Origin of the sequence: Bradyrhizobium sp. 132, from assembly GCF_023074185.1 — a bacterium.
Lineage (GTDB): Bacteria > Pseudomonadota > Alphaproteobacteria > Rhizobiales > Xanthobacteraceae > Bradyrhizobium.
The window spans coordinates 168,175-281,588 of the sequence record NZ_JADPKY010000170.1; the positions used below are offsets into that span (position 1 = coordinate 168,175).

At 62.6% G+C, this 113,414-nt stretch carries 103 protein-coding genes, 2 tRNA genes and 2 pseudogenes (1 of these 107 running past the window's edge); 55 read left to right on the forward strand and 52 right to left on the reverse strand.

What is annotated here, in order from left to right; genetic code table 11:
• A protein-coding gene (locus IVA74_RS37290) for a S53 family peptidase (protein WP_247352668.1) crosses the window boundary here: on the forward strand, positions 1–1,058 show its 3' portion. The gene continues 586 nt to the left of window position 1, outside the view; 1,058 of the gene's 1,644 nt are visible here — the last part of the coding sequence; its start codon lies beyond the left edge, outside the window; the stop codon is at positions 1,056–1,058.
• A gap of 101 nt (positions 1,059–1,159) precedes the next feature.
• Here the strand turns inward: IVA74_RS37290 and IVA74_RS37295 are convergent, their stop codons facing one another.
• The 3 genes from IVA74_RS37295 to IVA74_RS37305 all read right to left on the reverse strand — a co-directional run bounded on the left by IVA74_RS37295 (position 1,160) and on the right by IVA74_RS37305 (position 4,799).
• A complete protein-coding gene (locus IVA74_RS37295) occupies positions 1,160–1,732 on the reverse strand; it encodes an MFS transporter (RefSeq protein WP_247352670.1) in 573 nt (190 codons plus the stop codon).
• A gap of 132 nt (positions 1,733–1,864) precedes the next feature.
• Positions 1,865–2,311, reverse strand: coding sequence for a nickel-responsive transcriptional regulator NikR (gene nikR, locus IVA74_RS37300; RefSeq protein ID WP_247352672.1), 447 nt, complete (start codon positions 2,309–2,311; stop codon positions 1,865–1,867).
• A gap of 52 nt (positions 2,312–2,363) precedes the next feature.
• The gene (locus IVA74_RS37305) at positions 2,364–4,799 is read right to left on the reverse strand and encodes a heavy metal translocating P-type ATPase (RefSeq protein ID WP_247352674.1); all 2,436 of its coding nucleotides are present in this window, start codon (positions 4,797–4,799) and stop codon (positions 2,364–2,366) included.
• Between the two features lie 50 nt (positions 4,800–4,849).
• On the opposite strand from IVA74_RS37305, the gene IVA74_RS37310 reads away from it, so the two are divergent.
• Positions 4,850–5,125: a metal-sensitive transcriptional regulator gene (locus IVA74_RS37310; RefSeq protein ID WP_007598521.1), complete on the forward strand. Its 276-nt coding sequence runs from the start codon at positions 4,850–4,852 to the stop codon at positions 5,123–5,125.
• 141 nt (positions 5,126–5,266) lie between these two features.
• Here IVA74_RS37310 and IVA74_RS37315 read toward each other — a convergent pair whose 3' ends face one another.
• The gene (locus IVA74_RS37315) at positions 5,267–6,241 is read right to left on the reverse strand and encodes a YiiX/YebB-like N1pC/P60 family cysteine hydrolase (RefSeq protein ID WP_247352676.1); all 975 of its coding nucleotides are present in this window, start codon (positions 6,239–6,241) and stop codon (positions 5,267–5,269) included.
• Positions 6,242–6,433: 192 nt separating this feature from the next.
• Between IVA74_RS37315 and IVA74_RS37320 the strand changes: the two genes are divergently transcribed.
• Positions 6,434–7,831: an FAD-dependent oxidoreductase gene (locus tag IVA74_RS37320; protein ID WP_247352678.1), complete on the forward strand. Its 1,398-nt coding sequence runs from the start codon at positions 6,434–6,436 to the stop codon at positions 7,829–7,831.
• On the opposite strand, the gene IVA74_RS37325 is transcribed toward IVA74_RS37320, so the two are convergent.
• The 4 genes from IVA74_RS37325 to pheS all read right to left on the reverse strand — a co-directional run bounded on the left by IVA74_RS37325 (position 7,828) and on the right by pheS (position 12,804).
• Positions 7,828–8,598 carry a sulfite exporter TauE/SafE family protein gene (locus tag IVA74_RS37325; protein WP_247352680.1) on the reverse strand — a complete coding sequence of 257 codons (771 nt, stop codon included), beginning with the start codon at positions 8,596–8,598 and terminating at the stop codon, positions 7,828–7,830. The genes IVA74_RS37320 and IVA74_RS37325 overlap by 4 nt on opposite strands.
• Before the next feature lie 56 nt (positions 8,599–8,654).
• Entirely contained in the window at positions 8,655–11,063 is a 2,409-nt protein-coding gene (pheT, locus tag IVA74_RS37330; RefSeq protein ID WP_247352682.1) for a phenylalanine--tRNA ligase subunit beta, read from the reverse strand.
• Positions 11,060–11,506: an endonuclease domain-containing protein gene (locus IVA74_RS37335; RefSeq protein ID WP_247352683.1), complete on the reverse strand. Its 447-nt coding sequence runs from the start codon at positions 11,504–11,506 to the stop codon at positions 11,060–11,062. Before IVA74_RS37335 ends, pheT begins: the two co-directional genes overlap by 4 nt.
• Positions 11,507–11,721: 215 nt before the next feature.
• Positions 11,722–12,804: a phenylalanine--tRNA ligase subunit alpha gene (gene pheS / locus IVA74_RS37340; protein ID WP_247352684.1), complete on the reverse strand. Its 1,083-nt coding sequence runs from the start codon at positions 12,802–12,804 to the stop codon at positions 11,722–11,724.
• Between the two features lie 150 nt (positions 12,805–12,954).
• On the opposite strand from pheS, the gene IVA74_RS37345 reads away from it, so the two are divergent.
• Positions 12,955–13,368 (forward strand): hypothetical protein, encoded by a 414-nt coding sequence (locus IVA74_RS37345; RefSeq protein WP_247352686.1) that lies wholly within the window; start codon positions 12,955–12,957, stop codon positions 13,366–13,368.
• A 9-nt stretch (positions 13,369–13,377) separates the two neighbouring features.
• On the opposite strand, the gene rplT is transcribed toward IVA74_RS37345, so the two are convergent.
• Positions 13,378–13,737: a 50S ribosomal protein L20 gene (gene rplT, locus IVA74_RS37350; protein ID WP_247352688.1), complete on the reverse strand. Its 360-nt coding sequence runs from the start codon at positions 13,735–13,737 to the stop codon at positions 13,378–13,380.
• Positions 13,738–13,817: 80 nt separating this feature from the next.
• Positions 13,818–14,018 carry a 50S ribosomal protein L35 gene (gene rpmI / locus IVA74_RS37355; RefSeq protein ID WP_027535561.1) on the reverse strand — a complete coding sequence of 67 codons (201 nt, stop codon included), beginning with the start codon at positions 14,016–14,018 and terminating at the stop codon, positions 13,818–13,820.
• Positions 14,019–14,292: 274 nt separating this feature from the next.
• Here rpmI and IVA74_RS37360 point away from each other — a divergent pair, with 274 nt between their 5' ends.
• Complete coding sequence (locus IVA74_RS37360; protein ID WP_247352689.1) at positions 14,293–14,691, forward strand: hypothetical protein; 399 nt, start codon at positions 14,293–14,295, stop codon at positions 14,689–14,691.
• 122 nt (positions 14,692–14,813) lie between these two features.
• Here the strand turns inward: IVA74_RS37360 and infC are convergent, their stop codons facing one another.
• Positions 14,814–15,353 (reverse strand): translation initiation factor IF-3, encoded by a 540-nt coding sequence (gene infC, locus IVA74_RS37365; RefSeq protein ID WP_085349942.1) that lies wholly within the window; start codon positions 15,351–15,353, stop codon positions 14,814–14,816.
• Between the two features lie 250 nt (positions 15,354–15,603).
• Here infC and IVA74_RS37370 point away from each other — a divergent pair, with 250 nt between their 5' ends.
• Complete coding sequence (locus IVA74_RS37370; protein ID WP_247352691.1) at positions 15,604–16,428, forward strand: alpha/beta hydrolase; 825 nt, start codon at positions 15,604–15,606, stop codon at positions 16,426–16,428.
• A 173-nt stretch (positions 16,429–16,601) separates the two neighbouring features.
• Complete coding sequence (locus IVA74_RS37375; RefSeq protein WP_247352693.1) at positions 16,602–17,066, forward strand: nuclear transport factor 2 family protein; 465 nt, start codon at positions 16,602–16,604, stop codon at positions 17,064–17,066.
• 3 nt (positions 17,067–17,069) lie between these two features.
• On the opposite strand, the gene IVA74_RS37380 is transcribed toward IVA74_RS37375, so the two are convergent.
• From IVA74_RS37380 to IVA74_RS37390, 3 genes are all read right to left on the reverse strand, one after another.
• Positions 17,070–17,867 (reverse strand): acyl-CoA thioesterase domain-containing protein, encoded by a 798-nt coding sequence (locus IVA74_RS37380; protein WP_247352696.1) that lies wholly within the window; start codon positions 17,865–17,867, stop codon positions 17,070–17,072.
• 156 nt (positions 17,868–18,023) lie between these two features.
• Positions 18,024–19,199: a tRNA epoxyqueuosine(34) reductase QueG gene (gene queG, locus IVA74_RS37385; RefSeq protein WP_247352698.1), complete on the reverse strand. Its 1,176-nt coding sequence runs from the start codon at positions 19,197–19,199 to the stop codon at positions 18,024–18,026.
• A complete protein-coding gene (locus IVA74_RS37390; protein ID WP_247352701.1) occupies positions 19,148–19,840 on the reverse strand; it encodes a glutathione S-transferase family protein in 693 nt (230 codons plus the stop codon). The genes queG and IVA74_RS37390 overlap by 52 nt, the downstream gene beginning before the upstream one ends.
• Positions 19,841–20,009: 169 nt before the next feature.
• Between IVA74_RS37390 and IVA74_RS37395 the strand changes: the two genes are divergently transcribed.
• Positions 20,010–20,816 (forward strand): undecaprenyl-diphosphate phosphatase, encoded by an 807-nt coding sequence (locus IVA74_RS37395; RefSeq protein ID WP_247352703.1) that lies wholly within the window; start codon positions 20,010–20,012, stop codon positions 20,814–20,816.
• A 135-nt stretch (positions 20,817–20,951) separates the two neighbouring features.
• Here the strand turns inward: IVA74_RS37395 and IVA74_RS37400 are convergent, their stop codons facing one another.
• Positions 20,952–21,917, reverse strand: a complete 966-nt coding sequence (locus IVA74_RS37400) for a complex I NDUFA9 subunit family protein (RefSeq protein WP_247352705.1) — start codon at positions 21,915–21,917, stop codon at positions 20,952–20,954.
• 151 nt (positions 21,918–22,068) lie between these two features.
• On the opposite strand from IVA74_RS37400, the gene IVA74_RS37405 reads away from it, so the two are divergent.
• Both IVA74_RS37405 and IVA74_RS37410 read left to right on the forward strand, forming a co-directional pair.
• A tRNA-Leu gene (locus IVA74_RS37405) sits at positions 22,069–22,155 on the forward strand.
• 88 nt (positions 22,156–22,243) lie between these two features.
• On the forward strand, positions 22,244–23,902 hold the full coding sequence (locus IVA74_RS37410) for a tyrosine-type recombinase/integrase (protein WP_247352707.1): 1,659 nt from the start codon (positions 22,244–22,246) through the stop codon (positions 23,900–23,902).
• 119 nt (positions 23,903–24,021) lie between these two features.
• On the opposite strand, the gene IVA74_RS37415 is transcribed toward IVA74_RS37410, so the two are convergent.
• Entirely contained in the window at positions 24,022–25,188 is a 1,167-nt protein-coding gene (locus tag IVA74_RS37415) for a hypothetical protein (protein ID WP_247352709.1), read from the reverse strand.
• A 143-nt stretch (positions 25,189–25,331) separates the two neighbouring features.
• Entirely contained in the window at positions 25,332–25,760 is a 429-nt protein-coding gene (locus tag IVA74_RS37420) for a hypothetical protein (RefSeq protein WP_247352711.1), read from the reverse strand.
• Between the two features lie 117 nt (positions 25,761–25,877).
• Between IVA74_RS37420 and IVA74_RS37425 the strand changes: the two genes are divergently transcribed.
• Positions 25,878–26,114, forward strand: a complete 237-nt coding sequence (locus IVA74_RS37425; protein WP_247352713.1) for a helix-turn-helix transcriptional regulator — start codon at positions 25,878–25,880, stop codon at positions 26,112–26,114.
• Positions 26,115–26,483: 369 nt separating this feature from the next.
• Here IVA74_RS37425 and IVA74_RS37430 read toward each other — a convergent pair whose 3' ends face one another.
• The 4 genes from IVA74_RS37430 to IVA74_RS37445 all read right to left on the reverse strand — a co-directional run bounded on the left by IVA74_RS37430 (position 26,484) and on the right by IVA74_RS37445 (position 32,221).
• Positions 26,484–27,773 (reverse strand): hypothetical protein, encoded by a 1,290-nt coding sequence (locus IVA74_RS37430; protein ID WP_247352714.1) that lies wholly within the window; start codon positions 27,771–27,773, stop codon positions 26,484–26,486.
• An 896-nt stretch (positions 27,774–28,669) separates the two neighbouring features.
• Positions 28,670–29,320 (reverse strand): hypothetical protein, encoded by a 651-nt coding sequence (locus IVA74_RS37435; RefSeq protein ID WP_247352716.1) that lies wholly within the window; start codon positions 29,318–29,320, stop codon positions 28,670–28,672.
• 133 nt (positions 29,321–29,453) lie between these two features.
• Positions 29,454–30,152 (reverse strand): recombinase family protein, encoded by a 699-nt coding sequence (locus IVA74_RS37440; RefSeq protein ID WP_247352718.1) that lies wholly within the window; start codon positions 30,150–30,152, stop codon positions 29,454–29,456.
• Positions 30,153–30,565: 413 nt separating this feature from the next.
• Positions 30,566–32,221 carry a DUF262 domain-containing protein gene (locus IVA74_RS37445; RefSeq protein WP_247352720.1) on the reverse strand — a complete coding sequence of 552 codons (1,656 nt, stop codon included), beginning with the start codon at positions 32,219–32,221 and terminating at the stop codon, positions 30,566–30,568.
• Between the two features lie 206 nt (positions 32,222–32,427).
• Here IVA74_RS37445 and IVA74_RS37450 point away from each other — a divergent pair, with 206 nt between their 5' ends.
• The 5 genes from IVA74_RS37450 to IVA74_RS37470 all read left to right on the forward strand — a co-directional run bounded on the left by IVA74_RS37450 (position 32,428) and on the right by IVA74_RS37470 (position 37,393).
• On the forward strand, positions 32,428–34,083 hold the full coding sequence (locus IVA74_RS37450; protein WP_247352721.1) for an N-6 DNA methylase: 1,656 nt from the start codon (positions 32,428–32,430) through the stop codon (positions 34,081–34,083).
• On the forward strand, positions 34,070–34,801 hold the full coding sequence (locus tag IVA74_RS37455; RefSeq protein ID WP_247352723.1) for a hypothetical protein: 732 nt from the start codon (positions 34,070–34,072) through the stop codon (positions 34,799–34,801). Before IVA74_RS37450 ends, IVA74_RS37455 begins: the two co-directional genes overlap by 14 nt.
• Before the next feature lie 29 nt (positions 34,802–34,830).
• Positions 34,831–35,877, forward strand: a complete 1,047-nt coding sequence (locus IVA74_RS37460; RefSeq protein WP_247352725.1) for a DUF262 domain-containing protein — start codon at positions 34,831–34,833, stop codon at positions 35,875–35,877.
• Between the two features lie 6 nt (positions 35,878–35,883).
• Positions 35,884–36,507: a hypothetical protein gene (locus IVA74_RS37465; RefSeq protein WP_247352727.1), complete on the forward strand. Its 624-nt coding sequence runs from the start codon at positions 35,884–35,886 to the stop codon at positions 36,505–36,507.
• Between the two features lie 88 nt (positions 36,508–36,595).
• Positions 36,596–37,393, forward strand: a complete 798-nt coding sequence (locus tag IVA74_RS37470; protein ID WP_247352729.1) for a hypothetical protein — start codon at positions 36,596–36,598, stop codon at positions 37,391–37,393.
• A 76-nt stretch (positions 37,394–37,469) separates the two neighbouring features.
• On the opposite strand, the gene IVA74_RS37475 is transcribed toward IVA74_RS37470, so the two are convergent.
• The gene (locus tag IVA74_RS37475; RefSeq protein ID WP_247352731.1) at positions 37,470–40,868 is read right to left on the reverse strand and encodes a hypothetical protein; all 3,399 of its coding nucleotides are present in this window, start codon (positions 40,866–40,868) and stop codon (positions 37,470–37,472) included.
• A gap of 165 nt (positions 40,869–41,033) precedes the next feature.
• Here IVA74_RS37475 and IVA74_RS37480 point away from each other — a divergent pair, with 165 nt between their 5' ends.
• The 18 genes from IVA74_RS37480 (at position 41,034) to IVA74_RS37565 (ending at position 58,026) form a co-directional block, all read left to right on the forward strand.
• Positions 41,034–41,894, forward strand: a complete 861-nt coding sequence (locus IVA74_RS37480; protein WP_247352732.1) for a DUF2971 domain-containing protein — start codon at positions 41,034–41,036, stop codon at positions 41,892–41,894.
• Between the two features lie 4 nt (positions 41,895–41,898).
• A complete protein-coding gene (locus tag IVA74_RS37485; protein WP_247352734.1) occupies positions 41,899–42,543 on the forward strand; it encodes a hypothetical protein in 645 nt (214 codons plus the stop codon).
• A 215-nt stretch (positions 42,544–42,758) separates the two neighbouring features.
• Entirely contained in the window at positions 42,759–43,142 is a 384-nt protein-coding gene (locus tag IVA74_RS37490) for a hypothetical protein (protein WP_247352735.1), read from the forward strand.
• A gap of 263 nt (positions 43,143–43,405) precedes the next feature.
• Positions 43,406–43,963, forward strand: a complete 558-nt coding sequence (locus IVA74_RS37495) for a sigma-70 family RNA polymerase sigma factor (RefSeq protein ID WP_247352737.1) — start codon at positions 43,406–43,408, stop codon at positions 43,961–43,963.
• Positions 43,960–44,601 carry a DUF1109 domain-containing protein gene (locus tag IVA74_RS37500; protein ID WP_247352739.1) on the forward strand — a complete coding sequence of 214 codons (642 nt, stop codon included), beginning with the start codon at positions 43,960–43,962 and terminating at the stop codon, positions 44,599–44,601. Before IVA74_RS37495 ends, IVA74_RS37500 begins: the two co-directional genes overlap by 4 nt.
• A 114-nt stretch (positions 44,602–44,715) precedes the next feature.
• Complete coding sequence (locus IVA74_RS37505; protein ID WP_247352741.1) at positions 44,716–44,976, forward strand: hypothetical protein; 261 nt, start codon at positions 44,716–44,718, stop codon at positions 44,974–44,976.
• A gap of 135 nt (positions 44,977–45,111) precedes the next feature.
• Complete coding sequence (locus tag IVA74_RS37510) at positions 45,112–45,345, forward strand: hypothetical protein (protein WP_247352743.1); 234 nt, start codon at positions 45,112–45,114, stop codon at positions 45,343–45,345.
• A 167-nt stretch (positions 45,346–45,512) separates the two neighbouring features.
• Positions 45,513–46,217: a c-type cytochrome gene (locus tag IVA74_RS37515; protein ID WP_247352745.1), complete on the forward strand. Its 705-nt coding sequence runs from the start codon at positions 45,513–45,515 to the stop codon at positions 46,215–46,217.
• 482 nt (positions 46,218–46,699) lie between these two features.
• Positions 46,700–48,190: a hypothetical protein gene (locus IVA74_RS37520; RefSeq protein ID WP_247352747.1), complete on the forward strand. Its 1,491-nt coding sequence runs from the start codon at positions 46,700–46,702 to the stop codon at positions 48,188–48,190.
• Between the two features lie 194 nt (positions 48,191–48,384).
• On the forward strand, positions 48,385–48,999 hold the full coding sequence (locus IVA74_RS37525) for a ribonuclease D (RefSeq protein WP_247352748.1): 615 nt from the start codon (positions 48,385–48,387) through the stop codon (positions 48,997–48,999).
• A 144-nt stretch (positions 49,000–49,143) separates the two neighbouring features.
• Positions 49,144–49,872 carry an LPS export ABC transporter periplasmic protein LptC gene (lptC, locus tag IVA74_RS37530; protein ID WP_247352750.1) on the forward strand — a complete coding sequence of 243 codons (729 nt, stop codon included), beginning with the start codon at positions 49,144–49,146 and terminating at the stop codon, positions 49,870–49,872.
• A gap of 5 nt (positions 49,873–49,877) precedes the next feature.
• A complete protein-coding gene (locus IVA74_RS37535; protein WP_247352752.1) occupies positions 49,878–50,588 on the forward strand; it encodes an LptA/OstA family protein in 711 nt (236 codons plus the stop codon).
• A 174-nt stretch (positions 50,589–50,762) separates the two neighbouring features.
• The gene (lptB, locus tag IVA74_RS37540) at positions 50,763–51,773 is read left to right on the forward strand and encodes an LPS export ABC transporter ATP-binding protein (protein WP_247352754.1); all 1,011 of its coding nucleotides are present in this window, start codon (positions 50,763–50,765) and stop codon (positions 51,771–51,773) included.
• Between the two features lie 90 nt (positions 51,774–51,863).
• A complete protein-coding gene (rpoN, locus tag IVA74_RS37545; RefSeq protein ID WP_247352756.1) occupies positions 51,864–53,477 on the forward strand; it encodes an RNA polymerase factor sigma-54 in 1,614 nt (537 codons plus the stop codon).
• An 83-nt stretch (positions 53,478–53,560) separates the two neighbouring features.
• Positions 53,561–54,160, forward strand: a complete 600-nt coding sequence (gene raiA / locus IVA74_RS37550) for a ribosome-associated translation inhibitor RaiA (RefSeq protein ID WP_247352758.1) — start codon at positions 53,561–53,563, stop codon at positions 54,158–54,160.
• Between the two features lie 220 nt (positions 54,161–54,380).
• Positions 54,381–54,842, forward strand: coding sequence for a PTS IIA-like nitrogen regulatory protein PtsN (gene ptsN, locus IVA74_RS37555; RefSeq protein WP_007598573.1), 462 nt, complete (start codon positions 54,381–54,383; stop codon positions 54,840–54,842).
• A gap of 356 nt (positions 54,843–55,198) precedes the next feature.
• Complete coding sequence (locus tag IVA74_RS37560) at positions 55,199–56,281, forward strand: dsDNA nuclease domain-containing protein (protein WP_247352761.1); 1,083 nt, start codon at positions 55,199–55,201, stop codon at positions 56,279–56,281.
• 119 nt (positions 56,282–56,400) lie between these two features.
• Positions 56,401–58,026 (forward strand): hypothetical protein, encoded by a 1,626-nt coding sequence (locus tag IVA74_RS37565; RefSeq protein ID WP_247352763.1) that lies wholly within the window; start codon positions 56,401–56,403, stop codon positions 58,024–58,026.
• 452 nt (positions 58,027–58,478) lie between these two features.
• Here IVA74_RS37565 and IVA74_RS37570 read toward each other — a convergent pair whose 3' ends face one another.
• From IVA74_RS37570 to IVA74_RS37605, 8 genes are all read right to left on the reverse strand, one after another.
• Positions 58,479–58,751 (reverse strand): DUF1150 domain-containing protein, encoded by a 273-nt coding sequence (locus IVA74_RS37570; protein ID WP_007598581.1) that lies wholly within the window; start codon positions 58,749–58,751, stop codon positions 58,479–58,481.
• Positions 58,752–58,802: 51 nt separating this feature from the next.
• Entirely contained in the window at positions 58,803–59,228 is a 426-nt protein-coding gene (locus IVA74_RS37575) for an Hsp20 family protein (RefSeq protein WP_018645065.1), read from the reverse strand.
• 306 nt (positions 59,229–59,534) lie between these two features.
• Complete coding sequence (locus IVA74_RS37580) at positions 59,535–60,614, reverse strand: sn-glycerol-3-phosphate import ATP-binding protein UgpC (RefSeq protein WP_247352765.1); 1,080 nt, start codon at positions 60,612–60,614, stop codon at positions 59,535–59,537.
• Positions 60,615–60,619: 5 nt separating this feature from the next.
• Entirely contained in the window at positions 60,620–61,468 is an 849-nt protein-coding gene (ugpE, locus tag IVA74_RS37585) for a sn-glycerol-3-phosphate ABC transporter permease UgpE (RefSeq protein ID WP_247352766.1), read from the reverse strand.
• Positions 61,468–62,349, reverse strand: a complete 882-nt coding sequence (gene ugpA / locus IVA74_RS37590; RefSeq protein WP_247352768.1) for a sn-glycerol-3-phosphate ABC transporter permease UgpA — start codon at positions 62,347–62,349, stop codon at positions 61,468–61,470. Before ugpA ends, ugpE begins: the two co-directional genes overlap by 1 nt.
• A gap of 47 nt (positions 62,350–62,396) precedes the next feature.
• The gene (gene ugpB, locus IVA74_RS37595; RefSeq protein WP_247352770.1) at positions 62,397–63,713 is read right to left on the reverse strand and encodes a sn-glycerol-3-phosphate ABC transporter substrate-binding protein UgpB; all 1,317 of its coding nucleotides are present in this window, start codon (positions 63,711–63,713) and stop codon (positions 62,397–62,399) included.
• 406 nt (positions 63,714–64,119) lie between these two features.
• Positions 64,120–65,337 carry a CaiB/BaiF CoA-transferase family protein gene (locus IVA74_RS37600; protein ID WP_247352771.1) on the reverse strand — a complete coding sequence of 406 codons (1,218 nt, stop codon included), beginning with the start codon at positions 65,335–65,337 and terminating at the stop codon, positions 64,120–64,122.
• Between the two features lie 175 nt (positions 65,338–65,512).
• Positions 65,513–65,938, reverse strand: a complete 426-nt coding sequence (locus IVA74_RS37605) for an organic hydroperoxide resistance protein (RefSeq protein WP_247331467.1) — start codon at positions 65,936–65,938, stop codon at positions 65,513–65,515.
• Positions 65,939–66,088: 150 nt separating this feature from the next.
• Here IVA74_RS37605 and IVA74_RS37610 point away from each other — a divergent pair, with 150 nt between their 5' ends.
• Entirely contained in the window at positions 66,089–66,550 is a 462-nt protein-coding gene (locus IVA74_RS37610; protein WP_247352774.1) for a MarR family transcriptional regulator, read from the forward strand.
• A gap of 199 nt (positions 66,551–66,749) precedes the next feature.
• Here the strand turns inward: IVA74_RS37610 and IVA74_RS37615 are convergent.
• A tRNA-Ala gene (locus IVA74_RS37615) sits at positions 66,750–66,825 on the reverse strand.
• Between the two features lie 66 nt (positions 66,826–66,891).
• Positions 66,892–67,302: a TIGR02300 family protein gene (locus tag IVA74_RS37620; protein ID WP_247352776.1), complete on the reverse strand. Its 411-nt coding sequence runs from the start codon at positions 67,300–67,302 to the stop codon at positions 66,892–66,894.
• Between the two features lie 160 nt (positions 67,303–67,462).
• Between IVA74_RS37620 and aroA the strand changes: the two genes are divergently transcribed.
• From aroA to IVA74_RS37680, 12 genes are all read left to right on the forward strand, one after another.
• Positions 67,463–68,800 (forward strand): 3-phosphoshikimate 1-carboxyvinyltransferase, encoded by a 1,338-nt coding sequence (aroA, locus tag IVA74_RS37625; protein WP_247352779.1) that lies wholly within the window; start codon positions 67,463–67,465, stop codon positions 68,798–68,800.
• The gene (cmk, locus tag IVA74_RS37630) at positions 68,797–69,435 is read left to right on the forward strand and encodes a (d)CMP kinase (RefSeq protein ID WP_247352780.1); all 639 of its coding nucleotides are present in this window, start codon (positions 68,797–68,799) and stop codon (positions 69,433–69,435) included. Before aroA ends, cmk begins: the two co-directional genes overlap by 4 nt.
• A 263-nt stretch (positions 69,436–69,698) precedes the next feature.
• Positions 69,699–71,405, forward strand: coding sequence for a 30S ribosomal protein S1 (rpsA, locus tag IVA74_RS37635; protein ID WP_247352781.1), 1,707 nt, complete (start codon positions 69,699–69,701; stop codon positions 71,403–71,405).
• Positions 71,406–71,597: 192 nt separating this feature from the next.
• Positions 71,598–72,578, forward strand: a complete 981-nt coding sequence (gene sppA / locus IVA74_RS37640) for a signal peptide peptidase SppA (protein WP_247352783.1) — start codon at positions 71,598–71,600, stop codon at positions 72,576–72,578.
• A gap of 172 nt (positions 72,579–72,750) precedes the next feature.
• Positions 72,751–73,056 (forward strand): integration host factor subunit beta, encoded by a 306-nt coding sequence (locus IVA74_RS37645; protein ID WP_007598410.1) that lies wholly within the window; start codon positions 72,751–72,753, stop codon positions 73,054–73,056.
• A 71-nt stretch (positions 73,057–73,127) separates the two neighbouring features.
• Positions 73,128–73,520 carry a LapA family protein gene (locus IVA74_RS37650; RefSeq protein WP_247352785.1) on the forward strand — a complete coding sequence of 131 codons (393 nt, stop codon included), beginning with the start codon at positions 73,128–73,130 and terminating at the stop codon, positions 73,518–73,520.
• 81 nt (positions 73,521–73,601) lie between these two features.
• Positions 73,602–74,273, forward strand: a complete 672-nt coding sequence (locus tag IVA74_RS37655) for a phosphoribosylanthranilate isomerase (protein ID WP_247352787.1) — start codon at positions 73,602–73,604, stop codon at positions 74,271–74,273.
• A complete protein-coding gene (trpB, locus tag IVA74_RS37660) occupies positions 74,270–75,487 on the forward strand; it encodes a tryptophan synthase subunit beta (RefSeq protein ID WP_247352789.1) in 1,218 nt (405 codons plus the stop codon). Before IVA74_RS37655 ends, trpB begins: the two co-directional genes overlap by 4 nt.
• Entirely contained in the window at positions 75,484–76,320 is an 837-nt protein-coding gene (trpA, locus tag IVA74_RS37665; protein ID WP_247352791.1) for a tryptophan synthase subunit alpha, read from the forward strand. The genes trpB and trpA overlap by 4 nt, the downstream gene beginning before the upstream one ends.
• Before the next feature lie 111 nt (positions 76,321–76,431).
• On the forward strand, positions 76,432–77,373 hold the full coding sequence (gene accD, locus IVA74_RS37670; protein ID WP_247352793.1) for an acetyl-CoA carboxylase, carboxyltransferase subunit beta: 942 nt from the start codon (positions 76,432–76,434) through the stop codon (positions 77,371–77,373).
• Complete coding sequence (locus IVA74_RS37675) at positions 77,370–78,713, forward strand: folylpolyglutamate synthase/dihydrofolate synthase family protein (protein ID WP_247352795.1); 1,344 nt, start codon at positions 77,370–77,372, stop codon at positions 78,711–78,713. The genes accD and IVA74_RS37675 overlap by 4 nt, the downstream gene beginning before the upstream one ends.
• 17 nt (positions 78,714–78,730) lie before the next feature.
• Complete coding sequence (locus tag IVA74_RS37680) at positions 78,731–79,471, forward strand: metallophosphoesterase family protein (RefSeq protein WP_247352797.1); 741 nt, start codon at positions 78,731–78,733, stop codon at positions 79,469–79,471.
• Positions 79,472–79,606: 135 nt separating this feature from the next.
• Here IVA74_RS37680 and IVA74_RS37685 read toward each other — a convergent pair.
• The 12 genes and pseudogenes from IVA74_RS37685 to ubiE all read right to left on the reverse strand — a co-directional run bounded on the left by IVA74_RS37685 (position 79,607) and on the right by ubiE (position 97,812).
• Positions 79,607–80,598 (reverse strand): annotated as a pseudogene (locus tag IVA74_RS37685) (ATP-dependent DNA ligase).
• A gap of 147 nt (positions 80,599–80,745) precedes the next feature.
• Entirely contained in the window at positions 80,746–81,066 is a 321-nt protein-coding gene (trxA, locus tag IVA74_RS37690) for a thioredoxin (protein WP_247352799.1), read from the reverse strand.
• Positions 81,067–81,129: 63 nt separating this feature from the next.
• Entirely contained in the window at positions 81,130–84,639 is a 3,510-nt protein-coding gene (gene addA, locus IVA74_RS37695) for a double-strand break repair helicase AddA (RefSeq protein WP_247352801.1), read from the reverse strand.
• Positions 84,633–87,779, reverse strand: coding sequence for a double-strand break repair protein AddB (gene addB / locus IVA74_RS37700; RefSeq protein WP_247352803.1), 3,147 nt, complete (start codon positions 87,777–87,779; stop codon positions 84,633–84,635). Before addB ends, addA begins: the two co-directional genes overlap by 7 nt.
• Positions 87,780–88,020: 241 nt before the next feature.
• Positions 88,021–88,743, reverse strand: coding sequence for a nucleotidyltransferase family protein (locus IVA74_RS37705; RefSeq protein ID WP_247352806.1), 723 nt, complete (start codon positions 88,741–88,743; stop codon positions 88,021–88,023).
• Positions 88,744–88,867: 124 nt separating this feature from the next.
• The gene (locus tag IVA74_RS37710; RefSeq protein ID WP_247352808.1) at positions 88,868–89,185 is read right to left on the reverse strand and encodes a PilZ domain-containing protein; all 318 of its coding nucleotides are present in this window, start codon (positions 89,183–89,185) and stop codon (positions 88,868–88,870) included.
• Positions 89,186–89,291: 106 nt separating this feature from the next.
• The gene (gene tsaE, locus IVA74_RS37715) at positions 89,292–90,824 is read right to left on the reverse strand and encodes a tRNA (adenosine(37)-N6)-threonylcarbamoyltransferase complex ATPase subunit type 1 TsaE (protein WP_247352810.1); all 1,533 of its coding nucleotides are present in this window, start codon (positions 90,822–90,824) and stop codon (positions 89,292–89,294) included.
• Positions 90,821–93,325, reverse strand: a complete 2,505-nt coding sequence (locus tag IVA74_RS37720; RefSeq protein ID WP_247352812.1) for a PAS domain-containing sensor histidine kinase — start codon at positions 93,323–93,325, stop codon at positions 90,821–90,823. The genes tsaE and IVA74_RS37720 overlap by 4 nt, the downstream gene beginning before the upstream one ends.
• 191 nt (positions 93,326–93,516) lie before the next feature.
• On the reverse strand, positions 93,517–93,975 hold the full coding sequence (gene dut / locus IVA74_RS37725; RefSeq protein WP_247352813.1) for a dUTP diphosphatase: 459 nt from the start codon (positions 93,973–93,975) through the stop codon (positions 93,517–93,519).
• Positions 93,972–95,423, reverse strand: a complete 1,452-nt coding sequence (gene coaBC, locus IVA74_RS37730) for a bifunctional phosphopantothenoylcysteine decarboxylase/phosphopantothenate--cysteine ligase CoaBC (RefSeq protein ID WP_247352815.1) — start codon at positions 95,421–95,423, stop codon at positions 93,972–93,974. Before coaBC ends, dut begins: the two co-directional genes overlap by 4 nt.
• Positions 95,424–95,479: 56 nt before the next feature.
• Complete coding sequence (ubiB, locus tag IVA74_RS37735) at positions 95,480–97,054, reverse strand: 2-polyprenylphenol 6-hydroxylase (protein WP_247352817.1); 1,575 nt, start codon at positions 97,052–97,054, stop codon at positions 95,480–95,482.
• On the reverse strand, positions 97,051–97,812 hold the full coding sequence (gene ubiE, locus IVA74_RS37740; protein WP_247352818.1) for a bifunctional demethylmenaquinone methyltransferase/2-methoxy-6-polyprenyl-1,4-benzoquinol methylase UbiE: 762 nt from the start codon (positions 97,810–97,812) through the stop codon (positions 97,051–97,053). Before ubiE ends, ubiB begins: the two co-directional genes overlap by 4 nt.
• 81 nt (positions 97,813–97,893) lie before the next feature.
• Here ubiE and mutM point away from each other — a divergent pair, with 81 nt between their 5' ends.
• Entirely contained in the window at positions 97,894–98,775 is an 882-nt protein-coding gene (mutM, locus tag IVA74_RS37745; protein WP_247352820.1) for a bifunctional DNA-formamidopyrimidine glycosylase/DNA-(apurinic or apyrimidinic site) lyase, read from the forward strand.
• 234 nt (positions 98,776–99,009) lie between these two features.
• Here the strand turns inward: mutM and IVA74_RS37750 are convergent, their stop codons facing one another.
• Positions 99,010–99,753, reverse strand: coding sequence for a ParA family protein (locus IVA74_RS37750; RefSeq protein WP_247352822.1), 744 nt, complete (start codon positions 99,751–99,753; stop codon positions 99,010–99,012).
• 237 nt (positions 99,754–99,990) lie between these two features.
• Between IVA74_RS37750 and ggt the strand changes: the two genes are divergently transcribed.
• On the forward strand, positions 99,991–101,670 hold the full coding sequence (gene ggt / locus IVA74_RS37755; protein ID WP_247352824.1) for a gamma-glutamyltransferase: 1,680 nt from the start codon (positions 99,991–99,993) through the stop codon (positions 101,668–101,670).
• A gap of 68 nt (positions 101,671–101,738) precedes the next feature.
• Here ggt and IVA74_RS37760 read toward each other — a convergent pair whose 3' ends face one another.
• A complete protein-coding gene (locus IVA74_RS37760) occupies positions 101,739–103,097 on the reverse strand; it encodes a serine protease (protein WP_247352826.1) in 1,359 nt (452 codons plus the stop codon).
• Between the two features lie 229 nt (positions 103,098–103,326).
• Here IVA74_RS37760 and moeB point away from each other — a divergent pair, with 229 nt between their 5' ends.
• The gene (moeB, locus tag IVA74_RS37765) at positions 103,327–104,130 is read left to right on the forward strand and encodes a molybdopterin-synthase adenylyltransferase MoeB (protein ID WP_247352828.1); all 804 of its coding nucleotides are present in this window, start codon (positions 103,327–103,329) and stop codon (positions 104,128–104,130) included.
• A gap of 9 nt (positions 104,131–104,139) precedes the next feature.
• Here moeB and IVA74_RS37770 read toward each other — a convergent pair whose 3' ends face one another.
• A complete protein-coding gene (locus IVA74_RS37770) occupies positions 104,140–105,147 on the reverse strand; it encodes an aldo/keto reductase (RefSeq protein WP_247352830.1) in 1,008 nt (335 codons plus the stop codon).
• 115 nt (positions 105,148–105,262) lie between these two features.
• On the opposite strand from IVA74_RS37770, the gene IVA74_RS37775 reads away from it, so the two are divergent.
• A complete protein-coding gene (locus IVA74_RS37775) occupies positions 105,263–106,168 on the forward strand; it encodes a LysR family transcriptional regulator (RefSeq protein ID WP_247352832.1) in 906 nt (301 codons plus the stop codon).
• A gap of 12 nt (positions 106,169–106,180) precedes the next feature.
• Here the strand turns inward: IVA74_RS37775 and IVA74_RS37780 are convergent, their stop codons facing one another.
• The gene (locus IVA74_RS37780) at positions 106,181–107,182 is read right to left on the reverse strand and encodes a D-glycerate dehydrogenase (RefSeq protein ID WP_247352833.1); all 1,002 of its coding nucleotides are present in this window, start codon (positions 107,180–107,182) and stop codon (positions 106,181–106,183) included.
• Between the two features lie 324 nt (positions 107,183–107,506).
• Between IVA74_RS37780 and IVA74_RS37785 the strand changes: the two genes are divergently transcribed.
• Positions 107,507–108,037 carry an SH3 domain-containing protein gene (locus tag IVA74_RS37785; protein WP_247352834.1) on the forward strand — a complete coding sequence of 177 codons (531 nt, stop codon included), beginning with the start codon at positions 107,507–107,509 and terminating at the stop codon, positions 108,035–108,037.
• Between the two features lie 131 nt (positions 108,038–108,168).
• Here IVA74_RS37785 and irrA read toward each other — a convergent pair whose 3' ends face one another.
• Positions 108,169–108,660, reverse strand: a complete 492-nt coding sequence (gene irrA, locus IVA74_RS37790) for an iron response transcriptional regulator IrrA (protein ID WP_276001300.1) — start codon at positions 108,658–108,660, stop codon at positions 108,169–108,171.
• Positions 108,661–109,011: 351 nt separating this feature from the next.
• Here irrA and fabA point away from each other — a divergent pair, with 351 nt between their 5' ends.
• The 3 genes from fabA (at position 109,012) to fabI (ending at position 111,735) form a co-directional block, all read left to right on the forward strand.
• A complete protein-coding gene (gene fabA, locus IVA74_RS37795) occupies positions 109,012–109,533 on the forward strand; it encodes a bifunctional 3-hydroxydecanoyl-ACP dehydratase/trans-2-decenoyl-ACP isomerase (RefSeq protein WP_247352835.1) in 522 nt (173 codons plus the stop codon).
• Between the two features lie 39 nt (positions 109,534–109,572).
• The gene (gene fabB, locus IVA74_RS37800) at positions 109,573–110,796 is read left to right on the forward strand and encodes a beta-ketoacyl-ACP synthase I (protein WP_247352836.1); all 1,224 of its coding nucleotides are present in this window, start codon (positions 109,573–109,575) and stop codon (positions 110,794–110,796) included.
• A 138-nt stretch (positions 110,797–110,934) separates the two neighbouring features.
• On the forward strand, positions 110,935–111,735 hold the full coding sequence (gene fabI, locus IVA74_RS37805) for an enoyl-ACP reductase FabI (protein WP_247352838.1): 801 nt from the start codon (positions 110,935–110,937) through the stop codon (positions 111,733–111,735).
• Here fabI and IVA74_RS37810 read toward each other — a convergent pair.
• From IVA74_RS37810 to IVA74_RS37820, 3 genes and pseudogenes are all read right to left on the reverse strand, one after another.
• Positions 111,732–111,952 (reverse strand): annotated as a pseudogene (locus tag IVA74_RS37810) (glutathione S-transferase family protein); the annotation flags it as partial. The gene fabI and the pseudogene IVA74_RS37810 sit on opposite strands and share 4 nt — an antisense overlap.
• Positions 111,953–111,978: 26 nt before the next feature.
• Complete coding sequence (locus IVA74_RS37815) at positions 111,979–112,443, reverse strand: GNAT family N-acetyltransferase (protein ID WP_247352840.1); 465 nt, start codon at positions 112,441–112,443, stop codon at positions 111,979–111,981.
• A 7-nt stretch (positions 112,444–112,450) separates the two neighbouring features.
• On the reverse strand, positions 112,451–113,377 hold the full coding sequence (locus tag IVA74_RS37820) for a hydrogen peroxide-inducible genes activator (protein ID WP_247352842.1): 927 nt from the start codon (positions 113,375–113,377) through the stop codon (positions 112,451–112,453).
• Positions 113,378–113,414 lie beyond the last annotated feature (37 nt).

A 113,414-nucleotide genomic window follows, 5' to 3' on the forward strand; every position in this document is an offset into this window, starting at 1 on the left:
GCGAGACCGGCGCCGACCAGTGCATCGCCATCATCGAGCTCAACGACATCGATCAGAAGGGTCATCCCACGGGAGCCGGCTACAAGTCTTCCGACCTGCGCGCCTTCTTCAAGAAGGCGCGCATCCCGATGCCGAAGATCGCGCCCGTGAGCGTCGACGGCGGCGCCAACAAGCCCGGCCATTCCGAGGCCGACGGCGAGGTCGTGCTCGACATCGAGGTCGCCGGTGCGATCGCGCCGGGCGCCAAGATCGTGGTCTATTTCGCCCCCAACACCACCAACGGCTTCATCGATGCGGTGAAGGCCGCTGTTCATGACACTGCGCGAAAGCCCTCGGTGATCTCGATCAGCTGGGGCGGACCGGAAGACCAGGAGGGCTCGCAGCAATTCGTCGACGGCCTCAACGAGGCGATCCGCGATGCCGCGGCGATGGGCGTCACCGTCTGCGTCGCCTCCGGCGACAACGGCTCGGCCGACATGGGCCAGGATTGGGACGGCAAGCCGCACGCAGACTTCCCCGCCTCGAGTCCCTTCGCGCTCGCCTGCGGCGGCACCAATCTCAAGGCACCGAACGGCCACATCAACGAGGTGGTCTGGAATGGCGGGCCGCGGGGCGGCGCGGGCGGTGGCGGCGTCAGCGTCATGTTCGCGCAGCCGAAATACCAGGCCCACGCGCACGTGCCGAAATCGCCGGTGCATCGGAGCGGACGCGGCGTCCCTGACGTCGCCGGTGATGCCGACCCCGCGACCGGCTATCAGATCTTCCTCAACGGCGTCGGCACCACGATCGGCGGCACCAGCGCGGTGGCGCCGCTGATGGCCGGATTGATCGCCCGCATCAACGAGGCGACGATGAAGAAATTCGGCAAGACCGTCGGCTTTATCAACCCGCTGATTTACGCCTCGCACGCGCAAGGCGTGTTCCGCGACATCACGGCCGGCAACAACGACATCACCGGCGACCTGCACGGCATGTACAAGGCCGGCCCCGGCTGGGATCCATGTTGCGGTCTCGGCGTCCCCGATGGTGCGGCGTTGCAGAATTTGCTGGCGGTGTGATGATTTTCTCCTTCTCCCCGTTGTTGCGGGGAGAGGGTCTCTCTTCCGTCATTGCGAGCGTAGCGAAGCAATCCAGAATCGCTCCGCAGAGGCAGCCTGGATTACTTCGCTACGCTCGCAATGACGAACCACATCACATCGAGCGGCTTGCCGCGCACGTTCGGGCCGAACAGCGTCATGGCGACCACCACGATCAACATCGCCGCGGTGATCAGGCCGAACACGCCGGTGACGCCGGCTTCCTTCAGCATGTAGGCGACGATGAAGCCAGAGAGCGTCGTGCTCAGCCGGCTCATTGAATAGACGAGGCCGGAGGCACGCGCGCGGACCTGGGTCGGGAACACCTCGGTCTGATAGGCGTGGTAGGCGTAGGACATCGTCGTGTTGCAAGCTGTCAGCAGCACGCCGCAGATGATCAGCAGCGAAGGCTCGGTCAGCCGGGCGAACGCCATGCCGAAGATGATGATGGCGGCGCACGCCCCCGCGATGATCCATCGCCGTTCGAACCTGTCGGCGAAGCTCGAAGCCAGCAGCGCCGCGATCGGATAGGCGAAGGCGACGATGAAAGCATATTGCAGGCTCTTGGTGACATTGATGCCTTTCTCGACCAGCAGCGTCGGCACCCAATTGGCGAAGCCGTGGAAGCCGAAGGCCTGGCAGAGGTTGAACACCATGAAGAGTGTCCCGGACGCGGCGCGGCATGAAATGACGCGACGCAGAGCCGGGACGCTAGCGGTGAGATGGGCCCCGGCTCAGCATCGCATCACTCTGTGCTGCGCTGCGTCCGGGGCACGAGAGGATAGCTCCTACTCATGCCGGTGCCCGTGCTTGCGCGCCTTCGCCTGCTTGCCTTCACCCGTCGGGATCATCACCACGCGGCCGTAGCGGACGCCGCGTTCGGCGATGATGTGGTCGGCGAAATGTCTGACCTCGCCGGCATCGCCGCGAAGCGCCGTCATCTCCATGCAATTGTTGTCGTCGAGATGGACATGCAGCGTCGCCAGCGCGAGGTCGTGATGGCCGTGGAATTCCTGCACCAGGCGTTTTGAGAGATCGCGGGCGGCGTGGTCGTAGACATAGACGAGGCCTGCGACGCAGGGGCCGGTCTGTGCGGTGTTTTCGCTGCTTTGTTGCAGGCCGGCGCGGGCGAGATCGCGAATCATCTCGGACCGGTTCTGATAGCCGCGCGCTTCCGCCGCCGCGTCGATCTCCGCCAGCAGATCGTCCTCGATCGTGATCGTAATTCGCTGCATGAAAATGCCCCCTCGCGCCGCTCGATGCCGTTTTACACGGATTTGGCGAGGCTCACAGCTGCGTTGCCCTCAGCCGCAACGCATTTCCAACGACGCTCACCGAGGACAGCGCCATCGCGGCCGCGGCGATGATCGGCGACAGCAACACGCCGAACGCCGGATAGAGGATGCCGGCCGCGATCGGAATGCCCGCGGCGTTGTAGATGAACGCAAAGAACAGGTTTTGCCGGATGTTGCTCATGGTCGCCTGCGACAACTTTCGTGCACGGACGATGCCGGTGAGATCGCCCTTGAGCAGGGTGACGCCAGCGCTCTCCATGGCCACGTCAGTGCCGGTGCCCATGGCGATGCCGACTTCGGCGGCGGCCAACGCCGGCGCGTCGTTGACGCCGTCACCGGCCATCGCGACGCTGCGGCCGGCCTTTTGCAACTTTGTCACCACCGCGCTCTTCTGATCCGGCAGCACCTCGGCCTCGACCTCGGCAATGCCGAGCCGGCGTGCCACCGCTTCCGCCGTTGTGCGATTGTCGCCGGTCAGCATGATGACCTTGATGCCTTCGGCTGCCAATGCCGTCAGCGCCTCTGGGGTGGAAGCCTTGACCGGATCGGCGATCGCGAACAGGCCGGCAAGCCGCCCATCGACGGCCATGTTGATCACGGTTGCGCCGTCGCCGCGCAGCCGTTCGGCCTCGGTATCAAGCGCTTTGGTGTCGATGCCGATCGACGTCAGATATTTGGCATTGCCGAGCACGATGGTCTTGCCGTCGACCTCGCCGGTCGCGCCCTTGCCCGTCGGCGAATCGAATTGCTCGACCTGGCCCAGTGTGAGCTGCTTGTCCTTCGCCGCGCGCATGATCGCGTCGGCCAAGGGATGCTCGCTGGCGCGCTCGACGGTGGCCGCAAGGCGCAGGATGTCATCTTCCGCAAAACCGGCGGCCGCCACGATCGCGACCAGCTTCGGCTTGCCCTCGGTCAGCGTGCCGGTCTTGTCGATCACCAACGTGTCGATCTTCTCCATCCGCTCCAGCGCCTCGGCGTTCTTGATCAGCACGCCTGCCTGCGCACCGCGTCCGACGCCGACCATGATCGACATCGGGGTGGCGAGCCCGAGCGCGCAGGGGCAGGCGATGATCAGCACGCTGACGGCGGCAACGAGCCCGAAGGCAAGCCGCGGCTCCGGCCCGAACCAGGCCCAGGCAGCGAAGGCTGCGAGCGCGACGGCGATCACCGTCGGCACGAACCAGCCCGCGACCTGGTCGGCCAGCCGCTGGATCGGCGCGCGCGAGCGCTGCGCGTCGGCAACCATCTGCACGATCTGCGACAGCAGCGTCTCGCGCCCGACCTTGTCGGCGCGCATGATGAAGCTGCCCGACTGGTTCAGCGTACCGGCGATGACTTTTGCGCCGCTCTCCTTGGTGACCGGCATGGATTCGCCCGTCACGAGCGACTCGTCGAGCGAAGAGCGGCCCTCGAGGATGGTGCCGTCGACGGGTACCTTCTCGCCGGGACGAACGCGCAGACGATCGCCCGCATGGAGCGTATCGATCTCGACCTCGTGTTCGCTGCCATCAGGCTCGACGCGGCGCGCGGTCTTCGGGGCGAGCTGCAACAGCGCCTTGATCGCGCCTGACGTCGCGTCGCGGGCGCGCAGCTCCAGCACCTGGCCGAGCAGCACCAGCGCGGTGATCACAGCAGCCGCTTCGAAATAGACGGCGACCGCGCCGCCATGGCCGCGGAAGGTCGCGGGGAAGATCTGCGGCGCGATGGTGCCGATCAGGCTGTAGACATAGGCAACGCCCGTGCCCATCGCGATCAGCGTGAACATGTTGAGGTTGCGCGTTAGCAGCGACTGCCAGCCGCGCAGGAAGAACGGCCAGCCTGCCCACAGCACGACGGGCGTGGCGAAAACGAGCTGGATCCAGTTCGACAGCGTCGGATCGGTCCAGTTGTGGGGGCCCGCGAGATGGCCGCCCATCTCCAGCACCACCGCCGGCAGCGCCAGCACACCGCCGATCCAGAACCGCCGCGTCATGTCGGCGAGCTCGGGGTTGGGACCGCTGTCGAGGCTTGCGACCTCCGGCTCCAGCGCCATGCCGCAGATCGGGCAGCTTCCCGGTCCGACCTGACGTACGTCCGGATGCATCGGGCAGGTGTAGATCGTGCCCACGGGCATCTCGGGCTCGGGTGTCTTCTGCTCTTCGTTCCTCTTGGCAAGATATTTTGCGGGATCGGCGGCGAATTTGGTGCGGCAGCCGACCGAGCAGAAATGGAATGTCTCGCCGTGATGGTCGAAGCGGTATTTTGAGGTCGCGGGATCGACCGTCATGCCGCAGACGGGATCGTGGACTCTTGTCGCGGCGGCGCCGTGGTCGTGATCGCCGCAGCAGGAGGAAGCCGCGGGCTGGGCGGCCGGCGCCGCTTTGCTGGAACAGCTGCATCCGGAATGTGTTTCCGGCTTGTGATGGTGTTCGTGTCCGACGTCGTTCATTGCCATGCTCCGGCCTTGCAACTTATACCCTAGGGGGGTATATAGCCACCATGCGCAAAGACATCAAGGCATCCGTCGGAAAACGTCTCGGCCGGATCGAGGGTCAGGTTCGCGGCCTCTCGAAAATGGTCGAGGAGGACCGCTACTGCATCGACATCGTCACGCAGATCTCAGCGGTGCGAGCCGCGCTGCGCCGGGTCGAGGAAGAGGTTTTGAAGGACCACGTCGCCCATTGCGTCGAGCATGCGATCGCGAGCGGCGACAAGGCCGACCAGCGCGAGAAGATCGCGGAGCTGATGGCGGTGATCGGGCGGGCGGAGCGCTAGGTTTCCACCGTCATTGCGAGCGAAGCGAAGCAATCCAGAATCCCACCGCGGTGACAGTCTGGATTGCTTCGCTTCGCTCGCAATGACGGCGTTGAGGGAGGCGAGCACCACCCCAATCGCCGGGCACGACGGCGGACGTTTCTACGCCGCCATCTCCTGCGCCCGTCCGCGTGCGCGGTACCTTGCGAGCTCGTTCAGCAGCACAAAATGATCGGAGAAGGCGACGCTCATTTCCGCGACCGCCTCAGGCATCACTTGCTCAGCCGGAATTTGATCCGGCGCCTCTTTGTCAATCGCTTCAGGAACGAGCGGCGGCGCACTGAGCGTTTCTGGAAAGACACTGAAGGTGCCGGCTACCTCCTCGAGCGGCTTCTGCTTGTCGGCCCAGTGCAGGGCGGTGTAGTCGAAACCGTGCACGATGGTGGGTTTGACGACTTCGAAATAGGGCGAGATGTCGAAGTCGCGGGGCATGTAGAGCGAGGAATCGCGAATATGCAGGATCTCGCGGCGGGCAGCACGACTGCCGGCCTTGGTGATCTTGGGCAGGATCGGATAGCGCACGGCGTCGAAGGCCTGCGCGATCAGCGCCGAGCAGATGATCTTGGTGGGATCGCCCGAGCCGATCGAGATCATGCGGCGTCGCCAGCGCTGCGGGATCGGCAGCGGAAACAGAAAGCGCATCAGGTCGACGATATTCTTGGTGTCGTAGCCGAAGCCGATGCGGTTGATCGCATAGCGGCAGACCGTGGTGCGGTCCTCATAGGACAGCCCGACCGGGCGGCAGACCCGGGTGTGATAGGGGAAATATTTCGAAAGCGGCGCGGAGGTGACGCCCTCGCCGATATTGGCCTCGATCAGCACGTGGGGCTCGCCGTCGGGTTCCTCGGCGCCCTCGATCGGGCCGACATAGAGTGCGGCATGCGACCAGGTCGACTGCGTCAGATATTTGATGATGCCGGAAATGCGGTTGTTGCCCTCGACCAGCAGCACGTCGCCGGGCTCGATGACGCCGCGCAGATGCTCCGGGTCGCTCGGCGTGAACGGCTCATAGCCCGGCACCTCCTTCGAGAGGTACGCGGCAATAAGCTTGCCGGCTGAGTCTAGGACCGTCCCCATGTCGAACTCTCCCCACGGCCTTTTCCGGCCGCCTTTTTCTCTTCTCTATCATGGTCGAAACGTCTTGCAATTCGGTTCATAGCTCTGTGAGGTCTAGCACGATTGATTCACCATGATAGTTGCCGTGCAACATCGGATGCGGCAAGGTTCGCTAGCTGTTCCCGTTTGCCGCAAGTCTCCGGAAACCATGACATGACAATCACGCGCCGCAGCTTCCTATCGGCGTCGGCGGGCCTTGCCGCGATGCCGGTCCTGCGCGCAACCGCGGCGACCCTGCCGCGCGAGGCTGACATTGTCGTGATCGGCGCGGGCGCGGCCGGAATTGCCGCAGCGCGGCGCATCATGGCGGCCAATCGCAAGGTCGTGGTGGTGGAAGCTACAGGCAAGATCGGCGGGCGCTGCATCACCGACACGACGACTTTCGACACGCCGTTCGATCGCGGCGCGCGCTGGATGCACAATCCCGACACCAATCCGATGATCCGGCTTGCGCGCAGTGCCGGGCTCGACGTGCTGCCGGCGCCATCGGGCCAGAAGATGCGCATCGGCCGCCGCAACGCACGCGCCGGCGAGACCGAAGAATTCCTGGCGGCGCTGGTGCGCGCCAACCGCGCCATCGACGAGGCTGGGCGCGGCAAGCTCGATACGGCTTGCGCATCGGCGCTGCCGAAGGATCTCGGCGACTGGGCCGGCGCGGCCGAGTTCATGCTGGGCGCGAGCTTCGCCGGCAAGGACCTGAGGGAGCTTTCGGCGATCGACAAGGCGCGCGCGCAGGATCGCAACGCCGCGATCGCCTGCCGCCAGGGCCTGGGAACTCTGATCACCAGGCTCGGTGAGCAGGCGCCGGTCGCGCTGTCGACGCCGGCGAGCCGCATCGTCTGGAGCAATCGCGACGTCAGTGTGGAGACGCAGGCCGGCAGGATTGCCGCACGCGCCGCCATCATCACGGTCTCGACCAATGTGCTGACCTCGGGTGCGATCAAGTTTGGGCCTGACATTCCCAAGCGCACGCTCGACGCCGCCTCGAAGCTCACCCTCGGAAGCTACGATCATATCGTGCTGCAACTGCCGGGTAACCCGTTGGGCCTGTCGCGCGACGACATCCTGATCGAACAGAGCAACTCGACGCGCACGGCGCTGATGTTCGCCAATATCGGCGGCTCCTCGCTGTGCTCGATCGATGTCGGCGGCTCGTTCGGCCGCGATCTCTCCGAGCAGGGCGAGAAGGCGATGACGGCCTTCGCCAGGGAATGGATCACAAAACTGTTCGGCAGCGAAGTCGCGGCCGCCGTGCAGAAAGCCAGCGCGACGCACTGGAACGCCTCGCCTTTCGTGATGGGTGCGATGTCGGCGGCCTCGCCCGGCGGTCAGCTCTCGCGAAAGATTTTGGCCGAGCCGATCGGCAACCTGTTCCTCGCCGGCGAAGCCACGCACGAGTCCCTCTGGGGCACCGTCGACGGCGCCTGGGAAAGCGGCGAGCGCGCCGCGGACGCGGCACTACGCAAGATCGGTGCGCTGAAGGATGAGCCGAGCGATGTCCCGACGCAGTCGACGAAGAGGCGGCGTGCGCCGCGACGGCAGGGCAACTAGCGCAGTATGCCGTCTAACACGGGCAGCCCGGCGATCACCGCTATTGCGATCAGCCCGTAGCAAATCGCGCGGAACACTTTCTCGCTGGCACGGCCGAACAGCGAGGCGCCGAAGGCGACGCCGATCGCATAGACCGGGCCGACGATCAGCGAGAGCACGAGCGATTCGCGCGAGATCAGTCCCGTGGTCGCATAGCTGACCATCGAGAAAAAATCCGATGCGCCAAAAAACAGCAAGATGTTGGCGCGCGCGACGATCGATGCGACCGGGCGGCCGAGCCAATAGCCGACGATCGGCGGGCCGCCGGTCTGTGCGAGGCCGCTACAGAACCCGGAGAGGCTGCCGATGCCGACCGAGAGCCAGGCGTGGTCCTTGCCGCGATAGCGCCAGCCCGACAGCAGCAGAAGCAACAGCGCGGCGACGAAGCAGGAGATGATCCAGCGCGTCGTGACGGGCTCGAGCACGCTGAGGAAATAGGTGCCGACGGGTACGGCGACCAGCGCGCCGAGCACGATCACCGCGGTGGCCTTGCGATCCGCCTTGCGCCAGGCGTCAGGCAGCAGCGGCGCGGCCGCGACGAAATCGATCACGAGGAGCAGCGCGGCAACGAGCCGCGGCGCCGCGATGCTGCTCGCCAGCGGCATGAAGATCAGCGCCGAGCCGAAGCCGGAGAAGCCGCGCGCGGTGCCCGAAACGAAAGCGACGGCGCAGAGCGCCATCGCAATGGTGAGGCTGACGTCTTTTGGGAGAAAGTCAGTGAGACTCATGCTCTATTATTTCTCGAGCATGACGTTGTCCGAATACCGCTTCACACTTTCCGGCGTCATGCTCTCAAAGCGCCGCCGGTCTTCTTCGTCACCTCCGCCACGATTTTCGCGCCGACGGCCTCGATCTCCTGGTCGGTCAGCGTCTTCTCGCGCGGCTGGATCGTCACCGCGATCGCGATCGACTTCTTGCCGTCGTCGATGCCCTTGCCTTCGTAGACGTCGAACACGTTCACGCCGGTGATCAGCTTCTTGTCGACGCTCTGGGCCGCGCGCACGATGTCGCCGCCCCTTACGGTGCGGTCGACGATGAAGGCGAAATCGCGCGAAACCGGCTGGAAGGCCGACAGCTCGATCACGGGCTTGGCGCGGGTCGGCTTCTTCTTCGCCTCGGGGACACGGTCGAGGATCACCTCGAACACCATCAGCGGGCCGCCGGCACCGAGCGCCTCGAGCGCGCGCGGATGCATCTCGCCGAAATAGCCCAGCACGTTCTGCGGCCCGATCTGGATCGTGCCGGAGCGCCCGGGATGCAGCCAGGACGGGCCGCCCGCGACGATTTGAAGTGCCTGCATCGGCGCGCCGGCGGCGGCCAGCACCGCAAGCGCATCGGCCTTGGCGTCGAACAATTCAGCCTGCGCCGAACCCGACCAATGCCGTCCCAGGCCTTGCGACGACGCAAAGCCGCGGCGGACGCCGCTTGCCGCCGTGAATTGATCCTGCGGGCGATCGCCCGTGAACACCTGCCCGACCTCGAACAGCGCGACATCGCCAAAGCCGCGATCGGCATTGGCCTGCGCCGCCCCGATCAGGCCCGCCAACAGCGTCGGGCGCATGTCGGAGAGGTCCGCCGCGATCGGGTTGGCGACTTCGAGTTCGCGCTGGCCGCCGCCGAACAGTTTTGCCGCAGACTTGGTGATGAAAGACCAGGTCACCGCTTCGATGATGCCGCGGCTCGCCAGCGCGCGCCGCGCGCGGCGGGTGCGGAGCTGGAGCGTGGTCAGCACGGATTTGCGTGCGTCCTCGCCGCGCTCGAACGGCGTCATCGGCACCTTGTCGACGCCGAAGATGCGGACGACTTCCTCGACGATGTCGGCCTTGCCGTGCACGTCGGTGCGCCACGACGGCACCGCGACCTTCACGACGGGTCCCGGGCCCGCCATCATGAAGCCGAGATGGGTCAGGATGCGCTTCATCTCCGGCATCGGCACCTCGATGCCCGAGAGCCGCTTCACCTCGGTGACCGGAAAATCGATCACGCGGTCATCGCCGAAGGTCTTGCCGACCACGACGTTCTCCGACGGCGTGCCGCCGCACATCTCCATCACCAGCCTGGTCGCGAGCTCCAGCCCCGGGACCATGAAGGCCGGGTCGACGCCGCGCTCGAAGCGGTAGCGCGCATCCGAATTGATGCCGAGCTTGCGGCCGGTCTGGGCGATGTTGATCTCGTTCCACAGCGCCGATTCGATCAGCACGTCGGTGGTGGTCTCGTCGCAGCCCGAGGCCTCGCCGCCCATGATGCCGGCCAGCGATTCGACGCCGTGCTCGTCCGCGATCACGCAAATCGCGGGATCGAGATTGTAGCTGCGGCCGTCGAGCGCGAGCAGCGTCTCGCCGTCATAGGCGCGGCGCACCACGAGATTGCCCTTCACTTTCTTCGCGTCGAACACGTGCAGTGGCCGTGCGCGGTCGTAAGTCATGAAGTTGGTGATATCGACCAGCGCGTTGATTGGACGCAGGCCAATCGCGGTGAGCCGCTTCTGCAGCCATTCCGGCGACGGCCCGTTCTTGACGCCGCGCACGAGACGAAGCGCAAAGCCAGGGCACAGTGCGGCGTCTTCGACCGTGACCTTCACCGGACACGGGAATTCGCCCTTGATCGGCTTGATGGTGGGGTCTTTGAACTTGCCCATGTCGGCGGCGGCAAGATCGCGCGCGATGCCGTGCACGCCGGTGCAGTCCTGCCGGTTCGGCGTCAGATTGATCTCGACCACGGGATCGCCGAGGCCGGCCCATGCGGCGTAAGCAGCGCCGATCGGCGCGTCGGCCGGTAGTTCCATGATGCCGTCATGGTCGTTGGAGATCTGCAGCTCGGCCGCCGAACACAGCATGCCGCGGCTTTCGACACCGCGGATGGTGCCGACGCCGAGCGTGATGTCCTTGCCGGGAATGTAGGTCCCGGGCGGCGAGAACACGCTGACGAGACCCGTCCGCGCATTAGGCGCGCCGCACACGACCTGCACGGGCGCGCCACCGTCACCGGTGTCGACCATGCAGACGCGCAGCCGATCCGCATTCGGATGCTGCTCGGCGGAAATCACCTTCGCGATGGTGAACGGCTTCAGCGCCTTCGCCTTGTCCTCGATGCTCTCGACCTCGAGCCCGATCATGGTGAGCTTCTCGGCGAGCTTTTCCAGCGGCTCGTCGGTGTCGAGATGTTCCTTCAGCCAGGAGAGGGTGAATTTCATGGCTGCTTTTTCTCCACGGAGGCGGTCTGCTCCCTCTCCCGCTTGCGGGGGAGGGCTGGGGTGGGGGCTCTCTCCGTAACGGCGGTAGCAATTGTTTCGAGAACGCCAGCACGATTGATCATGACGTCGAGGTTGCTGAAACGGAGCACCTTGAAGCCTCCCGCTTCGATCACGGCAGACCGCCGTGCATCGGCGCGCTCACCTTGCTCCGAGAAGTGCTGGCCGCCATCGAGTTCGATGACGAGCTTGGCCGCATGGCAGATGAAGTCGGCGACGTAGTGCTCGATCGGCACTTGGCGACGAAAGCTCGTACCATTCAGCCGGCCGCCGCGCAGCTCCGACCAGAGGATGCGCTCCGCATCGGTCGAGTTGCGTCTGAGCGCGCGCGCATTGGCTCGTAGGCGGGCTGATACTTTCCAATCCGGATGCTTGGGATCGACCATCGGCAGCCCCATTGCGGAAACACCCTCTCCCCAACCCTCCCCCGCAGGCGGGGGAGGGAGTTCGAGCTGTCGAGCGGACAGAGCATTGGTACCCAAGGGGCAAACGCCACGCGCTCGCTCCATCCATTCCCTCCCCCGCTTGCGGGGGAGGGTCAGGGAGAGGGCTGTCTCCGCACAGGGAACGGAGAGAGTCATCGTATGGCTGAGTAGTGCCATCACGAGCTCAGCCCTCCCGCGAGGGTCGGCACTTCCAGTGGTTTGAAGCCGTAATGGGACAGCCAGCGGACGTCGTTGTCGAACAGCTGGCGCAGATCGGCGATGCCGTATTTCAGCATGGCGATGCGGTCGATGCCCATGCCCCAGGCAAAGCCCTGGTACTCGTCGGGATCGATGCCGCAGGCGCGCAGCACGTTCGGATGCACCATGCCGCAGCCGAGAATCTCCAGCCAGTCTTCGCCCTCGCCGAAGCGGATCTCGCCCTTGTCGCGGCGGCACTGGATGTCGACTTCCAGCGACGGCTCGGTGAACGGGAAGAACGAGGGCCGGAAGCGCATGTTGATGTGATCGACCTCGAAGAACGCCTTGCAGAACTCGTGCAGGATCCATTTGAGGTGGCCGAGATGCGAGTGCTTGTCGATGACGAGGCCTTCGACCTGGTGGAATTGCGGCGTGTGGGTCGCATCCGAATCGATGCGATAGGTGCGGCCCGGGCAGATCACGCGGATCGGCGGCTTCTCACTCAGCATGGTGCGCACCTGCACCGGCGAGGTGTGTGTGCGCAACAGCATGCGCGAGCCATCCTCCTTCGGATGGAAGAAGAACGTGTCGTGCATCTCGCGCGCGGGATGGCCTTCGGGAAAATTCAGCTTGGTGAAGTTGTAGTCGTCGGTCTCGATGTCAGGACCTTCGGCGACCGAGAATCCCATGTCGGCGAAGATCGTGGTCAGCTCGTCCCAGACCTGGCTCAGCGGATGAATGCGGCCGGCTTCGGTCGGCGCATCGCGCAGCGGCAGGGTGACGTCGATCGTTTCCGACGCGAGCCGCGCGTCGAGCGCCGCCGATTTCAAAACGTCGCGCCGCGCGGCGAGGGCCTCGGTGACCTTGTCCTTGGCCTGGTTGATCGCAGCGCCTTGCGTCTTGCGCTCGTCCGGCGACATTTTTCCGAGCGTGGCAAGAAGCGCCGAGATCGAACCTTTCTTGCCGAGGGCTGCGACGCGCACCGCCTCGAGGGCGGCCTCGTCTCCGGCGGCGGCGATCTGGTCGAGGATGGATGTTTCGAGCGTTGCGAGGTCGGACACGGTCAAATCCCTGCTGCCAAATTCGGCTGGGTTGTCGCCGCCCGAAGGCCGTAACGTCAAGCGAAAAGCCGGTCATTTCGGGCTGACGAACGGCTGGGTTGAACCTCGCGCGGGGGCTTGGCACCAAGGGGATACGAGGAGGCTTTCGCGATGCTTTCAAGATCCGGTCTGGCTGTTCTGGCCGTCGCGCTCTCTGTTGCCGGCACCCCGGCGCGAGCCATGGTCTGCATGGAGAAATCCATGACGCTGGACGAGGTCATCGACACCATCGCTGCCCAGAAGGGCTGCGCGCGCGCGATGAAGGTGTTTCAGGGTTGCCAATTGACCGCGAGCGGCGATGTTCAGCTCGGCGCCGCCGTCGAGAAGAAATGCGAGGCGGATTTCATGCCCGGCCTCAACATGGTGCGGAAACAGGCCTACCAACGCGAGATGCGTGTTTGCGACCGAAAGTACCGGAATAAATCCGGCACCATGTATCTGTCGTTTACGGCATTCTGCCGGGCGGAGGTCGCCCAGCGTTACTCGCAACGCGCGCTGAAGGCTGCGGGCTCGAAAGCCCGCTAGCGCGGCCTCTTAGGCCGCGAGCGCAGCTTTGGCCTTCTCGGCGATCGCCTGGAACGACGCGGGCTCGTTGATCGCGAGATCCGACAGCACCTTGCGGTCCACGGTGATCCCGGACTTGGCCATGCCGTCGATAAAACGGCTGTAGGTCAGGCCGAACGGACGGACGGCAGCGTTGATGCGCTGGATCCAAAGCGCACGGAACGTCCGCTTCTTGCGCTTGCGGTCACGGAAGGCGTACTGCATGGCCTTGTCGACCGCCGGCTTGGCAGTGCGGATGGTGTTCTTGCGGCGGCCGCGGAAACCCTTGGCGGCCTTGTAGACTTTCTTGTGCTTGGCGTGGGCGGTCACACCGCGTTTGACGCGAGCCATGACAAATTTCCTTCAGAGATGACTTGGTTTTCGGATCGCCGCGAGAGGTGCGGCGCTGGTGGCAATGATCGTGGACGCGATCAGGCGTTCGGCAAGAAGTACTTCTTGACGTTGTCGCCGTCGGTCTTGAACAGCACGCTGGTGCCGCGGAGCTGACGGATCTGCTTCTTCGTCCGCTTGATCATGCCGTGACGCTTGCCGCGATGGGCGAACATCACTTTGCCGGTGGCAGTCACCTTGAAGCGCTTTTTGGCGCCCGATTTGGTCTTCAGCTTGGGCATTTTGCTCTCCTATGGCCACAACAGAATGCCGCCCGTGAAGGCGGCTGGCCGTCTAAAATGCTCGTTAGAGCGTTGATTATGCTCAGGTTTTTGCGAACTAGCGCGAAACCCGCACGGACACCGCCACGGCAGCCCTTAATCAGCCGGGCAATGAAGGCTGGGCTTATGACAGAGGACGGGCGAATTGGCAACGATGAACCGCTGGAACCTAGCCGGCGACTGTCCGGAATTGCTATCTTCATGTCCGAGCCGTGTCGCCCGGAGCAGGACCCAAATGGCCCATCTTTCCCAATCGCTTTCGTTTTTGACCGAGTTCGCCCGTCCGCGCCGCCTAGCGCTGTTGGCCGTGCTCGCCACGGCTGCGCTTCCCTCGACCGCCGACGCACGCGGCTATAACGGCGTGTGGAACGTCACTTTCGCCACCACCCGCGGCAATTGCAGCTCCGGCTACAGCGTTCCCTTTACCGTCGCCGGCGGTCGGGTGTTGTCCGCCGGCGGTGGCCGGGTCTCCGGCAAGGTCAATCGCGGCGGCTCCGTTGCAGTCCGGGTCTCGGTCGGGGCGTCCCATGCCAGCGGCGGCGGCCGTCTTGCCGGCATGGCCGGCGCCGGCTCCTGGCACGGCATCATCTCCGGCGACCGCTGCAGCGGCACCTGGCACGCGACAAGGACGTAACTATCGCCCAAGAGGACGGTGCGCTCCCTCTCCCGCAAGTGGGAGAGGCAAGAAAACAAAACGGCCCGCCGGAAATCCGGACGGGCCGTTGAATTCGCTAATTCAAAGTATCGGTGTCAGCGTCAACGCGGCGCCAGCACCATGACGACCTGACGGCCCTCGAACCGCGCGTCCTGCTCCACCTTGGCGAGCTCGGCGACGTCGGTCTTGATCTTGTCGAGCAGCTTGGTGCCGATCTCCTGGTGCGCCATTTCGCGGCCGCGATAGCGCAGAGTGATCTTGACCTTATCGCCCTCTTCGAAGAACCGCTGCATCGCGCGCATCTTAACTTCGTAATCATGGTCGTCGATCATCGGGCGGAGCTTGATCTCCTTGATCTCGACGATCTTCTGCCGCTTGCGGGCTTCGGCAGCTTTTTTCTGCGCGGAATACTTATACTTCCCGTAGTCCATGATCTTGCAGACGGGAGGGCTGACGTTCGGCGAGATCTCGACCAGATCCATGCCGGCCTCCTGGGCCAGGCGGATAGCCGCGACGGTCTCGATGGTGCCCTTGTTGTCACCGGTCTGATCGATCAGCTGGATCTGCGCATTGCGAATATCGTCATTGATGCGCGGCCCGTCTTTGGCGGCAGTGGGTGGGGCTTTATTGGGACGGCGAATGGGTGGTTCTCCAAAGTTATGAAAAGAGGCGGCTATTTTGCAGGAAGATACGGTTGCCGGCAAGCAATTCGCTCGTGCGGCGGTCGAAAAAGCCTCAACTGCGAGGCATTTTGGCCACGCCGGGGCACGAAGACCGACATAGACACCTTGCTTCTGTTCCGCAAGCGTCCCAAAGGGCCAATGCCGATGTCCGGCTGCGCTGCGGAGCACGTCCGGACAACTCAAACTGCGCAGTCAGAGTAAACGTTCCATGAATCACGCAATTCCTGATGCCATGCTCGACTTCATCGATGTGGGCGAGGGCCCGTCCGCACGCCGGATCGCGGTGCGCAGCCGGCGCGGGCAAGGACCTGAGCAAGGACCTGAACAAGGACCGGGACTGGTTTGGCTCGGCGGGTTCAAGTCGGACATGCAGGGCAGCAAGGCCGTGGCGCTGGACGAATGGGCCAGGGATCGCGGCCGTGCCGTGGTCCGGTTCGACTATTCCGGCCACGGCGAATCCGGCGGCGACTTCGCCGATGGAACCATCGGGAGCTGGCTCGAGGATAGCGTGGCGGTGTTCGATCGGTTCTGCGACGGCCCGCAAGTCCTGATCGGCTCGTCCATGGGCGGCTGGATGGCGCTGCTGCTCGCGCGCGAAATCAAGAAGCGTCAAGAGAAACAGCAAGCCAAGGCGTCGCTGGCGGGCCTGGTGCTGATCGCGCCGGCGCCCGACTTCACCGAGGAGCTGATGTGGAAGAACTTTCCGGCCGCGGTGAAGAAAGAAATCGAGACCAAGGGTGTCTGGCTGCGGCCGTCGGACTATGGCGATGGCTCGCCCTATCCGATCACGCGGAAACTGATCGAGGAGGGGCGCAACCACCTCGTGCTCGGCAGCGCCATCGATCTCGGCTGTCCTGTCCGCATCCTGCAAGGCGCGCAGGATCCTGATGTGCCCTGGCAGCACGCGTTCGCGCTGACACATCGCCTGCCGGCCGACGACGTCGTGCTGACCATGATCCAGGACGGCGATCACCGTCTCTCCCGCCCGCAAGACATCGCGCGCATTCTTGCCGCGGTGGCCGAGATCGGGTGAAGTGCTTTCTTCCTTCCCCCTTGTGGGAGAAGGTGGCTTCGCGAAGCGAAGCCGGATGAAGGGTTCTCTCCGCGGAGACAGACCCCTCACCCAAGTGAATGCGTGTCAACGAGCGGATCTGCCCTCTCCCGCAAGGGGCGAGGGCACGATAAAAAGCACTGGGAGGCAATGCGATGACCACCGCCATGCTGCGCGCCTTCTGTGACGCCGTCGAACAACGCAACGGGAAAGCATTTGCCAGCCTCTTCACCGAGGACGGCGTCTATCACGACGTGTTCTACGACGCCTTCGACGGCCGCGAGAACATCGCCGCGATGATCGACGACTGGTTTTATCGCACGGCCACCGATTTTCGCTGGGACATGCACGATCCCGTGTCCGACGGCACCACGCTCTATGCGCGCTACACGTTCAGCTACCGCTCGACCTTGCCCGAGGCGAATGGCGCGCGGGCGATGTTCGAGGGCGTCGCGATCATGACGCTACGCGACGGCAAGATCGTCAGCTATCACGAGGTCGCCAACACCGCGCCGGCGTTTGTCGATCTGAAGTTTGCGCCCGAGCGCATCGCCAAGATCGTCGCCAGGCAGGGCGCTGAGCTCAAGGCGCGGCCGGAGATGAAGCGGCATTTGTCCTGACGGTTAAGGCGGCGGTGGCTTCGCAATCGGCTTGCGCTGCGCCAGCGCCGCGACCGTGGCGGTGCCGATCGGGCCCGCTTCGTCATAGAGCCAGCATTCGCCGATTGCCACGCCGTCGGTGGCCTGGTGGTTGACCACGTCGAAGCCGATCCAGTTCGTCACCGGCAAGCGGTGCAGATAGATCGTGACGTCGCTGTTGATGTAGCGGAGCCCCTTGTCGCCGGCGTTCGCGAACGGGCTGGCGAAATCGGCGCCGGTGGCGACGTGGACGAACGGCGTCATCGGCACGCCCGCCACCAGCTCGCGCACCTCGCTCATCCAGAGTTTTCGTGGCCCGAGCGAGCCCATATGGCCGACGATCGGCCGCGTCGCCCATTTGCCGTTCATGCCGAGCCTGGGATCGGTGGGCTTGGGAATGTCGGCCGGCTTCGGCACGTCCCAGTTCGGCGGCGACCAGACATTGCCTTCCGGATTCTGCGTTCGCCGCAACAGCTGACACGAGGCGCGCGCCATGCCGACGCCGCCGGACAAGAATTCCGCTTCCACGACGCGGATGCGCATTCCGTCGCGCACGAGACGCGTCGTCACCTCGATCGGCTTGTCGATGGTCGGCAGCCGAAACATGTCGACGGTCAGCCGCGCCGGCACGAATTCAGGGCCGGAATGCCGCTCCTCGATGGCGAAGCCGAGCAGGCCGATGATGACGCGTCCGTGCAGCGATTTCGGATCCCACGGACCGTTGGCGGCTTCCGTCGGATGGAATGTGTCGCCGTCGCAAGTGAAGAAAGGCATGTTTGTCATGGCGCGCGAGATTGAAGGAACGCGTGGGGAAATCAAGGTCCCCAATCCTCATGGTGAGGAGGCGCGAAGCGTCGTCTCGAACCATGAAGGCCCGGCTCTTTCAGTTCGGCCTCTATCCTTCGAGACGCGCGAAGAGCGCGCTCCTCAGGATGAAGATCAGGACGCGGCCCGCCACTCCTCGCGTACGCTGTCATCGCGCTCGCTCGCGATTGCAGCTGCCCTCATTGCAGCGAACCCTGCATCTGACAACAACTGCCTCAGCGCCCACACCGCAGCCCCCCGCACCAGCGGGCTCGCATCATCCAGCAATCGCCGCGCCTCGTCCGCCAGTGCCGGATCGCCGGAGTTGCCGATCGCGATCAGCACGTTCCGCAAAAAACGATCGCGGCCGATACGCTTGACCGGCGACTTCTTGAACAGCGCGCGAAACGAAGCGTCATCGAGCCGGGTGAGTTCGGCGAGACCTGGCGCGCGCAATTCGTCACGCGCCGCGAGCTTTGCCTCGCGACCCTCCTGCGCGAACTTGTTCCAGGGACAGGCGGCGAGGCAATCGTCGCAGCCATAGATGCGGTTGCCGATCGCCTTGCGAAACTCGCGCGGGATCGGTCCCTTGTTCTCGATGGTGAGGTATGAGATGCAGCGCCGCGCATCGAGCTTATAGGGCGCGGGGAAGGCCGCGGTCGGGCAGATGTCGAGACACGCCCGGCACGAGCCGCAATGATCGATGTCGGCGTCGTCGCGCGGCAGCTCCAGCGTGGTGTAGATCGCGCCGAGAAACAGCCACGAGCCGAATTCGCGCGAGACCAGATTGGTGTGCTTGCCCTGCCAGCCGAGATGCGCAGCTTGCGCCAGCGGCTTCTCCATCACGGCGGCAGTGTCGACGAACACTTTCACGTCGGACGGTGCGGTCGCAACCAGCCATCGCGCCAGCGCCTTCAGGCGTTTCTTGATGAGGTCGTGATAGTCGTCGCCCTGCGCATAGACCGAAATCGCCGCGCGCGTGCGTTGTTCGAGGATCGCGAGCGGATCCTGGTCGGGGCCGTAATTGACGCCGAGCATGATGACGCTGCGCACGTCCTGCCACAGCCCGCGCGGATCGACCCGGCGCTCCGGCTGCGCGGCGAGCCAGTCCATGTCGCCATGGCCGCCCGATGCGATGAATTCGAGAAAATGTTTTCCGGCGCTGTCGATCGTGCCCGGTTCAGTGACGCCGATGCAGTCGAAGCCGAGCGCGCGTGCCTCGTTTGCAAGCGCCGTCTTCAGTTCGGTCGGATCGGAGTTCAGAAGTCGAGGTCCACGTAGGTCCGCGACGCCGGCACGCCCGCCAGCCATTCGCTCAGCAGCGGACGGAACGACGGGCGGGATTTCACCCGCGCGTACCACGCCTTTGCTGCGTCGTCCTCGCTCCATGGCACGTCGCCCAGATAGTCGATCGCCGAGAGGTGCGCCGCGGCGGCGAGATCCGCGTAACTGAGCCGGTCGCCGGCGAGGAAATTACGCGTCTGCGCCAGCCAGCCGATATAGGCCAGATGATAGCGCACATTTGCCTTCGCGGCGCGCATCACGTCGGCCGAAGGCGGGCCGCCGCCATTGTCCTCGCTCATGAAGCGCTTGTAGATGCGCTCGGTGACGAGCGGGTGGGAGACCTCCTCGAAGAATTTTTCGTTGAACCAGGCCATCAGCCGGCGCACCTCGACGCGCTCGCCGATCGTGTCCGGCATCAGGCGCTTGGGTCCCATCTCGGCGCCATAGGCCTCGTCGACATATTCTGCGACGATCGCCGCGCCCGGGATGGGCGGCTGCTCGTTGTCCACCAGGACGGGCGTCGTGCCCGCCGCATTGAGCAGCAGAAATGCCTCGCGCCGCTCCCAGCTGCGCTCTTCAACCAGCTTCAGCTCAAGCCCGTATTCCCCCGCGATCAGGCGGATGAAGCGCGAATGCGGACAGAACGGATGATGAAACAGCGTGAACATGAAGCCTTTGACTATTTGATGGTGCTTAAGAATCCATCAATGTTTGTGCGGCGCCACACTAGTCATTCAAAACCGCGAAGCAAGGGCGTGACGCCGCATTTTGCGATTGCAGCAATGGGGCGGATGGGCGAGAAGAGCCCCGCTTTTCCAGCGGAAATGGACCGTAAATATGTCAGACGCAATACGGGCAGTGATCCTCGGCATCATCGAGGGTGTGACCGAGTTCCTTCCCGTGTCCTCGACCGGTCACCTGCTGCTTGCGGAGCGCTTCTTCCATCTCGGCGAGGGCGCGTTCTGGGATTCGTTTACGGTTCTGATCCAGCTCGGCGCGATCCTCGCGATCGTCGTGCTGTACTTCAAGAAATTGTGGGACGTCGCGATCGGCATGTTCACGGGCGACGCCTATGCGCGCCGCTTCGTGATCGGCGTGCTGGTGGCGTTCCTGCCCGCTGTCGTCGTCGGTCTCGTCGCCGGCAAATACATCAAGAGCATGCTGTTCAATCCGTGGGTGGTGTGCTTCTCGCTGATCGTCGGCGGCGCCATCCTGCTCTGGGTCGACAAGCTCGATCTCAAGGCGCGCGAGCATGACGCCACCCGGTTTCCGCTGCTGATGTATCTCTATATCGGCATCGCGCAGTGCATCGCGATGATCCCAGGCGTGTCGCGCTCCGGCGCCAGCATCGTCGCCGCAATGTTTTTGGGGGCCGACAAGCGCGCCGCGGCGGAATTTTCGTTCTTCCTCGCCATCCCCACCATGATCGGCGCGTTCGCCTACGATTTCTACAAGAACCGCTCCGAGATGACGATGGACCACATGGGCATCGTCGCGATCGGCTTCGTGGTATCGTTCGTCACCGCGATCATCGTGGTGAAGACGTTCCTGGAATACGTCACCCGCCACGGTTTCGTGGTGTTCGCCTGGTGGCGCGTGATCGTCGGCACGCTCGGCCTGATCGCGCTGGCCATGGGGCGGTAAGCCCGAACTTCAAACAACTGCAGCCTGAACGTTGAATCTCGTCGTGCCCGGCCTTGTGCCGGGCATCCACGTTCTTGGCGACCATCAAGGAAAGACGTGGATGGCCGGGACAAGCGCGGCCATGACGGCGGATGGTTACGCGCTCTTGCGCTGGAATTGCCCGGCGGCGCGGAAACGCCAGAGATATTGCGGGGCGATCGCCTCGAGCGAGTCGGCCGTGATGCCAAGGCCCTCCAGCGTCAGGCCGGCGGCCTTCGCCGCATCCGACACGACATTGTCGCGCGCGAGCAGCGTGACCTGGTCCGGCGTCAGCTTCAACGCGCCGGGCGCGAATTGCAGGAAATTGGCCTGGAAGCGGGCCAGCCCGAACGGCAGCGGCACCAGCATCGGCTTGCGATCGGCGATCTTGAGGATGGCCTCGATGATCTCGCGCATGGTCAGCACGTCCGGCCCGCCGAGTTCGTAGGTCGCGCCCGCCTTGGCCTTGCCGTCGACGGCATCCGCGATCCCGGTGGCGACGTCGCCGACATAGACCGGCTGCATCCTAGTCTCGCCGCCGATCAGCGGCAGCACCGGCGACATCCGGGCCAGTGCCGCGAAGCGGTTGGTGAACTGGTCCTCGGGGCCGAACATCACGGAGGGACGGAAGATCGTCGCCGACGGCACCGCGGCCAACACCGCGGCTTCGCCGGCCGCCTTGGCCTTGGCGTAGCGCGAGGGCGATTCAGCGTCGGCGCCGATCGCCGAGACATGGATCAGGCGTGCCCCCGCGGCCGCGGCCGCCTTGGCGACGGTCTCGGCGCCCTTGGCCTGGACGGCATCGAAGTTCTGCGCGCCACCCTCGGCGAGGATGCCGACCAGATTGATCACGACCTGCGAATCACGCAGCGCCGCCTCGACCGAGGCCGGATAGCGCAAGTTCGCTTGAACGGTGTGAACCTGCCCGACCTTGCCCGACGGCTGGAGGTAGCCGGCCAGCTCCGGCCGCCGCACCGCGACCCGGATACGGTAGTCGCGCCGGCACAGCGCGCGGACGACATTCCGGCCCAAAAACCCCGATCCGCCGAAAACCGTGACGAGAGTTTCCAGATTCGATGCCATGGAGGTCCATTCCTGCAGGAAGAGTGCGTGTTATCAGGCTTGTATCGGGCCGGTTTGCGATGCGCAATCCGCATCCGGAAGCGGGGTTCAAGCATGAATTGACAACCGCGTCACCGAACCGTAGTAACCGCCTCCGTGCCCTAAACGGCATGCCCAGGTGGTGGAATTGGTAGACGCGCTGGCTTCAGGTGCCAGTGGCTTAACGGCCGTGAAGGTTCGAGTCCTTTCCTGGGCACCATACGATTCTGGATATGAAGTAAATCCAGATACATAAGCCCAATCAGAGTGTTGCGTTGGCCCCGACTGTGTAACAATGGGGTGTAACATTGCTGTTCAGGGTTGTTCGGCCGATGCGCCGGGTTGGGTCTCGTTTTTCTCTTTTCGTGCAGCGCATTCCGGCTGACGTCCGGGCCAAAGCGGTCGGCATCGAGCTGGCGATTCCGCTTGGTAATGGCTTCGTCTTCGTGACGCTTAGCGAGGGCGCTCAGGCCGTCCGGTTCTCCCTTCGCACTACGGAACCTAGCGAGGTCAAGACCCGTCAGGCGCTCGCTGCGGCCTATCTGGAAACCGTCTGGGCGGCACTCCGCAACGACGCTCCAGTGCATCTGACCCACCGGCAGGCGACGGCCTTGGCAGGCGAACTCTATCGCGTCTGGGCCGACAGCGAGAACCGCGCCCGGAGTGTCGCCATGGTCCACACGCCCGGAATCGGCTGGGCGCCCGACACGGAGAGCCATGAGGAGCAGGAGGCCCACTGGGCAGCCGTAACGGAGATGTGGGAGAGGATCGGCGGCGACGGCGAGGCCAAGAAATTAGAGAAGGCGCTCGGGCCCATCGTGGACCGCCTCTTGCTGACCAAAGGCATCCGCCGCGTGGACAGCGAATCGCGTGCGCTCTTGCTCACCGCCTTTTGGATGGCGCTGCGTGACGCCTTCGCGAGCCGCCAGCGGAATGCGGGTGGCGACTATTCGCTCGACCCCAAGGCCGCTCGCTTTCCCGAGTGGCAGGCCCCGGCAGATGCGCCGAAGGAAAAGCCAAAGCGAGGCACCTCCAAGAATTCCCTTACTGCCCTCGTTGAGGATTGGTGGAAGGAAGCCAAGCGGGCGGGCCGCAAGCAGAGCACCTATGAGAGCTATCGCAACTCGATGGCGCGCCTCGTGACATTTCTGAAGCACGACTCTGCGAGCCGGGTGACGCCGGAGGACATAGTTCGCTTCAAGGACTATCGCGTGCAAAGCGGCGTGAGCCCGAAGACGGTGAAGGATAGCGACCTCGCTGGGATAAAGACGGTGTTCGGCTGGGCGGTGGTCAATCGGCGGCTGTCCAGTAATCCGGCCGAGGGGATCACCATCAAGGTCGGCAAGTCGCGCAAGCTCCGGTCCAAAGGGTTCTATGATTCGGAAGCCATCGCCATCCTGAAGCACGCCCGCGAGTTCGTGCCCGGCCGGGAAGCCCCGAAGCTTGCGGCGGCCAAGCGGTGGGTACCATGGCTGTGTGCCTTCACGGGTGGTCGCGTGGGCGAGATGATCCAGATTCGAAAGGAGGACCTTCGGCGCGAAGGCAAGCTCTGGGTGCTGCACGTGACGCCCGAGGCGGGGCCGGTGAAGACGGATGAAGCGCGTGATGTCGTTCTCCATCGGCAAGTCATCGAGGAAGGCTTCTTGGCGTTCTTTGAGAAATCGAAGGGCGGCTATCTGTTTATTGACCCTAGGGCCGGTGAGCTAGGGGTGCGCAACGCGGTGAAGACGGCGCGGAACAAGGTCAATGAATTTGTGCGCGAGGTGGTGAAAGACAAGAACGTTGATCCAAGCCACGGCTGGCGACATCGCTTCAAGACAGTCGGAATCGATCAGGGCGTTGAGATGCGCGTGCTGGACGCCATTCAGGGGCATGCGCCGCGGAATGTCTCAGAGGGGTATGGAGACGTGACCGTCAAGGCGAAGGCGAACGCTATCGCTCGGTTTCCAGCCATCGATGTCGCATGAGCCACCACCCGGATTATGGCGTGGCTGGCTCGCTGACATCTAGGTGGATCTGCCAACCAGTTACACGATCGAGCGCGGAAATCTCCTCACCTTAGGCCCAATGCCCCCGTGCTTCATAGCTAGGTAGGCCTCGAAGCGATCCAGTCCACCAGTGCTGGGACGCAGCCCGGATGCTCATAGATGTAATGGCGCAGGATCCGCTTTGCTGCACCATCCTGTCGAAGGGTTACAATATCAACCCCTTGGCCATCCGGCGCTGAGTGAGCACTCACCTCGCAGTTCACTCCGGCAAGTGCCAGTTCGCGCCCACAAAAAGCGCGAAAAGCGGCAGCGAGAACCACCAGGAGAAAAACTAAGAAGGGAAGAAGGCCAAGGTAAGCAAACATGTAGACTTGTTCAAGCTCACGTAAATACAGTCTTGTTTTCGTCTCGATCGGCAATTGAGTGGCTGCGAATATCAAACACAACGGTAGTGCAAGCCATATTAGATTGTTTGGTCGAAAGGCTCCAATTAAGGAGAGCGCCAGTGAGGCCAGCCTAGTCCCGATTGCACCAGTCGTTATGGTCAGTGTCGCTTCATCATCTATTGCTCGAACCACAAGCCTGCGGGCGCCAAGATGCGAAGCGTCCACTTGCGAAGATATTCTTTCGATCAGTTCAATTTGTGCGGCCGACTTCCGCAGTATCCACGAGCAAACAAGAATTGATGCGACGATCCCCAAGACGACCGCTCCTATTGCAGCAATGATATTAGGAATGTGCAGCCCCGGGTTCCGCCGCAAATGCGGTAAGAAGTAGTCCACCGTAATGTTGAACAGGGCCACAACTACGATAAACGAGAAAAAATACAGCGTATACAATGCGCGGGATTGAGCTGGGGTAAGCTCTGTTTTGAACACTTCGAGGAAGGGGGTCGCAAGACTAGCCGTGTATATTCTGTCAAGATTCGTAGTATGGCTAAGTGCATGCGATATGACGTTCCCCCCGTGGCTATGCCCTAAGAGAAGGATTGGAACGTTCGGAAACTGTTTCGCTCGCAGATCTATGGCCTCAGCAAGTTTCTTAGCTGCAAATTCCCGTCCTTTAAAGGAATTCGCACCCGACCATTTAATAAAACTTGCCTGGACCTCAATCCCGCGTTCATTCAGCTGACTCACTAAATCATTATGAAAGCCGGATCCCGGTTCGTACCAGCGAGGTTGTCGATGTATCAGAGCTCGTGAACTGGGAAAAATGCCACGGCCCCAGGTACCGTGGATCATTATAATGAAGAGCTCTCGCAACATGGCGCACTCCTCGTCCCGTCATAAGGAGTGTAGAATGCCAAGATTGCATGTCGGCAGCAAGTGTCGGTGAGGTCGCAAGGCAGCGTCGTATATTAAGCGGAGAGAGTCTGGCTTGTACCCGTAAGCCGAGATCGGTTTATCTTCTAGCGTGTGCTCGCATATTTGGTCGCTGCCGCTTTGCAGGCTGCTATTTTTGAGCAGGCCAGCACGGCGCCGTCCCGCAGGGCATTCTCATAGGAATCGTCTTTGTGGTTCGCGTGAAGATAGGCCCCGAGCAAGGCCGCAGCGACCAAGACCACGACGTAACGGGCCCGCTCCAAAATGAGCCGAGCCTTGGGGTTCTTCTCAATGCGGGTGACCGTCACCAAGAAAATGGCCGGTGTGCTCACGAGAAGGATGACAACTTGGATGCTGCCCGGCTCGATGTCCAGCCGGTTGAGAACCTCATGTTCGAGCCAAAGGCAAAGCGCGATGAATCCCCAGATGGTGGCCCAGTAGCTGGCCATGTCGAAGAGGACCTTAATGGGGTCGTTTTCGCCCAACTTCGGGGCGTTGCTCTCGGTGCTGGACATTTGCGCGTTCCTCAACAGGTGGCTGACGCAATGTAGACGATAGTCATCATGGCTCAATGGGAAAATGGGACTCATAGTCCGTAGACCCAAAGTCATCATGACGGCCTGCTTCCGTGGATGGATGACGAGACAGGCATCGTTAACGTGGTGGCGGCGGCTGTGCGGCGGGCCCGGAAGGGGCTTGGTCTGTCCCAAGAGGATTTGGCCCTAGAGGCGGGGCTGGATCGGACCTACGTCAGTCAGGTGGAGCGGGGCGCCCGCAACTGCACCATCATCGTCCTCGCCCGCTTGGCGAAGGCCTTGAAGACGACCCCTGATAGGTTGCTTGTCCCCCAGCGGAAGGGGCGACCTTAATCCCTATTTCGTCCGGTGTTATGAGGGCGGTCACTTTCAACACGTGACCCCATCTCGCTTCCCATCACAAGGGCAGGGGCGATAGGGCCTGCTCGATGTAGGTCAAAGGATGAGGCTAGGTGGTGCCCATGGGAGGGGTGGTGGTCACTCACCCGAGCTTGGAGGTGAGCCTTCGGGTCGGTGAGGGTGACCCTAGAGGCCGCACTTAGGGGGCCATGAAGGAGGGTGGTGTCACCCTCCCAACTTGAGGGCAACTTAAAGACGGCACCGAGTTAAGCCTCAAAGTCTCCCCCCTTTAAGTTCCTCCCCTCTAGCTTCTTCCTCCTCCATTAGCGGAGGCGTAAGGCCCAATTTTGTCCCAAGTGGCTGTTATCGTTGGCAAAAATCTATGGAAACAATCGCGCAGGAAGATCCCGTCCCCATGCTGAAAGCAGCCTGCATCGCGTCGGCCGCAACGTCGGCTTTCGATTCCGCGACCAACACAGCGTCATGCAGCGGCAGGGCGGGGACCCCTATGCTCGCAAGATGCGTGATGATCCCGATCAACATGTCGCTTTCGATGCGCATCAACTGAAAGCCCAGCCCGGTGCCGAACAAATCAGCGATGGGCGCATGGCGCGTGGCTAGCATCTCAATGGCGTCACGGAGTTTCGTGCCCGAGAGGAAATGTGGAAGCGTTCCCTCCGGCCAATTCCGCAATGGGCCGTCCGCGAACAACATCGCGTTCATCAGCCGTTTCCAGCCATCACGCCCGGAGCCATCTCCCGCCACGTCATAGATGTCACCTTCCGGCTGCGGCTGTCCCGCCCGCACATACGCGAGGCGCGGGAAAAGCTGCCTGTAATCGACATCGGCAATTCGCTCGCCATCAATCCGGATGCGCTCAAATCGCTCGGCCCGCTCCATGCCCATCCAGAAGCCGCCAGCGAGCCGGCCTCCGTGCTGCCAATTGTCGTTATTGAAGATACGCCGAAGAGAACGGCGATAGGGTGCGATGACTTGGCCGTTCTTCCCTAAAGAGAGGCCGGTGTCTTGACCTCTCACCTCGATATTAGCGCTGCGCAGAAATTCATTGATGCGCCGCATCTGTCCCGCAAGCTGGCGGGTCTTGGCTGTCTCCGGGAAGGCAATCGAGGCCGCACGCCCGTCGTCATCCTTGCCTTCCTTCAAGATGATCAGAGCGCGGTCGTCGATTTGCTTGACGCTTCGCCAATCCGGTGGTGCCAGCGGAAGATGCTGAGCGAGCGCTGCGCTTGGTCGAATGAGCGACGGCACCCGCATTCTTTTGGATAGCTTATATCCCCTTCGCTCCTCTGCGATCAGGCCAAGTAATGCAAGCCCGTCTATCGCGGATAGGAAGTGCTGGCCATAAACCGGGTTGGCGCTGCCATCGCCCCGCCAAAGAAAGCCATGTGACCGGGGCACCGCGAGCTTGGGGCTGGACTCGATTGCGCTGAGCAAGATCAGGTTGCAGGCCAGCGCCTCAACGGCGAGGCCGAATTTCTCCTTGTCCGCTTCCTTCCGCGCTCGCTTCCTGCCGCCGCCATCGGTTTCGTGGAGCAGCAGCGCATCGCGCAAACATTGGACCGCATGGGCAAGCTCGGTCGTCTTGGCCCGGAGCAGTGGATCGAACCACATGATGTTGGGTGATTGTGTCATGGAGGCGTGAGGCGTGTGTTCAAAGTGGCCTGCCCCAACCCTCGATATGCACGCACTGCTTCACTCCGACCAGATAGCTCGCGCGAATGCTGCGGCTTACGATTTCTTTCGGGCATGGATCAACTCGACGCGCGGGGCCGTCCATAGCGCTGCCGATGGGCCAGGACGCCCGCGACATGCTTCTCAACGACCCATTCGCAAGGTTTCTCCAGCATCCGCCCCATCTCCCGCAGAACCCGCCCGGTGGACCTCGGAAAAGCGTGCATTTCAGTCCGCCGTTTCCTTCCCTGATGGTCCTCCACGACCCACACACGATGCGTGCCCGAAGCTAGGCGGTGAACCGCTTTGCAAATCTGGACCGTCCGAAACTCCTTTGCGCGGGGGGCCGTGGCGTCGGCCTTGATCAGGGCGGAGACGGCGAGGACGATAGAGACAATACGCTGCGGGAGAACGCCTTCAACGCGGAGCCGCGCCAGTCCGATCTTGGCTCGCTTAGTGGCGGACATGCCTTTGAGGCGCGTCGCAATCTCCACCGGGCCAGCGTCCTCTAGCGTCCGCCCCATGTCCGCAATCGCGGCGGCTATAAACTTATCATTGGCTGCAAGGCCGACATACGCGGTTGCCGCCGTAATGTATGGCCGCAACTCGGAAGCCTTGAAGCTCGGCCGCCAGTAGGACCCATGACGCTGCCGGTGCTCAACGTGGCGCCTACAGTGGTGTGGGGCGAGGCCTTCGCGGGCCGCTTTCATTGTCGGGCGCCCGCAGCCGGGAATGGCGCACTTGGCTGCTGCCGCGAGCGGTCCTAGTCGGATGCTTTCCTTCAGAGCTGCTCTGCGCGTCTTTCGGAGAGACGGTGAGGTCACAAGTTCACACCCTCGCTGAGGTCCTCGTGTTTCCTAGCTGCGAGGAGGCCGCCCATGATGCTCCCGGCCCCCCTGTGCAAGGTCTTTCAGAATGATCACTATCTTGTTGCCCTTCGCGTCTTCGGACCGGATGTGAACCGCTGTGATCTCCAGGGCCTTCTGGAGGATCAGCCCATCAATTTCCTTCCATAGTGGGGCGTATGCTACCGAATCGCCCTTCTTGTTTTTCCAGCGGTTCTTACGCCAATCCAGCCGTAAGGTGTTCACGCTCCTAACGATGTAATCGTTACTGGTCTCGATCAGAACACTAGCCCTCGGGGCGGCTTGGTGCACGATCCTGTGCACTCCGAGAACGGAAGCCTCTTGTTGCGTGCTTGATGGGGCACTTGCCGGTGCAGCATCCAAATAGGCCAGTTCCGCGTCGTCCTCGGAAGCACGATAGCCTACGGCAAACGCGGCTCGTGCCGCTCGGTCGTCCGAGGCCACTAACGTGGCTACGAAGGCTCGCCCATCTTGGAACGGAAAGTCGTCTGAGTCAGGCTCGGGCTTCAACAACTCCGACAACAATTCTGTAGTCTTCGTTCGTCTCCTAGTCGCTGGCTTGACGTTACGGACGAGCCCGGCGTTCACCTTCTTAGCTGACACTCTCCTAGGACCAGCGGCTGCAGGCTTCTTCTTGGTCATTCCTCATTCCGACAGAATTGATTCACTCCGCATTATGTAGGAATTCAAGAGATGATGCGAGGAATCTGCCATAGAAAAGTTTCGACCAGTGACGCTTGAAAAACCGAGGAAGCAGACTCTTTTGCGTTAGTCTTTAGCTCATCCTTGCAAGCCGTGCTTCGATTAGCCTGACCTGTGGAGCTGACCACTTTACCCCACCCCTTGCCGTAGGGATGCCCTGTGCCGTCAAAGCCCGTGCGACCTCGGTGGGTGAGGTAATCCCGTTAGCTCTGAGCTTCTTCAACAGCGGCGCTAGATCTTCCGCTCGTCTATCTGCAAGCCGTGACTGTTCGTCCCTTCCGCGTGCTTGTATATCGCTAGCCAGGCTTCCTCCCCGGTAGCCCCCCAGTCGCTGCCCCCGTGCCTTAGCTGCCGCTAGTGCTGCCTTGGTCCGAGCAGAGATCAGGCCGGCCTCTAGCTCTGCTACTGCCGCCATCTGTTGAAGCATGAAGCGCCCGGTAGGTCCCTCGATGGCAGGGAGATCGGCAAAGCGCACGTCCACCCCTGCCTCTAGGAGCCTCTCTAGGAAACCCACTGAGCGGGTCAGGCGATCCACCTTCGCGACCACGAGGGCCGCCCGGTGCAGACGTGCCGCCGTGAGTGCCCCATCCAAGGCGGGTCTATCGTTGCGGCGTCCGCTCTCGACCTCCGTGAACTCAGCGATTACGTTCGCGAGCCCATCCCCTAGGTGGTTTGCAACGGCGGCTCTCTGTGCATCGAGCCCTAAGCCCGATTGGCCCTGCTTGCGGGTGGACACCCGATAGTAAGCAACAAACCGGCGCTTCACGATCATTTCTCTCTCGATGGTGGCCCCCGAAAAACTTAGTCAACGAGCGTTGTCACCATATTTTTCTTATCGTCGCTGGAATCGTGCGCCAATCGTTCGGCCATGAGTCAAATCGACTCAGGGTCGAGCATGGAGATGCTGCCCTTCGTAATCAGAGCGGGTAGGAAGGGGAACGAGAGGAAGGAGAAGGGGCAGCCGGAGTGAAAGCAAACGTCAGCCACCATGAAGGCGGGTTTGAGAAATTGGACGTGAGGCACGGGGGAAAGCAGCGAGCCGCCGCCGCGAGGTCATATCTCAGATTTGTAACCCCTAAAAAATTCCGCCCGGAGCCTAACCTGTCTGGAGGAGCACATGGGCCGGGCCCCTTATGCAGGCTTGAGACGAAAGCTCGGCGCCAAAAATCGCGTCCGTTAGCCCAACTAGTTAGCCCATTCCTTGCGAACAAAGTCTTCGATAAGTTGCGCTCTAGCCAACACGGCGACCTTGTCCCACGTGCGTGAACGAATTGTGTTGGCGACTGCCACGGTGCCACGGATGCCGCACTCTTTGTAGCTTTTGGCCTTCTCATTTGGAGGTTTATCCTGCAGCGACGAATTCACGCCGGGAGGCAGCATCGTAAGATTGCCGAGGTGATGAACGTACGAGACATTTGAGCTCTGTGGCTTGATGTGTTCAATCGATTTGGAAGGGTCCGCAGCCCAGATCTTGGTCCATTGAAACTCGTTGAGCTTCTCTCCCGCTGCTTGGGCGAGATGTTCGTCATAGCGGAAGAGAAGGTATCGCAGCTCTTCCGTCCACCCCTCGTAGCTGTTTGTGTAGTCCTTCGCACTTGTAAGCACGGCATCAATTGAATAGTCCGAGCCAATCGAAAGCAGGCGATCAACGATTTCGGGCGCCTTTAGCTTGTCTACGAAAATCTCTTGGCCTAGGCGGACATAGTCTCCGACCTTATGCCGCGAATCGGCGCCCCCCAGCCCGAATATGCGAAAAGTTACTCGTTCCCATTGCGCAAGAAGGGATCGTTCGACATCGGGCGGAAACTGTCTCACTATGATTGATGTTGCTACGAAGCGGGCGTGCACAATATTGGTGACTGCTTTGAGGCGTGCATCGCGATCAAGCCGATCCAGTGCGACAACAATCGAATGTAACCAGCGGGCCTGACCTACAGTGTTGGCAAGTCCGCCACTTGCTTGGTCCACAAGTGTTGCCGCTGCATCTTCCTCTGACTGGAGCCGATTGACCTTCTGAGAGTTTTTGAGGGTGCCGGCGAACCGAAGAGCTTGATCCCCGAGAGCATTCCTAAGCCCAAGCACGCGATAAATGTCCTGCCAAATGCTGTGCATTTCCTTGAGGGGTTCTGCGCTCTGGTTTGTCTGTAGGAAGATTAACCCCATGAGTTGACTTTTGAACTTATCAATCCATCTCACGTCTAAGCCGCGGCTGTTTAGGACCTCGAAAACTCGATAGACGGCCGACTCATCCGTTAGTTCGTGGTAGATCATCGATAAACGGTTTCGCAAGAGAGCAACGAGTTCAATGAGCGATGCGGACCTCTTCCAGTCTTCGACAAAAGATTCACATTCGCTCGCAGCGTCTATCAAGTTCTTATCGGCTGCCGTCTCGCCAGCATCCTTGCGGATGATGCCTTCTCGGATGTAATCCACAAAAACGTGCGTGCTGTCATGGTTCGTTTGTAGGAGCGCTAGCGAGTGATCATCGCTTTTGACTAGCAGCTCATGCAGTTCCTGCTTGATCTTGTTTTCATCGCCACCGGTCCCTAAGGCTTTTTCGATCGCCTTTAACAAGATGACGAATGTTGTTAATCGTTGCTGTCCGTCAACGACTTCCACCGCAGTGAATTCGTTCGCAACGATCAAGCGTCGCTCCCGAGCGAGACCTACGACCGTTGCAAGAAAATGATCTTGCTTGGTCTTCTGAACCTCGCGGATGTCGGCGAAGAGATCCTTTCTTTGCTTGGTCTCCCAGGCGTATGCTCGTTGATAGTCCGGTATGCGAAATAGCCGGCCCGCCAAAAGTTGGTTCAGTGTCAAGTGCTGCGGGTTTAGCTGCATGTGCTTCCAAGCTCCTCAAGGGGCGAATCTCGCGCTACGTCCATTCAAGCTTGCGGTATAGAAGCGGCACGTCAAGGTTGCCGGGCCGTTTTGGTCTCGCTGGCTGGATTTCTAAGCGCAACGATTTAGGCTTAGAACATAAAATGAACGTTTACTGATTCGCTGCAATGTGAGACCCTGCGATTCGGCGGATGCGGGCGGCGGAAGTGAACATCGAATTTCAACGACAGAAAGCACGGGGTGCATTTTATACACCTCCGGAGATCAGCCAATTCCTCGTTGATTGGGCTGTGCGCCATAAAGGAGATTTGGTTCTCGAACCCTCTTGTGGGGACGCAGCTTTCTTAGTGCCGGCCGGCGAGCGATTGCGGCACCTTGGCGCCCCCCGCCGAGCGCTTCCAAACCAGCTGCAAGGGGTGGAAATACACAAAGCTTCTGTTGAAGAGGCCGAGGAGCGTCTGGAGGAGGAGGGGGTCTCCGCGACCATCGTTCATTCGGATTTCTTTGATTGTGAGCCGCGTCCGGTATTCGATGCAGTGGTGGGAAATCCGCCTTTTATTCGGTATCAGTCGTTTTCGGGCGAGGCCCGTGCCAAAAGCTTGCGCGTTGCGCTGGCGCATGGCGTTCGGCTTACTGCTCTTGCTAGTTCTTGGGCCGCGTTTGTAATTCACGCCTCGGAATTTCTCAAAGATACGGGGCGCCTCGGGATGGTGCTCCCGGCGGAATTGCTGTCTGTCAGCTATGCTTCAGAGGTCAGACGATTTCTCCTCAATCGATTTGCCAGCGTGCGACTCGTTGTGTTCGACCATCTGGTCTTTCCCGGGGTGACGGCTGAGGTAATACTCTTGCTTGCCGAAGGTCGCGGCAAGGCCAAGAGCTTTGAGGTTATGCAGCTGCGCGATCTTGAATCGCTGTCCGAGCTCAACGGTCCGGGAAGCATCGACTTTCTTCCTTCGGGTGGCGAGAAATGGACGCCCGCTCTGATCTCGAACGAAGCCTTTAGGGTTTATCGGGAGCTGACATGTCAAGGTGCATTCGGTCGCCTGGTAGATTGGGGCGAAACCTATTTGGGGAACGTCACTGGAAACAACGGCTATTTCACCCTCACTGCTGAGCAGGTGGAGACACTAAAGCTTGGAACGCGAGATATTCTGAAGATTTCGCCACCAGGATCGCGGCATTTAAAAGGGCTAACTTTCAGCGATAGAGCATGGAAGGAAATGTCTAACCGGGGAGCCCGCTGCTATATGTTTGCGCCGCAGGGCGAAGAGCTTTCGGCGGCTGCACGTGCCTACATTCGAGATGGAGAGAAGAAAAAAGTCCAGCGAGCTTATAAGTGCAGCAATCGGACGCCATGGTGGCGTGTCCCGCAAGTCGCCAAGCCAGACATCCTATTCTCTTACATGAATCACGACCATCCTCGTCTAGTCACCAACGATGCAGGAATCTCAATTCTCAACTCACTCTATGGTTTAAAGCTAAAGGACCAGCTGAGGGATTTGGGGAAGACGCTCTTGCCAATAGCTTGCCTTAACAGCCTTACTCTGTTGGGATCAGAAGTAGTTGGCCGCGCATATGGTGGCGGACTTCTGAAACATGAACCTCGCGAAGCAGACCTTCTTCCCGCCCCTTCGCCGAAGGCGCTTGGGGAAATTGGTGAAGAGTTGACCTTCTTAAAGCCGCAGCTGGCGACCGCCCTTCGGTCAAATGACTTATCTGCTGCCGTCAGGCTCGTGGACTCGGTAGTGCTTACGAAGCACATGCAGGTTGATGAAGTCGAACTTCAAGGATTGAGAGCGGCTCGCGAGTTGCTTTTCAATAGACGTGTTTCACGAGCGGCCAGCGCACGTGTCGCGGATTGAAAATCGCTTAAAGCAAGCCATTTCGGGGCTTGGATCCAAGCCATTGGATTCGGAGGCGCAGAATGTAAAGCGCCGCTATAGCGAGAGACTGTCCGAATGTGTTGCTTTGGCAGTAGCCGCTGAACTTCGAGAGCGTGGGCTCAAGGAGGCTCGGCCTGCAAGCCCCGGCGAACTCGATTCCTCCGGAGCTGAGCGCCGGATGGCCGGTGGCCTGGGAGCAAAGAAAGTAGATGTGACCTGGGCTACCGAGGAAGCAGGTCTACTTCTCGCCATCTCTATAAAGAGCATCAATTTCCGTGATGCCAGCACGAAGAATTTTCAAAAGAATTTGGTTAATAGGCGGGGCGACATGCTGATGGAGGCCGTTACGCTCCACCGGCGCTTCCCCTATGCGGTGCTCGGTGCGTTTTTCTTCTTCAATAAGGACGCCGAATCTGACGGCACCAGCAAACGAAAGTCTACATTCCTTAATGCGCACGCTCGTTTGAGGCTGTTCACTGGTCGCGCCGACCCAGCCGGGCGGGATGAGCAATTCGAGCGGTTCTACATTTTATTGTTAGACGCGTCGGCTGCGAGCCCTGTACGGACTTTTGAAGTTGGGAAACCTGAGACGCCCCTGCCCCTATCAGATATATTCGACGAGCTTCTAAACATAACCGCTGAGCGAAATCCCGACTTTTACGAGTTTGATGCGGGAGTTCTGCGTAACGTTAGGTAGCTATCCCCGCCTCCAGTTCGAGTTTCATCATGAAAAGCTTCGATTCTCGCGTCTACAGCATCAACGATTTTGTTGAGTGGGATAAACATAAGCAACTGGTCTTGAACCCGTCGTTCCAGCGACGTGCTGTTTGGAGTGACAAGGCGAAAAGTTTCCTGATGGACACCATCGTGCGTGGGAAGCCAATTCCCAAGGTATTCATCAGGCAGAAGATAAATGTAACTACCAAAGTTTCGGTCCGAGAAGTTGTGGACGGTCAGCAGCGGCTCCGGTCAATTCTCTCGTACATTAAAGATGGCTTTGCGATCACAAAACGAATGCATCCCGACTACGGCGGCTTGCTCTTCAGTCAGCTTCCCGAGGATGTGCAATCGCAAATTCTGTCCTATGAGATTGCTGTCGATCTTCTGATCAATCTGCCAGACGCTGAAATCCTCGACATATTCGGCCGCCTCAACTCTTACGCTGTCATTTTGAATGAACAGGAAAAGCTAAATGCCATTCACTTTGGTGCGTTCAAAGTGCTGGCGGATCAGGTTGGACGAAAATACTACGAATACTGGATCAAGCAGAAGATCCTGACCTCAAAGGAAGTCCTTCGGATGGCCGAAGTGGCACTAGTTGCCGATCTGATAGTTGCCATGCTCGAAGGGATCAAAAACCGTAAACAGGTGGCTCGTTATTACGATCGATATGAAGATAGCTTCGAGCACGATCCAAAAAAGGTTGAAGAAGACTTCGACGCGGTGATTGTGACCATATCGAAAATCTTCCCGGAGGGTCTAGGCGAAACAGAATTCAGCCGCCCGTTCCTGTTCTACACCTTGTTTACAGCCGTGGCACATTGCATTCACGGCTTGCCCAACTTCGACTCTGCAAAGGTAGCGCTGACGACAGATGCCGCTATTGAAAAGGCACGCAACGGCCTTGACCGGGTGGAAGAGCTCTTTGCCTTGAAGGATGCTGCCCAGTTGAATGAGGTAGAGCAGCAATTTCTCCAAGATAGTCGTCGCGCCACCACTGATCCCAAAGTGCGTGAGCGCAGGACTGCATTTCTACTATCTCTGATGGGATAAGTTGCCGTGCCAGCCGTCCAAACCCTCGCTGATTTCCGCGCGAGCGTCGCTCAGTGCGAGAGTCTCATTGCGAATGCACATAGATTTGATGCTGCGGGAGCGCCAATCCTCCCCCAGATCGATTTGGAGCAGATCACGGTGGCGGCATTTCTAAATATGTTCATCGCTTGGGAGGCATTCCTAGAGGCATCGATTCATGAACATATGATCGGTGGTGCAACTATAGGGGGTGCACAACCCGTGCGGTACGTCAATCCACCGAACCTTGCAGTGGCACAGAAGATGGTCACTGGGACTATGCGCTACTTCGACTTCGCCAACCACGACAACGTGCGAAAAATTGTGAATCTCTATTTTGAGAATGGATACCCGTACGAGCCTCACATCAGTTCGATTGTCTCAGAGCTGAACGACCTCAGAACCATGCGGAATGCATCTGCCCACATATCGTCAACCACTCAGCAGGCCTTAGAATCACTGGCCGGGCGGATATTCGGGGCACCGAGCCCGGATGTCTCACTGTATGCTCTTCTCACCGCGCCAGATCCCACGTCAGCAAACGGCGACACGGTCCTCGTAACCTATAGACGAAAGCTTGATACGGCGGCGGAGTTGATTTCAAACGGCTAACCTTTGAGCGGTCCTATGGCCTCTTCGGCCCGATCATCGACAACGTGATCGACGTCCGCGCAGTCCGCGCCCCGTCAGGAGCAGTGAGATGCAATACCGATTTCTTGCCAAGGAGCATCTCAAGAAGGCGACCTCCCTTTTGGCTACCCACGACGTTGATCAATTGCCCTATGCTTGTCTGGAACTTCGCAAGTGCATCGAAGCGCTGTCGTACGAACTCCTCACGGGCTACTTGGCCGAGGCCTCGATGAAGGTCATAGAAACTTGGCAGCCCGATAAGGTCATGAAGGAGCTAGTCCGGATTGACCCCGGAGCCGAACGCAATTCATTCCTTCGAATGAGACGCGAGGGCACTGATGGAGGACCGTCCGGGGACTGGATGAATCTCGGCGAAGATCGGCGCCCTAAGGCTGCATGGGTCACTAAGTCGTATCACCAACTCGGCAGCTTCTTACATGTGCAAACAATCAAACAGCAGCGCGAAGGAGTGGCTTTTGATGCGGCAACGTGCCGCGACCGTGCGGTGCAGATTGCAGAAGAGCTTGCGCGAATACTGGAAGCTTCCATTTGGAACGCTAACTTTGCCGTGTCAGTCACGTTTGACTGCGCTGAATGCGAGGCCCCAATCAAGCGTCGAAGCGAGGTACTGGAGACGGGCGGCGTGATCGAATGCGGCCACTGCGGCCAACTCTATGATGCGGAGGTAGGAGGCAATGGCAGCTATTTATTTGTCCCGCATTCCTTCAGTTGGGATTGCGACGGCTGCGGCACGAAACGGGAGATCGCGCAGAGCAAGGCGCGTGACGGATTGGACGTAAGCTGTCAATGTGGAGGCCGGACGACCTTGAAACGTCAAATACAGTGGACGCTCGAAAAAATAGGCTGATTTTCATTCGCGGAGGCGGAGTCGCGGGGGCTATCGTTTACCGGTGCCATAAGGAAGTAGAACGCCTTAGGTGCTTTCATGGCGCGAGCAGGAGGTCTAGATAGCCGGTCTCGCCTAGGGTCGCGAGGTAGTTAATAGCCTCTGTGATGGCTGCGGCAGTTTTTGGCGATCCGGTCGCAAGACCGTTCGTGAATATCGAGCGCATCCCGGCGGCTTGGCTCATATAGACCCAGCGGTCGAAGCGTTGGTTCTTCACCAGAGCCGCAAGAGTCTCGGCGGCACGATCCGGAAACTTGGAAGATGCCTGCGCCAATCGATCCAATACATTGTACGGCTCGCTAGGCGCAAAGCCAGCGTGCGACATCGAGAGCGCCTGATCCATCAGCCATTCGTCCGGAATGCCTTTGCGAGAGAATAGCTGCCCCATCGCGCCGATCTCTTCACGAAACATATCGGGCTTTTCCGAGGCTTTCGCTGCTGCTAGTCGGCGGTCCCAATACGAACGTGCGCGAGCACGCAGGTCGTCGGGAAGCTGATCGGGGCGCAGCTCAAGTTGGGCACCGAGAAACCAAATTGCATGCTGACGCGGCCCTACTGGCGCTCTATCCCAAAACTGCTGAAATACATCGTCCGGAAACGCCGACTTAATATAGAGAATGACCAGATATTCGGCGAGACGATCATCGAGATGTTTGTCCCTGGCAACATTATTCTGCCCGAGCCTCTCGATCTCGTGCACATAACAAGCACGCATAGCCAAAGCGAACCCGCTCATTGGGCCGCTATCCGCGCTGAGGTGCGCAAGCCACGTAGCGTCGCGTAGAGCTTCGTCATCGTTCGGAAAGAGAGCCGTCATTTGCTGACGTAGCCAAGCCTCTCCAAAGAACGCGAGCCAACTGAGGTATCGCCCCATGATCGCGCGGGGAATACGACCGGCCGGAGTGCGATCAGCTAGTTCCGCTTCGAAGAGTTGACGAATGTCGGATAGCTCTTGAATGGCTTCGCGGGGCCTTTTACCGAGCTCGCCGTCTAAGTCTTTGGTGCGCCAGAAGATGAAAAGGATAGCAAGCTCGACCGAGGCGCCCCTCCATGTTGCTTGTGCCCCAAGGTGGGGCAAGCTGCTATAGCTTTCCTCGAAATTCTCCGTATCTGGATGCCGTGGGGCGGAGCGATACAGTTCGAGAACGATTTGTTGCAAAAGGTCGGTCTGCGCAAACGGAATTGCGTGGGCTCCTCGACGGAAGCCGGAAGCAAGCAATCCGATCGCAGCTTTCCGCGACCATGACCGGTCGGGATCATCTCCCTCGATGCCGCTAGGAACGTACTGAGAAGCCGGCCGGACCACGGCTTCAATCAGCGCAAGCGCACCGGTCCAATCCAAATCGGTGTTGTTATTCGAAGCGTTGGATAGCCCTTCGAGGATTGCGCGTGCATAAATTGGCGGAAGCGAAGCAAAGCGAGCAGCGTTTGCGGAGTACGAATCTGCTCTGACCATCGCGGCATTGCGAAGGTCTTGCGCGAGCGCGGTTATCGTTTCTCGTTGGCCGCTAGAGGAGGGCCGCCACATCTCCAAGAAGGCGACAATCTCGTCCAGGGGTGCCGTTGATAGCTCCGGTGTCTCTTGAGGCCTCTGTGGAGCCTCGTACAAGCGCTGACGCCATGCTTCAGGGTCGCCGAGTCTTTCTATGCTCTCGCGTCGTGCAATGGGCAGAGCTTCCCGCCAATGCCACAGCAGATCGCGCACAAGAGATTCGTCGCGGCTTTGCTGTTCTTGAAGCGTGGGGGGCCTCTTCTCGTGTTGTTCGAAGAGTTCGATGAAGCGGCCGCGAGTTTTCTTGGGGGCTCCATCCACGCAAGCCAAGATTTCAAGCTGAATCGGCTCAGGCAAAGAGGGAAACCAAGCTCGTGCAAGCTCGCCATATTCCGCCCGACACCATGTCTCCTCAATAAGGTCGCGATCAGTTAGCCAAGCTTGTGCTAAGTCGGGAGCACCACTTGGATTAAGAGAGAGTACGTGCAGCCCAATCCGAGTAAATATCTTTGGCGAATATTTTCGTATTTCCGACAATACGTTCGGTGTGCAAGTTGGATCAGCCTTGATGGCTAGTTGAGACGCTCTGACAAGTTCGCCAACAAGAGAGTCAATCACGTCGTGCTTTATGCCGTGCTCGGATATCTCACCCGAAAGATAGTATGTATAGTCATGTGGCGGATTCTCACTCACTTTGCCACTGATGCGTACAGCCTGATCGAGTAAGTCGCTGATTAAAGAGACCGCGTCGACCTTGCAGACTGGAGCAATAGCCTTGACTGCATCCGGCAAGTGGTGCTCGTACATGTGTCGACTGAACAACGTAGTCAGCCTTTCGTTCTCCGCGAAGACCTTGAACACGGAGCGTGTCACGTGGAGAGCTGCATCACCTTCGTTTCCTTGGGCGAGGCTCTTGATCAAATCGTGCGGGGCTTGCGCCATGATGAAACGAGCGGCGGGCGTTAGCCATTGTTCGACGAGATCGACAAGTGGCGCGGCATCGGCCGGCGGCAAAGATGCCAAAATATCCATCCCCATCTGCTGAACGTCAGGGTGGGTGGACACCGCAATATCGCGAAGCGCCGAGACAACCAGCGTCAGCGTGCTCACATCGTGCGATTTGGCCATACGCAGAAGGTAGCGGCCCGCAGGCCATTGGCGCAGAAATAATCCGTCGTCGCCCGCCTCATCTGTCTGCGATGAGGGAGCAGCTAGCAGGTTTCGCTTTGCTAGGTGCGGTAACCAATCTGGAGTTTCCAGCTTATTGAAAAAATGCCAGAGCAATGGCAGAGCGCCGGGAATCTCCTTTGAGAAGCTTGTTACCGCGGCGCTACGATCGTGCATTGCTATTAGCTGATCTATCCGCCGGATAAACGCCGCGTACCGGCCCTGCAGAGCGATCATGAGGCCACGGATGGTGGTATCGAAAGGTGCTTGCCAGTTGGTCCGAAACTCATCGTCAACGACAAACGACTGATGTAGGGCGCGACCGCCATGGGCTTGGCTATGAATTTGAGAGATAGATTTCCAGGCCCGCGCGATATCGCCGGTCGGCGCGAGACCAAGGCGAGTCACAATTTTTTCGATTTCTTCCTTATGGCTGAGCCGCGGACGTAGCTGATTGGTCGCCCGATGAACTGCATCGTCACTGAATCCGAACGCCTTGAGTTGTTTTTTCACTTCCTCAATTCGCTTCGTCTCTTCGGGTGAGGGTGTGACCGCTACGTCCATCGGAACTTCGAGCGTTTGTCGGAGGATCGATTCCAATTCGCGCAAGGCATGAGCGGCCATCGGGCTCGATACTCGGAGTGCAAAAACTCCAGCCGCCAAGCGGCAAAAGTCAACATAACGATCGGCAATGCGCTTACCGAGCATGCGTTGGATCAGTGTCGTCGTATTTTGCTGCTCAGGCGAAAGATCGAAAGTCTTAATAGGCTCGTCCATGAATGCTCCCGGTCATTCTGGGGCTGTGGATTGCGGGCTATCGGTGGTTCTTTCGGCTGCTATCAGAAGGTTGCTATGTCACGCTGCCATGTGAATCGATTCGTCAGCGAGATATTCTAGGGAAGCAACTCTCCCACTGTGCAGATTGAGGGGAAGCCAGCTTAGATGCTGTACCACTATTGCACCAACAGCGCGTTCCTTTCGATCTTACAGACCAGAAGCGTTTGGTTGTCCGACTTCACACTCTCCAATGACCGGTTAGAGGGGAGATGGCTGCGCAATCTTTTGGTCGAACGCTGCACGCAGGAAGGTTTCTATCCCGTACAGATGGAAAGATTACTATCTTTCTTTGATTTGGGCGCGACTCGGCTTGGTGCTGCGGGCTTTTGTATGTCGGAGGAAGGTGACCTTCTCAGCCAGTGGCGTGCCTACGCAGGCGACGGGGGCGGCGTTTCTATCGGTTTCTCCAAACAGCGTTTGGAAGCGCTGGCCGGCGTTCTATACGCCAGACAGTCAGGAGAAGCCCTGTCATTGCACAAGGTTGCTTACTCTAGCGAAGACCAAGCCAGCCTTGTTCAATCGATTTTGGATGACGTCGTGCACGCGGTGAAAGCCGGGGCGCTCGACACGGGAACACTATTGACCGCATTAGACGGGGACAGGAAGGTCGAGGTCGATAAGCAATTTCGAAGCCTCACCGCGAGCTTTCTAGCTCTGCACCTCGTGCAATACCGAGTGAAGAACCCGGCTTTCCGCGAGGAGCGCGAGTGGCGATTGATCTCGCTTATCTTGTCGTATGCGACAGAAGCATCCTCGCATGGCGACCTGTCCAAGATGGATTTTCGTCCAGGACACGACCGCATAGTTCCGTATCGCATTCTTCCGCTTGGGGAAACCGCGCCGTGCGTAATCGAGGTTGTTCTTGGACCTAAGAACATTACACCCACTCGATACATCACGGCTGCACTTGAGCGGTATGGTTGGAAAAACGTGCCAGTCCGGATATCAGCCGCATCCTATCGATAAACTTATGTCGCTGAAGAGCCGTATCCCCAAAACAACGCTCGATAGTTGGAGAACCGAACTCTCGAATTGGAACCGTGTCGATGCATTTCGTCATCGGGTGGACGAAATCCTACGACCCCTCTCGCGATCAGTTTTCTTTGGTCAAGCCGGGCTCGCGTTCTTGCGGGACGCTTGGATTGCAGGTCGCTTCGCAACGGCCCTTTCGTCGGACCTCGTTCGGTTGGCGCCTACCGAGCGACCGGACTTCGAGATACAAACGGACGGGGTGATACAGCAATTTGAGGCGACCGAGGCTGACAGGGACGGCCGCCGACGCGGGGATGAGGAAGGCAGCTTTGCTCTGGAGCCTGATCCAGTAGAACAATGGAGGGCGCGATTTGAGGCCATCCCGGCCGCGCTTGACCGAGTAGTTACCAAGAAGATCGCAAAGAATTACCCGCCGGAAGTTGGGCTAGCGATCTACGTCAACCTAGGTTGCTATGGTGCATACGTGGACGAAGGCCTGCCGGTCCTTCAGAACGGCACCGCACCCGCGAAGGACAAGTTCAGGGCAGTGCTCGTGATGTGGGAAGGGACAGTTTACAAGCTATGGGAGGACGGGCGTCCTACCTTGGTGAAGTGGCCATATGCGAGCATGGAAGATTTTTGAAGACGTCAGCTCTCTATCCTTTGAGATACAGAGGTGTGTAACAAAGAATTTTCAGACTTGAAATTATCTTGCAGTTTCAATAGTATAGAGTTCGGTCGTCGCAATCCTTTCCTGGGCACCACCCTTTCCCTAAGCGATTGAAATTGCTGATTTGCAGGGAATTCGAGCCGCTGACCGGTACACAATACCGGGACATAGCGCTGGTGACGTCTGGAATGGCCTACATCACTTCTCGGGCTGACTGTTCCAGCCATATCTTTCGACTCAGAACGCCCGCCGATGTCCTGGCGCGCGGCGCGATGAACCGGCGCGTCCTGATCCAGTTCCCAGAGTTCATGTTCAGCCGGCCCTTCATCGCGACCGCGACGATCGGCGCAGAGATCAAATTCTCTCTGCGTACCCGCGACGATGATGTGGCGCGGTTCTGGACGAGCGTGGCGCTAGCGGAATTGAACAAGGTGTTCGCGACAATCCGCGCCGGGCCGCAACCGCTCACGCACAAGCAGCTGCTTGGTCTGTCGCGTGCCATCCATGAGCTCTACGTCGAGGCATTCCAGGATGATGATCATGGCTCGAACGACGTTTGGATAGCTCACTAGGCCTTCAATCGCGCGTTGCGGAGGGGGGGCGAATAAGGGACGTCGAGCCGATCGTTCCGGGTCAGACCGCTGTCGCCCGCATGCTGGGTGAGTTATGACTTTCCTGATAGGCGTCTGGCGAAATCGTGACTTCCGCCCTGCCGGGATCAAGGATTACGAGTTCAAACTCGTCGAGCCAACCGTCCAGACCTAGCCCCGATTTTGCGGCCCGACGCTGAGACTGTAACCAAATCCGCAGGGCCGCCGAACTAATGAGACAGGGCATGACGCCCCTGGAAATTGAACTTAAGGCCCTGATGCTTGCGAGCCTGAAAGGTGATGCGGCGTCACACCGCTCGCTGCTCGACCAGTTGAGCCGCCGCCTGCGCGGCTATTACAAGGCTAAGCTCGCAGCGATCGGCAGGGATACATCGGAGGCTGAAGATCTGGTGCAGGAAGCAGTGTTGGCGGTCCACATCAAACGGCATACCTATGATCCGCGGGAGCCGTTGACGCCTTGGGTGCACGCCATCGCGCGCTACAAACTGATCGATTTTCTGCGTCGGAACCGTGGGTCGCTTGCCGACGTGCCGATCGATGCGGCCGACGAGGTCATGGCGGATGATGACCATGCCGGTACAGAAAGCACGTATGACGTAAGGCGGCTGATCGAGCGGCTGCCCGAAGGCATGCAATGCGCGATCAAGGCTGTGAAACTCGACGGATTAAACGTAGCGGAAGCCGCGAGGAGATGTGGGCTCTCCGAGTCGGGCGTAAAAGTAAACATCCACCGTGGGCTCAAAGCGCTGGCCGCATTAATTGCGCGGGAAACCCGAACATGAAAACGGATGATCTGGTCGCGCTCCTGAGTACAAATGTCGAGCCGGTCGACCGCAACGCGGTCGTTCGCACGCTGTCCATCGCAATCGCCGCAGGGACAACCGTGGCGCTTGGCATCGCCTTTGCCGGCTTGGGCTTCCGCGCCGACTTGGCGACGACCCGCGCGCTGGCTTTTCTCGCCATAAAGCTCGCATTCGCAATCGGGGTCGTCGGTCTCGCGCTGGTTTACTTGACGAGGCTGGCCCGCCCCGGCGGGGAACAAAAAATTTCGCCCTTCCTCGTCGCGGTGCCGTTTCTCGTCATTGTGGCTCTTGCCGCCGTCAGCCTAGGGGCGGCGCCCCGCGCGCATTGGGACCGGATGATCGTGGGGGATGAATGGCTGGAATGCCTCCTCTCCATTCCGGTCATTGCGATCGTCCCCTTTGCCGTTTCAATTTGGGCCGTGCGCAAAGGTGCGCCCACAAATCTTCGACGCGCCGGCGCGTTCGCGGGGCTCATAGCGGGAGGTGCAAGCGCAATAGCTTATGCGCTTCACTGCACGGAAGATTCGCTGCCATTTATTGCCGTCTGGTACGGCGGAACGATTGTGCTGTGCACACTGGCAGGCGCGGCGTTGGGACCACGGCTGTTGCGCTGGTGAGTAACCGATCAAGTGGTTTCACGTCGGCGTGAGCGTGTAACCCGCTGACATTTGACTCCGAACTCATGACCAGAAGCGCACATCACGGTGCTTCCAACATCATGGAGCCGGAACATGTCGACCAAGCACCTTCTCACGATTTCCCTCTTGTTGCCGCTCTTGGCGATCTCCGCGACGGCGCAGGCGGGCTCGACTATCACCGATAAGAGCTATTGGCCGAACGAAGCCAAACGGAGCGCGCCGATCAGGGCGGGATCGCAGACCGACCTCAACTCCGCGTTCGCCTACGATCGCGCCGCGTCACGTTGGGCACCCGCCATCGGCGGCGTTGCCAACCCGGCGCTCCAGTATCACGGCGGTCCGAAGGGGCATTGACGTCGTCCACGCAGAGCTTGCCAACATCGCAGCGCAACCACGGCTGTTGGCCAAGTGCTAGGGAGTTGTGGGTCGTGATCGACGCTCCGCAAACCCCTCGCCTTTGGTTCTCGCTGCAATAGGAAAGGGCATTTCATGGCTTTGGATCACCACATCACTACTAACGTCGCGAATTCACTGAGCGTCACTCCGGGCAACCATGTCGCCCGCTATCGGATGCCGCTGTATCTGGTTTTCGCAGCGGCGGCGTCTCTGAGTGTCGCCTGGAACTGGAATTGGCTGATCGGCGCCGAAATATTTCGCATCATGGCGTCGCTGCCGTGCGCATTCATGATGCTGATGTGCATGAAGCGCGCCGCTTGCAGGTAGAGCCGCGTTGCCCCGCAAGATGTTCGAGGTGAGCCTATGATGGACAATATGATGCCTGGGATGATGTGGGGTATGGGCCTCGTCTGGTTGCTGGTCGTGATCGTCTTAATCCTGGCGGCCGCGGCGCTGATTAAGTACCTTCGCACGAGAAGCAAGGACGATCGGCAATGAACAAACTCATTGTCATTGGGCTTTCGACGATTGCATTTGCATCGCCGTCGTTTGCCCAGCACGACGACGTCGCGCGAGGCCAACGGAGTTTCCGCATGTGCGCCCCTTGCCATTCGCTTGAACCCGACCGAAACATGACGGGGCCGAGCCTTGCCGGTCTGTGGGGACGCAAGGCCGGATCGCTACCGAGCTTCGAGCGCTATTCCGATGTGCTCAAATCGTCCGGCATCATCTGGGACGATCGCTCGCTGGACGGCTGGTTGACCGATCCCGACCGCATGGTGCCGGGCAACGAAATGCCGTTCAACGGCATCAAGAACCCCCAGGACCGTGCAGACCTGCTCGCCTTCCTGAAAGAGGCGACCAAGCCAGGCGCCGCACCGCAGGTGACCGCTCAAGGGCAAATGGGAGGCATGGGCGGGATGATGGGCGGCGGTCCCGATCCCAATTTGAAAAATATGGAAGCGAACATGCAGGTGAAGGCGATCACCTATTGTCGCGATACCTACCGAGTGACCACTGCCGATGGCAAGACCCGCGCCTTTTGGGAACGCAACCTGCGCCTGAAAACTGATTCTGGCAAAGACGGCCCGCAAAGTGGCGCGCCGGCGTTGGTTCCCGCGGGCATGATGGGCGACCGGGCGGACGTGATTTTTGCCGCACCCGATGAGATCAGCAACACGATCAAAGCCGGATGCTAAGCCGATTGCGGCACGCAGGTCCCGGTCAAGGCGCAGGTTCGGGAAGCTGGCGTCCAGGTGCTTGACGGATCGAAATGACTCACCTTGTCTTTCGGTACGCAAGAGCGGTACACAATCGTCCACCGAGCGGTTCAAAATCCCAGCAAAATGGGGCTTTTTCGGCGGGGGCGATCCAATCCTTTCCTGGGCGCGGCGACGGTGAGGATCAGTTGCGGTCCGCTTGCGCCGCCAGTTTGGCTTCGAGCCGATCGAACACGCCAGAACCCGGCTTGAGCCGGCCTGCATCGGTATTTTCAAGAAAACAGCTGGTTGGGGACCTCGGAAACCTGCCGCCGCGCCGAATTTCGTCCGCTGGTACCCCCGATTGCGCCATCCGAATTTACTCCACCTTAGACAACTTGGCCTAAGTCAGCGGTCAGGCTCGCAACCGGCGGTCGGCGAGCACGCAGAGCCGTCGGGCTCGCTTTGTCGTGAGGGAAGCGGTGGATCAGCACCAGGTCTGGCGCGCGTCGGCATTCGACAAGGTTGCGAACGCGATCAGCCCGTTTTTTCTGAGATCGGGAATTTATCTATTCCTGATCTCGTTCATTTGCCTGTTCTACGTCTTGAACGCGCCGCTTCTGCTCGGTCACTACGATCTGGGCTGGCATCTGGCGGCCGGAGATCTGATCCGGGACAGCAACGCTATCCCGCCCCAGGACACCTGGTCGTTCACCCACGGCGACAAGCCGTGGTTCAATCTGTCCTGGCTCTGGGACGCGCTTGCCAGTGCGACGTTTCAATACGCGGGCTTTGGCGGCCTCGTCGTGCTGACGGTGGCCTGTGGCGCGGCGATCGTCGGCACCCTGACTGCGATCTCTCTTGGCTACGGCGCATCGGCGATCGCGGTTTGCGTCTCGGTCTTCTTTGCCTGCCTGCTCTATCCCGCCTACGAAGCTTCGCCGAACATGTATCTCGCGGTCTCGCCGAATACATGCACGATGTTGTTCTGCGTCGTGTTCTACCGCGAGTGCCTGAGACGAACGCGATGGTTCGTGCTTCCCGTGTTGATGGCGCTCTGGGCCAATCTGCACGGCGGCTTTCTGCTCGGCTTCTTCGTGATCGGCGTTTTCTTCGGCGCCGCCTTGCTCAGAGCGGCCTGGGCCGAGCTCAGGATCGTTGCGCTCACCGGAATCGGGTGTCTTGCCGCGACATTCGTCAACCCGCTCGGCTGGAATATCTATGCCGGTGCTGCCGCGACGATGGGGCACTTCGTCCAGGGCAATATCGGCGAATGGCTGTCCTACTATCACAACATGGAAATGCCCGGCAGCATTCCCGGCATCCTGTACATGCTGGCCTTCGTTGCGCTCGAACTGCGCTACAGAAACTCCAGGCCGATCCCGCTCGAACCGAGATTGATGTCATGGCTGTTCCTGATTCTGGGGCTGTATCAGTTCAGGTACATCGCCTTCTTCTTCATCTTCTCGACCGCGCCGATGGCGCTTCACCTCAGCCGCTTGCTGCCGGAACGTCTCACGGGTCTCGATCTGCGTGGACCGTTGCTTGCCGCCGGCATCGTCGGTCTGTGCACCCTGCCGATGGTCTACTTACGCGTTGCGCCGGCGCTCGCACTTCCGCAGATGCTGTCGACCGAAGATGCCGGCTATCTGCAAAAATACCTCGCAGGTCAGCGGGTGCTGAACAATTGGAACGTCGGCGGTTACCTGATTTTCGCGACGCACGGAACTGTCCCCCTGTTCGTCGACGGCCGCGCCGCAACGGCCTATCCGGATGATCTGCTGCGCGACTATTTCAAGCTGGTGAGCTGGGAGATCGACGAAGCCGCGTGGGACATGGTGCTCGACAAATACCGGATCGACGCCGTGCTATGGGTCAAGGCGCACGACCAGCTGCGGCACTTTCTCGTGGAGCGCCGAGGCTGGCGCGAGCAATACACCGGCGCCTACGAGACCGTTTACGTCCGGCCTTGATCCGGTTTTGCCGGCGATGCCAAAAGACAATGACAAACGATAATGACGAGCAGCGCCGCAGCTCTGTATGCCCAGCTGCGCCTGATGCTTGCGCCGACGGCTGCCAGCGGATACATCGCGGCCGGCCCTCGCCAGCGTCTGTCGCGGGTATTAGCCTGCGAAAGCGCACCGATTCGATTGAGGTTTGAAACGCCATGACCGTACGCCTGCACCGCGGCGACCTGCCCGATCTGTCCCGCTACACCGGAGCGGTGGCGATCGACACCGAGACCATGGGCTTGAACCCGCACCGCGACCGGCTCTGCGTGGTGCAGCTCTCGCCCGGCGACGGCAGCGCAGACGTGGTGCAGATACCCAAGGGGCATACCGACGCGCCGAACCTGAAGGCCCTGCTGGCCAATCCCGCGATCACGAAGATCTTCCACTTTGCGCGGTTCGACGTCGCGGTGCTCTACCAGACGTTTGGCGTCATGACCGGGCCGATTTACTGCACCAAGATCGCCTCCCGCCTGATCCGCACCTATACCGATCGCCATGGCCTCAAGGACCTCGTGCGCGAGGTGCTCAATGTCGATCTCTCCAAGCAGCAGCAATCGAGCGATTGGGGTTCCGACAGCCTGACCGAGCCGCAGCTCGCCTACGCCGCCTCCGACGTGCTCCATCTGCACGGCTTGCGCGAGCGGCTCGATGCCATGCTGGCGCGGGAAGGCCGCACCGCGCTGGCAAAAGCCTGTTTCGACTTCCTGCCGACCCGCGCTCTGCTCGACCTCCAGGGCTGGGCCGAAGAGGACATTTTCGCGCATTCCTAGAGCTTCGCGTGGCGGCTGGGTTGGGCGGTCGCCCCGTTTCGGTCACTTTCCTGACGGCCTGTCGCCGGCTGCATATTTTGGCGTTGCCGGCTACAATGGGGCGCCCGTCAACCGGACAAGGCGAGCGATACCTCAGGAGCCCAGGTGAATTCGGCCCATAATCCCACCTATGACGCCGCGCTTGCGGCGAAGTTCGCCGGCGCGGCTCGCCACAGCCGCCTGGTGCGGATTCTGCGCATCGCGGTGCCGACGACGGTGGCCGTGGCCATGGCTGTGATCGTGGCCGTGTCAACCTTCCTCAATCCCTTCAAGATCCCGGTGAAGCTCGACTCCGGAAACCTCGTGGTGACAGGCACCAAGATCACGATGGAATCGCCGCATATGTCCGGCTTCACCCCGGACCAGCGGCCCTACGAGCTCTGGGCCAAGACCGCGACACAGGACATCACCGATCCCGACCATGTCGATCTCCATGATTTGCGCGCGAAAGTGTTGATGGAAGACCAATCGACCCTGTTCCTCGATGCCCGCACCGGACGGTTCGACAACAAGCAGCAGCAGCTCGACCTGCACAAGGACATCTTCCTGCGCACCTCGACCGGCTACGAGGCGCGGCTGAACTCGGCCTTCGTCGATATGGGCAAGGGCACGGTCTCGTCGGATGAGCATGTCGACGTCAAGCTGACCAACGGCACGCTGACCGCCGATCGGCTGCGGATCACGGACGGCGGCGATGTCATCCGCTTCGAGGGCAATGTGGTGATGCATCTCGACAAGCTGGACGATCCTGCCGCCGCTCAGCCTGTGCCCCCCGAGCCTGCGCCGCCAGCGAAGACACGCACGCCGCAGAACAAGTCTGCCAATTCAAAGTGATTTTCATGATCAGGTTTTTTCCGCGCAACAAAGACAAGCGGCGCGTCATCCCTGGTGCGGCCGCGCTCGCCGTCGGCGTCGCACTGCTCGCAACGGGTGCGGCAATCGCGCAGAGCACGATGCAAGGCGTGCCCAACGCGATGCAGGGCTTCTCGCAGAATCGCGATCAACCGATCCAGATCGAAGCTGCCTCGCTCGAGATGCGCGACAAGAAGAAGGAGGCGACCTTCTCCGGCAATGTGAAGGTCATCCAGGGCGACACCACCATGACCTCGAAGACGCTGGTGGTGTTTTACGATTCGGGCGGCGACAAGCCGGCCACACCGCAGCCTGCGGCGAAGGCGACAAAGGGCGCTCCGATGCAGTCGGCGACGCCGGGGCCGGGCGGCAGCTCCTCGATCAAGCGGCTGGAGGCGCGCGGCAATGTCGTCGTCACCCAGAAGGACCAGGTGGTGACAGGCGAGACCGCCGTGTTCGACACCAGGACCAATCAGATCACCATGCTCGGCGGCGTCGTCTTGACGCAGTGCAAGAACGTGCTGCGCGGCGACCGGCTGGCGGTCGACATGACCACCGGCGTGTCGCGTGTGGAATCCGACACCGGCCGGGTGCAGGCGCTGCTGCCACAAGGCGGCGGCAATGATTGCGGATCCGGAGGATCGGGCAAGCCCGGCGCGGGGCCTTTGCAACTGCCTGGCGCCAGTAAACCGAAGTAAAATTTGAAGAATGATTTCAAGCGCTTGGGCCGAGCACTGCTGATCCGAGGTTGAAGCTTGCCCGGCGAGACTGTATCTGGTGCGAAGGGCTTTCGAAGCGGGGTTCGCCGCTTATCGGGGGTGTTTCACCGGGCAGTTCCGCGCAGGATCGTCGCGAAAGGCTAGAAGGCGGGGATGGTCGATCTCTTCAGCATGTTCCGTCGGCGCCCCGCCAAGCGCGGCCGGCCAGGATTTGCGCGCCAGGACATCACCGCGCTCGGTGACAGTGTCGGCGGTCTCGTGGCCAGCCCGGTACGGGATGCGCCGCCGATTGCGCGTGACCAGCCGATGCATGCGCCAGACCAGTTCCAGGCTGACTTCCAGGCCACCTATCAAGCCGAGCCGCGCGCGCAGGCGGTTCATCCCGTCAGGGCCGCTGCCGCCAAGCCCAATGGTTCCGGCGGGCCTCAGCTGTTGAAGCGCCCGGGCTTCCTGGCTGTGCATAGCGTGGAAAAGAGTTTTGGCAGCCGCCAGGTTGTGCGCGGCGTCAGCATCTATGTGCGCCGCGGCGAAGCGGTCGGCCTGCTCGGTCCGAACGGCGCCGGCAAGACCACCGTGTTCTACATGATCACCGGCCTGATCAAGGCCGACCGCGGCGCGATCGAACTCGACGGCCACGACGTCACCAAGCTGCCGATGTATCAGCGTGCGCGACTGGGCATCGGCTATCTGCCGCAGGAAGCCTCGATCTTTCGCGGCCTCACCGTCGAGCAGAACATCCGCGCCGTGCTTGAAGTGGTCGAGCCCTCGCGCAAGAAGCGCGAGCAGCAGCTCGACTCGCTGCTCGACGAATTCAACATCACGCGCCTGCGTAAATCGCCGTCGATCGCGCTGTCCGGCGGTGAGCGGCGCCGCGTCGAGATCGCACGTGCGCTGGCGACGCGTCCGAACTACATGCTGCTCGACGAGCCCTTTGCCGGCATCGATCCGATCGCGGTCGGCGACATCCAGGACCTCGTCCGCCATCTCACCAACCGCGGCATCGGCGTGCTGATCACCGACCACAATGTGCGCGAGACGCTCGGCCTCACCGATCGCGCCTACATCGTCTATGCCGGTGAAATCCTGACCGAGGGGAGCCCGGATGAGATCGTCGCCGATCCGGACGTACGCCGTCTTTACCTTGGCGAGGAGTTCCGCCTCTAGCCCGTTTTTCCATTTCGTCAAGGCGTGTACATCAGGCTCGGACTAGGATAAGCAAAAATCGGACCAACTTTTGGGATCGGTTCTTGCTTCATGGCGCTTACGCAGAGATTAGAGTTCCGGCAATCGCAGTCGCTGGTCATGACGCCGCAGTTGATGCAGGCGATCAAGCTGCTGCAATTGTCCAATCTCGATCTCACGACGTTCGTGGAAGAGGAACTCGAGCGCAATCCGCTGCTGGAGCGGGCCAATGACGAGCCCCCGGCCGGCGAAGCCCCGGCCGAGACCGGCCAGTTCAACGATAGCGACGGCGGCCACAATGACGAGCCCGGCGGCGGTCCGGGCGAGGCGTTCGAGCCCGGCCAGGAAGAATGGATGAGCAAGGATCTCGGCACCCGCGCCGAGATCGAGCAGACCATGGACACCGGCCTCGACAACGTCTTCTCCGAGGAACCGGCCGAGGCTGCCGCACGCAACGCCCAGGATGCGGCGCCGACCACCTATACGGAATGGGGCGGCGGTGCCTCCGGTGACGAGGCCTACAATCTCGAAGCCTTCGTCGCCGCGGAGACCACGCTCGGCGACCACCTCGCCGAGCAGCTGTCGGTTGCTTTCACCGGGGCCGCGCAGCGCATGATCGGCCAGTACCTGATCGACCTCGTCGACGAGGCCGGCTATCTGCCGCCGGATCTCGGCCAGGCCGCCGAGCGGCTTGGCGCATCGCAACAGGACGTCGAGAACGTTCTTGCCGTGCTGCAAAAATTCGATCCGCCCGGCGTCTGCGCGCGCAATTTGAGCGAATGCCTGGCGATCCAGCTCCGCGAGCTCGACCGCTACGATCCCGCGATGCAGGCCCTGGTCGAGCATCTCGATCTCCTCGCCAAGCGCGACGTCGGAGCCTTGCGCAAGCTCTGCGGCGTCGATGACGAGGACATCGCCGACATGATCGGCGAGATTCGCCGGCTCAATCCCAAGCCCGGCATGAAGTTCGGCTCGGCCCGGCTCCAGACCATGGTACCTGACGTCTATGTCCGCCCCGGTCCCGACGGCGGTTGGCACGTTGAGCTCAACAGCGACACCTTGCCGCGCGTGCTGGTCAACCAGACCTACTATTCGCAGCTCTCCAAGAAGATCGGCAAGGACGGCGACAAGTCCTATTTCACCGACGCGCTCCAGAATGCGACCTGGCTGGTGCGCGCGCTCGACCAGCGCGCCCGCACCATCCTGAAGGTCGCGACCGAGATCGTGCGCCAGCAGGACGGCTTCTTCACCCATGGCGTGGCGCACCTGCGGCCGCTAAATCTGAAGGCCGTCGCCGACGCCATCCAGATGCATGAATCCACGGTGTCGCGCGTCACCGCCAACAAATACATGGCGACCAATCGCGGCACGTTCGAGCTGAAATATTTCTTCACGGCCTCGATCGCTTCGGCTGACGGCGGCGAGGCGCATTCGGCCGAAGCCGTGCGTCACCACATCAAGCAGCTGATCGATTCGGAGGCGCCGTCCGCGATCCTGTCCGACGATACCATCGTGGAACGCTTGCGCGGCTCGGGCATTGATATTGCCCGCCGCACGGTCGCGAAGTACCGCGAAGCCATGCGCATTCCTTCCTCGGTGCAACGCCGCCGCGACAAGCAGAGCGCTCTTGGTAACGTCCTCTCCACCGCAATGTCCGATCGCTCCCGCAGCACCGTGCCGGCCTGATTGCGCTGGCGCGGAATCGCGCTACTCTCATCCCCCCTTCGCGGCCGATCCAAGCTAGGCACTCAAACCAAGCGAGGTATCACATGACTCTTCGGATTTCGGGAAAGAGCGTCAGCGTCGGCGAGGCCCTGCGCGGCCGCGTCACCGACCGGACTGAAGAGGTCCTGCGTAAATATTTCGACGGCAACTATTCCGGGCACATTACGCTCAGCAAGGACGGCTTCGGCTTCCGCACTGACTGCGCGCTGCACCTCGATTCCGGAATTACGCTGGAGGCCGATTCGAACGCGCCCGATGCCTATGCCAGTGCCGACCTGGCGCTCCTGATGATCGAGAAGCGCCTCAAGCGCTACAAGAGCCGGCTCAAGGACCGCTCGGCCCGCAAGGCCCATGTCGCCTCCGCCGCTCTCGCCGCCATGGATGCCACGAGCTACGTGCTGGAAGCGCCGGGCGAGGGTGAGGACGAAGACGAGGTCACCGGCTACAGCCCCGTGATCATCGCCGAAGCCACCACCTCCCTGAAGCAGCTTTCGGTGAGCGAGGCCGTCATGGAGCTCGACCTCAGCGGTGCGCCCTGCCTGGTTTTCCAGCACGGCTCCAGCGGCCGGGTGAATATCATTTACCGCCGGGCCGACGGCAATGTGGGCTGGATCGACCCGCCGGGGGCCAAATCAGGTGGTTAGGGCCGGAACCGGGGCCCGTACCATCCGCAGCCTTAACAATGACGGGGGCAAAGCCGCACGCAGCAGTTGGCACCGGGATTGCGTTGGAGTAGAAGCGCCCCACATCAGGACCGGGCTAAGTTCCCCTCCTGCATCACCTTCTTGACGCCGGCCCGGCGTGGTTTCTCACCAAGCTGGCCAATTCGGAACCTGACGGTTTAATTCACCTCGGAAACCTTCCATGCCGATTACCGATCTGGTCGCGCCCGAGGCGATTCTCCCGGCATTGAAGGTCAACAGCAAGAAGCAGGCGCTCCAGGAACTCGCCGCCAGGGCGGCCGAGCTGACCGGGCAGAACGAGCGCTCCGTGTTCGAGGTGCTGCTGCAGCGTGAGAAGCTCGGCACCACCGCGGTCGGCTACGGCGTCGCCATTCCCCACGGCAAGCTGCCCAAGCTGGAAAAGATTTTTGGCCTGTTCGCGCGCCTCGATCGTCCGATCGATTTCGAATCGATGGACGGCCAGCCGGTCGATCTCGTCTTTCTGCTGCTCGCCCCCGAAGGCGCCGGCGCCGACCATCTGAAGGCGCTCGCCCGCATCGCCCGCCTGCTGCGCGACCAGGACATCGCCAAAAAGCTCCGCGCCTCGCGCGACGCCCAGGCGATCTATTCGGTGCTCGCGCTACCGCCCGCGACTGCGGCGTAAGAAGCCGGGTCTCCAACAGTTCAGATGAATGCCCGATCTGGCCTTGCTTCACGCAAGTGCCAGCAAAGCCTGATGTGCAGGCGAGCCATTTGATGCTGAGATTTCGAAAATGGTGCCTAGGAAAGGATTGCGGCAGATGGCCCATGTGCCGTTGATTTTACAGTATAATTTCGCTTCTGCCCAGAGATTGTTACACAGTGAAGTTCTTTGGTCCGCGCACGGACTGAACTTAGGTGCAACCAAGTTATCCTAAAGGCTTGCTGCCGCCATCCATTTGAAGATGAAGAACCCTTGGCGCGGCTCCGGCTGCAAAGTAGCATCGGCCGGGGAGCGAAACCTTGGGCAGTGGGGGATGTATGACGCTAGCGACAGCGCTTGTTACAGCGAGGCCGCGCGAGAAGTCGGGACCCCGAACAGGCGCAAGGTATGCGTTTCAGGTGCACGTTTGTTTAGCCAAAGTTCTAGAGTGGCACGCAGCGGGCTCCGATTATCGTGCCGTATTTGATCATTTCGACGACCTTGCGATTCTCACCGGCCCCGATGATCCCGATAAGATCGCGTTCTTCCAGATCAAGGGCAAGCAGTCGAAGCCCTGGACCGCTGCCAACCTCGCCAAGAAGGAAGGCGAGAGCCCCTGCACGCCGGTTGGCAAGATGTATCATCACACCACCATTTTCGGATCGGCCGTTACGCGCTGCACATTCCTAACGAACGCATTTTTCAGCTTCACGCTGGCGGACGGCACCAAGACTAGCAGCGACCATCGGAACATTGCGCATGCGAGCCTTGGTCTCAAGGACAGCGAAGTGATTGCTAAGGCGCTCGATCTCGATTTTGCGGCGCCCCGGTCACCTAGCGAGAGCATCGTGCTGCACTACGAGCGCACTGACGTGCCTGTGACGGGTTATGACACGATGGTGAAGGGCAAGTTGGTCGAGATGCTCGAAAATACAGACGGACTGGCTGTTAGCGCTTTATATCGCACTCTCGTTGAGGAAGTTACAGCGCGAACAAACGACACGACGGAATACAGTAGCATTGAAGATATATTTGCTCGGAAGACACTGTCTCGGAAAACTCTGGCAGACGTTCTTTCTGCTGCTGAGAATAGACGGAGCATTCTCGATAGCTGGTCCATCATTGAAGACGAACTCAAGGATGCTGGCCGTTCGATCGCATTTCGAATTAGGCTGAAGACGCAGACAATCACTCATCTTCGCGGCTGTACAAATCGCAGTGCCAGATCAGTGACGCTCTCCGAAATAGTGAACAAACCTCTCGCCACAATTGAAGCTGCCCTGATGGAATGTGACAAGCTGCTGCCGGTCGTCGACACGGTCAAAGCTCAGTTACAGATGTCCGAGCTATCCAGTTATGACGCAATCGAAATTGATGCCGCCATATTCGTCGAATTGTTTGAGGCTGTGAATGGAAAATAAACGACGCGGGTTGGGACTACGACGATTGCTATTGAATATTGGCGGAGGCAAGCGACGTGCGCACGATGAGGTTCAAGAGAGTCTTTCTTCTATCGCAAGAAGAGCGACGAGCCTTCACGATGGAGTTCAGCCCGGGCGCAACGGTGCTGGCGGCGGGAAACGGCTTCGGAAAGTCGGCTCTGATAAAGAGCCTCTATGATACTTTTGGGGCCGACCCGCATCGGGTCGACGAAAGTTGGCGTAAAGCGCATGTTATTTCCGCGGTCGATTTCGAAGTGGCCGGCGACGCATATACCGCTATGAAAATCGCGGGCACCTATATGGTGTTCGACGCCACCGGGCAGAAGATCCTCCAAACGACCTCGGTGACTCGGGAGCTGTCGCCTTTCATGGCCGACCTTCTCGATTTTCGACTATTAATGTCCGACAAGCGCGAGCAGGTTCTTATCCCGCCGCCGGCTTACGCATTCGCCCCTTTCTGTATCGATCAAGATAAGAGCTGGTCCGAACCATGGAAGCCGTTTCGTGGAATGTATCTTCCGAATTCAGATGCAAGCCTCGCCGAGTATCACTCCGGTCTTAAACCCAACGCCTATTACGTTGCGAGGGCTGAGAGGGATCGACTCGCCGTCGAACTTCGAGGGGTGCAAGCACAGCTTCAGGGGCTCCGAGATGCACTGGAGCAAATTCGTTCCGTGCAACCCGAGGCGGGAATTTATTTTGACCTGAAGGATTTCGAGGCCGAAACGAACAGCCTCTTGGCCGAGTGCTCGGAACTGCTAGACCAACAGAATGCCCACCGGGCAAAATTATCCGAATTGATCGATGCTCGCGCGTTGTGGACGACACAGATAGACATCGCCAAAGCGGCTCTCGCGGAACTTGATGAAGTGTTTAAAAGCGCAATTGGGCATCCGGCAGACGTTGAATGTCCCACCTGCGGAGAACACTACACAAACGATATTGCTGAACGCTTCGGCATTGCGGCAGATACCGAAGCCCTGATCGGCATCCTCCACCAAGCTAAAGAACAAAAGGACGGGCTTCAGAAGCAGATCGATGCCGCTCAGAAGGAGTTAGGCGATGTCGAGACTGCGCTTTCCCGTGTTAGGGCGATTCTCTCAACCCGCAAGAATGATGTCACCTTGGAAGAGGTCATGGCTGCGGAAGGCCGCAATGCGGCAAGCCGCGTGCTCCGAGAGCGCGTGACCCAAATTGAAAGCAAGGTTGGTGCGCTTAGCACCCGTATCAAGGAACTAAAACTTGCGATGCGCAAATCACTTGATCGTAAGAGGTCTGCCGCGATTACCGATTTCTTCTTCAGCCGTCTCACAAGCTTTTCGATGAGACTAGATGTGAGGGTGGAGAGATCCAAGTCAGGTTCAATCGCGAATGCGCATCTAGCTCGTGGCAGTGAAGGGCCACGCGGTCTCACCGCCTATTTTTACGCTTTCTTACACACCACAAAGGAATTTGGATCGTCGACATTTTGTCCGATTGTAATCGATGCTCCCAATCAACAAGGACAAGATGGACAGCATCTGCCCGCTATTATCTCATTTCTCGTCAAGAAGCGCCCTGAGAACGCGCAACTGATACTTGGCGTAGAAGATGCGGTTGGCATCACGGCGGATGACGCGGATATCATCACCGTGGGAGTCCAGAAGCGCCAGCTACTTGGCGACAATCAGTTTGCATCTGTTAGCGAACATTTGCGGCCCTATCTGGCGCAGCTTGTTCTCTAGGCCACGCACTGCAAGAACGTTCTGTGCCGCTTGATGCCGCGCGGTGATGGACCCGGGCGAGAATTGTGCAAGGGTCCAAATCTGAGAGGTCACCTCGTGGCATCGGCTGCGAGCTTTCCCCCGTAGCCCTCTCCAATTTCTGAGGCATCATTCAGCGCCACGTTCAATGCAGCGAGCACCGCGCATTGCCTGCGCATGATGATGCGCCGATTCCGGCGTTGCCTGAGTCGTTTTGACTCACGCGAACCCTCTTGCCCGCCGATTCCTCGGAAAAATATGGTGACAACGCTCTTCGGCTAAGTTTTTGGCGGCCCGCCAGAAGGGGCTCACGGCTCGATCGAGCCAATCTGAAGCGGTTTCGGCTCTGGAAAAATGCATGTCCAAAACAAACGGGCACGCCTTCGTCCGAAGGCATGCCCGCTTGAAACTCTATTCGTGCGACGCGCGCGTGCTCAGTGCACGCTCACTGCTTGCAGCTCGTTGCTCCAGGCGTTGGCGATCGCGGCTTCGCGGCTGTCGGTCAGCATGATCGGCGTGCCGTCGGCGGCGTGGAGCGCGAAAAGCTTGAGGCCCGGCGCGATCTTCGGGGCTTCGGGAAACAGGCCCGGCACATCCTCCGAGCGGATCTGCTTCACATAGGCGATATGGCCTTCGCCGAGGGTTGCCAGCGTCTCGGGAGAGACATTCTTGGCTTCGTATTCGAACGCAACATGACCTTCACTCATGGTCTCGACTCCTCTCTCGAAACTAAGCGGTCGAGTCCGCTACTCGTTCCATTATTCGTGCTCATTGATAGCGATTGTCTTAACGATCCTCTCCGGTTCAGGCCGGGCAAGATCGACCGACAACAGCCCGTTTTTCAGATCCGCACCCAGCACCAGCATCCCCTCCGCCAGCACGAAAGTGCGCTGGAAGTGGCGCGCGGCGATGCCGCGATGGATGTATTGCCGGGACTTGTCGTCCTGCTGCCGCCCGCGAATGACGAGCTGGTTTTCCTCAATGGTTACATCGAGTTGGTCGCGGGTGAATCCGGCGACCGCCAGCGTGATCCGCAAACGCTCGGGCTGGCCGTCCGACCGGTCACACCTCTCGATATTGTAGGGAGGATAGCCGTCGGCGCCTTTGACGACGCGATCAAGCACGCGCTCGATCTCGTCGAAGCCCAAAAGGAACGGACTGGAAAGCGTTGGAACACGAGACATAGTTTACAAAGTCCTCTCGAAGCGACTTTGGTGCATCAGGGCCCGTAGAGGCACCCCTTGGTCAGCAATATGGTCATATCCCCGTGTCGGTTCAAGGACGTAGCTGGAATGGCCGGAGGCCAGGAGCTTCCGCTCGCCTGCGTTCCGGCCATCCACGATCTTGCCCGTGGCACTGAGACCGTGGATGCCCGCGACAAGCCCGGCGCGACGAATTTGCGGGCCGATTTATCTCAACGAAAACAGACCCCCGGCTACTGTGCATGGGGTTGTTTTCGCGTTTTTTAATCGGCGGACCCGTGGAACCGGTTAGGCCTCGATCCGCGTCCGCCCGTCGCCGCTGAAAAGATGCAGCTTCGCCCGCATTGCTGCGACGCGGATCCTCTCACCGATCGGCGGTGCCTCGGAGCCGGGAATGCGGACGATGACCTCGCCGGGCGGCAGCTCGCCGGGGGTGGCTGCGACGCGCTGCTCGTCCTGCTGCCGCGTGCCGTAGACAAAGGTTTCCGCGCCGACGCGCTCGATCGCTTCCACGGTGAGCGGCAGCGCGACGCCGCCGGCCGGGGTCTGGTCGGTGATGACAAAATCTTCCGGACGGATGCCGAGGATGCCGGCCTCGGTGCTGCCGAGCTGCGACTTGATCTCCTCGGCGCGAATCGACATCAGATTCATCGGCGGTGCCCCGATGAAGGAGGCGACGAAGGTCGTCGCCGGCTTCTCGTAGATCGCCAGGGGATTGCCGACCTGCTCGACCTGGCCGCCGTTCATCACCACGAGGACGTCGGCGAGTGTCATCGCCTCCAGCTGATCGTGGGTGACGTAGATCGACGTGGTGTTGAGCCGGCGCTGCAATTTGCGGATCTCGACCCGCATCGCGATGCGCAGCTTTGCATCGAGGTTCGACAGCGGCTCGTCAAACAGAAACACCTTCGGCTGGCGCACGATGGCGCGGCCCATGGCGACGCGCTGGCGCTGACCGCCGGAGAGCTGGCGCGGCTTGCGCTCCAGCATCGGCGACAGTTCGAGCACGCGCGCGGCTTCCTCGACGCGGGTCTTGACCTCGGCCTCCTTCATGCCGCGGTTGCGCAGGCCGTAAGCCATGTTGTTGAAGACGCTCATATGCGGATAGAGCGCGTAGTTCTGGAACACCATCGCGATGTCGCGATCGGCGGGCTCGACCTGGTTGACGATTCGGCCGCCGATGTCGATCTCGCCGCCGGTGACGGTTTCGAGACCCGCGACCATGCGCAGCAATGTCGACTTGCCGCAGCCGGAAGGACCGACCAGCACGCAGAATTGTCCGTCGCCAACATCGACGTTGACGCCCTTGATGGCCTCGAAGCCGCCGGGATAGGTCTTGCGGACGTTGCGCAGGGTAACGTTAGCCATGGGATTTACTTTTCCGTCTCCACGAGTCCGCGCACGAACAATTTCTGCATTGCGACCACGACGAACACCGGCGGCAGCATCGCCAGCACGGCGGTCGCCATCACGATCGGCCATTCGGTCAGCGCGTCGGTGGTGGTGATCATCTTGCGGATGCCGACCTGGATGGTCTGCATGTCGTCGCGCGTGGTGATCAGCAGCGGCCAGAGATACTGATTCCAGCCGAGGATGAAGAGGATGACGAACAGCGCCGCCATGTTGGTGCGCGACAGCGGCAGCAGCGTATCCCAGAAGAAGCGCAGGGGACCGGCCCCGTCGATGCGCGACGCCTCCAGCAGCTCGTCCGGCACGGTCATGAAGAACTGGCGAAACAGCAGCGTCGCGGTGGCTGAGGCGATCAGCGGCAGCGCCAGGCCGGCATAGCTGTCGAGCATGTGGAGGTCGGCGACGATCTTGTAGGTCGGATAGATGCGCACCTCGACCGGCAGCATCAGGGTGATGAAGATGATCCAGAAGATCGGCATCCGGAACGGAAAGCGGAAATACACGATCGCATAGGCCGAGATGATCGAGATCGCGATCTTGCCGACCGCGATCAACAACGCCATCACCAGCGAGTTCAGCATCATGTTGCCGACGGGCTCGCGGGTCGAGCCGCTCGTGCCGACGAAAATGGTCTGGTAGTAGACCTCGAAGAAATGGCCGCCCGGCAGCAGCGACATCTGCCCGTTCGCGATCAGCGCGTTGTCCTGGGTCGAGGCGACGATCGCGATGTAGACGGGGAACGCGACGATCGCGATCCCGATCCACAAAATGGCGTGAGCGACGTAGCGCCGAAAGCCCTCTTCCTCGACCATCAGTAGGTCACCTTGCGTTCGACGAAGCGGAACTGGATTCCGGTCAGCACGATCACCATGACCATCAGGATCACCGATTGCGCCGCGGAGCTGCCGAGATTGCCGCCGAGCAGGCCGTCGGAATAGACCTTGTAGACCAGCGTCACCGTCGACGTTCCCGGACCGCCGCGGGTCATGGTGTCGATGATGCCGAATGTATCGAAGAAGGCGTAGACAATGTTGACGACCAGCAGGAAGAAGATAGTCGGCGACAACAGCGGGAAAGTCACGGTCCAGAAGCGACGCATCGGACGCGCGCCGTCGATCGCGGCGGCCTCGAACACGCTCTTCGGGATGCTCGCGAGGCCGGCGAGGAAAAACAGGAAATTGTAGGAGATCTGCTTCCAGGCGGCGGCCAGGATGATCAGCGTCGCGGCCTGGTTGCCGTCGAGCAGCGGATTCCAGTCGATGCCGGCTTCGCGCAGATAGCGCGAGAGCACGCCGAGCGAGGGATGCAGCATGAAGATCCAGAGCACGCCGACGACGGGCGGCGCGACGGCGTAGGGCCAGATCAGCAGCGTGCGATACAGCGAGCCGCCGCGCATCGGCTTGTCCGCCATGATCGCCAGCAGCAGGGCCACGGAGAGCGAAGAGACCGCGATCGCGAACGAGAAGAAGAAGGTCCGGACGATCGCCTCGAAATAGGCGGCGTCACTGAAGAGATCGAGATAATTGTCGAACCAGACGAAGCTGGTCGAGAGACCGAAGGCGTCCTGGAGCAGGAAGGACTGAATGACAGCCTGCGCAGCCGGCCAGTAGAAAAAGATCAGGACGATCGCGAGTTGCGGGGCAACCAGCGCATAGGGCAACAGCTTCGACTGGAAAATGGCTTGCTTTTGCATGATATCAGCTGAGCGGCAGGCCGGGTCGCGACCTGCCGCTCATCGCCTCACTTGACGGCGGTCTTTTCGAACTGACGCAGCATCGTGTTGCCGCGCTCGACGGCGGCATCGAGCGCCTGCTTGGCGGTCTTCTTACCAGCCAGCGCCTGCTCGATCTCTTCCGACCAGACGTCACGCAGCTGAACCATGTTGCCGAGGCGCAGACCGCGCGAATTCTCGGTCGGCTCCTTGTTAGTCAGCTCGAGCAGCGGGGTCTCGAGGTAGGGCTGGTCCTTGTAGAACCCTTCTTCCTTCGCCTTGGCGTAGGCCGCCTTGGTGATCGGCAGATAGCCCGAGGCCTTGTGGATGTAGATCTGGCGATCGGTGTCGGAGAGGAATGTCATGAACTTCGCAATGCCCTTGTACTCGTCGGCCGACTTGCCGCCCATGACCCAGAGCGAGGCGCCGCCGATGATCGAGTTCTGCGGCGCGCCCTTGACGTCCGGATAATACGGCATCGGCGCCGCGGTGAAGTTGAACTTGGCCTGCGCCTTGACGTTGCCGAAGAAGGCCGACGAGGTCAGGTAGATCGCGCACTCACCCGAAGTGAAGCGGCCTTCGCCTGTGTTGGTGCGACCGGCGTAGTCGTAAGTCTTGTCTTTTTGCAGCTCGACCAGCTTCTCGAGATGCTTGACCTGGAGCGGACCGTTGAACTCGAGCTTGGTGTCGAAGCCGTCGAGGCCGTTGGCTTTGCTGGAGAGCGGCACGTTGTGCCAGGCCGAGAGCTGTTCGAGATTGACCCAAGTGACCCAGGAGTTGGAGAAGCCGCAGGTCGGATGGCCGTTGTCGTGGAGCTTCTTGGCGGCTGCGAACGTCTCGGGCCAGGTCTTCGGGATCTCGACGCCGACCTTCTTGAGCTCGTCGAGGTTCACCCACATGACGGTCGACGACGAGTTGAAGGGGAACGACAGCATCTCGCCCTTGGAGGTCGAGTAATAGCCGCTGATCGCGGGCAGATAGGCCTTGGGATCGAATTTCTCGCCGGCCTCGGCCATCAGCTTGTAGACGGGCTTCACGGCGCCGGTCGCCGCCATCATGGTCGCGGTGCCGACTTCGAAGACCTGCATGATGTGGGGCGCGTTGCCGGCGCGGAAGGCCGCGATGCCGGCGTTCATCGTATCGGCGTAGTTGCCCTTGTAGGTCGGGATCACCTTGTAGTCGGTCTGCGCCGCGTTGAAGTCGGTGGCGAGCTTGACGATGACGTCGTTGTTGGCGCCGGTCATCGCGTGCCACCACTGGATTTCGGTCACGGCAAAGGCCGGCGAGGCCGACATTCCAACCGTGAGTGCAACAGCGGCAGCCGCTCCAAAGTATCGAAGAGCCATCAAGTAAACCTCCCTTGGGCCGTCAAAAATGATCGCTTGCGCTAGCAGCGCCATATGACGTTCACATGACTGTGTAAGCGGCCGAAACGAAAGCGGCAAGCGCTGGAAAAGGGAAGCAGGCAAATAGGCGAATGCGGAGCGGGCAGGTTTCTTCGTTCGCGGTGCAGCATTCGGGAGTGATGGGTTGGGTCGCTGCGTCGTCAGCAGAATAGCGCGAGGCAGACGCTCGGCCCGCGGGCTCCAACCTCTCCCGCTTGCGGGAGAGGTTGGCGCAACGCGCCGGGTGAGGGCTCTCTCCTCTTGGGGAGTCTCACTGCGGAGGCACCCTCTCCCCAACCCTCTCCCGCAAGCGGGCGAGGGAGCGCACCTTCCTTGCGGCGCGTTGTCAGTTCAATAGCGTCACGCCTCAGCGCTTGCGCTCGGGGCCGCAGACCGTGCCCTGCTCGACCATCGCGTTGATCTCGGACTTGGAGTAGCCGAACTCGCCCAGCACCTCGGCCGAGTGCTGGCTGAATTTCGGCGGCAGGCTGCGCAGGCTCGGCTTGCTGCGATCGAGCCGGATCGGCGACGCCACGCCCTTGTACCAGTCCTTCTCGATGATATCGCCGCGGGCGATCGTGTGCGGGTTGGTCAGCGCCTGGTCGATCTTCTGCACGGGGCCTGCGGGCAGGCCCGCGGCGAGGAGGCGATTGCACAGCGGCTCGGCCTCGTGCTGGCTGAACACGGCGGCGAGCTCGGCGCGCAGCGCTTCGCGATTGGCGATGCGGTCCTTGTTGCGGGCAAAGCGCGGATCGGTGCCGAGCTCGGGCTTGCCGATCTCCTTGGCGAGCTTGCGGAAGGTGCCGTCATTGCCGACGCCGATGAAGATGTCGTCGGTCTTGGTCGGGAAGATCGCGTAAGGCACGAGGTTGGGATGCTCGTTGCCGGTCAGCGACGGCGGCTTGCCATGCATGAAATAATTCGCGGTGTGCGGGTGCATGATGGCGAGACCGGTCTCGTACAGCGTCGTCTCCAGGAACTGGCCCTGGCCCGAGCGCTGCCGCTCCGACAGCGCCATCAGGATGCCGATCGCCGCATAGAGGCCGGTGCCGATGTCGACCAGCGGCACGCCGATCCGCATCGGTCCGCTCTCGGGCGAGCCGGTCGCCGCGATCATGCCGGTCATCGCCTGGATGATGGCGTCATAGCCGGGATTGCCGCCGCGCGGGCCGTCGGCGCCGAAGCCGCAGATCCGGCAATGCACCAGGCGCGGGAATTTCTCGCGCAGCACCTCGCTGCCGATGCCCCATTTCTCCAGCGTGCCCGGCTTGAAGTTTTCGATCAGGACGTCGGCGCTTTCCAGCATCTTGAGCAGCACGAGGCGGCCGCCCTCGGAGGCGAGGTCGAGGCCGATCGAGCGCTTGTTGCGGTTGATGCCGATGAAATAGGCCGCGTCTTCCTCGTGGAAGGGAGGGCCCCAGTCGCGCACCTCGTCGCCTGCGGGCGGCTCGACCTTGATCACGTCGGCGCCATGGTCGGCGAGGATCTGGGTGCAATAGGGACCGCCGAGCACGCGCGTGAGATCGATGACGCGCAGGCCGCTCATTGCGCCCGTGGCAGCTCCGGAACTGGCGGCTTCAGTCATGCCTTCGCTTCCCCTGTGTCGATATTGATCACAGGCCTAGCGAGGTTCGTCTGAGCCAGCAATGGCTTGTTGCGGGGGGCCGCATGCGCCGCGGCTGCGCCATCCCGCCGAATGGCAAATCAAACGGAAGCGGCCGGCCCGAGGAGAATCCCGGGCCAGCCAATCCAATCTACGATCAGACGACCGTCAGGCGGACGTCGACATTGCCGCGCGTTGCGTTGGAATAGGGGCACACCTGATGAGCCTTCTCGACCAGTGCCTCGGCTTCGGCACGGGCAAGGCCCGGCAGCGATACGGCAAGGTCGATGTCGAGACCGAAGCCGCCAGCGGCGCGCGGGCCGATACCGACGGTCGAGGTCACCGAGGCGTCGGCCGGAACCTTCGGTCCGCCCTGCGAGGCCACGAATTTCATCGCGCCGATGAAGCAGGCGGCATAGCCGGCCGCAAACAGCTGCTCGGGATTGTTGCCTTCGCCGCCGCCGCCGCCGAGCTCCTTCGGAGTGGTGAGCTTGACGTCGAGCGCGCCGTCGAGGGTCGCAGCATGGCCGTCGCGGCCGCCGGTGGCTTTTGCGCTGGTCTTGTAGAGGACGTTCACGGACATTTTGGTCTCCCTGGGTTTTCGCTGGTGCAATCTTTATCGCAGGCAATTAGATTGTGCGCAATTGAAATTACGGAGCCTCACATTTAATTGTTCGCAATTGAATGTGCCGCCGGGCGGCCCCAGAATGGAGCAAGCCTCGTGAGATTCTCTATGCCCCGGAAATCATCGGCAGCGGACCAGCCGCTGCGCCTCGACAACCAGATCTGTTTCGCGGTCTATTCGGCCGCGCATGCCTTCAACCGCGTCTACAAACCGCTGCTGGACCGGCTCGGCCTGACCTATCCGCAATATCTGGTCATGCTGGTGCTGTGGGAGCGCGACGACGTGCCGGTGAAAGACATCGGCGAAAAGCTGTTCCTGGATTCGGGCACGCTGACGCCGCTGCTCAAGCGACTCGAAGCCGCCCACCTCGTCAAGCGCACGCGCTCGCGCGAGGACGAACGTCAGGTCCTGATCGCGCTAACCGCGCAGGGCCACGCCTTGAAGGACAAGGCGCGCGCCGTGCCGCAATCGATCCTGGCAGCGTCGGACTGCTCGGTCTCGGAACTGGTCACGATGAAGGACGAGATCGTCGCGCTGCGCGATAGGTTGAATGCGGTGATCGGGGAGTAGGCGTATTCCTGCTCGGGAAATTCGATGCTGCGGAGGATGTAGACGTACCACATTGACGATTATCGCCTGGGCAGCCGCTGCGTGGGAATGTCACCGGTCCGCCGTCGCCCTGCGGGCTATGGCGGGACAGCCTTCGTTCACTTCGCTACGAGGGACTTCCCGGGCTTGCCCAGCCGAAGCTCGCGAAGCGAGCGAAGGCTGGTGGAGCCAGGCGGGATCGAACCGCCGACCTCTTGCATGCCATGCAAGCGCTCTCCCAGCTGAGCTATGGCCCCTTAACCGTCCGACGCGCCGTGGGCGACGCGTCGGGAAAGACCCAGAACCACAGTTCTGGGATTATCTCAAGTCTCTTCATCACCGGTGACATCACCAATGATGTCGGTGACGTCCTCATCGCCCTCTTCGTCGTCGGCGATAAAGGTCGAATCATCGTCATCGTCGTCGTCGATGGTCTCGTCGGCCTCGATGTCGTCCTCGGATTCGGGCACGACGGCCTTGACCTTGCCGGTGTTCTCCTCGGCATCGGCCTCCTCGAGCGAGACTTCCTCGACTTCGGCCGGCTCCGGCTTGGTGTCGGCGGCTGCTGCCGCGTGGCGGGCTTCGGCGCCGCGAGGCGCGCGAGCCGGCGCCACGGGCGCGATCGGCACGACCTCACCGGTGTACGGCGAGATCACCGGACTCTTGTTGAGGTCATAGAACTTCTTGCCCGTGGTTGGGCAAATACGTTTGGTTCCGAGTTCGGACTTGGCCACGGCAGAGGAATCCTGGAAATGTCTGAAAAGCGGTGTTTCACTTGGCTAGTTGGCGGCCCGCTGTCAATAGCGCATTACGGGAGAACGACATGCCCGTGACGGCGGAGAGACCATGTGGTACCTGCCCGCGAGCCCAGAGGGCACATCCAAGGACACAATCTTGACCCATTCCGACAAGCCGACGCCGCTTCAGTCGCGCGCCAGCGGCCCCCTGACCGGAAAAGTACGGGTGCCTGGGGACAAGTCGATCTCCCACCGTGCCCTCATCCTGGGCGCGCTCGCGGTTGGAGCGACCAGGATCTCGGGCCTCCTTGAGGGCGAGGACGTCCTCAACACCGCAAAAGCCATGGAAGCGCTCGGCGCCCGGGTCGAGCGCATAGGTGATTTCACCTGGACGGTGAACGGCGTGGGTGTTGCGGGCTTCGCCGAGCCCAAGGCCCGGCTGGATTTCGGCAACTCCGGCACCGGCTGCCGGCTGGTCATGGGCGCCGTCGCCGGCTGCCCGATCTCGGCGGTGTTCGACGGCGATGCCTCGCTGCGCAGCCGGCCCATGCGCCGGATCCTGGACCCATTGGAAAAGATGGGCGCGAAGGTCGCCTCCGGTGGCGAGGGCGGCCGTCTGCCGCTGACCGTCCAGGGCGCGCGCGATCCGCTGCCGATCACCTACGAGACCCCGGTCGCCTCGGCCCAGATCAAATCCGCCGTGCTGCTCGCGGGCCTGGCCGCGCCGGGCACCACCACGGTCATTGAGACCGAGGCCAGCCGCGACCATACCGAGCTGATGCTGAAGCACTTTGGCGCCGAGATCAGCTCGGCGCAGGAGGGCCGGCACGGCCGCCGCATCACGCTCGTCGGTCAACCTGAGCTGCATGGCGCCAATGTCGTCGTGCCCGCCGATCCCTCATCGGCGGCGTTCCCCATTGTTGCTGCGCTGATCGTCGAAGGCTCCGATGTCGTCCTGTCCGACGTCATGACCAATCCGCTGCGGACCGGCCTGTTCACGACGCTGCGCGAAATGGGCGCCTCGATCGAGGCGAGCGAGGTGCGTGGCGACGCCGGCGAGCCGATGGCAAAGCTGCGCGTGCGCGCCTCGAAACTGCGTGGTGTTGTGGTCCCGCCGGAGCGCGCGCCCTCGATGATCGACGAATATCTGGTGCTGGCGGTGGCGGCCGCCTTCGCCGAGGGCACGACCATCATGCGCGGCCTCCAGGAGCTGCGCGTCAAGGAATCCGATCGTCTCGAAGCCACCGCCGCCATGCTCCGCGTCAACGGCGTGAAGGTCGAGGTCTCCGGCAACGACCTGATCGTCGAAGGCCGCGGCCACGTCCCCGGCGGCGGCCTCGTCGCCACCCGCATGGATCATCGCATCGCCATGTCCGCGCTGGTGATGGGCTGCGCGTCCGACCAGCCCGTGACCGTCGACGACACCGCCTTCATCGCCACCAGTTTTCCGGATTTCATTCCGATGATGCGTTCGCTTGGGGCCGAATTTTCATGATCATCGCCATCGACGGGCCCGCGGCGTCGGGCAAGGGCACGCTCGGCAAGCGTCTTGCCCACCATTACGGCTACCGTCACCTCGATACCGGCGTGATCTATCGCGCGGTAGCCTATTCGCTGATGCAGTCCGGGCATGATCTCAGGGACGAGACGGCGGCGGTCGCGGCAGCGTTGGAACTCGATCCCGAAAAGTTCGGCAATCCCGCCCTGAAGACCCAGAAGGCCGGCGAGGGCGCTTCCATCGTCTCGGCGATCCCCAAAGTCCGCGAGGCCCTGGTCGGTTTTCAGCGGCAATTCGCCGCCGATCCGCCCGGCGCCGTGCTCGATGGGCGGGATATTGGAACCGTGATCTGTCCCCATGCCGACGTGAAGATCTTCGTCGTCGCCGACCCCATGGTGCGCGCCCGCCGCCGGACCATGGAGGCCAAGGCGCGGGGCGAGGAGGCCGACGAGGCGGCCGTGCTCGCCGACATCATCCAGCGCGACGAGCGCGACAAGAACCGGCCTATTGCGCCGTTAAAACCGGCCGCGGATGCTTACTTGCTAGATAACTCCCAACTGGATATAGAAGGCGGCGTCCGGGCCGCCATCGACATTATCGAGGCCGTCCGAGCGGGCCGGTCGCGGGGTTAAGCCGCTGCCGTCATTGGAGGAAGCGCCCGCTCCCGCTCTTTGAGGTCGATACTTCGGTCCCTGTTCGGGACCGACGCGATCAGGCTCCGGACAACGATTTCCACGTATCGAATGCGCGGGCCTCAGCCGGCCCGCTTCCGCTGTTCCGGTGCCAGGCCGGGGCAACGAGCGGTCGCTCGAAGGTTCTGCGGACCTTCCGACACTGCGCGTACGATGCGCCCATGAACCCAACGGCCGGCACGACACCCGCAACTGGAGAACAAATGGCTTCGACTTCTGCTGATACCTATAGCCCGTCGCGCGACGATTTCGCCGCGATGCTCGACGAGTCCTTCGCAGGTGGCAACCTGCAGGAAAGCTCCGTCATCAAGGGCAAGGTTGTTGCAATCGAAAAGGACATGGCCGTCATCGACGTCGGCCTGAAGACCGAGGGCCGCGTCGCCCTGCGCGAATTTTCCGGCCCCGGCCGTGAGAGCGAACTCAAGGTCGGCGACGAGGTGGAAGTGTTCCTCGATCGCATCGAGAACGCCCTCGGCGAAGCGGTGCTGTCGCGCGACAAGGCGCGCCGCGAAGAGAGCTGGGGCAAGCTCGAGAAGGCTTTCCAGAACAACGAGAAGGTCAACGGCGTCATCTTCAACCAGGTTAAGGGCGGCTTCACCGTCGACCTCGACGGTGCCGTGGCCTTCCTGCCGCGTTCGCAGGTCGATATCCGTCCGATCCGCGACGTTGCGCCGCTGATGAACAACTCGCAGCCGTTCCAGATCCTCAAGATGGACCGCCGCCGCGGCAACATCGTCGTGTCCCGCCGCACGGTTCTCGAAGAGACCCGCGCCGAGCAGCGCCAGGAGCTGGTGCAGAACCTCGAAGAGGGTCAGGTCATCGACGGCGTGGTCAAGAACATCACCGATTACGGTGCGTTCGTTGATCTCGGCGGCATCGACGGTCTGCTGCACGTCACCGATATCGCGTGGCGCCGCGTCAATCATCCGACCGAGGTGCTCTCGATCGGCCAGACCGTGAAGGTCAAGATCATCAAGATCAACCACGAGACGCACCGCATCTCGCTGGGCATGAAGCAGCTGCTGGACGATCCGTGGCAGGGCATCGAAGCCAAGTACCCGCTGGGGTCTCGCTTCACCGGCCGCGTCACCAACATCACCGACTACGGTGCGTTCGTCGAGCTCGAGCCGGGCATCGAAGGCCTGATCCACGTCTCCGAGATGTCGTGGACCAAGAAGAACATGCACCCCGGCAAGATCGTTTCGACCTCGCAGGAAGTCGAAGTGCAGGTGCTGGAAGTCGATTCCGTCAAGCGCCGCATCTCGCTCGGCCTCAAGCAGACCATGCGCAACCCGTGGGAGGTCTTCGTCGAAGGTCACCCGACCGGTTCGACGGTCGAGGGCGAGGTCAAGAACAAGACCGAGTTCGGTCTGTTCCTGGGCCTCGAGGGCGACGTCGACGGCATGGTCCATCTCTCCGACCTCGACTGGAAGGTTCCGGGCGAGCAGGTGATCGACAACTACAAGAAGGGCGACATGGTGAAGGCCGTGGTGCTCGATGTGGACGTCGAGAAGGAACGTATCTCGCTCGGCATCAAGCAGCTCGAAGGCGACCCCTTCGCCGAGCCGGGCGATGTCAAGAAGGGCGCGGTCGTGACCTGCGAAGTGCTCGAAGTGAAGGAGGGCGGCATCGAGGTGAAGATCATCGGTACCGACTTCGCCACTTTCGTGAAGCGCTCGGAGCTCGCCCGTGACCGCAACGATCAGCGCACCGAACGTTTCGCCGTCGGCGAGAAGGTCGATGCCCGCGTGATCCAGTTCGACAAGAAGGCCCGCAAGGTCCAGGTGTCGATCAAGGCGCTCGAAGTCGCTGAAGAGAAGGAAGCCATCGCGCAATACGGCTCCTCCGATTCGGGAGCGACGCTCGGCGACATCCTCGGCACCGCGCTCAAGAACCGCGACACCAAATAAGCGAAACGTACGTTTCGCTGCATCAAAGCCCCGGCGCAAGCCGGGGCTTTTTTGTGTGCGCCCGGCTACGCGGCCTCCGCCGAGCCAGGCCTTGTTTACTTCAAATTGCGCCGCAATTGATGTATCCAGATAAGCCAATGGTCACGCTGTGACGGCACAACGCGCTTGGCCCTTCATTTTGGAGATATTCCGATGTCGCTCGACTCAGACGTCATCGTCGATCGCCGCAGGATCCGCCGCAAGCTGACGTTCTGGCGCGTGATGGCCGCGCTGATCGCGATCGCGGCGATTGCAGGCTTCGCGCTGGTGGCGACACCAGGTGCGCGCGGCACGTTCGCGTCCGCCGGCTCGATCGCGCGGATCCAGATCGAGGGTCTGATCCGCAGCGATTCCGATCGCACGCAGGCGCTGGAGCGGCTGGAGAATTCGCAGGCTGCCGCCGTCATCGTCCACATCAACTCGCCGGGCGGCACCACCGCCGGCTCCGAGCAGCTCTATGATTCGCTTGTGAGTCTGAAGGCGAAGAAGCCTCTCGTCGTCGTGGTCGAAGGGCTTGCGGCGTCCGGCGGCTACATCACCGCAATCGCCAGCGACCACATCATCGCCCAGCAGAGCTCGCTGGTCGGCTCGATCGGCGTGCTGTTCCAGTTTCCAAACTTCTCGGAGCTGCTGAAAACCGTCGGCGTCAAGGTCGAGGAGGTGAAATCCACGCCGTTGAAGGCCGCGCCCAACGGTTTTGAGCCGACCAGCCCCGAGGCGCGGGCTGCGCTCGATGCGCTGGTGAAGGACTCCTATGCCTGGTTCAAGGGCCTGGTGAAGGAACGGCGTGGCATGGATGACACGCAGCTCGAGAAAGTGGTTGATGGCCGTGTCTTCACCGGACGCCAGGCGATCGATCTCAAGCTGATCGACCAGATCGGCGACGAGAAGACCGCCGTGACCTGGCTGGTCGAGCAGAGGGGCGTCAAGAAGGGGCTCTCCGTGCGCGATTACAAGTTGCAGCCGCGCTTCGGCGATCTGCCGTTCCTCAAGACTGCGGCCGCAGTGACGCTGGAAGCGCTGGGTTTAGGCTCGATTGCGCATCAAATCGGACAAACCGGCGTCGCTCAGGCGGTCGATCGGATCGGAATGGATGGAATGCTGGCCTTGTGGCAGCCGGCGGCGTCGAACTGACCGGCGCCGGGCGAGCCCCAGAAGCTTTTCCCGTTCGACGCGTGCCGGGCCAGCCCGCTTTTTCGGCATTTGTCACGCATTTTCACGACGCTCAATCTTCATTTAGCGTCTTGACAGATCACGGTATTTTCACGGAAATGGTCATCCGCACGCTCCCGGGTCCTATCTCTCAATGATCAAATCCGAACTTGTTCAGCGTATCGCCGAGCACAACCCGCATCTGTACCAGCGGGATGTCGAGAACATTGTGAATGCGATTCTCGAAGAGATCGTAGCGGCTCTCGCGCGCGGTGACCGCGTCGAGTTGCGCGGCTTCGGTGCCTTCTCGGTCAAGCATCGCCCTGCACGCGCAGGGCGCAATCCGCGCACCGGCGCCCATGTGCCCGTCGACCAGAAGAGCGTTCCGTTCTTCAAGACCGGCAAGGAAATGCGCGAACGGCTGAATCGCGACCATCCGGATCCAGGCGCGCCAGACTGAGGCCGACGTCAGGGTTTCCCGCGGTCGCGAGCGATGGGGCCGCAAGCTTGATTCAAGGCGAGCGAAGCGAGATGCGAAAGTTCCTGACCGCGCTGATCGTGATTCCGCTGGGCCTGATCCTGATGGTCTTTGCCGTCGCCAACCGGCAATTCGTCACGGTCTCGTTCGATCCCTTCGTTTCCAACGATCCGTCATTCTCGGTCACGCTGCCGCTGTTCCTGCTTCTGATCGTGGTGGCTGCGCTCGGGGTCTTCGCAGGCGGCTGTGCCGTCTGGTTCGGCCAGCGGCACTGGCGGCGTGCGGCGCGCCGGAATGAGGCGGAGGCCCGGGCCGCACGGGGCGAACTGGCCGATCTGCGGGCCCAGGCGGCCGCAGCAAGGCCCGAGTCCCAGCGCCTCCCCGTTCCCTTCGGGGTGGGCCTTTACGGGCCGGTCGGGCGAGACAAGCAGCGCGCGAGGTTGTAGAAGCGGCCGCAACCGACAACCCTGTTTTCCGGCCGCCGGCCCGCGGCCTCCATTTGCTTTGAGCCCATATCCTTGGAAAACATGTCCCTGCTCGTCAAAATCTGCGGCCTGTCCACGCCCGAGACGCTCGAAACGGCGCTCGACGCGGGTGCCGACATGGTGGGGTTCGTGTTCTTCCCGCCGTCGCCGCGGCATTTGTCGCTGGAGGCGGGGCGGGACCTCGGCCGGCAGGTGAAACGGCGCGCGCTCAAGCTCGCGCTCACCGTCGACGCCGACGATGCGACGCTCGACAACATCATGGACGCGCTGTCGCCGGACATTTTCCAGCTTCACGGCAAGGAGAGCGTGGCGCGGCTGCGCGACATCAAGCAGCGGTTCGGTCGCCCGGTGATGAAGGTCGTGCCGGTCGCAACGTCAGCCGATCTCGCCGTGCTGCCTGGCTACCTCGCGGTCGCCGATCGCATCCTGTTCGACGCACGCGCGCCGAAAGACGCGACCCGGCCCGGTGGCCTGGGTGCACCGTTCGATTGGCGCCTGCTCGAAAACCTTGAGCTCGCGCTGCCGTATATGGTTTCGGGCGGGCTACATCCAGGGAACGTCGCCGAAGCCCTTCGCGTCACCCGCGCCGGCGGTGTCGACGTCTCCTCCGGTGTCGAGAGCGCACCGGGCGTGAAGGACCCCGAGATGATCAAAGCCTTCATTCGCGCTGCGCGCGCAAGCCAAGATGCAAGTCAAAAATTGAGCGTCCGATGAATAGCGTAAAACCCAATTCCTATCGTAGCGGGCCCGACGAGCGCGGCCATTTCGGCATTTTCGGCGGACGCTTCGTCGCCGAAACCCTGATGCCGCTGATCCTCGATCTGGAGAAGGCCTACACCGAGGCCAAGGCCGATCCGGCCTTCCAGTCCGAGATGAACGGCTATCTCAAGAATTATGTCGGCCGGCCCTCGCCGCTTTATTTCGCCGAGCGTCTGACCGAACATCTCGGCGGCGCAAAAATCTACCTCAAGCGTGAAGAGCTCAACCACACCGGCTCCCACAAGGTGAACAACGTGCTCGGCCAGATCATGCTGGCGCGGCGCATGGGCAAGAAGCGCATCATCGCCGAGACCGGCGCCGGCCAGCACGGTGTCGCCACTGCGACGCTGTGCGCGCGCTTCGGTCTCGACTGCGTCGTCTATATGGGCGCCGTCGACGTCGAGCGGCAGCAACCCAATGTCATCCGCATGGAGATGCTGGGCGCCAAGGTGATTCCGGTGCAGTCGGGCACGCGCACGCTGAAGGACGCCATGAACGAGGCGCTGCGCGACTGGGTCACCAACGTGCACGATACCTTCTACTGCATCGGCACTGTCGCCGGTCCGCATCCCTATCCGACGCTGGTGCGCGACTTCCAGTCGATCATCGGCAACGAGACCAAGGCCCAGATGCAGGAGATCGAAGGCCGCCTGCCGGATTCGCTGGTCGCCTGCATCGGCGGCGGCTCCAACGCGATGGGCCTGTTTCATCCGTTCCTCGATGATTCCACGGTCGAAATCTTCGGCGTCGAAGCTGCGGGCCACGGGCTGACGCAGCTGCACGCGGCCTCGATCGCGGGCGGCCGTCCCGGCGTGCTGCACGGCAACCGCACCTATCTCCTGATGGATGCCGACGGCCAGATCCAGGACGCGCATTCGATCTCGGCCGGCCTCGACTATCCCGGCATCGGCCCCGAGCATTCCTGGCTGCACGAGATCGGCCGCGTGAACTATCTCTCCGCGACCGACGACGAGGCGCTCGCAGCGTTCCAGTTGTTGTCAAAGCTGGAAGGCATCATCCCCGCGCTCGAGCCGGCACATGCCATCGCCAAGGTGATGGAGCTCGCGCCGAAGCGGGCAAAAGATCACCTGATGGTCGTCAACCTCTCCGGCCGCGGCGACAAGGACGTCCCGCAGGTCGGTGACATCCTGAGGGGCAAGAGCAAGTGACCACGCGTATCGACACCCGTTTCGCCGAGTTGAAAAAAGCCGGCCGCGCGGCCTTCGTTACCTTCGTGATGGCCGGCGATCCCGATCCGGCGACCTCGCTCGAGATCATCAAGGCGCTGCCGAAGGCGGGCGCCGATGTGATCGAGCTCGGCATGCCCTTTACCGATCCGATGGCCGACGGCCCGTCGATCCAGGCCGCCGGCCTTCGCGCGCTCAAGGTCGGCATGACGCTGAAGAAGACGCTCGATCTCGTGCGCGGCTTCCGCAAGGACGACAACGCCACGCCGATCGTGCTGATGGGCTATTACAACCCGATCTACATCTATGGCGTCGACAAATTCTTAGGTGATGCCAAAGCCGCCGGCATCGACGGCCTCATCATCGTCGACTTGCCGCCGGAAGAGGATGATGAGCTTTGCCTGCCCGCGATGAAGGCCGGCCTCAACTTCATCCGCCTGGCGACGCCGACCACCGACGACAAGCGTCTGCCGGCGGTGCTCGCCAACACCTCGGGCTTTGTCTATTACGTCGCGATCACCGGCATCACAGGCGCGGCGGCGGCTGACGCCTCCTCCGTGAGCGAGGCGGTTACCCGTATCAAGCGGCACACCAAGCTGCCGGTCTGCGTCGGCTTCGGCATCCGCACGCCGGAGAACGCCCGCGCCATTGCGTCCCATGCCAATGGCGCCGTGGTCGGCACCGCGCTGATCGACGCCCTCAGGAACAGCCTCGATGCGGACGGGCGCGCCACCGGCAAAACCGTTAACGCCGTCGCCGAGTTGACGGCGGCCCTGGCCCAGGGCGTCAAGGGCGCGCAACAGGCGGCGGAATAGGCCACAATTCCGCTTTTCGGGCGGGCGACACGGCGGCTTGCCGAGCCGGGGCCCGGCCGCCATATATCCCTTCAGGCGATCCGCAAGGCGGGTCGCACATCGGAGCAAACCATGAACTGGCTTACCAATGTGGTCCGGCCGAAGATCCGCAACATGCTGCGGCGGGAGACGCCGGAGAATTTGTGGATCAAGTGCCCGGATTCCGGACAGCTCGTGTTCTACAAGGACGTCGAGGCCAACCAGTTCGTCATCCCCGGCTCGAACTACCACATGCGCATGAACTCGGTGGCGCGTCTGAAGTCGATTTTCGACAACGAGACCTGGTACGACGTCGCGCTGCCTGACGTCACGCCCGATCCGCTCAAATTCCGCGACGAGAAGAAATACGTCGATCGCATCAAGGATGCACGCGCGCGGACCAATCTGAACGACGCGATCAAGGTCGGGTACGGCAAGCTCGAAGGTGCCGCCGTCGTCGTCGCCGTGCAGGATTTCGATTTCATGGGCGGCTCGCTCGGCATGGCCGCGGGCGAAGCCATCGTGCGCGGGCTCGAGCTTGCGGTCGAGAAGAAGTCGCCGTTCATCGTGTTCGCAGCGTCAGGCGGCGCGCGCATGCAGGAAGGCATCCTGTCGCTGATGCAGATGCCGCGTACCACCGTCGCGGTGCAGATGCTGCGTGAGGCAAAACAGCCCTACATCGTCGTGCTGACCAACCCGACCACCGGCGGCGTCACCGCGTCCTATGCGATGCTCGGCGACGTGCAGATCGCCGAGCCCGGTGCGCTGATCGGTTTTGCCGGCGCGCGCGTGATCGAGCAGACCATTCGCGAAAAGCTCCCCGAGGGTTTTCAGCGCGCCGAATACCTCAAGGAGCACGGCATGGTCGACATGGTCGTGCACCGCCACGAATTGCGCCCGACCCTGGCGCGGCTTTGCCGCCTGTTGACCAGGGCGCCAGCGCTGGAGAGCGCCTCGAAACCGGTGCAGCCGGTCCTTAGCCCGGCGCAGATCGTATCGGCTCCCGAGACGGCGCCGGCCGCGCCGCACGCGTGAACGCTCCCTCTGACAGCGCAAAGCCGTCGCTCGGCGACTTGATCGCGCGGCTGTCGGTCCTGCATCAGAAGCGCATCGATCTCGGGCTGGAGCGGATGCACCGCCTGCTCGAGCGGCTCGGTCACCCTGAAAGCAAGCTGCCGCCGGTGATCCATATCGCCGGCACCAACGGCAAGGGCTCGACGCTCGCTTATCTGCGCGCGACGCTGGAGGCCGCGGGCCTCCGCGTCCACGCCTACACCTCGCCCTATCTCGTTCGCATCAACGAATGCTTCCGGCTCGGCCGCGTTGGCGGCGGCGTGCTGGTCGGTGACGACGAATTGCGCGCGGCGCTGGAAGAGGTCGAGCGGGTCAATGCCGGCGAAGCCGCCACCGTGTTCGAGCTCAAGACTGCGGCTGCGTTTCTTCTGTTCGCGCAGAACCCGGCCGATGTCGTGCTGCTCGAAGTCGGCCTCGGCGGCCGGCTCGATTCGACCAATGTGGTCGATGCACCAGCGGCCTGCGTGATCACGCCTGTCAGCATGGATCACATGGATTTCCTCGGTGACACCTTGACCTCCATCGCCGGGGAGAAGGCCGCGATCATCAAGCGCGGCGTACCCGTCATCTGTGCCGAGCAGTCGGGCGAGGCGATGGCGGTGATCGAGGCTCAGGCCAAGCGCATGCGCGCGCCGTTGTTTGCCGCGGGCGAGAGCTGGCATGTCAATGTCGAGCACGGGCGGCTGGTCTATTCCGACGATCGCGGTTTGATGGATCTCACCGCGCCGCGCCTGTTCGGCCGCCACCAGTTCGACAATGCCGGCCTCGCGATTGCGACGCTGCGGGCCACCAGCGCCTTCAAGATCAACCAAGCGGCCTTCGAAGCGGGCATCGTCGGCGCCGAATGGCCGGCACGGATGCAGCGCATTACGTCCGGCGAGTTGCTCTCCTGGGGGCCGCAGGGATCGGAGATCTGGCTCGATGGTGGGCACAATGCCGAGGGCGGCCGCGTCACGGCGGCGGCGCTCGGCGATCTCGAGGAGCGGGTGTCGCGACCGCTGGTCGTCATCGCCGGCATGATGGCCAACAAGGACGCGCGAGCGTTTCTGGCCAATTTCGCCGGTCTGACCCGTCATATCATCGCGGTGCCGATTCCCGACACCGACAACGCGATGCCGGTCGACATCCTCGCGGATGCCGCGCGCAGCCTCGGCATGCGCGTCGAGCCCGCGCCGGGTATCGAGGCCGCACTGCGCGCATTGGCGAAGCTCGCCTATGAAGTGCCGCCGCGCATCCTGATCACCGGCTCGCTCTATCTCGCCGGCCACGTGCTGGGGCTCAACGGAACGCCTCCTGCATAAGGGTTGCGGTGACCAACATGCGTTTTGCCACGATTGCCGACGTCCACGGAAACTATCTCGCGCTGGAGGCAGTGCTCGCCGACATTCGCGCGCAGGGCATCGCCGAGATCGTTAATCTCGGCGACATGCTGAGCGGGCCGCTCGACGCGCGCCGCACGATCGAGATCCTGATGAAGCTCGATGCCGTGCACGTGCTTGGCAATCACGACCGCTATCTGCTCGACCGTCCCCCGGAGAAGATGGGTTCATGGGATCGCCCCGCCCATGCGCAGCTGGATGGCACGCAGCTCGACTGGCTGCGCGCCCAGCCGATGACGCGGGTGTTCCGCGATCAGGTTTTCCTCTGCCACGCGACGCCCGGCAATGACGAGGTCTACTGGCTCGATACCGTGCATCCCGACGGCGCGGTGGCGCTGTCGCCGCTCGATCGCATCGAGCAGTTTGCGCAAGGCATCGCGCAATCATTGATCCTTTGCGCCCACACCCATCTCGCCCGCGCGGTGCGGCTGCGCGATGGTCGGCTGGTCGTCAATCCCGGCAGCGTCGGCAGTCCCGGTTATCGCGACAAGCATCCGTTCCCGCATGTCGTCGAAGCCGGCACACCGCATGCGCGCTATGCGATCGCCGAGCGCGTCGATGACGCCTGGCAGATGACGTTTCGTCATGTTGCGTACGATCACGACACGATGGCCGCGCTGGCGCGTCGCAACGGCCAGCCGGAGTTGGCAAATGCGCTGGCGACGGGATGGATTAGATAGCCCCGCTCGTGTCCCGGACGCGGCGCGGCATGAAATGACGCGACGCAGAGCCGGGACCCAGCAGGCGGTGGGCCCCGGCTCTGCAGCGCACCGCTGAAGAAGCGCTGCGCTGCGTCCGGGGCACGAGAGCGATCGTCATCCAAGCAACTTCATCGGATCCGCCACCTTCTGCTTCAGCTGCGCGAAGCTGCATTGGCGCGGTGCCTTGTCGGGGCGCCAGCGCAGGATCGAGGTGCCGTGGCGAAAGCGCTCGCCGCTGAAATGGTCGTAGCAGACCTCGATCACGAGCTTCGGCTTGAGCGGACACCATTTTACCAGCGGCTCGGCCCGCCCGGCGCGTTACCGGTGAAGCCCGGCTCGCCGATCAGCGCTTCCAGCCGATCGGTCAGAGCAGGCCTTTCTGTCGCCTTGATCGCCGAGGTGAAGCCGACATGGTGAAGCAGACCTTCGTCATCGTAGAGTCCGAGCAGCAGCGAGCCGACCACGCTCCGGCCGGCGAGCTTGTTGGTGGCATAGCGGAAGCCGCCGACGACACAATCGGCGCTGCGGAATTTCTTGATCTTCTGCATGCCGTCGCGATTTCCCGCCTGGTAAGGCAGGTCGATGCGCTTGGCGATGACGCCGTCCGAGCCGCCGCCGGATTGCGCCAGCCATTTTTGCGCGGTGGCGTAGCTTGTCGCCGCCGGTGAGAGGCGGAAGATGCTGGCTTTCAGGTTGGCTTTCGCAAACGCTTCCAGCGCCGGCCGCCGCTCGCCGAGCGGCTCTTTGGCAAGCTGCTTCTCGCCAGCCGTCGCAAGCAGATCGAAGACGAGATAAAGTGCCGGCGTGTCCTGAGAGAGCTTGTTCACGCGGCTTGAAGCAGGGTGAATGCGCTGCAGCAGCGCGTCGAAAGAAAAGCTTTTGCCGTGCGGCACGACAATCTCGCCGTCGAGCGTGAAGCAATCCGCCTTCAGCTTCAGTGCCGCGGCGACGATCTCGGGGAAGTAGCGCGCGAGGTCCTCGCCGGATTTCGAGCGCAAATCAATGCTGCCGCCGTTGCGCGACAGCAGGCAACGGAAGCCATCCCATTTCGGCTCGTATTGCCACTCCTTGCCGCGCGGGATCGCATCGACGGACTTCGCCTCCATCGCAACGAGAGATGTCGATTTTCGTGCGCGCTTTGCAGGGGCTGCAGGCAAGGGGCTGGGACTCGTCATAAGCTGGAGATGTCCCATCAACGCAAAACGGCCGACTTTCGCCGGCCGTTTCCAAAAAATAATCTCGTGCGCGGCGGATCAGACCGCGGAGGTGATCCACTGCTGCAGCTTTGCCTTGGGCGCGGCGCCGACTTGGCGGGAAGCCATCTCGCCGCCCTTGAAGATCATCAGGGTAGGGATCGACATCACGCCATACTTCGATGCGGTCTTCGGGCTCTCGTCGACGTTGAGCTTCACGATCTTGACCTTGTCGCCCATCGCGCCGGAGATCTCGTCGAGCGCGGGTGCGATCATGCGGCAGGGACCGCACCATTCGGCCCAGAAATCGACAACCACCGGACCGTCCGCCTTGAGCACTTCGGCTTCGAAATCGGTGTCAGAAACTTTGCCAACGGCCATGGGAATACCTCGTACCTGAGAGAAGGACGCGACGGGAATCGCACCCGAGATCATGCCGTCAACCTATGAACGGCTCCTTGCCGGGTCAAGGACGCTCACACGGAGATGAAGGGATGCCAGCGCCGCGTCCAGCGCGGGGGCTGAAATCTCCATATATTCAAGGGCCTCGGTCCAGAGCAGGACGGCTCGAACAGGCTTTTGGGGATAAAGCCGCGATAGCACCGCCCGATACAGCGCAAGCTGCCGGACATAGGTCGCGGGCACCTCAGCGGCGCTGATGGGCGCCGCCTGGTTGGTCTTGAAATCGACGATCAAAACCTCATCCGGACGAACGACCAGCCGGTCGATCTGCCCCGACACCAGCGCCGGGGTGCGGCCCGGCCGCTCCAGTCTGCCGACGATGGCGACCTCCGCCCGGCTGCCCGCGGCAAAGACCGGCGCGAAGCGCGGCTCAGTGATGAGGGCGAGCACCTTGTCGGCCAGAGCGGCGCGGTCAGCCTCCGCCCAGTCCGAGGCATTGCGCGCCATGAAGCCGAGCGCGGCCTCGCGCCGGCGATCGCTGGCGATGTCGGGGAGTGATTGCAGCAGCCGGTGCACCAGCGTGCCGCGTTGCAGCGCGAGCGCGCGGGACTGCACCGATTCACTTGACCGCACCGCGCGGCCTTCCTCGGCCGACTGGCCGGAGGGACGAACCGGATCGTCATCGACGGTCTCGCGCGGCGCCGGCGTCCGCAGCCAGTCCGGGAGCGCGGTCCTCTGGTCCACGGATGTCGCCGGCGCGCCCAGTGCCTCGGCATCCCCGGGCCGCGCGAACCGCGTCACCTTGCCGAGCGGCGTCTCGATTGTCTGCTTGTCCAGGCCCGAGCCGGCGAGCCCGGTGTCGACCAGGTCGTACCAGCTCAGCTTGCGAACCGTCTTCATGTTGCCGGGCAAGCAGCCGCTGACGATCAGCCGGTCGGCGGCGCGCGTCATCGCGACGTAGAGCAGGCGGCGGTATTCGTCCTCGGTCTCCTCGATCATCGCCTTGCGTGCGTCGGCGACGGGCTTGGGATCGTCCGCCTTGCGGCCGGCCCACACCACGACCTCGCCGCCATTGCCGCGCGGCATGTGGATCAATCGGACCCGCTGCGAGTCCGCAGGCGACGATGTGGTGTCGACCATGAACACGACGGAAGCTTCCAGTCCCTTGGCGCCGTGCACGGTCATCACCCGTACCTCGTCGCGCGAGATCTCCATGTCGCGCTTCACCTCAGTGTCGGCCGAGCGCAGCCAGGCCATGAAACCCTGCAGCGAGGCCGGCGCCTTGCGCTCGTAGTTCAGCGCCAGCTCCAGAAATTCGTCGAGCGCGTCGTTGGCCTCGTGACCGAGCCGGCGCAGGATGCGCGCGCGTCCGCCGTCGCCGCCGAGCAGCCAGGCATAGAAGGCGAACGGCGTCTCTTCGCGCGACCGGACCTCGCAGGCTTCCAGTCGCCGCAGCACCGTCGAGAATTTGTCGCTTGTGGACGCATGCTCACCAAGCGCGCGTCGCAGCGATCCCTTGCGATCCCAGGCAAGCTGAAACAGATCGTCGTCATCGAGGCCGAACAGCGGGCTCTTCAGCGCCACCGCGAGCGCGAGATCGTCCTGCGGCAGCAGCAGCGCATCGGCGAGGTTCATCAGATCGATGATTCCGATGTGCTCGGTGAGCTTCAGTCGATCGGCGCCCGCGACAGGAACGTTGGCATGCTTCAGGGCCTGGATCACGGCGTCGAACGCATTGCCGCGCCGCCGCACCAGGATCAGCATGTCGCCATAGCGCAGGGGCCGCCGCTCGCCTTCGTGTCCCGTCAGCGTGCCGCTCTCGACCAGCCGCTTGATCTCGGTCTGGATGCGGCGCGCAAGCTTGACCTCGGGGCTGGTGGCGGCGACGCCGTCGAACGGCGCGCGCCAGCCCTCGATCTCCTGCCGTTCGTCGGCAATCGCGAGATCCCAGAGTTCGATTACACTCGGGCCGGCATCGGCGAGCGCATTGTGCACGGGATAGGCCTTCTCCGCGTGAATGCTGCGATAGATAGTCTCCTCGCGAAAAACCTGATCGACCGAATGCAAAATAGCCGCGCCCGATCGGAAGGAGTAGTTGAACGAGACCGGATCGAATTTAAGGTTAGCAGCCTCAAACTTTCTTCTGAGATCATATCGGCGCCGATCAAACTCTCGCGGTTCCGCGCCCTGGAACGAGAAGATCGATTGCTTCTCGTCGCCGACAGCGAAGACGGTGCGGTTCAGCCCCTCGCGCGCGCCTTCTCCGGCCGTGAATTCCGAGATGATGTGCGCGACGATCTCCCATTGCCGCGGGCTCGTGTCCTGGGCTTCGTCGATCAGCACGTGATCGACGCCGCGGTCGAGCTTGTAATGCACCCAGCCCGAGGAGACGCGGTCCAGCATTGTCAGCGTCTTGTCGATGAGGTCGTCATAGTCCAGCAGCCCGCGCTCCTGCTTCTCGCGGCGGTAGTTTGCGGCAGCCGCGGTCGCGATATGCAGCAGGGCTGCGGTGCGGTCGCGCATGGTCACCGCACGGCGCTTCTCGATCAGAGCGTCGAGCCGCTGCGCCTCGTGCTCGAATAGGTGAGCGACTGACGGATAATCTTTGCAAAACTGTTTGGTTAGCAACGTCTTGCGTGGTTGCTTCTTTTCATCGGTCAGGAAGGCCCCAAGATAAGCATCGACTTGCGCACTGCCTGAGAACGCTTTTGCCGAACGTAAGCAATCGGCTTGGTCCTTCTCGGTCTTGTTGCCGCCATCGAGTGCGAGGGCAACTTCGTCCCAGCGCGATCGCGGCAGGAACGGACCGTCGAGAATCTCCGTCTCGACGCCCTCTATGCCATCGCTCGCGTCCACGCCCAGCGCGGTGCTCATCTGCGTCGCAGCCGCTTCCGCGTTCCCGGCCTCATCGGTCCAGGCCATGAAATGATCGCGGCTCAGACAGGCCTCGCGCACCACCTCCTTGAAGGTGACGTCGGCGGCGCTCGCCATCGCGGTCAGCAGCGCCCGGCCGGTAACGCTGTCAGGGTCGCGCGCGGCCTCCAGCAGTACTTTCAGATTGGCGCGCTCCATCATGTCGGTCTGGTCGCGATCGTCGATCACCGCGAAGCGCGCCGGCACGTTGGCCTCGAACGGAAACTGCTGGAGCAGGCGGGTGCACAGCGCGTGGATGGTCTGCACCTTCAATCCGCCCGGCGTCTCCAGCGCGCAGGCGAACAGCTTTCGCGCTTCGCGCCGCAATTTTGTATTGGGGTGCGGAATGCCGACCGCGCGGATCGCTGCGTCGAGTGCCGTGTCGTCGAGCGTCACCCAATGCCCGAGCGTGGTGAACACGCGCTCGGCCATGTTGGCGGCAGCCGCCTTGGTGAAGGTGATGCAGAGGATCTTTTCCGGCGGCACGCCAGAGAGCAGCAGGCGGATCACCCGCTGCACCAGCACATGCGTCTTGCCCGAGCCGGCATTGGCCGACACAAAGGCCGACGCGGTCGGGTCCGATGCGCGTGCTTGCCTGGCGCGCACTTCATCCGGGATGGGGCGCGGTGCCTTCACCATTCCTCGATCCCCAATCCGCCGGCCGCGGACCATTCCTTGATCCGGGCGAGGTCGTCGTAAGTGCCGTAGCGGTTGGTCCACATCGGCAGGTTCAGTGAGGTGTAGGGCTGGTTCTCGTCCTCGAAGGCGCGGATAAGCGCCTCAAGCTTGGCTCTCGCTTCTGCGGCAGCAGTATCAGGCGGCTGCGCCTCTTCGCCCTTATTGACTTTGAGCTTGACGATTCGCTCCTCGCCGGGTGGATTGTTGCCGCTGAGGCGGACATAGACGAGCTGGCTCACGGATGCGCCGGCATCGATATCGGGAAAGCCGCCTTCGCGCAGGATCGCGGCTTCCAGCGTGAGCTGCGGCGACAGGCCTATTTGGACCTGCTTGTCGGTCGGTGGCTGGCCGGTCTTGTAGTCGAGGATGGCGTAGCCGCCGCCCTGGCGCCGTTCGATGCGGTCGGCGCGGGCGGAGAGACGGAAGCTGCGCCCGTGGTCGAGCGGGATCGAGATCTCGCCGCGGGTTTCCGCAGCGATAGCCTCGATCACGTCGCGACGCGCCGTCTCCCATTCGCCGAACCAGCGGGCGATGCGCTGGAAACGCGGCCACCACAGCGCCCGCGCCTCGGGACGTTCCATCAGCGGTGCAAAGTACTTTTCACCGATCACGCGCAGCACGCGCGCGGGATCGTCGGGCAGATTCGTGGCGTAGCGTTCCGTGAACTCGCCGAGTGCATCGTGGATCGCCGAGCCGCGGTCGGCGGCCGACAGCGGCATGTCGACGGGATCGAGTGCGTCGAGCCGCAAAATGTGTTTTGCGTAGATCGTATAGGGATCGCGCAGCCAGTCCTCGATCGCAGTCACAGACATCCTGAGCGGCCGGGTCGCGCGCGGCGGTCGCGGCTCGGGCTGCTTGATCGGTTTGACCTCGTCGGGCTGGTCCAGCGCGGCTGCAAACTGCACGTATTTCTCGCCCGCGCGAATTGCTGCCTTCCAGCGCGCGTCGCCCGCGACCGCCTCCAACCGGTGCAGGAAGCGCGAAGCCACCGCGGGCGCGCCGCCGGCCTTTGCGGAGTGGGTGAGGATGACCTCGTCGCCGCCGAGCAGTTGCGCAAAATCATGGGCGGAGAGGCCGATACGGCGCTCAGGCAGATCGAGGCCGAGCTGGTGCCGCATCGGTCGGCTGAGCCAGGGATCGATGCGCGGCGCCGGCGGCCAGACGCCCTCGATCAGTCCGCCGACGATGATTCGGTCGGCCTGCATCAGGCGCGATTCAAGCGGGCCGTAGATCTGGAGCCGCGCGCCAGGCTTGTCTCGCCGCCGCACCGCGCGATCGCCAAATGCGGTCTGAAAGACGTCTGCGTAGTCGGGCAGCGTCACCATCAGTCCGCTGGTCGTGCCGCCGCGCAGGAGATCGTCGAAGGCGCTTGCGAGCGCGAGGCCTTCGCGCTCCTCGAAGGCCAGGGAAATGCCCTGCTCGTCGCGCGACAGCTCGATCATGATCTCGCGGTGGCGATGTGCGAGCTCGGCGAAGTCAAACGCCTTCGCTGACGCCAGGCTCTCGATCGGCGCCAATGCTATCCGCAGGGCATCGATCAGCGCCTGGATGCGATCGAGGTCTTCCGCTTTGAGGCGCGCGCGCGGCTCGGCCTTATGCAGCGCGGAGACCTCGCTGCGCCACAGCTTTGCCAGCTCCTCGCGGAAGCGATTGAATTCACGCAGCAGGCCGGCAGTGCCTGCAGGCGGTCGCGTGCCGCGCAAGACCGCAAGCTCCAGGCCTTCGATCGCCGCCCTCCACGCGCCAGGTGCGCGGCCCAGCCGGCACAGCGGATGCTTCAGCATCGCCAGAAGCGTCGGCGGCTCCAATCCCTTGGTCGCAGCCTCCGCTGTGAGCCGCGCAAAGACGCCGGCGGACGTCTCCATCAAGACGTCGCCGCCGGAATCGTCGAACGCGAGGTCCCACCGGGTCAGCGCGGCCATCACCCGCCGCGCTAGTGCGCGGTCGGGCGTGACAAGCGCGGCGGATTTGTCGAGATGCCGCGCCTCACGCATCGCAATCGCGATGGCGAGGGCTTCCATCTCGGGATTGGGGGCTTCGACCACTGCGAGATTGTTCATGCCGCCGGTGATCTTCGCGGCCACATCCGGCTGCTTCAGGCGGTCGTGCCAAATCTCGGTCTTGGCCGATGGCCGCATCGATTCGGAGGCGAGCAGATCGCGGCCGCCTTCCGCCGGAGGCTGGAGGATATCGACGTCGCTGCGCTTGATGCCAAAGCGATCGAGCAGCGCGTGCATGGCATATTGCGGATGGTTCGAGACCGGATGCTCCGCGAACTTGCCGAGCGAGTCGCGTACGCCGCCGATGCTGCGCCAGGCATCGTCGTCGAGATCGGTGTCCAGGCCGGGCAGCACCACGGCGCCACGCGGCAGCAAGGCGACTGCGTGGAGAAATCTTGCAGTGGCCGGCATCGAGCCGGTCGAACCGGCCGCGATCACGGGGCCATGGTGATGCGCGGTCAGCCGCTTGGCTTCGGCATCGATCAGGAGGTCGCGGCGGGCAGCGGGCTCGATGCGTTTGATTTCGGCGAGATGACCGGGCCAGGCGATGCGCGCGATGCGCAAAAATTCGAGCGAGTGCTGCCAGTACCGGTCGAGCAGGTCAGGCACGAGGCCATCGAGCGCGCTCCAGTCGACGCCGCGCGTGACCATGTCGTCGATCAGCCGCGCGAGATCAGAGGCCAGCGCCAGCGTCGAAGCGGGGCCGCCGACGACCAGCGGAGACAGCACCGGGCCCTTGGCCCAGGCCGCGACCAGCTGCGCCAGTGTCAGCCGCCGTTCGAGCTCGCCGAGCCGCGGCGGAATGTCGAGCGGCGTTGCGCCGGAAAACTGTTCGCCCTCATCGGCGAAAGCGAGTTCATCCTCGTCGATGTCGCCGAGCGCGACGATGCGCGGCAGCACGACGGCATCTGCCTTCATCTCGTCGAGGAAGATCTCGCGGACGATTCGCATGGCGCGCCTTGTCGGCAGGTACAACGTGGCGTCCGCCAGCTGTGCAGGTTCCTTGCGCGCCTCAAAGCCGTCGACCAGCCGGCCGTCGAGCAGGCTTGAGACGATGGTGCGCAGGAAGGGAACTGAGACTGGAACGCTGAAAACGCGCATGAGCTGCCTGATTCGGGAATCAGGCGCCAATATAGGGAGATGGACTCAAATGGTCATGGGTGCAGACGAGGTCTTCCCCGCTGTTTGACGGCTTCGCCGCTCGCGTGCCCCGGACGCGGCGCAGCACGCAGTGATGCGCCGCTGAGCCGGGCCCCAGGCTACGTCATCACGGCTGTGGCTGTGGGTCCCGGCTCTGCGGAGCGGCACTTCGCGCCGCACCGCGTCCGGGACAAGAGAGACCCTACGCCACGCTCTCCAGAAACGCCTCTTCCGCGGCGTGCACGGCGTCGGGCGTGCCGACATGCATCCAGACGCCGTCGAGGCGGAGGCCGAACAGCCGCTCCTGCTCGTTGGCGCGGTCAAACATTTTGGTCAGCGAGAACTCGCCTGTCGGAGCATCGGCGAAGATCGAGGGCGACAAGATCGCCGCGCCGGCATAGACGAACGGAACGACCTCCTTTTCCTTGCGCTTGCGCAGGGCGCCGTCGGCCAGCATGCCGTAATCGCCGCGGCCGCTATAGCCGATGCTGGTCGCCGTCGGCGCCATTAGCAGCAGGATGTCCATCCGCGCGAGATCGAAGTTTTCGGCAAGCCGCGCCAGATTGGAGCGCACGCCGTCGATCCACAGCGTATCGGAATTGACATGGAAGAACGGCGCATCGCCGAGCAATGGCAACGCCCTGACCACGCCGCCGCCGGTGCCGAGCACCTGGTCGCGCTCGTCCGAGATGGTCACGCGCGGATGCTGGCGGGACGCGGTGTGATTGATGATCTGGTCCGGCAGATAGTGCACGTTGACCACCGCCTCGCTCACGCCGGCCTGGCCGAGCTTGTCGAGCACGTGGTCGAGCAGCGGCTGGCCGGCCACCGGCACCAGCGGCTTCGGCATCTTATCCGTCAACGGACGCATGCGCAGGCCGAACCCTGCGGCGAGCACCATGGCTTTGGTCGGCTTGACGGACATCCTTCGCTTTCTCAGACCCATTGATTTCGCGTTCGCCGCAATCCTAACACGAGGCTTGACCGACCGCACCGCGTCTTAATCGCCTTAACCACCTGCCGTGACGCTTGTACGACGAGTGTTGCCGTTACGCCCGGACGGATGTGGAACGCGCCTTTTTCTTCTTGTCGCCAAGCTTGAGAAAATTGACACCGATCTGGTCGCCATTGACCCAGGCGAGCTCGCAGCGCCGGTATGCAAGTCCGGTAGACGACAGCAGCAGAAAAAACTCCTTCAGATGCAGGCCTTCGACCGAGCCGTCGATGGTCAGCTTGGCGCCGCTCTCGGAGACGTCCTCCATGCTGCAGTCGCGCCGCCAGGTGCCGTCGATACCCATCATCTGGGCCGCGATCCCGCGCTCGAAAACAACCCGGCTGTTGCCGCGCTGGTCCGTCTTCACCGCCATCTGCCCTGCTCCGGCCCCGCAATTATCCGGCTGCCCCGCCGCCAGATTACCGGTGTCTTGGCTAACAGCCGGTAAATCGGGCCCCTAATCAGCCTTGTCGGCCTTGTCAGCCTTGGACCGGCCGTTGGGGCGGTGGGACGTTGGCGAGATACCAGCCGCGCAGATGGGCGAGCGCGGGATGCGCCAGGGAGCGCTGGAGATAGGTCCAGATCCGCGGTTGGTGACGCAGATAATGCGGCTTGCCGTCGCGGCGGTTGAGGCGGGCGAAGGTGCCGAGCAGACGCGTGTTCCGCTGCGCCGACATGATGGCGTAGAGCTCGGCGAAGCCGGCCGCGTCGAAGTTTGCGTCGTTTGCGCGGCGCGCCTTGATGTAGCGCGACAGCAGCGTCAGCTCGATTGCCTCGGGCACGTCGATGCGGGCGTCCTGGAGCAGCGACACCACGTCGTAGGATTGCGGCCCCAGCACGGTGTCCTGAAAATCGATCACGCCGACGCGTTCGATGCCGGTGCGATTCCCGAGCCAGATCAGGTTCGGCGAGTGATAGTCGCGGATGATCCACGTCTTCGGCGCCGCCAGCGGCTTCTTCAGCAGTTCGCGCCAGATCGCGAAAAATTCGGTGCGCTTCGCGTCGTCCAGCGGTGCGTTGCGATCGGGCAGGTACCATTCCGGCATCAACCCGATTTCAATCAGCAGCGCCTCGGTATCGAAGACAGGAATGGCGTAGGTCTGCCCATCGAGCGGCAATTTTTCCGGCAGCGTCTCGCCGTGCAGCACGGCCAGCAAATCGGCCGCGGCTTCGTAGCGCTCGGCGATCGGGCGCGGCGGATCGCCCTCGATCACGCCTTCGCTGCCAAAGTCTTCGCTGATCAGGAATCCCTGGTCGAGGTCCGAATGATGGATCGCAGGTGCCGAGATGCCATGTGCGCGCAGACCTTCGCCGATGGCAACGAAGGGTTTTATATTTTCGGCGAGGTGCACCGCGGCGCTGTAGGATTTTCCGTTGTAGATCGTAGCGCCATCCGGGCGCTGCGGTGAGTTCATGAGGATGACGATCGCGTCGTCGCGCAGCAGCCGTGCATAGGAGCGCGTCGAGGCGTCGCCCGGCATGCGCTTGCGCGTCGCATCCATGTAGCCGGATGCATCGAGGAATTCGCGCAGCGCCTTCAGCCGCGCGACGGTGGCGGCGGCCTTACCATAGCCGGTAATGTCGGCGGCGCGTGCGCTCGAGCCCAGCGCCGGCCGGTGCGTCAGCGCGATGTCGATGCGGTCTTGAGGCATCGCCGACGGGGCGCGCTCCGGCCATTCGATCAGGACGAGGGTCGCTTCCGGCAGCGGCGACAGCCCGATCTCTTCGAGCTCGCTCTCGTCCTCGACGCGGTAGAGGTCGGCATGCATCACCGGGAATGGCGGCAGCTCGTAGCCCTGCACCAGCGTGAAGGTCGGGCTCGGCACTTCCAGCGCCTCGTCGCCGGCGAGATAGCGGATCATGGCCCGCGCCGCCGCGGTCTTGCCGGCACCGAGATCGCCGGTGAGCGTGATGACGTCGCCGGAGCCGACCAGCAGCGCGAGGTCGGCCATCAGGTGCGCAGTCGCCGTCTCGTTGTGAAGCGCGACGGAGAATGTGGTTGGTTCAGTCATTCGGCGGCGTCGCGATGCGCCGCCTGCTCGGTCGGGAAGTCGCAGATTACGACCGTGCCCCTGCCCACGATCGAATCTACCCGGATCTTGCCGCCGTGCAGCTCGACGAAGGAGCGCACCAGCGACAGGCCAAGCCCGGCGCCGCGGTGACGCGAGCCCTGCGATCGGCTTTCAAACCAGTTGAACACCTTGTCCTTCATGTCGGCAGGTATTCCAGGCCCGGAATCTGTCACAGTGAAGACCACGCTGCGTTCGGTGCGGCGGGCGCTGATGCCGACGGCGGAATCCTGTGGAGAAAACCCGACGGCGTTGGCGAGGAGGTTATAGAGCACCTGCACCACGCGCTTCTCGTCGCCGGTGAAGCTGCCGACGTCGGGCGCGATCTCGACCTTGAGACGGATGCGGTCGGTGGCGAGCCGGTCCTGAATACCCTCGGCGGCGAGCTCGATGGTCTTGCTGACGTCGACCGGGCCGAGTTCCAGCTTCATGGCGCCGGCGTCGATGGTGGCGAGATCCAGGATGTTGTTGGTCAGCGCCAGCAGGGCGTTGGTCGATTTGGTGACGTAGTCGAGATATTCGGCCTGCTTCGGCGTCAGCGGCCCGGTCGAGGGATCGCTGAGGAAATGCGCGAAGCCGATGATGGTGGTAAGCGGCGAGCGCAGCTCGTAGGAGACGTGGTGGACGAAATCCACCTTCATCTGGTCGGCGGCCTCCAGCGCCTCGTTGCGCTCGCGCAGCGCGCGCTCGACATTCTCGGTGTCGGTGATGTCCTGGAACGTCAGCATGGTCGCGCCGTCGTGCAGCGGCCGGATCATGCCGTCGAGCACGCTGCCGTCCTTGCGCTCCAGCTTCAGCGGAACGTCGGCGCGGCTCTCGATCGAGGTGACGGCCTCGCGGATCTGCCGCCAGACGATGGCGTCGTCGAACAGCTGATGGCACCAGCCTTCGACGGTCTGGATGTGCGGCTCGTCGCGCATGGCGTCGCTTGACAGCTTCCACATCCGGACGAAGGCCGGGTTGAACAGCTGCGCCCTGCCGTTGCTGCCGAACACCGCGACGCCCTCGGCGAGGCTGTCCAGCGTCTCGCGCTGGACGCGGATCATGCCGTCGAAGCGGCGGGCGAGCTCGAGGCTCTCGGTGACGTCGTCGAACAGATAGGTGACGCCGCCTTCCGGATTCGGCGTGGTGACGACGGAAAGTGCGCGGCCGTCGGGCAGGTACCAGGTGTCCTTGGCGGTCTCGACCGCGCGGTAGGCCTCGTGCAGCTCGACCTTCCAGGCGCGGAAGTCCGGCTGCTCCGGCAGCTTGCGCCCGGCGCGGAGTTGGTCAAGCACGCTGGAATCATCGGGGTTGGCGTCGAGGAAGGTGCGATCGAGGTCCCACAGCCGGCGGTAGGAATCGTTGTAGAAAGCGAGCCGGCGCTGGCCGTCGAACACGGCAACGCCGGAGGAAAGCTGGTCGAGCGTGCGGCGATGCGCCTCCGCCATCCGCACCAGCGCCGAGCTCAGCGCATCCGCCTCGCTGGCATCGATGGCAACGCCGACATTGCCCCGGCCGACATTGACGGCGCGGACGTCATAGATGCGCCGCTCGCCGCTGATCACGATCGGCAGCCGCGAGGTGAAATTGGCCGCCTCCTTCAGTCCCCGCTCCATCGCCGTGCGGTCGGCGCTGTCGAGCAGCTCGAGCTTGCGCGCCTGGGCGTCGGCGATGGTGGCCGCTTCGGTCGCACGGACATAGGCGGGGTTGGCGTAGGTCAGCGCGCCGTTCTCACTTTTGGCCCAGATCGGCCAGGGTGCGGCGGCGGCGAAGCCGCGCAGCATCTCGGTTTCGTCCGACAGCGCCTTGTAGCGCAAATTGGTCTCGGCCAGATCGCGGCGCAGCCCTGAGAGTTCGCGAATCCTGACGATGGCCTGGCCGCCGATGGCGCGGCCGATGGCCTCGAGCGTGTGGCCATGCGCGGTGGTCAGCGTCAGCTGGAACCCGTCGCCACGGTCCCGCAGCGCGTCGACCGCGTGATCCATCTGGAGCGCCGGCTCCGGCGGCAACCAGGTTCCAAATGCGAGCAGGCGCTGCGGGGAGGAGTCGCGCGGCAACACCATGGAGATGTCGCCGGAAATCTGGGCGCGATTGTCGCCGGCCGGCCAGGAGATCAAAATTTGCGGCTCGGCGAACAGCAGCGCGCCGAAGCGGTCGGCCTGGAGCTGGAGTTCCCCGATTCGGGCGCGCAGCCGCGCCTCGTTCCTCGCCGTGCGCACACGCGTGCGCATCAGGAGAATCGCGGCGACCACCGAGAAGCCTAGCAAAGCCAGCGCAGTGGCCAGCACCGCGAGTTCCTGCCGGTTGAAATCCAGCAATGTTGAGAGTGTGTCGACGAGATCGGCGGCCTCAGCCGGCGCAGCCGGCAGCAGCGCCGCGAGAGCGCTTCCCAAGACGCCGTTGCGCACCAGCGATGTGCACGACAGCAGCGTCCGACGCATCGACACGATCACGCCTGACATAGTTGCCCCAAGAACCGCACGAATTTGCACGCGGCGACCCCCGTCGCGCGCGAATCAAACGACAATACCCTCACCGTGACTCCACCGGTAAGAGTCCAGATCGTGAACGCAAAGCCGGCCCCACAAAAATGCCGGCCGCGCTGTTCCAGCCACGTAAATCTTCGGGATAATTCGGCTGGACGTGCCGCGCGTTAGCGGCCGGTCGAGCCGAAGCCGCCGGCACCGCGGTCGGTGGACGACAATTCGGCCACGGGAACCAGCGCGGCCTGCACCACGGGCGCGATCACCATCTGCGCGATGCGCTCGCCGCGCTTGATCACGAAGGCGGCCTGGCCGTGATTGATCAGGATCACCTTGATCTCGCCGCGATAGTCCGCGTCGATCGTGCCTGGCGAGTTCAGCACAGTGACACCGTGCTTGGCCGCAAGCCCCGAGCGCGGTCGCACCTGCGCCTCGTACCCGGGCGGCAGTGCGATCGCGAGGCCCGTCGGCACCAGCGCGTATTGGCCGGCAGCGAGCGTCATCGGCTCGCTGTCCGACACCGCTGCCATCAGGTCGAGACCGGCGGCATCGTTGGTCTGATAGGCCGGCAGCGGCAGGCTCTCCGCATGGGGCAGGCGTTGCAGTTCGATCGTGACTTTCGTGCTCAAGATGCCGGCTCCCGGGATTTGCCGGTCACGCTCTTTGCGACATGCGCGACCAGTTCGATGGCGACCTGTTCCTTGGTCATCGCCGGCCAGGAATCAACTGCAATCTCGCCGTCCTTCTCATCGTTCTTGCGGCTGATGAGGTGAACGGTGTTGCGGTCTCCGCCCATCACCCCGGTGGCGGGAGAGACGTCGTTGGCGACGATCCAGTCGCAGCCCTTGCGGGCAAGCTTCGACTTGGCGTTATCGATGAGGTGCTCGGTCTCGGCAGCAAAGCCGATCACCAGTGGCGGACGCTTGTCGGTCAGCTTGGAGATCGTCGCGAGAATGTCGGGGTTCTCGACCAGCTGGAGCGGCGGCATGCCGGCCGAACTCTTCTTCAGCTTCTGCTCGCCCTCATTGGCGACCCGCCAGTCGGCGACGGCCGCGGCGAAGATCGCAATGTCGGCGGGAAGCGCGGCCTGCACCTGCTCCAGCATCTGCCGCGCCGATTCCACGTGCTTGACCGTCACGCCCCGGGGATCGCCGAGATCGACCGGTCCGCTCACCAAAATCACCTCGGCGCCTGCGGCCTGTGCGGCGGCGGCGATGGCAAAGCCCTGCTTGCCGGAGGAGCGGTTGGCGATGTAGCGCACCGGGTCGATCGGCTCGTGAGTCGGACCTGCCGTGATCAGCACGCGCTTGCCGGCGAGCGGGCGCGGCACCGGCGGCCGCAGCAGGCGCTCGGCGGCGGTCGCGATCTCGATCGCCTCGGACATGCGGCCGATCCCGGCCTCGCCGGCTTCGGCCATCTCGCCGGAATTCGGCCCGATCAGCACCACGCCGTCGCGCTTGAGCTGCGCGACATTGCGCCGCGTCGCCGCGTTATTCCACATCAGCGGATTCATCGCCGGCGCCAGCAGCACCTTGCGGTTGGTCGCGAGCAGGATGGCGCTGGCGAGGTCGTCGGCGTGGCCGTTGGCCATCTTGGCCATCAAATCGGCGGTGGCGGGCGCCACCACGATCAGGTCGCACTCGCGCGCGAGGCGGATATGGCCGGCGTCGAACTCGCTCTGGGGATCGAACAGGTCGGTGTAGACGCGCTCATGCGAGAGCGCACTCACGGCCAGCGGCGTGACGAATTGCTGCGCCGCCTTGGTCAGCACGCAGCGCACCTCGATCCGTCGCTCCTTGAGCCTTCGAATCAGGTCGAGCGATTTGTAGGCCGCGATCCCGCCGCCGATGATCAGGGTGACGCCGGCCTCGGGAAGGGCACCGGTGCGCTGGGGGATGGGGGTGGCGGAGGCCGCGGGCGGCGCCGTGAACGGCGTCAGCGGCTCCTCGCGGCCCTCGATCAGCTCCCCGAGAATGACCCGGACCTCTTCCTCGACCGACCTGCGGTTCCTGGCCGAACGCAGGCGGAGGAAGGTTTTGACGTTCTCGTCGAGCTTGCGGATGGTCAGGCTTGCCATGGCACTCTCCGGCGGAAAATGATAGCGATGCTATCATTCGTATGATTGCATTGCAATCATAGATTCCGGACGGCGATCAGGATGCCGATGAAGGTCGCCGCGATGATCCAGAGCGCCACGGTGCGCCAGCGGTTCTTGCGGCCCTCGCTGCGGCCCATCGCCGCGATGCTCTCCGGCGACAGCCGGATGCCTTCCCGCGTCATGGTCTCCAACTGTTCGAGCACCGCGACCGAGCGCGCGGCGATGTCAGGCAGACGCATCAGGATGCGGGCGAGATCGCCGGTGCCGGAAAGTGCGCCTTGGACCCGGCCGATCGGCCCGAGATTGCGCTCGATCCATTCGCGCACCACGGGGTCGGCGACTTTCCAGATGTCGAGCTTGGGATTGAAGCCGCGCGCCACACCCTCGACCACCACCATGGTCTTCTGAAGCAAGATCAGCTCGGGCCGCGTCTTCATGTCGAACATGCCGGTGACTTCGAGCAGCAGCGTCAGCAGCCGCGCCATCGAGATCTCTTCGGCGGTGCGATTGTGAATCGGCTCGCCAATTGCGCGGATCGCTTGCGCAAAATTCTCGACCGAGTGATGCGCGGGCACGTAGCCCGCTTCGAAATGCACCTCGGCGACGCGGCGATAGTCGCGGGTGATGAAGCCGAGCAGGATTTCGGCGAGGAAGCGCCGCTCCTTCATGCCGAGCCGGCCCATGATGCCGAAATCGACCGCGACGAGACGGCCGGCGTCATCCAGGAACAGATTGCCCGGATGCATGTCGGCATGGAAGAAGCCGTCGCGCAACGCGTGGCGCAGGAAACTCTGGATCACCTTGCGGCCGAGATCGGGCAGGTCGACCTGCGCTTCTTTGAGGCGTTTGTGGTCGTTCAACGCAATGCCGTCGATCCACTCCATCGTCAGCACGTTGTGCGTGGTGCGGTCCCAGTCAACGGTCGGCACACGGAAATCAGGATCGTCGCGCGTGTTCTCCGCCATTTCCGACAGCGCGGCAGCCTCGAGCCGCAGATCCATCTCCATCGCGACCGAGCGCGACATGGTGTTGATGACCTCAATCAGGCGCAGGCGCCGCGCCTCGGACGAATAGGCTTCGGCCTTGTGCGCGACGAAGAAGAAGTCGGAGAGGTCGCGGCGGAAGCGGGCGGCCACGTTGGGTCGCAGCACCTTCACTGCGACGGCCTTGCGGACGCCGTCGCGCAAAACTTCGCCGCGATGAACCTGCGCGATCGAGGCAGCCGCGACCGGCGGACTGAGGCTCGCGAACACATCCGTCAGCGGCCGTTCCAGCGAGGTTGCGATCGCAGCTTCCGCTTCGGCTTGCGAGAACGGCGGCAGGCGATCCTGCAGGCTTTCGAGGTCGAGCGCCATGACGACGCCGACGACGTCGGGGCGTGTTGCCAAAAATTGTCCGAGCTTGAGATAGGCCGGGCCCATCCGGGTTAGCGCGCGGGTCAGCCGCGGGCCGTGCTTCGGGCCGCGCCGCTCGATGAGGCGTGCAATTTTCAGCGCGAGCTGCCCGGGCGCCGGCACCAAGCTCGGATCGACTGAGCCGAACACGCCCTCGCGCGCAAAGACGAACGCGGCGCGGATCAGGCGCGCAATGTGGGTGACGGCAGAAATCACAAACGCCAGCCCGAATGCAGCGCGACGATGCCGCCGGACAATGTCTGCCAATTCACGCGGGCGAAGCCGGCGTCGCGGATCATGTCGGCGAAGGCGTTGGGTCTTGGGAACTTGCGGATCGACTCGACCAGATATTGGTAGGACTCGGCGTCACCCGTGATCATGCGGCCGAGCGGCGGGATCACCTTGAACGAGAACAGGTCGTAAAGGCGATCGAGCCCGGGCATCTCGACGGTGGAGAATTCCAGGCAGAGGAAGCGGCTGCCTGGCTTGAGCACGCGATAGGCCTCGGCCAGCGCGAGATCGATCCGCGGCACGTTGCGAATGCCGAAAGCGATCGTATATGCGTCGAAGCTGCGGTCGGCGAAGGCGAGCGCCTCGGCATTGCCTTCGACGAAATCGACCTGGGTCTCGAGATGCCGTTTCGCGGCGCGCTCGCGGCCTACCTCCAGCATCCCGGTACTGATGTCGCAGACGGTGGCATGGAAGCCGGGGCCTGCGGCCTTGGCGGCGCGGAACGAGATGTCGCCGGTGCCGCCGGCAACGTCGAGCAGCGCGAACGGCCGATCGCCTTTGGGCGGGTTGAGCGCGTTGATCATGATGTCCTTCCAGACCCGGTGCAGGCCACCGGACATCAAATCGTTCATCAAATCATAGCGCGACGCCACGCTGTGAAACACATCGTTCACCAGCGTCTGCTTGTCCCCCAGGGGAACGTCCCTGAAGCCAAAATGCGTGGTTTCGCCCGGCCGATCCATTACTCTACTCCACGAGACGGACCATAGCGCGCCCGCCGCAATGGCGCTATCACACCGCCCTGATAAGGTGAATGCCTGACCATGCCTGAATTGCCCGAAGTCGAGACCGTCCGCCGCGGCCTTCAGCCCGTCATGGAAGGTGCAAAAATCCTCGTTGCGGAGGCCCGCAGGCCCGATCTGCGCTTTCCGTTCCAGCCGGATTTCGTGGCCCGGCTGAAGGGGCAGGTCGTCACCGGGCTCGGGCGCCGTGCAAAATATCTCATGGCCGATCTCGCCTCCGGCGACGTGCTGCTGATGCATCTGGGCATGTCGGGCTCGTTTCGCGTCATCAAGCGGGACAACGAGGCTGCGCCGGGCGAGTTTCACCATCCGCGGGCCAAGGACTCCACGCACGACCACGTGCTGTTTCGGATGTCCTCGGGCGCCGACATCATCTTCAACGACCCGCGCCGCTTCGGTTACATGAAAGTGATCGCGCGCAGCGCGCTGGACGAGGAGCCGCTGCTCCGTGGGCTCGGTCCTGAGCCGCTCGGCAACGAATTCGACGCGGCGATGCTGGCGCAGTCCTGCGCGGGGAAAAAGACCAACTTGAAGGTGGCGCTGCTCGACCAGCGCGTAGTCGCGGGGCTCGGCAACATTTATGTCTGCGAAGCCCTGCATCGCTCGCATCTGTCGCCGCGCCGGATTGCTGCGACGCTCGCCACGAAAAAGGACGAGCCGACCGACCATGCAAAGAGATTGGTAGGCGCGATCCACACCGTGCTGAACGACGCCATCAAGGCCGGCGGATCGTCACTGCGCGACCATCGCCAGACCTCGGGCGAGCTCGGCTATTTCCAGCATTCGTTCAAGGTCTACGATCGCGAAGACGAGAAATGCACGACGCAGCGCTGCGGCGGCACGGTGAAGCGTTTTACGCAGAACGGCCGCTCGACCTTCTGGTGCTCGAAATGTCAGAAGTAAGTTTCTGCGAGGGTGACAATTTCACCACGAGCGTCATTGCGAGCGCAGCGAAGTAATCCAGAATCTTTCCGCGGAAGGACTCTGGATTGCTTCGCTGCGCTCGCAATAACGGTGGATGGAGTCCTTTCAAAAGCGCGAAGCGAAGCAATCCGCCCGGGTTGGTGGCCGGATTGCTTCGTCGCTGGGGCCTTCCGGATGGCGAAGGGCCGGCTGGCGTCTGAGCAATCGCCCCGCTCAGGACGTCAGTGTCGTGGATTCGTCGGCCGCAAGCTCTGAAGGCGGGTGCAGCATGCCGTCCGCGACCGAGATGACCTGGTCGATCAGAACATTGGTCGTGGCGGCGAGCTCGAGCCGGGTCTCGATCCAATGCCAGAGGCCGCGGATCTCGTCTGATGATTTGCCGTTCGGCGCGAATTCGCTGACCGCAAGGCCGCTGGCGAGCGAGTCCTGATGATCATTGCGCATCACGATCAGCGGGCGTGCGAGCACCTCGGTGAGATCGAGGGCGGCTTCCTCGGCGAGCGTGTTGGCCGCGTTGTCGATGCGCTGGCCGCGGATCGGGGTCTGGTTCAGCACGAAGCTGTAAGGCCGTTTCCAGGCGCGCGCGACGCTCAGCGTCGAGGCGGTCGCCTCGATATCGGCGACGCTCGGGCGGGCCGGGATCAGGCAGAGGTCGGAATGGCGGATCGCGGCGGTGGTCGCGGCGCTGAGGCCGGCCGCGGTGTCGACGATTGCGAGCTGGAGGCCGCTGTCGGCCAGCATCTTCAGACGCGGCTCGATGTCGGCGGCGTGATAGATCGGCTCGACGACGAGATCATCGGCAGTGCGGCGGCGCTGCCAGTTGGACAGAGTGCCCTGCGGGTCGGTCTCGATCAGGCGGACGGTGAAGCCGGCCTGCTTGGCTGCGAGCGCGAGGCCGATGGCGAGCGTGCTCTTGCCGCTGCCACCCTTTTGGGTGGCCAGTACGATCGTGTGCATTGAAGATCAATCCTTTGGAGTGCTTGGGTCAGGGAAACGCCACGCGAACGTGCATCGATCTCGATGCTGAGCTCTTCTCGCTCAGGACGTGCCGGCCCGATCCAAAGGGGATCGCGGAGGTCCGAATCAGCAGTAACGATGATGGCGGAATCGGGAATGCCAGCGAATCCGTACGATTACTGGACCAGTAGTGGTACGTGTGCTGTGCTTGCCGCCGTGAATAAAAGGACAAGCGGCATGAGCGGAAACTGGCGCGACCGGACGGCGACGAATTTTGAGTGCCAGAAGATGCCTGCGGTATCGAGCCGCGGCATGGTGGTCAGCAACCATCCACTGGCCTCCAGCGCCGGCGCGGAGATGCTGGCCGCGGGCGGCAACGCCATCGACGCCGCAATCGCGACCCTGTTCACGCTGACCGTGGTCGAGCCGATGATGGTCGGCATCATCGGCGGTGGCATGGCGCACATCCGGCTGGCCGACGGCAGCCACCGCTTCATCGACGGCCAGAGCACTGTGCCCGCGGCGGTGCGCGACACCAGCTACACCTCCATGCCGGGCTCGGCGCATGACGTGTTCGACACCGTCGGTAATGAAAACCTCAACGGCCCAAAGGCGGTCGCTACACCGGGTTCGCTGAAAGCCTGGTGCGAGACGCTGCGTCGGTTCGGCACGATGAGTCTTGCCGACGTCATGCAGCCCGCGATCAAGCACGCCGCGCGCGGCTATGCGGCGACGCCCTATTTGCATGAATGCGTCAGCGAGAGCGCCGTCGAGATGCGCAAGGACAAGCCGATCGCGGCGATTTACCTGCCTGGTGGAGAGCCGTTGAAGGTCGGTGAGCGCGTGGTGCAATCAGAATATGCCGAGACGCTCCGCTACATCGCCGATCACGGCGAGACCGCGCTCTACGAGGGGCCGCTCGGCGATATCCTGATCGACTACATGGAAAAGGCCGGCGGCTTCATCCGGTGCAACGATCTCACCAGCTACAAGACCGTCGAGCGGCAGCCGATCCGCGCCGATTATCGCGGCTGGACCATCTTTGGCCCGCCGCCGCCCGCGGCCTCCGGCGTGCATATCGCGCAGATGCTGAACATTCTGGAAGGTTACGACATCGGCAGCCTTGGCTTCGGCACGCCGGAGACGATCCACTATCTCGCGGAAGTCCTGAAGATCGCCTTCGCCGATCGCGCCGCGGCCAGCGGCGATCCTGATTATGTTGGGGTGCCCGTGGAGAAGTTGACCTCGAAGGCGTACGCCGAGGAGCGCCGCCGTGCGATCGATCCGGCGCGGGCGCAGGCCTGGGGCGCCGGCGTGTCGCAGCTTGAAGGCGCTCACACCACGCACATGACCGCGGCGGATGCCTTCGGCAACGTGGTCGCAACCACGCAGACCATCAACAATCTGTTCGGTGCCAAGATCATGATCCCGGGCCTCGGCGCCATCGCCAACAACTACATGAACCTGTTCGATCCGCGGCCAGGCCACGCCCTGTCGCTGGCGCCGGGCAAGCGGGTGACGACCTCGATGTCGCCGATGATGGCGTTGCGCGAGGGCAAGTTGCGTTACGCGTTGGGTCTGCCCGGGGGAAAACGCATCTTTCCGAGCGCGATGCAGGCGCTGGTCAATCTGATCGACCACGGCATGAGCCTGCAGGAGGCGGTCGAGGCGCCCCGCGTCTGGACCGAGGGCAATGCGCTCGAGGTCGAGCAGAAGGTGCCGGAAGCCGTGCGCGCGAAGCTTGAAAGCCTCGGCCACAAGGTCCAGCCGGTTGCGACGGTGGCCGGCGGCATGAATGGCATCGCCTTCCACGACGACGGCACCATGACCGGCGCCGCCTGCTGGCGCGCGGACGGCACGCCGGTGGGGATCTCGGGTGGTCTCGCGAAGAGCGGGATCAGATTCAGGCTGAGCTGATTTGATGGCGCGCTGGCCGAGGGCTCGGTCACCTCTCCCGCTTGCGGGAGCGGGAGCGCAGCGCTCGCTTACTTCCGCACGCATATCACGCGCACGACCGCGGCCTTCGCATCCGTCGACGTGCCATTCCCAGTAACGCCGTTCGCCTTCAGAAAATCGCGCACCGTTTCCGCGGAGACCATCACCGCCTGCGACGCCGGCACCGATGTCGCGGGGCCCGCAACCATCGCAGATTTCAACAGCGCGATGCCGGCGAACTTGCCGTCGCCGTCGATGGCGACGCTGCCGGAAAATCCTACCGCCGGCGGCGGTGAGAGCGCGGAATCGCCGCCACCGACAGATGCCAACGCGGCCTTGAGGCTCGACGCACCGGCCGCTCCGCCCTGGCTCTGTGGATCAGCGATACCGATGATATCGACACTCGTCTTCGCCGCGCCGGTGGAGAGGCTGAACGGCTTCAGGCCGCGCGTGCCATAGACGTGCAGCAGCGCGAGATCGTGTTCCTTGTCCTCAGCGAGACGGTCGGCGCTGCCATAGCCCGCGATCGTGATCGCGAGGCAGCTATCAGTGACGAGGCGGTCGGTAATGATCGCGCCATCGGTGCTGACGACGATGCCGGTGCCATATTCGACGGTCTTGCGCGGCGGCGGCCCGGCCTGTGGTCCTGACGGGAATGCATTGAACGCGCTCGACATCGCGATCACGACCGGCTCGACCGTGTTCTCGGTCGCCTGATCGTAGAGGATCGTCATGATGCGGACCTCGTCGCCCCTGGAGGTGCCGCGCAAATAGAATTTCTTCATGCCCTGCAAACCAGACAGCACGAAGAAGTCAGGCTTCACCACGGTGTAGTCGACCTTGCGACCCGGCTCCTTCTTCTCCGCTTCGGCAAGCTTGGCTGTGGTCGGGTTCGCCTCCTTGCGGCGGCCGAGCAGCACCTGCACCGTGCCGGTCGGCGAGGTCCATTTCGAGCCGTTGGCGTCGGTCGCCTGCTGCGGCACCAGTTTCGAGGGAATGCCGAGCCGCGCGCCGCTGGTCATCTCGGTCACGATCTTCCAGCCGACGTTGTCCTGCTTCCGGCGCGCGGCCTCGGCGAGCGCCGCGCGCTCCTGCGGATTGAGCACGCCGGTCGGCTTGCTGCCCTTGAGCTTCTGGTATTCCTTGATGGCATCGACCATGCGCGCGCTGACGTCGCCGGTGATGGCGCCGTTGTACTGGCCGACCCAGGCGAGGTCGGACTGCAGCGACAGCCGCTCCGCCTGCGCCATGGCACCAGCCGTCTCCGATGGCGTCTGCAGTGCGGGCGGGCGGATCGGAATGGTCTGGACCGGCTTCGGCCTGGTGCCGGGGATCTGCGGCGTCGTCATCTGGGCGTTCGCGCCTGTCGCAGCCGCAAACATCAGTGTTGCCGCAAGCATCGATCTCATGACAAATCCAGCCAGCCCATTGAACGCAATGCCATTGAAGCACATCTCGTTGGTCGCGAACAATGTTGCGGTGGTTCAGACCGGCAGGAGAGGTCTAGCTCCTCATCCTGAGGGGCCGCGTAAGCGGCGTCTCGAAGGATGAAGGCCGTGCAGCCGCAGCGGGGCCTTCATGGTTCGAGACGGCGCTTCGCGCCTCCTCACCATGAGGGGAGGATCTGGAAGGACGACGATGCTGAGCCCGGACGAACTCGAACGTTATGCCCGCCATATCGTGCTGCGCGATGTCGGCGGTCCCGGCCAGGCTGCGCTGAAGCGGGCCTCCGTGCTGGTGATTGGCGCCGGCGGGCTCGGTGCACCGGCCCTGATGTATCTGGCTGCGGCAGGGATCGGCACGCTCGGCGTGGTCGACGACGATGTGGTGTCGCTCTCCAACCTCCAGCGCCAGGTCATTCACACCACGCCCGATATCGGCCGGCACAAGGTCGAGAGCGCGGCCGAGCGAATCACCGCGCTCAATCCGCACGTCCGCTTCGTCGGCCACGCCACTTGGCTCAACGCCGACAACGCGCTCGGCCTGATCGGCGACTACGACCTCGTCCTCGACGGCTCCGATAATTTCTCGACGCGCTATCTGGCCTCGGACGCCTGCTTCTTCGCGAAGAGGCCGCTGATCACCGCCGCGCTCGGGACCTTCGACGGCTCGCTCACCACCATCCGCGCGCATGAGAAAAACGACGACGGCGAGTTCAATCCGACCTATCGCTGCCTGTTCCCGGAGGCGCCGCCGCCCGGGACCGTGCCGGCGTGCGCGGAAGCCGGCGTCATGGGCGCGCTTGCGGGCGTGATGGGCTCGATGATGGCGCTGGAGGCGATCCGCGAGATCGTCGGCTTTGGCGACGGCCTGGTCGGCCGCCTTCTGATGATCGACGCGCGCGCGATGCGCTTCGAGACGTTGCGCTATGCGCGCGATCCGGCCAATCCGCTCAACGGCGATGGGCCTGTCATCACTGACCTCAGCGCCCATCGCACCTGATTGCCGTCGTTACGTCGTGGCCAGCTTCTCGCTGTCGAGGTGCGCCATCTGCTCCGCCGTATAGCGCGTGCCGGAAGCGACATCCGGCGGGAAAGCTTTTGCCAACACCGCAAGATGACCCGGCGTCAGCGCGACCTTGGTCGCGCCGAGCGCCTCGAGGAGACGGTTGCGGGTGCGAGCGCCAACCAGCGGCACGATCTGCTTGCCTTGCGCTGCCACCCAAGCGATCGCGACCTGCGCCGGCGTCGCACCGATCTCGCCGGCGATGGCGCGCAGCTGCTCGGCCAGCGCGAGATTGGCATCGAGGTTCGCGCCTTGGAAGCGCGGGCTCATCAGCCGGTAGTCCTTGCCGGTCTTGCCGGAATCCTTCGACCAATGGCCGCTGATCAGGCCGCGCGCCAGCACGCCGTAGGCGGTGATTCCGATGCCGAGCTCGCGGCAGGTCGTCAGGATGTCGCGCTCGATGCCGCGTTCGATCAGCGAATATTCGATCTGGAGATCGGCGATCGGATGCACGGCGTGCGCGCGGCGGATGGTGTCGGAGCCAACCTCGGACAGACCGATATGTTTGATGTAGCCGGCCTTCACGAGCTCGGCGATGCCGCCGATGGTCTCCTCGATCGGGATGTTGGGATCGAGCCGCGCCGGACGGTAGACGTCGATGTAGTCGGTGCCGAGCCGCTGCAGCGAATAGGCAAGGAAGTTCTTCGTTGCGGCCGGCCGCGAGTCGATCCCGGCGAATTCGCCGGCGGGGCCGCGCAACGCGCCGAACTTGACGCTGATCTGCACTTTCTCGCGCGGAACGTCTTTCAGCGCCTCGCGGACCAGCATTTCATTGTGGCCCATGGCGTAGAAGTCGCCGGTATCCAGCAGCGTGATGCCGGCATCGAGCGCCGCGTGGATCGTGGCGATGCTCTCGCCGCGATCGGCCGGGCCGTAGACCTCGGACATGCCCATGCAGCCGAGACCGAGGGCGGAGACGGTGGGGCCGGTTGAACCGAGTTTGCGCTGTTCCATGATGGCTCTCCTCGAAAAGGCGCTGACCGCGCCGGGTGACGAGGCCTGATATGCGCCTGATCGATTACGCCGATAAGCTGGACAATCGAGAATAGCTTGTTCATTAAGGCGAACAATGGCCGAACCCGACCTGCGTGATCTCGACGTCTTCGTGGCGGTCGCCCGCACCCGCAATTTCCGGCGCGCGGCGGTCAAAATTCGCGTGTCGGTGTCGAGCCTTAGCCAGCGGCTTCGGGACCTGGAGGAGCGCCTCGGCGTCCGCCTGATGAACCGCACCACCCGCAGCGTCGCCTTGACCGAGGCGGGCGAGCTGCTGCTATCGCGCGTGGCGCCCGCCTTGCGCGACGTCGGCGACGCCCTCGATCAGGTGCGGGGCCTGCGCGAGGTGGCCTCGGGCCGCCTGCGCATCAACGCACCGCCCCCGGCGGTCGACCTCGTGCTGGCGCCGATGGTCGGGCCGTTCCTGGGGGCGTATCCGCAGGTCGATCTCGACGTCGTGTCCGAAAGCGGGTTCGTCGACATCGTCAGCGCCGGCTTCGATGCCGGCGTGCGCTACGGCGAGCATCTCGCGCAGGACATGGTGGCGATCCCGCTGAGCGGCCCGCAGAGCTATGTCGTCGTCGCATCGCCCGATTACGTCGCGCGCCGCGGCATGCCCGGGCATCCGAAGGACCTGCTCGACCATGATTGCATCCGCGCCCGCTACTCGAGCGGCGTCATGCATGATCTGGAGTTCGAGAAGGCCGGTCAGTTGGTGAAGGTAGATCCGCCGGCCAAGCTGATCTCGACCAATATGGGCCTCGCGATGCGCGCTACGCTCGACGGCGTAGGTGTGTGGGCGACGCTCGATGGCTACGTCCATGACGCCGTGAAATCCGGCGCGCTGGTCAGCCTGCTCCAGGATTGGTGCGAACCGTTTCCCGGACCGTTTCTCTATTATCCAAGCCGGCGCCAAACGCCGCCGGCGCTGCGCGCCTTCATCGATTTCACAGCAGACTGGCGCAAGCGCGAAACGCGCTGAGACACTGAACCCTCAGAGCATGCTCGGCAGCACGCGATCCGGCGGCTTGTGGGCGTCGAGGAAGGTGCGGATGTTGATGATCACCTTCTCGCCCATCTCGACGCGGCCTTCGATGGTGGCCGAACCCATATGCGGCAGCAGCGTCACCTTGCCGGCCTTGGCGAGCCGCACCAGCTTCGGGTTGACCGCGGGCTCGTGCTCGTAGACGTCGAGGCCCGCGCCGCCGATCTCGCCGCCTTCGATCAGCTTGATCAGCGTGTCCTCGTCGGTGACCCCGCCGCGCGCGGTGTTGACGATGTACGCGTCCTTGCGGATCAGCTTCAGCCGGCGCGCCGAGAGCAGATGGTAGGTCGCCGGCGTGTGCGGACAGTTCACCGAGATGATGTCCATCCGCGCCAGCATCTGGTCGAGGCTTTCCCAATAGGTCGCGCCCAGCTCTTCGGCGATCTTCGGCGCCACGGGCCGGCGGTTGTGATAGTGGATCTGCAAGCCGAAAGCGCGGGCGCGGCGCGCGACCGCCTGGCCGATGCGGCCCATGCCGATGATGCCGAGGCGCTTTCCCCCGATGCGATGACCGAGCATCCAGGTCGGCGACCAGCCGGGCCAGGGTTTTCCTTCCGTCAGGATCGAGGCGCCTTCGATCATCCGCCGCGGCACGGCGAGGATCAGCGCCATGGTCATGTCGGCGGTGTCTTCGGTCAGGACTTTTGGTGTGTTGGTGACGGTGATGCCGCGGGCGTGCGCGGCCTCGACGTCGATGTTGTCGACGCCGTTGCCGAAATTCGCGATCAGTTTCAGCTTGCAGTCGGGCTGATTGACGATGTCGGCGGAGATGTGATCGGTAACGGTCGGAACCAGCACGTCGGCGGTGCGCGCGGCTTCCGCTATCTGGTCGGCCGACATCGGCGCGTCGTCGAGATTGATCCGCGCGTCGAACAGTTCGCGCATCCGGGTCTCGATCGAATCCGGAAGCTTGCGCGTCACCACGACGAGGGGCTTTTTCTTCACAGACATGTTCTGCCCTCATGAGGCGTCGCAGGCCACCTCTGTCACCAAAGGCCGGCTGTTGAGGCCTCATTAACCCGGTTGTTCGACACTGCCTTTGCCGTGTCGTCCCCGGCGTTTCCTTCAAGCTCTCCCGACATTTCCGGCCGGAAAATCGGGGCAAACTGGTTGTTCAGACGTCCGTCCTCTCTAGCAGAAGACCGGGCCAAGACAAGAACCACGGGCAAAGGGCTCGGGAACACCCGCGTGGGGCGGGTCGGGGCTGGTGCGGCACGGTATTGGAATTGTGGGTGAGGGCCCGGCTCGGCCGGACCTTCGACAGGAGACGGGTTGATGGCGTTGGGGCGTTTTTGTTCGGTGATGGCGCTCGTTTGCACCTGGTTGAGCGCTTCGGTCAGCCCCGGGCATTCGGCGAAGGACAACACACCCCAGACAGCCTCGGGCCTCCCGGTGCCGCGCTACGTCAGCCTCAAATCGGATCACGTCAACGTCCGCGCCGGTCCCACCAAGGACAATGACGTCGCCTGGGTCTATACCCGCTCCGGCCTGCCGGTCGAAATCACCGCGGAGTTCGAGAACTGGCGCCGGGTGCGCGATTCCGAGGGTGCCGAGGGCTGGGTCTATCACTCGCTGCTGTCGGGCCGCCGCACCGCTGTCGTCACCATGAAGCACAAGGACGACCTCGCGCCGATCTACGATCGCGCCGATCCCGACAGTGCGGTTGCAGCCAAGCTTCAGGTTGGTGTCGTCACACAGGTCAAGAGGTGCAGCGCAAACTGGTGCCACGTCCTCGGCAACGGTTTTGACGGCTGGATCCAGCAGGAGCGCCTCTGGGGCGTCTACTCGGACGAGCAGGTGAACTGAGGCTTAGGGGCAATCCCTTGCCTCCAATCCCTTGCCTCGTGGGCATCAACGGACCTTGCATCTGGCCCAAAAACGTGGATGGCCGGGGCAGGCCCGGCCACGACGACTAAATCAGCAGTTTAGGATTGATCTCAGCGCTTCTTGCGCAGCCGCACGACCATGTCGATGCGGGCGATCTCGTAACCCGCAGGCACCTCCGGCATCTTGGACAGCGCCAGATGCGGATCCTCGATGTCGACCAGCTCATGGCTGTTCTCGAGGTAGTAGTGATGGTGGGTCGTGACGTTGGTGTCGAAATAGGTCTTGGTGCCGTCGACGCTGACCTGACGGAGCAGACCGGCATCGGTGAGCTGGTTCAGCGTGTTGTAGACGGTCGCCAGCGAGACCGGCACCTTGGCCAGCGTCGCTTCCTCGTAAAGCATTTCAGCCGTGAGGTGGCGTGCACCCTTGCCGAACAGGAGCCAGCCCAGCGCCATGCGCTGGCGCGTCGGACGAAGCCCGGCGGATTGGAGCATTTCGTTGACGTCGTGCCACGGGCAGCCGGTCAAAGCCGGCTGGCGGCCGGACATAAGAGCCGCCGCATGGGCCTCTTCGTCGTGATGGGGCGCGTTATTTTCGCTCATTTCCAGCTTCGGGCACGCGTGAACACTATCTTCCCCAACATATATGGAGAGATAGATGCAGATGCAAGTTTCTCGCAACTAGAGTGGTTCTAATCGGGCAAGGAACCGGGCCGAGCCCGCGTCATTTTACCTTCATGAGAGCGCTTTGCCACCCGAAATGGCCTGTGTTAGAGAGCCCGCGGTTCCGCTTAACCGATTTTGGCGCAGCCCAGGCATTGAGGGCCGCTCGCAATCCATCCGGTCCTTCGTATTCTCGTCTGACGATGGCAACGGACGTTGCTTTTCGAGCAGGACTGGGCCCATTTTTGCCGGAAACGCCGCTCAATCGGGTTAGAACACAGAGGCTTCCGCATGCTGAACAGGCGCAACGGCTACGAATATGAAGATCTGCTGGCTTGTGCCCGCGGCGAGATGTTCGGCCCGGGCAATGCCCAACTGCCGCTGCCGCCGATGCTCATGTTCGACCGTATTACGGACATCAGCGAGACCGGCGGCGAATTCGGCAAGGGCGTGGTGCGTGCCGAGCTCGACGTGAAGCCCGATCTCTGGTTTTTCGGGTGCCACTTCAAGAACGATCCGGTGATGCCCGGCTGCCTCGGCCTCGACGCGCTGTGGCAACTGGTCGGCTTTTATCTGGGGTGGAGTGGTGGTGAAGGTCGCGGCCGCGCGCTCGGCCTGAACGAGCTGAAGTTCAGCGGCCAGGTGCTGCCGGAGGCCCGCAAGGTTGTGTACAACATCGATATCAAGCGCGTGATGCGTTCAAAGCTGGTGCTGGGTATCGCCGACGGATGGCTTTCGGTCGATGACCAGATTATCTATCGCGCGAAGGATCTGAAGGTCGGCCTGTTCAAGCAGGGCACGAGCCTGGGCTGAGCGCATCACCACGAAGACAACGATTGAAGCGAGGCTGTCATGAGGCGGGTTGTGGTCACCGGGATGGGCATTGTCTCCTCCATCGGAAACAACACCCAGGAAGTGCTTGCAAGCCTTCACGAGGCGAAGTCGGGCATTTCGCGGGCTGAGAAATATGCGGAGCTCGGCTTCCGTTCGCAGGTGCAAGGTGCGCCGACGCTCGATCCTTCGACGGTGGTCGACCGCCGCGCCATGCGTTTCCTCGGTCAGGGCGCGGCGTGGAATCACGTCGCGATGGAGCAGGCGATCCAGGATTCCGGCCTGTCGCCTGACGAAGTGTCCAACATCCGCACCGGCATCATCATGGGCTCCGGCGGTCCGTCCGCTCGCACCATCGTCGAGGCCGCCGACACCACCCGCACCAAGGGGCCGAAGCGCGTCGGACCGTTTGCAGTGCCGAAGGCGATGTCCTCCACCGCCTCCGCGACGCTTGCGACCTGGTTCAAGATCAAGGGCGTGAACTATTCGATTTCGTCGGCCTGCGCCACGTCGAATCATTGTGTCGGCAATGCCTATGAGACGATCCAGATCGGCAAGCAGGACGTCGTCTTCGCCGGCGGCTGCGAGGAGCTGGACTGGTCGCTGTCGGTGCTGTTCGACGCCATGGGCGCGATGTCCTCGAAGTACAACGACACGCCCGCCACGGCCTCGCGTCCCTACGACGTCAACCGCGACGGCTTCGTGATTGCCGGCGGCGCAGGCGTGCTGGTGCTGGAAGAGCTCGAGCATGCCAAGGCGCGCGGCGCGCGCATCTACGGCGAGATCGTCGGCTACGGCGCGACGTCCGACGGCTACGACATGGTCGCACCGTCAGGTGAAGGCGCCGAGCGCTGCATGCGCATGGCGATGTCGACCGTGAAGACCAAGGTCGACTACATCAATCCGCACGCGACCTCGACGCCGGCCGGCGATCCGCCGGAGATCGACGCGCTCCGCAGGGTGTTCGGAAGTGGCGAGAAGTGTCCGCCGATCTCGGCGACCAAGGCACTGACCGGCCACTCCCTGGGCGCAACCGGCGTGCAGGAGGCGATCTATTCGCTGCTGATGATGAACAACGGCTTCATTTGCGAGAGCGCGCACATTGTGGAGCTCGATCCCGCATTCGCCGACATGCCGATCGTGCGCAAGCGTATCGACAACGTCAAGATCGGCACCGTGCTGTCGAACTCCTTCGGCTTCGGCGGCACCAACGCCACGCTGGTGTTCAGCCGGCTGGATGCGTGAGGTTCTTGCGGACGCCCTGGTAATTTTCTCGTCATGGCCGGGCTTGTCCCGGCCATCCACGTCTTGGCCGCCGGCTTCGAAGGGCGTGGATGCCGGGGACGAGCCCGGGCATGACGAAAGTGGAAAGCGATCGAAACGATGCAGGAATTGATGAAAGGCAAGCGCGGCCTGATCATGGGCATTGCCAATGATCATTCGATCGCCTGGGGCATGGCGAAGACGCTGCATGCTCACGGCGCCGAGCTTGCCTTCACCTTCCAGGGCGAGGCCCTGGGCAAGCGTGTCAAGCCGCTGGCGGAGCAGCTTGGCGTCGACATGGTGCTGCCCTGCGACGTCGAGGACATTGCCAGCGTCGACGCCACATTCACGGCCTTGCGCGAAAAGTGGGGCCGGCTGGATTTCGTGATCCACGCGATCGGATTCGCCGACAAGAACGAGCTCAAGGGCCGCTACGCCGACACCAGCCGCGAGAATTTTTCGCGCACCATGGTGATCTCCTGCTTCTCGTTTACGGAGATTGCAAAACGCGCCGCCGAGCTGATGACTGAGGGCGGCAGCATGATCACGCTGACCTTCGGTGCCTCGATGCGCGCGATGCCGAACTACAACGTGATGGGCGTGGCCAAGGCGGCGCTGGAAGCCTCGGTGCGCTATCTCGCCTCCGACTTCGGGCCGCGCGGCATCCGCGTCAACGCGATTTCCGCAGGCCCCATCCGCACGCTGGCCGGCTCGGGCATCGGCGAGGCGCGCGCGATGTTCGCCTTCATGCAAAAACATTCGCCGCTTCGCCGCGGCGTGACGCTCGACGAGCTCGGCGGCTCGGCGCTGTATCTGTTGTCGGATCTCTCCGGCGGCGTGACCGGCGAGATCCACTATGTCGATTCCGGTTACAACATCGTCCTGATGCCGAAGCCGGACGACCTTGCAATGCCTGATTAACCCGCCGCGATTTTCTCCGCCCGCTGGAACGCCGGCCGTGCCATGCAGCGCGCGAGACAGGCGACGAAGGCCGGGCGCGACGGCACCGTCTTGAACAGGCGCACCGCAAGGTTCAGGCCCGATCCGATCGTGATGTCGGCGGCCGAAAATTCCTCGAGAATCCACGGCCCGTTGGCGAGCGCGGCTCCCGCACGTCGAAGACCTGCGTCGCGCTGCCCGCAAGCTGCACCCAGAGCTCGCTGTCTATCCAGCGGGCCGCTGCCGCCGCCACCGATAATACTTCATCATGAACCCGTTCGACGGCTCGATCTCTTGCTTCTCGAACACAAAGCCTTCGCGTTCGTACCAGCGCCAGGCTTTTTCGTTTTCGCGGACGCAGCGCAGATACATCTCGTCCGGCATTTGCGTGCGCGTGAAGGCGAGCAATTGGCGGCCGAGCGATTGGCCCTGATAGGCGGGCGCGACGAACAGCATGTCGAGATAGAGCTTTGGCAGATGCAGCGCCAGCATCGCGGCGATCGTGCCGTTGTCGTCGGCGACGAACAGGCTCCAGCCACCCTCGATCTCGCGCCGGATGCGTGCACGCAGGTTCGCGAGCAGGAAGTTGCTCGTCTCGCCGAGTCCGGTCGAGACCCAGCTCTCCATCCAGACGCGGCCGATCTCGTCGTATTCGTCCGCGCGGGCCGGGCGGATGATGGGGTGGGACATCGGGAACTCAGGCCGGCTGGCTGCGCGCGGATGGCCGCGCGCGCACCTTGCCGGCCGACAGGCACACCACCTCGGAGATCTGAAGCAGTTGGCGCGCGAGCGGGCTGGTCTTGCGCCAGACCATGCCGATGGTGCGCGACGGCTGCGGGTCGCGGAAGCGCGTGAGCGAGACCGACGCCGATCGCGTCTCCACCGACACCGCCATCTCCGGGATCAAGGTGACGCCGATGCCGGCGCTGACCATCTGGACCAGCGTCGACAGCGAATTGGCATCCAGCATCTCGCGCGGCGGCGCCGATTGCATGTTGCAGAACGACAGCGCCTGATCGCGGAAGCAGTGCCCCTCTTCGAGCAGCAACAGCCGCATCTCGCGCATCATCTCCCGCGATGGTGCCGGCGTCCCCTCATCCGCTCCCGGCCGCACCAGCAGGAATTTCTCCGCGAACAGGGCGACCTCGGTGAGCGAGGGCTCGGACACCGGCAGCGCGACGATGGCGGTGTCGAGTCGGCCTTCCACCAGTTCCTGGATCAGCCGCGGCGTCATAGTCTCGCGCACGCGGATGTCGAGCTCCGGATGCATGCGCGTGAGATTCTTGGTGATCGTGGGCAGCAGATAAGGCGCGATCGTCGGGATCATGCCGATGCGCAGCCGTCCCGAGAACCGGTCCTGCGAGGCGCGGGCGAAATCGCCGAGTTCGTCGACCGAGCGCAAAATGTCGCGGACGCGCTGCGCGAGTTCCTCGCCAAACCGGGTCAGCGCCACCTGTCGCGCGCTGCGCTCCAGCAGCAGGCCGCCGAGCGCCTCCTCCATCTCCTTGATCTGCATCGACAAGGCCGGTTGCGAGATGGAACAGGATTCAGCCGCGCGGCCGAAATGGCCGTGGCGCGCCAGCGCATCGAAATATCGGAGCTGCCGCATCGTCAAGTTGATCATCAGAAAATCTTATCGCAGTGATCATTAAAGTCAACTT

What these genes read in the sequence shown, in the direction of transcription:
- IVA74_RS37575 (WP_018645065.1), bottom strand. Translation starts at nt 59,228, where the DNA reads ATGTCTCGTGTTCCAACGCTTTCCAGTCCGTTCCTTTTGGGCTTCGAC.
- IVA74_RS37460 (WP_247352725.1), top strand. Translation starts at nt 34,831, where the DNA reads ATGAAAAGCTTCGATTCTCGCGTCTACAGCATCAACGATTTTGTTGAG.
- IVA74_RS37440 (WP_247352718.1), bottom strand. Translation starts at nt 30,152, where the DNA reads ATGATCGTGAAGCGCCGGTTTGTTGCTTACTATCGGGTGTCCACCCGC.
- IVA74_RS37400 (WP_247352705.1), bottom strand. Translation starts at nt 21,917, where the DNA reads ATGGCATCGAATCTGGAAACTCTCGTCACGGTTTTCGGCGGATCGGGG.
- rpoN (WP_247352756.1), top strand. Translation starts at nt 51,864, where the DNA reads ATGGCGCTTACGCAGAGATTAGAGTTCCGGCAATCGCAGTCGCTGGTC.
- ugpB (WP_247352770.1), bottom strand. Translation starts at nt 63,713, where the DNA reads ATGGCTCTTCGATACTTTGGAGCGGCTGCCGCTGTTGCACTCACGGTT.
- irrA (WP_276001300.1), bottom strand. Translation starts at nt 108,660, where the DNA reads ATGAGCGAAAATAACGCGCCCCATCACGACGAAGAGGCCCATGCGGCG.
- IVA74_RS37420 (WP_247352711.1), bottom strand. Translation starts at nt 25,760, where the DNA reads ATGTCCAGCACCGAGAGCAACGCCCCGAAGTTGGGCGAAAACGACCCC.
- trxA (WP_247352799.1), bottom strand. Translation starts at nt 81,066, where the DNA reads ATGGCCGTTGGCAAAGTTTCTGACACCGATTTCGAAGCCGAAGTGCTC.
- IVA74_RS37395 (WP_247352703.1), top strand. Translation starts at nt 20,010, where the DNA reads ATGTCAGACGCAATACGGGCAGTGATCCTCGGCATCATCGAGGGTGTG.
- IVA74_RS37430 (WP_247352714.1), bottom strand. Translation starts at nt 27,773, where the DNA reads ATGACACAATCACCCAACATCATGTGGTTCGATCCACTGCTCCGGGCC.
- IVA74_RS37315 (WP_247352676.1), bottom strand. Translation starts at nt 6,241, where the DNA reads ATGGGGACGGTCCTAGACTCAGCCGGCAAGCTTATTGCCGCGTACCTC.
- IVA74_RS37490 (WP_247352735.1), top strand. Translation starts at nt 42,759, where the DNA reads ATGGCCTACATCACTTCTCGGGCTGACTGTTCCAGCCATATCTTTCGA.
- moeB (WP_247352828.1), top strand. Translation starts at nt 103,327, where the DNA reads ATGCTGAGCCCGGACGAACTCGAACGTTATGCCCGCCATATCGTGCTG.
- ptsN (WP_007598573.1), top strand. Translation starts at nt 54,381, where the DNA reads ATGCCGATTACCGATCTGGTCGCGCCCGAGGCGATTCTCCCGGCATTG.
- ubiE (WP_247352818.1), bottom strand. Translation starts at nt 97,812, where the DNA reads ATGGATCGGCCGGGCGAAACCACGCATTTTGGCTTCAGGGACGTTCCC.
- IVA74_RS37380 (WP_247352696.1), bottom strand. Translation starts at nt 17,867, where the DNA reads ATGACAAACATGCCTTTCTTCACTTGCGACGGCGACACATTCCATCCG.
- IVA74_RS37360 (WP_247352689.1), top strand. Translation starts at nt 14,293, where the DNA reads ATGGCCCATCTTTCCCAATCGCTTTCGTTTTTGACCGAGTTCGCCCGT.
- IVA74_RS37535 (WP_247352752.1), top strand. Translation starts at nt 49,878, where the DNA reads ATGATCAGGTTTTTTCCGCGCAACAAAGACAAGCGGCGCGTCATCCCT.
- IVA74_RS37320 (WP_247352678.1), top strand. Translation starts at nt 6,434, where the DNA reads ATGACAATCACGCGCCGCAGCTTCCTATCGGCGTCGGCGGGCCTTGCC.
- nikR (WP_247352672.1), bottom strand. Translation starts at nt 2,311, where the DNA reads ATGCAGCGAATTACGATCACGATCGAGGACGATCTGCTGGCGGAGATC.
- IVA74_RS37470 (WP_247352729.1), top strand. Translation starts at nt 36,596, where the DNA reads ATGCAATACCGATTTCTTGCCAAGGAGCATCTCAAGAAGGCGACCTCC.
- rplT (WP_247352688.1), bottom strand. Translation starts at nt 13,737, where the DNA reads ATGGCTCGCGTCAAACGCGGTGTGACCGCCCACGCCAAGCACAAGAAA.
- IVA74_RS37560 (WP_247352761.1), top strand. Translation starts at nt 55,199, where the DNA reads ATGACGCTAGCGACAGCGCTTGTTACAGCGAGGCCGCGCGAGAAGTCG.
- IVA74_RS37580 (WP_247352765.1), bottom strand. Translation starts at nt 60,614, where the DNA reads ATGGCTAACGTTACCCTGCGCAACGTCCGCAAGACCTATCCCGGCGGC.
- IVA74_RS37775 (WP_247352832.1), top strand. Translation starts at nt 105,263, where the DNA reads ATGGCCGAACCCGACCTGCGTGATCTCGACGTCTTCGTGGCGGTCGCC.
- IVA74_RS37295 (WP_247352670.1), bottom strand. Translation starts at nt 1,732, where the DNA reads ATGGTGTTCAACCTCTGCCAGGCCTTCGGCTTCCACGGCTTCGCCAAT.
- IVA74_RS37305 (WP_247352674.1), bottom strand. Translation starts at nt 4,799, where the DNA reads ATGAACGACGTCGGACACGAACACCATCACAAGCCGGAAACACATTCC.
- rpmI (WP_027535561.1), bottom strand. Translation starts at nt 14,018, where the DNA reads ATGCCCAAGCTGAAGACCAAATCGGGCGCCAAAAAGCGCTTCAAGGTG.
- IVA74_RS37750 (WP_247352822.1), bottom strand. Translation starts at nt 99,753, where the DNA reads ATGCACACGATCGTACTGGCCACCCAAAAGGGTGGCAGCGGCAAGAGC.
- IVA74_RS37325 (WP_247352680.1), bottom strand. Translation starts at nt 8,598, where the DNA reads ATGAGTCTCACTGACTTTCTCCCAAAAGACGTCAGCCTCACCATTGCG.
- IVA74_RS37425 (WP_247352713.1), top strand. Translation starts at nt 25,878, where the DNA reads ATGGATGACGAGACAGGCATCGTTAACGTGGTGGCGGCGGCTGTGCGG.
- IVA74_RS37525 (WP_247352748.1), top strand. Translation starts at nt 48,385, where the DNA reads ATGACCGTACGCCTGCACCGCGGCGACCTGCCCGATCTGTCCCGCTAC.
- IVA74_RS37600 (WP_247352771.1), bottom strand. Translation starts at nt 65,337, where the DNA reads ATGACTGAAGCCGCCAGTTCCGGAGCTGCCACGGGCGCAATGAGCGGC.
- IVA74_RS37480 (WP_247352732.1), top strand. Translation starts at nt 41,034, where the DNA reads ATGCTGTACCACTATTGCACCAACAGCGCGTTCCTTTCGATCTTACAG.
- IVA74_RS37645 (WP_007598410.1), top strand. Translation starts at nt 72,751, where the DNA reads ATGATCAAATCCGAACTTGTTCAGCGTATCGCCGAGCACAACCCGCAT.
- IVA74_RS37445 (WP_247352720.1), bottom strand. Translation starts at nt 32,221, where the DNA reads ATGCAGCTAAACCCGCAGCACTTGACACTGAACCAACTTTTGGCGGGC.
- IVA74_RS37570 (WP_007598581.1), bottom strand. Translation starts at nt 58,751, where the DNA reads ATGAGTGAAGGTCATGTTGCGTTCGAATACGAAGCCAAGAATGTCTCT.
- IVA74_RS37485 (WP_247352734.1), top strand. Translation starts at nt 41,899, where the DNA reads ATGTCGCTGAAGAGCCGTATCCCCAAAACAACGCTCGATAGTTGGAGA.
- IVA74_RS37495 (WP_247352737.1), top strand. Translation starts at nt 43,406, where the DNA reads ATGACGCCCCTGGAAATTGAACTTAAGGCCCTGATGCTTGCGAGCCTG.
- IVA74_RS37415 (WP_247352709.1), bottom strand. Translation starts at nt 25,188, where the DNA reads ATGTTGCGAGAGCTCTTCATTATAATGATCCACGGTACCTGGGGCCGT.
- lptB (WP_247352754.1), top strand. Translation starts at nt 50,763, where the DNA reads ATGGTCGATCTCTTCAGCATGTTCCGTCGGCGCCCCGCCAAGCGCGGC.
- ugpA (WP_247352768.1), bottom strand. Translation starts at nt 62,349, where the DNA reads ATGCAAAAGCAAGCCATTTTCCAGTCGAAGCTGTTGCCCTATGCGCTG.
- IVA74_RS37655 (WP_247352787.1), top strand. Translation starts at nt 73,602, where the DNA reads ATGTCCCTGCTCGTCAAAATCTGCGGCCTGTCCACGCCCGAGACGCTC.
- fabA (WP_247352835.1), top strand. Translation starts at nt 109,012, where the DNA reads ATGCTGAACAGGCGCAACGGCTACGAATATGAAGATCTGCTGGCTTGT.
- IVA74_RS37475 (WP_247352731.1), bottom strand. Translation starts at nt 40,868, where the DNA reads ATGGACGAGCCTATTAAGACTTTCGATCTTTCGCCTGAGCAGCAAAAT.
- mutM (WP_247352820.1), top strand. Translation starts at nt 97,894, where the DNA reads ATGCCTGAATTGCCCGAAGTCGAGACCGTCCGCCGCGGCCTTCAGCCC.
- IVA74_RS37760 (WP_247352826.1), bottom strand. Translation starts at nt 103,097, where the DNA reads ATGAGATCGATGCTTGCGGCAACACTGATGTTTGCGGCTGCGACAGGC.
- IVA74_RS37820 (WP_247352842.1), bottom strand. Translation starts at nt 113,377, where the DNA reads ATGATCAACTTGACGATGCGGCAGCTCCGATATTTCGATGCGCTGGCG.
- accD (WP_247352793.1), top strand. Translation starts at nt 76,432, where the DNA reads ATGAACTGGCTTACCAATGTGGTCCGGCCGAAGATCCGCAACATGCTG.
- IVA74_RS37335 (WP_247352683.1), bottom strand. Translation starts at nt 11,506, where the DNA reads ATGGTCGATCCCAAGCATCCGGATTGGAAAGTATCAGCCCGCCTACGA.
- sppA (WP_247352783.1), top strand. Translation starts at nt 71,598, where the DNA reads ATGTCGCTCGACTCAGACGTCATCGTCGATCGCCGCAGGATCCGCCGC.
- IVA74_RS37815 (WP_247352840.1), bottom strand. Translation starts at nt 112,443, where the DNA reads ATGTCCCACCCCATCATCCGCCCGGCCCGCGCGGACGAATACGACGAG.
- IVA74_RS37435 (WP_247352716.1), bottom strand. Translation starts at nt 29,320, where the DNA reads ATGACCAAGAAGAAGCCTGCAGCCGCTGGTCCTAGGAGAGTGTCAGCT.
- IVA74_RS37510 (WP_247352743.1), top strand. Translation starts at nt 45,112, where the DNA reads ATGGCTTTGGATCACCACATCACTACTAACGTCGCGAATTCACTGAGC.
- IVA74_RS37310 (WP_007598521.1), top strand. Translation starts at nt 4,850, where the DNA reads ATGCGCAAAGACATCAAGGCATCCGTCGGAAAACGTCTCGGCCGGATC.
- IVA74_RS37345 (WP_247352686.1), top strand. Translation starts at nt 12,955, where the DNA reads ATGCTTTCAAGATCCGGTCTGGCTGTTCTGGCCGTCGCGCTCTCTGTT.
- IVA74_RS37650 (WP_247352785.1), top strand. Translation starts at nt 73,128, where the DNA reads ATGCGAAAGTTCCTGACCGCGCTGATCGTGATTCCGCTGGGCCTGATC.
- addB (WP_247352803.1), bottom strand. Translation starts at nt 87,779, where the DNA reads ATGCGCGTTTTCAGCGTTCCAGTCTCAGTTCCCTTCCTGCGCACCATC.
- IVA74_RS37375 (WP_247352693.1), top strand. Translation starts at nt 16,602, where the DNA reads ATGACCACCGCCATGCTGCGCGCCTTCTGTGACGCCGTCGAACAACGC.
- raiA (WP_247352758.1), top strand. Translation starts at nt 53,561, where the DNA reads ATGACTCTTCGGATTTCGGGAAAGAGCGTCAGCGTCGGCGAGGCCCTG.
- IVA74_RS37705 (WP_247352806.1), bottom strand. Translation starts at nt 88,743, where the DNA reads ATGTCCGTCAAGCCGACCAAAGCCATGGTGCTCGCCGCAGGGTTCGGC.
- IVA74_RS37390 (WP_247352701.1), bottom strand. Translation starts at nt 19,840, where the DNA reads ATGTTCACGCTGTTTCATCATCCGTTCTGTCCGCATTCGCGCTTCATC.
- IVA74_RS37770 (WP_247352830.1), bottom strand. Translation starts at nt 105,147, where the DNA reads ATGGAACAGCGCAAACTCGGTTCAACCGGCCCCACCGTCTCCGCCCTC.
- IVA74_RS37505 (WP_247352741.1), top strand. Translation starts at nt 44,716, where the DNA reads ATGTCGACCAAGCACCTTCTCACGATTTCCCTCTTGTTGCCGCTCTTG.
- tsaE (WP_247352810.1), bottom strand. Translation starts at nt 90,824, where the DNA reads ATGACTGAACCAACCACATTCTCCGTCGCGCTTCACAACGAGACGGCG.
- fabI (WP_247352838.1), top strand. Translation starts at nt 110,935, where the DNA reads ATGCAGGAATTGATGAAAGGCAAGCGCGGCCTGATCATGGGCATTGCC.
- trpB (WP_247352789.1), top strand. Translation starts at nt 74,270, where the DNA reads ATGAATAGCGTAAAACCCAATTCCTATCGTAGCGGGCCCGACGAGCGC.
- IVA74_RS37710 (WP_247352808.1), bottom strand. Translation starts at nt 89,185, where the DNA reads ATGGCGGTGAAGACGGACCAGCGCGGCAACAGCCGGGTTGTTTTCGAG.
- fabB (WP_247352836.1), top strand. Translation starts at nt 109,573, where the DNA reads ATGAGGCGGGTTGTGGTCACCGGGATGGGCATTGTCTCCTCCATCGGA.
- IVA74_RS37565 (WP_247352763.1), top strand. Translation starts at nt 56,401, where the DNA reads ATGGAGTTCAGCCCGGGCGCAACGGTGCTGGCGGCGGGAAACGGCTTC.
- coaBC (WP_247352815.1), bottom strand. Translation starts at nt 95,423, where the DNA reads ATGGCAAGCCTGACCATCCGCAAGCTCGACGAGAACGTCAAAACCTTC.
- ugpE (WP_247352766.1), bottom strand. Translation starts at nt 61,468, where the DNA reads ATGGTCGAGGAAGAGGGCTTTCGGCGCTACGTCGCTCACGCCATTTTG.
- rpsA (WP_247352781.1), top strand. Translation starts at nt 69,699, where the DNA reads ATGGCTTCGACTTCTGCTGATACCTATAGCCCGTCGCGCGACGATTTC.
- IVA74_RS37680 (WP_247352797.1), top strand. Translation starts at nt 78,731, where the DNA reads ATGCGTTTTGCCACGATTGCCGACGTCCACGGAAACTATCTCGCGCTG.
- IVA74_RS37780 (WP_247352833.1), bottom strand. Translation starts at nt 107,182, where the DNA reads ATGTCTGTGAAGAAAAAGCCCCTCGTCGTGGTGACGCGCAAGCTTCCG.
- IVA74_RS37370 (WP_247352691.1), top strand. Translation starts at nt 15,604, where the DNA reads ATGAATCACGCAATTCCTGATGCCATGCTCGACTTCATCGATGTGGGC.
- IVA74_RS37785 (WP_247352834.1), top strand. Translation starts at nt 107,507, where the DNA reads ATGGCGTTGGGGCGTTTTTGTTCGGTGATGGCGCTCGTTTGCACCTGG.
- queG (WP_247352698.1), bottom strand. Translation starts at nt 19,199, where the DNA reads ATGGCTGGCGGGCGTGCCGGCGTCGCGGACCTACGTGGACCTCGACTT.
- IVA74_RS37605 (WP_247331467.1), bottom strand. Translation starts at nt 65,938, where the DNA reads ATGTCCGTGAACGTCCTCTACAAGACCAGCGCAAAAGCCACCGGCGGC.
- IVA74_RS37515 (WP_247352745.1), top strand. Translation starts at nt 45,513, where the DNA reads ATGAACAAACTCATTGTCATTGGGCTTTCGACGATTGCATTTGCATCG.
- IVA74_RS37500 (WP_247352739.1), top strand. Translation starts at nt 43,960, where the DNA reads ATGAAAACGGATGATCTGGTCGCGCTCCTGAGTACAAATGTCGAGCCG.
- IVA74_RS37720 (WP_247352812.1), bottom strand. Translation starts at nt 93,325, where the DNA reads ATGTCAGGCGTGATCGTGTCGATGCGTCGGACGCTGCTGTCGTGCACA.
- ggt (WP_247352824.1), top strand. Translation starts at nt 99,991, where the DNA reads ATGAGCGGAAACTGGCGCGACCGGACGGCGACGAATTTTGAGTGCCAG.
- pheT (WP_247352682.1), bottom strand. Translation starts at nt 11,063, where the DNA reads ATGAAATTCACCCTCTCCTGGCTGAAGGAACATCTCGACACCGACGAG.
- addA (WP_247352801.1), bottom strand. Translation starts at nt 84,639, where the DNA reads ATGGTGAAGGCACCGCGCCCCATCCCGGATGAAGTGCGCGCCAGGCAA.
- IVA74_RS37610 (WP_247352774.1), top strand. Translation starts at nt 66,089, where the DNA reads ATGCCCCGGAAATCATCGGCAGCGGACCAGCCGCTGCGCCTCGACAAC.
- cmk (WP_247352780.1), top strand. Translation starts at nt 68,797, where the DNA reads ATGATCATCGCCATCGACGGGCCCGCGGCGTCGGGCAAGGGCACGCTC.